This window comes from Streptomyces sp. NPDC045955, from assembly GCF_056430805.1.
Window position 1 is genome coordinate 1 of record NZ_JBWKKY010000010.1, and the last position, 115,343, is coordinate 115,343.

Below are 115,343 nucleotides of genomic sequence, written 5' to 3' on the forward strand. Positions count from 1 at the left end.
CCCCCCCCCCCCCCCCCCCGCCCCCCCCCCCCCCCCCCCCCCCCCCCCCCCCCCCCCCCCCCCCCCCCCCCCCCCCAACCCCCCCCCCCCCCCCCCCCCCCCCCCCCCCCCCCCCCCCCCCCCCCCCCCCCCCCCCCCCCCCCCCCCCCCCCCCCCCCCCCCCCCACCCCCCCCCCCCCCCCCCCCCCCCCCCCCCCCCCCCCCCCCCCCCCCCCCCCACCCCCCCCCCCACCCCCCCCCCCCCCCCCCACCCCCCCCCCCCCCCCCCCCCTTCTCCCCCCCCCCCCCCCCCCCCCCCCCCCCCCCCGCTCCCAGTTGGCGCCTGCTCAGGCCCGACGGGCCGTCAGACCTCCACGACCACAGGCAGGATCATCGGCCGGCGCCGGTACGTGTCCGACACCCACTTGCCCAGCGTGCGGCGAACGAGCTGCTGGAGCTGGTGGGGTTCGACCACGCCGTCCTGGGCGGAGCGCTCGAGCGACTCCGTGATCCTGGGGATCACGTCACCGAAGGCGGAGTCCTCGATGCCGGAGCCGCGGGCCTGGATGTGCGGGCCGCCGGTGATCTTCCCGGTGGACGAGTCCATGACGACGAAGACCGAGATGATGCCCTCGTCGCCGAGGATCTTGCGGTCCTTGAGGGCCGGCTCCCCCACGTCGCCGACCGAGAGGCCGTCGACGTAGACGTAACCCGCCTGGACCTTGCCGGAGATCTTGGCCTTGCCCTCGACGAGGTCGACGGCGACGCCGTCCTCGGCGATGACGATGCGGTCGTGCGGGACGCCGGTCAGGGCGCCCAGCTCGGCGTTGGCTCGCAGGTGGCGCCATTCGCCGTGCACCGGCATCAGGTTCTTCGGGCGGCAGATGTTGTAGAAGTACAGCAGCTCGCCCGCGGAGGCATGGCCGGAGACGTGGACCTTGGCGTTGCCCTTGTGGACCACGTTGGCGCCCCAGCGGGTGAGGCCGTTGATCACGCGGTAGACCGCGTTCTCGTTGCCGGGGATCAGGGACGACGCCAGGATCACCGTGTCGCCCTGGACGATGCGGATCTGGTGGTCCCTGTTGGCCATCCTCGACAGGGCCGCCATGGGTTCGCCCTGGGAGCCCGTGCAGACGAGGACCACCTCGCTGTCCGGGAGATCGTCGAGCGTCTTGACGTCCACGACCAGGCCCGGGGGGACCTTCAGGTAGCCCAGATCGCGCGCGATGCCCATGTTGCGGACCATGGAGCGCCCGACGAAGGCGACGCGGCGGCCGTACTCGTGCGCCGCGTCCAGGATCTGCTGGATGCGGTGGACGTGGCTGGCGAAGCTCGCGACGATGATGCGCTTGCGGGCGCCGGCGAAGACCTGGCGCAGGACGTTGGAGATCTCCCGCTCGGGCGGGACGAAGCCCGGGACCTCGGCGTTCGTCGAGTCCGAGAGCAGGAGGTCGATGCCCTCCTCGCTCAGGCGTGCGAATGCGTGGAGGTCCGTGAGGCGGCTGTCCAGCGGGAGCTGGTCCATCTTGAAGTCGCCGGTGTGGACCACCATGCCCGCGGGGGTGCGGATGGCGACGGCCAGCGCGTCGGGGATGGAGTGGTTGACCGCGACGAACTCGCAGTCGAACGGGCCGATGCGCTCGCGGTGTCCTTCCGCCACCTCGAGGGTGTACGGGCGGATGCGATGCTCCTGGAGCTTGGCCTCGATGAGGGCGAGGGTCAGCTTGGAGCCGATCAGCGGGATGTCCGGCTTCTCGCGCAGGAGGTAGGGGACGCCGCCGATGTGGTCCTCGTGGCCGTGCGTGAGGACGATGCCCTCGATGTCGTCGAGGCGGTCCCTGATGGACGAGAAGTCCGGCAGGATCAGGTCGATTCCGGGCTGCTCCTCCTCGGGGAAGAGCACTCCGCAGTCGACGATCAACAGGCGACCGCCGTACTCGAAGACCGTCATGTTCCGGCCGATTTCGCCGAGGCCGCCGAGCGGGGTGACCCGCAGGCCGCCTTCGGGGAGCGGCGGGGGCGCGCTGAGTTCGGGATGCGGATGGCTCAAAAGACTCTCCTCACCACACGCGCCACGTACCGGTAGGGCACGTGGCGCGCATGACGTTCGTGCAGAAGCAGTTGTCGTATGGGTGGTGCGGGCACCGGTGGCCCGCTTATTCAGTTGTGAAGCCGGTGCGCGGGGGGCCGCGCGAAGTCTGATGTCAGAGCTGTACCCCGCCGGCGGCAAGATCGATCTTGAGTTGCTCGATCTCCTCGGGCGCGCACTCGACCATGGGGGCGCGCAGGGGCCCGCCGGGCAGGCCCTTCAGCGCGAGCGCCGCCTTGGTCGTCATCACGCCCTGGGTGCGGAACATGCCGGTGTAGACCGAGAGCAGCTTCTGGTGGATCTCGGTGGCCTTCTGGACGTCGCCCGAGGTGTACGCGTCGACCAGGGCGCGCAGCTCGGGGGTGACCACGTGGCCGACGACCGAGACGAAGCCGACCGCGCCCACGGAGAGCAGGGGCAGGTTCAGCATGTCGTCGCCGGAGTACCAGGCGAGGCCGGAGCGGGCGATGGCCCAGCTCGCCCGGCCCAGGTCGCCCTTGGCGTCCTTGTTCGCGACGATCCGGGGGTGCTCGGCGAGGCGGACGAGCGTCTCCGTGTTGATGGGGACGCCGCTGCGGCCGGGGATGTCGTAGAGCATGACCGGCAGCCCGGTGGCGTCGGCTATGGCCGTGAAGTGCCGGTAGAGGCCCTCTTGCGGGGGCTTGTTGTAGTACGGGGTCACGACGAGCAGGCCGTGTGCGCCGGTGCGCTCCGCCGCGCGGGCCAGTTCGATGCTGTGGTGGGTGTCGTTGGTGCCGACCCCGGCCACGACATGGGCACGGTCACCGACCGCCTCCAGGACCGCCCGTACGAGATCCCTTTTCTCCGCATCGCTGGTCGTCGGCGACTCGCCCGTGGTGCCGTTGATGACCAGGCCGTCGTTGCCTGCGTCCACCAGGTGGGTGGCGAGCCGCTGCGCGCCGTCGAGGTCGAGTGCGCCGTCCGCCTTGAAGGGCGTGACCATGGCGGTGAGGACCCGCCCGAAGGGGGTCTGCGGAGTCGAGGTCGGAGCCATGGGTTACACGCTACTCGTTGCTCAGGACCGGGTCTTCCCTAGGGGGAGGCGACAAGTCGTGACAAAGGTGGAGCCCGGCACTGCCTGCTCGGGGGTTCAAGCAGTGCCGGACCCGTTTGATCAGGCTAGATGAACTTCTCGAAATGCCGCAATACGGACACTTCGTGCGGCTGAACCGTACATCTGTACCTGATCGGGGAACCGGGGCGCGTTACGGCGCCACGCGTCCGTTCGCGTTGAAGGCCGCGTAGGTGAGCGGCATGAGCCGGGCCCACTCGGCCTCCATCTTCTCCCCGACCATCTCGATCTCGCGCTGCGGGAAGGACGGGACCTTGGCCAGCTCGTGCTGGGTGCGCAGGCCGAGGAAGTGCATCAGCGAGCGGGCGTTGCAGGTGGCGTACATCGAGGAGTACAGGCCGACCGGGAGGACCGCGCGGGCGACCTCGCGGGCGACGCCGGCGCCGAGCATCTCCTGGTAGGCCTCGTACGCCTGACGGTAGGAGTCCTCCATCACGCGGCCGACGAGCTCCTGCTGGGCCTGGGTGCCCTCGACGAAGACGTACTTGCCGGGGCGGCCCTCCTGGACGAGCTTGCGGGACTCGTCGGGGACGTAGAAGACCGGCTGGAGCTCGCGGTAGCGGCCGCTCTCCTCGTTGTACGACCAGCCGACGCGGTGCCGCATGAACTCGCGGAAGACGAAGATCGGGGCGCTGATGAGGAAGGTCATCGAGTTGTGCTCGAAGGGGCTGCCGTGCCGGTCCCGCATCAGGTAGTTGATCAGGCCCTTGGAGCGCTCGGGATCCTTGTTCAGCTCGTCCAGGGACTGCTCGCCGAGGGTCGAGACACGGGCGGCGAACAGGACGTCCGCGTCGGAGGCGGTGTGCTTGACCAGCTCGACGGTCACATCGCTGCGGTAGCTGGGCTTGGGGTCGTCGGCGGGAGTGTCGGTCACGGTTGGCAGGGCCTTCCCATCTCGTCGTGTGGCGACGCCACTCTACGGCCCGGCGAAATCCGTGCGATCGGTGGCGTGCCGCAATGAAGTCGGTGAAACAGGGCACCACTGAGGGAGTTCGTTCGTCTTCAGGGACGAGAGTGATTCGTTCCATCCCCGAAGGGAGAAGCACCCCTGATGTTCGGTCGGCGTGAACCCGTACCGTTTGCCTTTGTTGCTGAGGCCGACAGGTTCCGCAGTAATGTCACTCCCCCACCGCGTGAGCGGCTGTCCGTCGGCCAGATGGCCGGGCGCTGGCTGCTGGGTCTGACCATCGTGGCGGGGCTCGTGGGTTCCCTGGTCATCGGGACGCCCGCGCTGTCGACGGGCGACAACCCGGGCTCGCAGCCCCAGCAGTCGCAGGCGTCGCAGAAGAACTGAGCCGCCGCAGACCGGCGATGACTCCATCCGGCCCCCCGCCAGTGGTGACCGGGGACACAGATCGGTAGCCTCACCGGGCACAGCCCACGCATGGATCGAGTGAGGACCAGCCGTGCCCCTGCCCTTCCTGACGGCCGACCGCGTTTTCGAGGCGACGGACGACGTTCCGCTGCCCTACGACGACCGTGATCGCTGGCGGCGGCCGTACCGGCCCGGCCCCTGGCGGGTGGGGGCGGCCGCGCTCGCGCTGCTGCTCGCCTCGTTCGTGCTGTTCGCGGCGGTCATCATCGCGGCGACGGCCGAACTGACCTCGGCCGGTGTGGTCTTCGGGCTCGCGCTGCTGGTCATCGCCGGGGCACTGCGGCTGCTGCGCGTGGGTGTGTGGGTGAGCGCGCGCGGGCTGCGGCACGTGGGCTTCCTCACCACGCGTACGGCGCCCTGGGAGCAGGTCGTCGCCGTGCGCACGGTGCAGCAGCCGGTGCGCTGGCTGGGGCTGCCCCGGACGGTGCAGGGGCAGGCGCTGCTGCTCGTGAGGCGGGGGCAGTCGCCCGACGGTGGGCCGGCGCTGCTGACCACGCACAACACGGACTTCCTGGGCCGGGTGGAGGCCTTCGACCGGGCGGCGGACTCCATCGAGGCATGGGCCGACGAGTACCGCCCGCACTGACGTCCCGGGTGACCCGGGATTCTCATGCCGGAGGGGCCGGACCGTTCGCGGTCCGGCCCCTCCGGCATGAGTTCCGGCATGAGTTCCGGCATGAGCGAGGTGCGGTTCAGGCCGTCTCGGGCTGCTTGCCGTCGTGCAGGGCGATCGCGCGTTGCATCGCCTTGCGGGCGCGCGGGGTGTCGCGGGCGTCGTGATAGGCGACGGCGAGGCGGAACCAGGTGCGCCAGTCGTCGGGGGCGGCCTCCGTCTCGGCCTTGCGCTTGGCGAAGACCTCGTCGGCCGAGTCCCGGTCGATCCGCCCGCTGGGCGTGCGCCTCAGCTCGTCGACGGGCAGGCCGCCCTCGGCGTCGAGTTCGGCGGCGAGGGCGTTGGCCCTGCGGACGAACTGGGTGTTCTTCCACAGGAACCACAGGCCGATGGCCGGCAGGATCAGCACCGCGACACCGAACGTGACGGTGAGGGGCGTGCCGGTCTCGATGAGCAGGACACCGCGGCTGCCGACCAGGACGAAGTAGACGACCAGGACGGCGGCCGTGAGGGCGTAGGTGAGCTTCGCGCGCATGACGGTCAGGGACTCAGCTCAGGTCCAGGAAGTGTTCCAGGCCGAACGTCAGGCCCGGGACGCTCCCCACACGGCGGGCGCCGAGCAGGATGCCCGGCATGAAGCTGCTGTGGTGCAGCGAGTCGTGCCGGACCGTCAGGGTCTCGCCCTCGGCGCCGAGCAGGACCTCCTGGTGGGCGAGCAGGCCGCGCAGCCGGACGGCGTGGACCGGGACACCGTCGACGTCGGCGCCGCGGGCACCGTCCAGGGCGGTGGCCGTGGCGTCGGGGGCCGGGGCGGAGCCGGCGGTGCGGCGGGCCTCGGCGATGAGCTGGGCGGTGCGCGTGGCGGTGCCGGAGGGGGCGTCCACCTTGTTCGGGTGGTGCAGCTCGACGATCTCGACGGACTCGAAGTACGGGGCGGCGATCTGCGCGAACTTCATGGTCAAGACGGCCCCGATGGAGAAGTTCGGCGCGATGAGCACGCCCGTCTCCGGGGACTGCTCCAGCCAGCCCTTCAGCTGCGCGAGGCGCTCGTCGGTCCAGCCCGTCGTACCGACGACCGCATGGATGCCGTGGCGTACGCAGTAGTCGAGGTTGGCCATGACCGAGTCGGGCGTGGTCAGTTCGACGGCGACCTGGGCGCCGGTCTCGGCCAGCGTCTCCAGCTTGTCGCCGCGGCTCAGCGCGGCGACCAGTTCCATGTCCTCGGCGGCCTCGACGGCTCGGACCGCTTCCGAGCCGATCCGGCCCTTGGCGCCGAGAACCGCCACGCGCAGCTTGCTCATCTCTTGTGCTTCCTTCACCAGGGGTTGTCAGGCGACGGCGTCGTGCAGGCGGGCCGCCTGTTTGTCCTTCAGCGGGCCGATGACCGACAGGGAGGGCCGCCGTCCCAGGATCTCGCGGGCGACCGAGCGGACGTCGTCCGGGGTGACCGAGGCTATCCGGGCCAGCATGTCGTCGACGGACATCTGCTCGCCCCAGCACAGCTCGCTCTTGCCGATACGGTTCATCAGCGCGCCGGTGTCCTCCAGGCCGAGGACCGTGGAGCCCTGAAGCTGGCCGATCGCGCGCCCGATCTCGTCGTCCGAGAGGCCGTGCTCGGCGACGTGATCGAGTTCGTCGCGGCAGATCTTCAGCACGTCGTGCACCTGCGACGGCCTGCACCCCGCGTACACGCCGAACAGGCCGCAGTCGGCGAAGCCCGAGGTGTACGAGTACACGCTGTAGGCCAGGCCGCGCTTCTCGCGGACCTCCTGGAAGAGGCGGGACGACATGCCGCCGCCGAGGGCGGTGTTCAGCACGCCCAGGGCCCAGCGGCGCTCGTCCGTGCGGGACAGGCCCGGCATGCCGAGCACGACATGGGCCTGCTCGGTCTTGCGGTCGATCAGCTCGACCCGGCCGGCGGTGCGCAGGGCGCGCCGGCCGCCGCGCGGGGCGACGGGCTCGGCGACGGGGTCCTTGAAGGCGCCGGCCTTCTCGAAGGCCGCGCGGACCTGGCGTACGACCTTGGCGTGGTCGATGTTGCCGGCGCAGGCGACCACGAGGTGGGTCGGGTCGTAGTGCTTCTTGTAGAAGCGGCGGATGCGGTCGGCGGTGAGGGCGTTGACCGTGGCGACCGTGCCGAGGACCGGGCGGCCGAGGGGGTTGTCGCCGAACATCGTGTGCGCGAACAGGTCGTGCACGCAGTCGCCCGGGTCGTCCTCGGTCATGGCGATCTCTTCGAGGATGGCGCCGCGCTCGACGTCGACGTCCTCTTCCAGGATGAGCGAGCCGGTCAGCATGTCGCTGACGACGTCGATGGCGAGCGGCAGGTCGGTGTCGAGCACGCGCGCGTAGTAGCACGTGTACTCCTTCGCCGTGAACGCGTTCATCTCACCGCCGACCGCGTCGATCGCGGAGGAGATGTCCAGGGCGGACCTGCGGCTCGTGCCCTTGAAGAGCAGATGCTCCAGGTAGTGCGTGGCGCCGTTGAGCGCGGGCGTCTCGTCGCGGGAGCCGACGTGGGCCCAGATGCCGAAGGTGGCCGAGCGGACCGAGGGAAGGGTCTCGGTGACGATGCGCAGGCCACCGGGGAGGGTGGTCTTGCGGACGACGCCGATGCCGTTGATGCCCTTGATCAGGGTTTGGGTACGGGCGACGGCCCGCGCCTCCGAGGAGGTGCGGGCCGTCGCCGTCGAGCCGGTCGACGTCACTGGTCGGTGTCGTCCTTCTTGTCGTCGTCGCCTTCGCCCTCGATCACGGGGATGAGGGAGAGCTTGCCGCGCGAGTCGATCTCGGCGATCTCCACCTGGACCTTCGCGCCGACGCCGAGCACGTCCTCGACGTTCTCCACGCGCTTGCCGCCGGCGAGCTTGCGGATCTGCGAGATGTGCAGCAGACCGTCCTTGCCCGGGAGCAGCGACACGAACGCGCCGAAGGTGGTCGTCTTCACGACCGTGCCCAGGTAGCGCTCGCCGACCTCGGGCATCGTCGGGTTGGCGATGCCGTTGATCGTCGTCCGGGCGGCCTCGGCGGACGGGCCGTCGACGGCGCCGATGTAGATCGTGCCGTCGTCCTCGATCGTGATGTCGGCGCCGGTGTCCTCCTGGATCTGGTTGATCATCTTGCCCTTGGGGCCGATGACCTCGCCGATCTTGTCCACGGGGATCTTGACGGTGATGATCCGCGGGGCGTTCGGGGACATCTCGTCCGGCGTGTCGATCGCTTCCATCATCACGTCGAGGATGTGGAGGCGGGCGTCACGGGCCTGCTTGAGGGCCGCGGCCAGGACGGAGGCGGGGATGCCGTCCAGCTTGGTGTCGAGCTGGAGGGCGGTCACGAACTCCTTGGTGCCGGCGACCTTGAAGTCCATGTCGCCGAAGGCGTCCTCCGCACCGAGGATGTCGGTGAGGGTGACGTAGTGCGTCTCGCCCTCGATCTCCTGGGAGATCAGGCCCATGGCGATACCGGCGACGGGGGCCTTGAGCGGCACACCGGCGTTCAGCAGCGACATGGTGGAGGCGCAGACCGACCCCATGGAGGTCGAGCCGTTCGAGCTGAGCGCCTCGGAGACCTGGCGGATCGCGTAGGGGAACTCCTCGCGCGTCGGCAGGACCGGGATCAGGGCGCGCTCGGCGAGGGCGCCGTGGCCGATCTCGCGGCGCTTCGGGGAGCCGACGCGGCCGGTCTCGCCGGTGGAGTACGGCGGGAAGTTGTAGTTGTGCATGTAGCGCTTGCGGGTCACCGGCGACAGCGTGTCCAGCTGCTGCTCCATGCGGAGCATGTTCAGGGTGGTGACGCCCAGGATCTGGGTCTCGCCACGCTCGAACACCGCGGAGCCGTGGACCCGCGGGATCGCCTCGACCTCGGCGGCCAGCGTGCGGATGTCGGTGACACCGCGGCCGTCGATGCGCTTCTTCTCCTTGATGACGCGCTCCCGGACCAGGGTCTTGGTCAGCGAGCGGTACGCGGCGGAGATCTCCTTCTCGCGGCCCTCGAACTCCGGCAGGAGCTTCTCGGCGGCGAGCTGCTTGACGCGGTCCAGCTCGGCCTCGCGCTCCTGCTTGCCGGCGATGGTGAGCGCCTGGGCGAGCTCGGGCTTGACGGCGGCGGTGAGCGCCTCGAGGACGTCGTCCTGGTAGTCCAGGAAGATCGGGAACTCGCCGGTCGGCTTGGCGGCCTTGGAGGCGAGGTCCGACTGCGCCTTGCACAGAACCTTGATGAAGGGCTTCGCGGCTTCCAGACCGGCGGCGACGACCTCCTCGGTCGGCGCCTCGGCGCCGCCCTTGACCAGCTGGATGGTCTTCTCGGTGGCCTCGGCCTCGACCATCATGATCGCGACGTCGCCGTCCTCCAGGACGCGGCCCGCGACGACCATGTCGAAGACGGCGTCCTCGAGCTCGGTGTGCGTCGGGAAGGCCACCCACTGGCCGTTGATCAGCGCGACGCGGACGCCGCCGATCGGGCCGGAGAAGGGCAGGCCGGCCAGCTGCGTGGACGCGGAGGCGGCGTTGATCGCCACCACGTCGTAGAGGTGGTCGGGGTTGAGCGCCATGATCGTGGCGACGACCTGGATCTCGTTGCGCAGGCCCTTCTTGAAGGACGGGCGCAGCGGGCGGTCGATCAGGCGGCAGGTGAGGATGGCGTCCTCGGAGGGGCGGCCCTCACGGCGGAAGAAGCTGCCGGGGATCTTGCCGGCGGCGTACATCCGCTCCTCGACGTCCACCGTGAGCGGGAAGAAGTCGAGCTGGTCCTTGGGGTTCTTGGAGGCGGTGGTGGCCGACAGCACCATGGTGTCGTCGTCCAGGTACGCCACGGCGGAGCCGGCGGCCTGCTTGGCCAGGCGGCCCGTCTCGAAGCGGATGGTGCGGGTGCCGAAGGTGCCGTTGTCGATGACGGCCTCGGCGTAGTGGGTCTCGTTCTCCACTAGCGTTTTCTCCGTTACTTTGTCGTCTTTCGTCCCTGGCTGCCCGTGTGGCAGGGGGACGGTGGCGGAGAAGCGCTCCGTGCGGTGCGGGCCGGTCTTCGATCGAAGCACCCGGGGCTCGCTTCCCCCGGGGGCCACTACCGAGGACCGGCGGCGGCTAGGCGCGCTTCTCCTCTTCCTCTTGTCGTGCTGTGTCGTCCGTATTGCGTTGTGCTACCACACTACAAAGCAGCGGTGACACTCCGCACGTACAGCAAAGGGAGCGGTCCCCTTTCCTGCCGGGAACCGCTCCCTTCACGGCGTCTTACTTGGCGCCCGCCGCACCGCGGCGGATGCCGAGGCGGTCGACCAGCGCACGGAAGCGCTGGATGTCCTTCTTCGCCAGGTACTGCAGCAGCCGGCGGCGCTGACCGACGAGGATCAGCAGGCCACGGCGGGAGTGGTGGTCGTGCTTGTGGGTCTTGAGGTGCTCGGTCAGGTCGGAGATCCGACGCGACAGCAGAGCGACCTGGACCTCGGGGGAGCCGGTGTCGCCCTCCTTGGTACCGAACTCGGACATGATCTGCTTCTTCGTAGCGGCGTCGAGCGACACGCGTACTCCTCATAGTCTGTGAATGGCCACCGAGTGCCCCCGGTCTGCTTCTCGGGGGAGCTTCCGTGACTCGGAAGGCGGGGATCCGCTGGGCGCGGCCTCCAGGGCGAGAACTCGCTCCGGGGGTGCGTACACAAACGGCCGTCGACCAGGGTACCAGGCGGCCAGGGCCGTCTTTGCGCTGGTCCCCGAACCTGCCGGACGGGGCGGCCGGCGCCACTAGGGTGAGCGGGTTCGGATCGTTCGTACGTCGGGGATCCGTACTCCGGGAACTGGTACGTCGGGAAGGGGTCGCTGCGGCATGGCGGAGACGGCTGAGGAGATCAAGGCACGCAAGGAGCGGGAGCGGGACGAGCTCTACGCCCTCGACATCTCCGGTGTCGAGTGGCACTGCGCGCCGGGCACCGAGGAGCACGAGGAGCGGGTCGAGATCGCGTACCTGCCCGAAGGGGCTGTGGCGATGCGGTCCTCGCTCGACCCGGACACGGTGCTGCGCTACACCGAGGCGGAGTGGCGGGCGTTCGTGCTGGGGGCGCGGGACGGGGAGTTCGATCTGGAGCCGACGCCCCGCGGTGGAGGGCTCGCCCCGGAATGACGGGTGGGCACGGGAGCAGACCGACCGGGTCGTCGGGCGCTCGCCCGGCGACCCGGTGATCGAGCAGCCGAACCCGCGGGCGGCTCTGCGTCGTGGCGGTCGACGGCGTGTCCGACTGAGCGGGCAACGGGCCCCGCAGCAGCCCGGCGCCTGCGGCCGCCGCCACCCCGCTGGACGAGGAAGCCGGTCGGGGCTCAGCTGGTCATCGAGCGGACCGTCGAGTACACGTCGAACACGGCCAGGGCCAGCGGTACCAGGGTCAGCAGCACGAAGCCCTCGGCGATCTCCAGGAAGCGTCCCCAGAACGGGGTGAGGCCGCCGCGCGAGACGATCAGGCCGATCGCCGTGACGAGCGCGGCCGTCGCGGCGATCGCCGCGACGAGCCAGATGGTCCGGAGGTCGAGGTCGGCGCGGTCGCCGGTGAGGGCCTCGCGGACGATCGAGTGCGGCGGATTGAGCGCCAGCCCGAGGCCGAGCAGCACCAGAGAGGCGAGACCGGCGCCCAGGACGGGGGCCACCTGTCCGGTGTACCGGAAGAGATGGGCGCGCATCAGCAGGGCCAGGCCGGTCGCGAGGGCGAGGAGCTGGGCCCAGAGGTCCGAGGAGAACCCGAGGACCGCCGAGGAACCGACGGCGATCAGCGCGCAGCCGCCCACCAGGCCGACCAGGAGTTCGTGTCCGCGCCGCGCCTTGGCGGCGACCCGCTCGGCGTCGACCGGCTTCTGCGGGGTGGGGTCGGTGTCGTACGCGCTGCGCGGGGCGGTGTTCGGGGTGTCGAAGCCGATCGGAAGCCGGGCGAAGCGCATCGACAGGCCCGGCAGGAAGGCCAGGCCTCCGACGGCGATCGGGGCGCACAGGGCGGCGATCTCCGAAGGCGTCCAGTCGGCGAGGATCACCGCGAACACGGCGAGCAGGCCGATGGCGGAGGCGACGACGAAGCCGACGAACGGGCCGTCCCCACTCGGCGAGCACAGGGTGAGCACGACCGAGGCCAGCAGCACCGCCGCGCAGGCGAGGAGGAACTGGAGCCTGCCGATGCCTTGTCCGTCGGCGAGCGGCAGGAGACCCGAGCCGGCCACGCCCACGTTGGGGAGAGCGCCGAGACCCAAGGCGATGGCCGAGGCCCGGTCGTCGTAGACCCGGGCGCGCACGCAGGCGAGGACGACCAGGAGGACACCGGCCACGCCGGCGAGGATGCCGGGCAGGCTGTTCATGTCGTGGAGCGGGTCGCCCATCCAGGCCACGAAGGCGAGCAGGACCGGCAGTACGCCTCCCCCGACGAGGCCCGCCACGCGCGTCAAGTCGCCGCTCCACAAGGTGCGTTCGCTGGTCACTGCGGAGGCGACCGCTTCGGAGACGTCGTCGAAGACGGCGGGGGGCAGCGACTCGGAGAACGGGCGGAGCGCGAGGAGTTCGCCGTCGAGGATGCGCTGGGCGGCGAAAGATCGGGCGCTGTCGAGGACGGTGCCGTCCCGGCGGACCAGGTGGTAGCCGACCGGTGCGCCGTCGAGGGGGCTTTGCCGGGAGAGTGTGAGGATCTCCGGATAGATGTCGGCGACCGGGATGTCGTCGGGCAGCGCCACGTCGATCCGGCTGTCGGGCGCGACGATGGTGACACGGCAGAAACCGAGACCCGTGCCCGCACCGGCAGGAGTCCCCGTACGGGGTCCTCCTCCAGTGGCTGCCGCGGAGGCCGTCATGCTCACCTGCTGCTCCCCCTCAGTGATGAATCCGTACCTACGGTACGGAAGTCAGTCCTACGCGGTTTTCCCCGCCCCCTGTGACCGGCCGTGCGGCGAGGTCGTGGGAACAATGCGCCTTCGTGTCCGTCGTCGGGGTTCCGCATCTCGCCAGATGGCGTGGAATGCCCCATCGCACCTGCTCAACTCGCGTGTGCCGACGCGAACATCCGGCACCCTACCGCCCCCTTGCCTCCACTGGAGTCAGTAGGATCACGCGGCGGCCTGCGTCCGCCTGACACGGGGCGGCGGACGGACTTTCGGGCCGGCCGAGGGAATGGATGACAGTGAGCCACATCGTCGTGAAGCGCCCGCCTCGGGTGCTGCCGTCCGAAGTGCCCACGCAGGAGATCGTCCTGCAGCCTCCGCCCGAACTGCCGCGGGGACACCGGGAAAGCGTGCTGATGCAACTCTTGCCGACGTTGGGCATGGGTGGCTCGGTGGTCTTCTTCTTCACGAGCGGGCAGCCGTTCATGAGGATCATGGGCATGGTCATGATCGCCTCGACGATCGCCATGTCCGTCGCGATGGTGGTCCGCTTCCGCCGCGGCTCCCAGGGCGAGTTGGCGGACATGCGCCGCGACTACCTGAGCTACCTGGCGCAGACCCGGCGCACGGCCGTCGACACGGCGAGGGCACAGCGTGACGCGCAGTACTTCCTCCACCCCTCGCCCGATCAACTGTGGGCCCTGGTCGCCGAGGGCAGCCGGGTGTGGGAACGACGCCCCGGCGACGAGGACTTCGCCCAGGTCCGCATCGGCCTCGGCTCGCAGGCCCTCGCCAGGGCCCTCGTCGCCCCGGAGACCGCCCCCGTCGCGCAGTTGGAGCCGCTGACCGCGGGTGCGATGCAGCGCTTCCTCGCCGTCCACAGCACCCTGGACGACCTGCCGATGGCGATCTCGCTGCGTGCCTTCTACCACGTCACGATCAGCGGCGATCCGCAGTCCGTACGATCCTCCGCCCGGGCCGTGACCGGCTCGCTGGCGGCGCTGCACTCCCCGGAGGATCTGCTCATCGTGGTGGCGGCGGGCCGCGAGGCGCTGCCCCACTGGGAGTGGGCCAAGTGGCTGCCGCACGTCCAGGCGCCCGGGGCCGTGGACGGAGCCGGCAGCCGCAGGCTGATCGACAGCGACAGCCGCGAGCTGGAGAACCTGCTCGCCACCCGGCTGACCGGCCGACCGCGCTTTCACCCGAACGCGGCGCCCCTGCCGGAGGAGCCCCACATCGTCGTCGTACTCGACGGCCTCTCCCTGCCGCCAGACTCGGTCCTGGCCAACCCCGAAGGGCTCCAGGGCGTCACCGTCCTCGAGGTGGTTCCCGGCGACCTGAGCACGGGCGGCGGCGAGCTCTCCATCGTCGTACGGCCCGAGGCGCTGCACCTGGAGTCGGCGCACGGTGTCGTCTACGAAGGAACTCCGGACGTCCTGTCGTACGAGTCCGCCGAGGCCCTCGCCCGGCAGCTGGCCCCCCTGCGGATGGCCTCGGGTGGGGACGACGACGAACCTCTGCTCGCCAACCTGGAGTTCACCGACCTGCTGAACCTCGGTGACGCGGCGTCCGTCGACACCCAGCGCACATGGCGGCCACGTTCGCTGGCCGAGCGGCTGCGGGTGCCGATCGGTGTCGGCGAGGACGGTCGCCCCGTGATGCTCGACCTCAAGGAGGCCGCACAGGAGGGCATGGGCCCGCACGGCCTGTGCGTGGGCGCCACCGGCTCCGGCAAGTCGGAGTTGCTGCGCACTCTGGTACTGGGCCTGGCGGTCACCCATTCGTCGGAGACGCTCAACTTCGTCCTGGCGGACTTCAAGGGCGGCGCGACCTTCGCCGGTATGGCGCGGATGCCGCACGTGGCGGCCGTCATCACCAACCTCGCGGACGACCTCACCCTGGTCGACCGTATGGGCGACTCCATCCGCGGCGAACTCAACCGCCGCCAGGAGATGCTGCGCGACGCGGGCAACTACGCCAACATCCACGATTACGAGAAGGCCCGCTCGGCCGGTGCGGCTCTGCAGCCCATCCCGTCGTTGGTGCTGGTCATCGACGAGTTCAGTGAGCTGCTGACGGCGAAGCCCGACTTCATCGAGATGTTCGTGCAGATCGGCCGCATCGGGCGGTCGCTCGGCGTGCATCTGCTGCTGGCGTCGCAGCGACTGGAGGAAGGCCGTCTGCGTGGTCTGGAGACGTACCTGTCCTACCGAGTAGGTCTGCGTACCTTCTCCGCCGCCGAGTCCCGCGCGGCGATCGGCGTACCGGACGCCTATGAGCTGCCGAACGTCCCGGGCTCCGGTCTTCTGAAGTTCGGTACGGACGAGATGGTGCGTTTCAAGGCGGCGTACGTCTCCGGCGTGTACCGCTCGGGCACGCAGCGGGCGGCGCTGGGGAGCGGCCCACTGCCGGTGGACCGGCGACCGGTGCTGTTCACGGCGGCCGAGGTGCCGGTGCAGTACGTGGCTGTGCCGCAGCAGCGCCCTTTGGCTTCGGACGGTCCGGAGGTCGACGACGCGCTCGCCGACACCGTGCTCGACGTGATCGTGCGCCGACTGGAGGCGCAGGGCCCGGCGGCTCACCAGGTGTGGCTGCCGCCGCTGGACAGCCCGCCGCCGCTCGACGCGCTCCTGCCCGGCCTCACGGCGGTGCAGGGCCGCGGCCTCACACAGCCGGGCTACGAGGGTGCCGGCCGCCTGATCGTACCGGCGGGCCTGGTGGACAAGCCGTACGAGCAGCGCCGCGACCCGCTCTGGGTCGACTTCTCCGGCGCGGCCGGCCACATGCAGATCATCGGCGGCCCGCAGTCCGGCAAGTCGACGCTGCTGCGCACCCTGATCTCGGCTTTCGCGCTCACGCACACGCCGTACGAAGTGCAGTTCTACGGCCTCGACTTCGGCGGTGGCGGCATGGCGGCGGTGGCCGGGCTGCCGCACGTGGGCGGGGTCGCCTCGCGCCTGGATCCGGAGCGGGTGCGGCGCACGGTGGCCGAGGTGTACGGCGTGCTGACCCGCCGCGAGGAGTACTTCCGCTCCGCCGGCATCGCGTCGATCGCGGACTTCCGGGCCAGGCGGGCCCGGGGCGAGATCTCGGTCACGGACCAGCCCTGGGGTGACGTGTTCCTGGTCATCGACGGCTGGGGCAACTTCCGATCGGACTACGAGGCGATGGACCAGGTGATCCACGAAATCGCCGCGCGTGGTCTGGGCTACGGCGTCCACCTGATCCTGACGGCCTCACGCTCGATGGAGGTCAGGGCCAACCTCAAGGACCATCTGATGAACCGCCTGGAGCTGCGGCTCGGCGACACGATGGACTCCGAGCTGGACCGCAAGGTGGCCGCGAACGTTCCGGCGGGCGTGCCCGGCCGAGGACAGGCACCGCAGAAGCTGCACTTCATGGCGGCGGTGCCGCGCATAGACGGTCTGACCTCCGACACGGATCTGGCCGACGCCACGGCGGCCCTCGCAACCGAGGTCTCCCGGCACTGGCAGGCGCCCGGCGCTCCCGAAGTCCGGCTGCTGCCCCGCGCGTTTCCGGCCGATCAGCTGCCTCCGGGCGGTCGCTTCCCGCGCCGCGGAGTCGCCTTCGCCCTCGACGAGGACAACCTCGAACCGGTCTTCGTCGACTTCGAGCAGGACCCGTTCTTCCTCGTCTTCGGCGAGAGCGAGTCGGGCAAGTCGAACCTGCTGCGGCTGCTGATCCAGCAGCTGACGCAGCGGTACTCCGGAGACGAGGCCAAGCTGTTCGTCATCGACAACCGGCGCTCGCTCCTGGACGTGACGCCGTCGTCCCACCTCGCCGAGTACATCCCCATGTCCAACTCCATGGACCACCACATGGCCGCCCTGGCCGACCTGATGAAGCGCCGCACACCGACGGCCGACGTCACGGCCCAGCAGCTGCGGGACCGGAGCTGGTGGCGCGGACCCACGGTGTACGTCGTCATCGACGACTACGACCTCGTGGCCACGTCGAGCGGGAATCCGCTGGCGGGACTGACGGAGCTCTTGCCGTTCGCCCGGGATGTCGGGGTGCGGTTCATCATCGCGCGGTCGACCGCGGGTGCGGGGCGGGCTTCGTACGAGGCGTTCATGCAACGGGTGAAGGAACTGGGCGCGCAGGGTGTGGTGCTGGCCGGCGACCCAGGTGAAGGGGATCTGCTGGGCGGGGTTCGGCCACGGCCTATGCCTGCGGGGCGGGGGGTCTTTGTGTCTCGACGGAGGGGGAAACCGTTGGTGCAGATCGGGTTGAGTCCGGAAGGGACGTTCTGATGGTGGGGGTGGGAGTCTTCCTGCTCCTCCTCGCCCTTTGGCTCGCCGGGATGGGCCTGGTCGATCAGAAGGCGCTCTGGTGGCGCTTCCAAGCACGCCGCTTCAGCGACCCAGAGGCGAACGAACCGTCAGAAGCGGGGTACAGAGCCCGGCGCATTCTGCTGCTCTCACTCGCGGCGGTGATGGTCGTGATGGCCGTGTGGTGGTTCACCAGCATTGACTACATCGAGTCGGGTGGGCTTGAGGATTGAGGGGGACGAGTAGTGCCTCCGGGGGGGGCGACCAGCGGGCGCTGCGCTGGCGATCCAGGCGCGTCGGTCCGGGATCCTGAGGCGAACGAGCCGTCGGGCTCGGCGTATCGGTCGAAGCGGATCGTGGCGTTCGCCTGGGCTAGGGCGATGGCAGGGATGGCTGCGTGGACGTTTTCGACTGCGGCTCAGATATGACTTGAGGGGAAAGTGTGATGAGGTCCGTGGACTGGTTTTGAACTGGGTCACGGACCTGGCCTAGTACAAGTTCGGCAGAATGGTCCGTCCATCGGACGGCTTTACGGGGACACGGGGAAGGGGTCCGCGCGATGGCGTGGGATGAATGGGAGCAGCTGAAGTCGCAGGCAGCTCAGAACGGCTCAACCCAGATGCAACTGAACCAACTTGACCCGGGCAACGGCGGACGGCCCGCGCCGGATCCCAGCCAGTACGGCGACCTTAAGGTCAGCCAGAAGGATCTGGCGAAGATCGGCCAGAACGCCTTCGACCTGTACGACGATCTGTGGAACAAGGGGCGCAGAGCTGTACCCACCAGCGAGAGCGCCGCCGGAACCCTGACAAAGGACGGTTTCGCCCTCGGCAGCGCACTCCAACACGTCGCGCTCCGCTGGGACCAACAGCTGTCCTCCCTCCGGGACGCGTGCGCACACATCTCGAACCACATGAGAGTCACCAAGAACCTGCACGCCGATGACGACGACTACATCCGCCGGCAGATGAGCAGCATCGACCTGCTGGACGCGGGCTTCGACGAGCGTGTCGGTCCTCCTGGCAAGCAGAACTCGGTCTACGGCGAACCGAATGACAAGAAGGGCAAGAACTGATGGATCTCGACGCCCTTCGGAACGCCGACTTCAGCTTGCTCGACGATGCCGTCGACGACTGGTCAACGATGGTCAGGGACTTGGAGACACTGAAGGAGGAAGCCGAGAAGGGCCTCCGAGGCACCGCCAACAAGGCCGAGTGGGCGGGCTACAACGCCGACGTCTCCAAGGAATTCATCGGCAAGACGACCGAGGAGTTCAAGGACGCACATGGCCAGGCGGACTCCATCTACAAGATCCTCAGGGACACCCGGAATGAGCTGAAGGACTGCAAGGGGCAGCTCGTCGACGCCATTGAACGCGGCCGTCAGAAGAATCTGACGGTGATCGGTCACGAAGGCGGCTTCACCGTCACCACGAATGTCCCGCCAGAAGGCCGCACCCAGGAGGACAGGGGCAACAAGGGCGAGATCACCGCGCTTCGAGACGAGCTCCAGAAGATCCTCGACAAGGCCACAGAGAGCGACAAGTCAGCCAGCACGGTCCTCACCGCCATTGCCGACCAGAGCAGGCTGGGCTTCTCGGACGCCCACTACGGCAGTCGGGACGAGGCAGCTGACGCAATCAAAAAGGCTGACGAACTGGCCAGGTTGGCGAAGAAGAAGCCCGAGGACCTCACCCCTGCGGAGTTCGACCGGCTCAACAAGGGCCTGAAGGACTATGCGGACGACGAACTGTTCGCGGAACGCTTCGCCACGCGCCTCGGACCGGATGGAACTCTCAACTTCTGGACCGGCGTCAACGATCCGAACAGCGCCTGGGAACTGGGACAGAAGCGGTCCGACAAGTACGACGACCTACAGAAGAACCTCAGCCTCACCCTTGCTACGGCATCGCAGAGCGACAGCGCCGATATGTCGGACTGGAAGTACAGAATGACCGACCTGGCCGACAAGCCCGTGGGCCGCAACGGCGGTTTCCCCCTCGGGGCGCAGGTCATGACCAACCTGATGCGGTTCGGCAACTACGACGACAGATTCCTCGCCGACTACGGCGACAAGCTGATCGAGACGGAGAAGAAGTTCACGGGCAACGGGCGCCACGGGGCGTGGACCCGTACGGGTGGCGACCCGCTCCTCAACCGCACCGGCACCGATTCGGGCTGGGACCCGATGACTGGCTATCTCAAGGGGCTGTCCAATAGCCCGGATGCGGCAACGGAGTTCTTCAACGGCACCTTCGTCACGAAGGACGAGGATCACGACTTCACGCACGACACTGATGGTGACGGGGAGGAGGGAAAGAGGACTCTCAGTAACTTCGACTACCTGTTTGAGGAGCGCGACTGGCCGCAGGACACTGACGACAAGGGCGAGGACAGCATCGCCGGGCGGAACAATTTGGCGCTTGCGTTGGAAGCAGCTACTACCGGGCATCCGGCGGGAGAAGATCCGACGAAGGACACACCGCCTCATAATGCCGAGCAGGCCAAGCTCACGCAGAGCCTCGTGTCATCCATCTCGGAAGATCCGACCCGTCTCACCAAGAACGGCTACATGTCGGACAGCATGGGACAAATTGCTGCTGAATACATGCCTGATATTCATCGTGGACTTCATGCCGGAACTAAGGGCGAGGCACAGCTCTTCCCCATTGCAGGCACAGCAGCAGAGTTGAGCGAAAGGGACACCACGCGCTTCCTCTACACACTCGGCCGAAATCCTGAGAGTTACGCAGCCGTGAATCTGGGGCAGACCAGCTACACGACGCACTTGATGCAGTACCACTTCGAGCATCCCGAGGTGTACGCCAACGACCCTGCGTTTGATCAGCAAGATCGCCTCAAGCAAGGAATTGACGATATCGCCCGAACCGCCGGGCAGATCGAGGGCATGATCGGCGCAGGTCGCGCCTACGAGAGCGAGCTCGAAGGCGGCGTCAAGGATGCCGACTACAACGCCAAGATCGAGAGTGTCGGCACTTGGGGCGGCGCCATCGTCGGCATTGGGATCGGTATGGCCGCAACACCGGCCACTGGCCCTGGTGGCGTCATCATCGGAGATTTGGCCGGCACAGCTGCCGACGAAATCATCAGCGGCATCACCGAGGGCTCTCTGAAGGACAGCTCGGGAGAGGTCGTTTACCGCAACGGTGAAAAGGTTGAGGACACCAAGTCCTCGACCTATGCCGCCGTCGAAGCAGCAGCTCAAAAAGCAGGAAAGAATTCCGGCCACAGATATCCACTCATCGAGGCCTCCGTGGGAACTTCAGCAGAGAGTGGATTCGACAGCGCTCGCACGAAGATTCATGACTATTTCGATGGCGAGGGAATTCCCAGGCAACTCGATTCGGAAGGTTGAAAAGTGAGACTCACTCACCCAAAGATGATTCTCATCGTCGGAGCTGTGGTCGCTTTGGCCCTCTTCGCAGGTCTTGCCTACACTTACAAAATCTGGCCTTTCAGAGAGAAGGGTGAGATTGAAGCGGGAGAGGTATGCTCCTCACTGGGCCCCTCGTCCAGCGTGGTCAACGCTTTGACGAAGGTACTACCGGAGGAACCCTCGTACTCCTTCGACGAAAATGTGAGCCTTCGCGTTGACGTCACGGACACCAACTACGAGTCCTCATGTTTCGTCTCTGGGGACGACAAACAGCTACTGGTCGTGAAAGCACGCTTGATGGAATACGAGCCGGCAAAAAGCTGGACTCAGTGGGTCAAAGGAACAGCTGCGAACGAGGAATCCACCAAATCACTCACACCCTTCACGGCCGGAGATAAAGCCGTCGCCTCCAGTAGGTTCGCGGCCATCTTCGTACCATGCACTTCACCCGGGAAGGCTCCAGGTGGACAATACAATCTCAGCGTTTCCACTGAGCTGAAGCAGGCTGGCAACTCCAGCGATGACGCGGTGCGCGATGAGCTGATCAAGCTCACAAGGACTGCCTCTTCGTATACTCACGCCAAAGCGAAGTGTGACATGACGCCAAAGATCGACGAGTAGCTCCAGACACGACAACGACTTCGCCGTAATGACACGCAATCATGACGCGAAAGCATCATGTACGCATGTGAGTAGCTAGCCCACCCGCCCCCGGGGGCTGGTCCTCGCTAAGTTCGCACAGGGGGCGGGCTGGCCGGCAACCCCGGCCAGGGCGACGACCATGCTCGGCGTGGTTCGGTCACTGCCGATGCCTACCGGACGAGGGGCCTTCGTGTCCCGGCGAAGGACCCAGCCTCCGTCGGATTGGCGACGGACGCACAATGGAGCGGCGCTCGCGGGAGTATCTCGGCCGCCTATGGAAAGTGGACAGTTTGCCAGTCTGGCGATAGCACGCCAATCGAGCCGACGGGGGCGATGACCGCACTGTTGGCCCGAACACCGGGAGAGCGGCATAGAGATGGGTCTCTTCGACAGACTGACCGGCACCGAGCGCCCAGACAGCGGTGTCGAACCGCGTTCTATCGACAAGGTTCGGGCCGCACTGCTCGCGCTCAACCGGCCGGACATGCCGTACCGCGTGCGCAATGCTCTCCCTGACGAGAAGGCCGACCTAGTGGCGGTGTGCAAGGTCCGGCAGGTGGGCGTGACCCTCAAGACCCGGATGCGCCTGATCCCGGAGAAGCGCGAGGTACGTTTCCTCGATGAGCGGTGGGAGAACCGTTCGTCTGACAACGCCAATGCAAAGTACGGACGTGGGCACGCGCCCACGGTGTACCGCCAGTGGGAGACGAAGCGGGGTCCCGACGGCCGTCGGCGCAGGGTCGAGGCGTTCCGCTTCCACACGAGGGAGATGACGGACCCCTTGCGGAACGTAGTCCTCGGCCTCGGATGAACCTGGCGGGGCGTGTTCAAGCTCTGATCGTCGAATGAAAAACGGAGCGCGCGGAGGAGACTGCGATCGCTGAGCCTTTTCCTTCCTCACCGCACTGGCCAAATGGAGCTGAGGACAGCTTGGACGAGGCTCGTGGTCCGGCTTGTGTAGCAGTGGAGCTTGCTAAGGAGCCGCCAGGCCTACGAAGACAATCGCCTCCACCGCCGCCGCCCGGGCACCGGATCCCGTCCCGTCCGCCCTACCTGCCTCCGCCTTCCCTCACCCCGGATTCTTCGTCGGAATGACGTTAGGGCAACGGCCTGAGTAGGAGCGCTCGGGGACTCGACCGCGTGGATCGGTGAGGCTGACGGCATGGCGATAACGCCTTCTCCCAGCAGCGATCTCGATCTTCAGACGCAGGACAACAGATGGTGCCCAAGGGTTACGAGCGGAAAGGCGGAGTCTGGACGCGGCCCTGACGTCGGCGCCCGCCCCATTCTGGCCGTCTCTGGAGGGCGGCTCTCCTGACGACATGAAGTCCGCCCGCACTCAGGTCAGCCTCCAGCTGACAGCCATGTGTGCCGGCCAGGTATGGTCAGTTCGAGCCGGCATCCATACGTGGCGTTGAGCCAGTCCGCCGCTTGCTGGTCCGGACTGGCCTTGATAGCTCCTCAAAACACCAGTCGTCGGCCAGCCAGTACCTGATGCCATCGCCCCTGTGGTCAAACGGCCTCCGCGCGGCAGTCGGCGAGCCGGACCGATGCAGGATCGCCCTGTTGTCAGCGTTGCCGACGCCGTACCAGCACCCACGCCGTGCCCCCAACCAGCACAGCTACGGCAGCCACAGCGGCAATCCCCGCCAAGGGCGCGCCGTTGTCGCCGTCGGAGGCGTCCGCCGCAGCGGACGCAGCGGAGTTCGCTGTCTCGTGCACCGGTTCGGCACCTTTTGTGGGGCTCGACGAGGCGCTCGAGGTTCCGGTGACCGGGCGCACGAAGAAAGGATCGCTATCCGGATCGGCACTCCCAGGTTGACCCTTGCCGTCTAGGAGGCTCTGCCGAGGGCGGACCAGACCGTAACCGAGGTAGGTGCTGACGGAGTCCGACGGCCAGTCACGGCCAGCAGTTTCCTCAAGAACGCGCCAAACCTGCGCAGCAGTCCACGTGGGGTGCTTGGACCACACCAAGGCAGCCGAGGCCGACACCAGCGCAGCCGCTGCGGCGGTGCCGCCTCCGTCCTTGCAGTACCGCTGGAAAGTCGCGTCGCACCACCGGGGTATGTCGACCCCTGGAGCAGCCATGTCGACATCCTCACCATGCTGAGACGTGGGGGCGACCTTCCCGGACCGGTCGACGGCCGCCACGCCCACCACCGCATTGAACGCGGCGGGGTACTGGGGCTTGTTGCCCAGCTTCGCTACGTCGCCCGTGCCGGCGATCAGCAGCGCTCCCTTCTTGACCGCGTACTCAAATGCATCGCTATCCCCGAACACGTTGGTGAGGGCGAACTGGTTGTTGATGGAGAAGTAGATGATCTGCGCGCCGCTGTCGGCGGCGGCCTTCACGGCGGTGGCCATCGGGTAGTTGATGTGAGGAGCATCGTCGTGTGCGACGGGCGGCACACGGATCGGGATGATCTTGGCGTCGGGGGCGAGTCCCTGCAGCCCGCCGCCGCGGCCCGTTCCGGCGATGAGCTCGGCGGCTGTGGTCCCTGCACCGGTGGTGTCGGTAGTGTCCGTCACGCTGCCCTTGAGGTTCCCGGATCGCACCGAGGCGTCCACCCCCGTGAGGACCTGTCCCCGCAGAGAGGGCGTAGCAGGGTTCACGCCAGTGCTGATGACGGCGACCTTGATGCCCTTGCCCGTGCTGACCTTCCACATATTTTCGGCCTTCATGACTCCGAGGTACCACTGCCTGGGAGCCGTGTCCGCTGCCACGGCAAGGGGGGACGGGCTGGCGATACCCAACAGGCAGGCGACGGACACAGCGCAGGCTCGAAGAGTTCGGTGCATGATCCCTTTTCGTTCACTCTGAAGGAGACACTGGTACGGAATTTCCCGGAGGGAAGCGAGCGCTCCGTCTCGGCGATGCGCTGCTCGAGCGAATGCGCGAATGCGTTCCGCTCCATCGGTGGTCGTCCTTCAGGCCGAGAGGATTGACGCTGCTAGGGACAACCGGGTTGTGGTCATGAGTGACTCCGGTATGAGGCGTCATGACGAGAAGACAGTAGGCGGACTCGGCAGCGGTTCTCCCGGCACGTTGGAGGGGTTCCCTGGCATAAGCCGGAGTAGCCAACGCTTCGTTCGGGACACACTGCGGACGTGTGGTGGCTTTCTGAGGGCGCGGTACCGCACAGGGTGGGCACCTCCCGTGCGTGCCCACCCTGGTTTTGCAGACTGTGCGCTCCTACTGGAAGTAGCTCGCGCCCTTCAGGTCGCCGCCCCGGTAGTCACCGCCGGCGGTGTGGACGCGCTGGGAGATCTGGACCAGCGCCGTGTGGATGCCGCGCGCGTGCGTGTCCCACTGCTTGGACTTCTTCTGGAACTCCTCGTACGCCTCGCCTCCCCAGCCCGAGGACACGTTGAGCACGGCCTGCTTCAAGGCCTCGAGGTCCTCCTCGAGCTTCTTGGCCTGGTTGCCGAGCTCGGTGGCGAGCGCGTCCATGGTGCCGTACGTAACGGCGAGTTCGTCGTAGTGGGCTCCGGACATGTTTGCCTCGTTTCTGTGCAGATTTCAGCCGGACTGCGCAGCCCGGACCATGGTGCGGTTCTGTGCCGCCGATGGCTCGTCAGTAGCTTCAGTAGCTGTTGAGCGCCGAAGTCTTTCCACCGAGATCGTCCACCGAGATCTGCTTGAGGTCGGCCTCGATCTGGTCTTCGAGGTTGCGCTTGTCGATCTTGTTCAGGTTGATGCCCTCGAGGAAGTCGTCGAGCATCTTGCCGATCGCGACCATGTGCTGGTTGATTTCCGTCTGCTTCGTGTTGAAGGCCTGGGCGCCCTGTCCTCTCCAGGCCTTCTCGATCATGTCGATCGTGCCCTGCAGCTTCGCGAGCGACCCCCTGATGTTGTCGTATCGATCGACGACCTCAGTCTGAAGCCTCTGTACGTCGCTTTCATTAAGCTTGCGGTCGACCATTTCGGCACTCCCCTTCGTAAGAGCTATGGTTCGTTTCCGAGCGCGTCACCGCGTCGGAGAGGTCGTGTGTGACCGGTTGACGTGTGTGAGTCGTCATGTTTTTCGGCGCGAGCGGATCACCGCGAAGGCTCCGCCCCCGATTACCAGGACAGCCCCTGCGGCTCCGAGGGCGACCCACATCGTGGTGTTGTCGGACGGCTCCGGGCTTGATCCTGCCGCCGAAGTCTGGCCGCCAGAAGTGTTCTTGGGACCTGTGACGAGGTCGATGCGGGAGCGGAGGTTGAGACGGTGACGCCCGAGTGCCGCGCACGCGGTGGACACCCGTCTTCCGGCACGTCCCGCGAAGAACGCCGTCAATCCGCCACATGGGCTGACCCCCGTCATGCCTCTGTAGATCCTCGCTCTGATCAGTCAGTCACTGGTGGCGTGTTGCGTCGCGGGGTCTCCGGTTGAGAATCACTCTCACGATCCCTGCGGTTCGTGCTTCGTCGGTTTCCCGTGCGGCCATGCGGCGCGCCTGCGCCGCCTCCGGCCGGTCCACCGCTTCTCCCTGCTGGGGCTAGCCCCTTGGGTGTACCGACGACGCCGTCGGCGTTGCCCGCGGCTGGACGCGCAGTCTGGCCCGGACGAGCGCCAGGTGTGGAGTTCGGCGCCCCGATCACTCCGCGCTGCCCGATTTGGCCGACGGGTGCACGGGAGCCGTCGGCTCCGGCGCCGACGACCGTACCGCGCGGGACCTTGGAACCGATCGCCCCTGGTGGACCTGTGGCGGGTCTTCCTCCGACAATTCCATTACCGCGCGCCGCACCTGTGGAACTCGCACCGCCCGCGCGGTCGCTCGCCGGTCCTCCGACGGTGCGTGGCATTCCGCCGGAAATGCCTCGGCCCATGGGGGACGCGCTGCCACCTCGAGCACCTGACTGCCCCGTGGTGGTGGCGTGCCCCATCGGGCCTGAGCCGCCGCGACCGCCGACGGTGCCGCTCGAAGTGCCTGTACGACCCTGAGCCGAGATCGGGGCCTTGTTGCCGTTCGCTCCGCCGAAGCGTGATGTGCGGCCTGCCGGCCCGCTTGGGGCAGGAGGAACCGTGCCGGAGGGAAAGGGAGGGGCCGTCCCGCCGTTGCCACTCGGAACCGTCACCGTATGCGGCGCATTGGTCAACGGTCTTGTGGTTTCCTGGGGCGGCAGGGTGCCCACGCTGTCGATCCTCGTGCCAACGTTCCCATCCTGCGGAATGGCCGAGTCGTCCACTTTTCTCAGCGGCGGCGTGGTGTCTCCCGAACGCGAGTGTTCTGTTCCCCTGTTCGGAGTGTCGTGTCCGGCACCCACGGACTCACGAACGCCCGCAAGTTCCCCGGAGCTCTGCACTTCCCCATCACCGCGGGGGACCCCGTAGCTCGGAACCGGTTTAGGCACCCCCACATCCGGCATAGGCTCGAACGTCGGCGGCTCCTGCGCCGCCATGATCTCTTCCGACACCGCGTAGAAGGACGCCAGCCGGTTCATCTGGTTGATCGCCTCTTGGCGGTCCTTCTCCGCCTTGACCGCAGCCGCGTACTCCGCGTTGCTCTCGATTTGCTTGGGTGTCGGAATGTCCGCGACCGCCTTGGGGTCCTCTCGGGTGTCGCGGGGCGGCATGGCGCTGCGGACGGAGGCGAGGCCCGTGGCCGCTGCCGTGATCTGGGTGCCGGCGGCGTCGGCGAAAGCGGCGAGTTTGCGGGCGTGGATGACGAGATTGGCGCCCCACTTGCGGAAGGCCTCGCCCGACTCGCCTTCCCAGTCGACCCGGGTGATGTGGCCCTCGAGTTCCTCGGCGGCGTCTTCGATGGCGGTCTGGGCGTTCAGCAGGGCAGTGCCCGCAAGTTCCAAGTCCTCTGGCTTTGCGGACTCGACCATGTCGATCATGTCGTTCAGGGCATGGCCCTCGAAGTTCGTCTTGCCGAAGACACGGGGGACGTTCCAGCCGAAGGGGAGGAGCTGGGCTACCCCCGTCGCTCCGCTCACCATGTCGATGGTGCTGACCTGCGCCGCGGCCTGCTCCCTCTCGGCCTGGTGTTCCTGGGGCTTCTGCTCGTCGCTCACTAGTAGGTGACCGTCCGCTCGTTGTTGCTCTTCGGCGCGGACTCGCCCTGCTTCTCCGCCTCCGCCGCTGCCCTCTCCCGCTCCGCTTCCTCGTGCTGACGGCTGATCTCAGTCCTGATCTCCCAGAACCGCCGCCGCTCCTCCTCGTCGATGTTGCTGAAGTTTCCGCCCGCGCCCATGACGGCGATCTGCATCGCCTCTATCTGAAGGCCCAGGTTCTTGGAGAGTGCGGTGAGACGTTCGTGGACGCGCTCGTACTGGCTGTGGAGGCCCTTGGCCTCGGCGAAGCCGCCCGAGCCGCTGAAGGAGGCCTCGGAGAGGGCGTGCGCCGCGATCTGCTGAGGGCTGCCGGGTGAGCCCTCGAATGTGGAGAGCACGGCATCGACGCGCTTCTTGAAGGTTCCCAGCGCCTCCAAGCCGACCTTGAAACCCTCCGCAGGCAGCATGCCTTCCCTCCCCGTTCCCCGTTGATTAAGTCGTTGAGCGGTGCACAGGTGTTGAACCGATCGGCACACTCGATCACCACTGTAGTCATCGTGTGAGACACGACCAACTGAGCTTCGTGGTATGTGAGTTAACAGGAGGGCCAGTCCCAGCCGAGCCACGAAGTCAGCAAGCCCTTTCGTGCGTCTTCACCGCAAAGTCATAGGAAGGGACTGTCACCGTCCCCTGACCTCCCCCGATTCCCGGCGGCTCATAGTCCCCGTCCTTCGACCGGGTGCGGGTGACCTGCATGCAGAAGGCCGAGTCGCCCCCGGTGACCGTGTAACGCGCCTCGGAGGGCGTGTTCGAGGCAGCGGGCGTCGCGTTCACGCCGTACTGCGGGGCGTCGCCGCCGCCGTGCTCGACGACCTCCTGCTCGATTTTTGTCGCGTATTCGTCGATCCAGCCGGTGTCGTTGTCCTCGGCATAGATGTCGCCGAAATCGGAACTGCCGTCCAAGGCGTCCGTGGCGCCCCGCACCGCAGTCGTGAACTCGGTGTCGTCCCAGGTCGTGTCGTCGGAGACCCCGAAGCCCTGCACACACAGGTAGATGCCGACGCCGGCCAGGGCGACGAACACGACGCGAGCGGCGATGAAGGCGGCGTCGGGCAGTTCCTCGGCCGACGGGTTGATGCCGGCGCGCCACGCCCGGACGCGGTCCGCCTTGACGCAGGCCATGGCCAGCAGCACGGCGGACAGGACGAGACCGAGGACATTCAGTTGGGTCAGCGCGTCCATGAGTCGGCCTCCACCCGTCGCTTCTGCCTGCGCCGCGTGTCGCGGAGCGCCACCGCCGTGCCCCCCAGCGCCGCGACGAGGACCACCGCGCCCACGACCACGTACGTGGCGAGGCGGGCGTTGCGTTCCTCGGCGGTTTCGCCGATCTGGAACTCGGCCGGGGTGGGGGCTTGCGGTTTGCCCAGGCCTGCCTGGGGCTTCGGGGACTCTATGGGGTGTTCGTCCTCCGTCAGGGCGCGTACCGGGTCGACGACTCCCCAGCCGACCAGGCGGTCGTGGCCCGCTGTGGTGCGCTCCGCGGTCTGTTGGATCTGGGCGACGATCTGCCGGGCCGTCCAGTCGGGGTGCTTCGCCTTGATCAGCGCCGCGAGGCCGGCGACGTACGGCGCCGAGAAGCTCGTACCGTTGTCGGAGCAATGGCCGCCCTTGGGGACGGTGGAGATCATGTCGACGCCGGGGGCCGCGACGCCGACGAACTCGCCGGACTGGGAGAAGGAGGCTCGCTCGTTGTTGCGGTCCGACGCTGCGACCGCGAGGACGCCCTCGTAGGAAGCCGGGTAGGTCTCCTTGACGTTGCCGCCGAGGCCATCGTTGCCGGCCGAGGCCACGACCACGATCTTGCGGGCCAGTGCCTGGTCGATGGCCAGGGCCAGAGCGGACGTCGACTTCATCGGTTTCGTGGTGTCCTGGGAGATGTTGATGACGTCGGCCCCGGCCTGGATGGCGTAGCGGATCGCGTCGGTCAGGGTGTCGACGTCGCCGTGGCCCTCCGCGTCGTTCTGCTGGATCGGGATGATCGTCGCCTCGGGGGCCAGGCCCACGAAGCCGGTGCCCTTGGCGGGCCGGGCCGCGATGATGCCGGCGACCTTGGTGCCGTGGCCGACCGTGTCCGTGGTGCCGTTCTCCTTGCCCCGCTCGATCGGGTTGCCGTCGTCGTCCTTGAGGTTCTTGGGCAGGAAGTTGCGGCCGCTCTCCGCGTCGACCGCGTCGGTGAGTTGGGGGTTCGTCACGTCGACGCCGGTGTCGATCACCGCCACCCGCATGTCCTTGCCCTTGGACTGGCTCCACAGCTCGTCCAGGAGGACGCGCTGCAGGGACCAGGGCCGGCCGGGGTACTTGCCGTTGGGGAACGAGCACTGGTCCGAGTACGGGAGGTCGGCCGCCGCCGCGGGGGGCGCGAGGACGACGGGGGCGGTCGTGAGCAGGGTCGCGGCCACCAGCGTGGTCGCCGTACGGAAGAAGGAGGGCACGTGTGGCATGCCGGCCCTCTCAGGAACCCTGCGGCTGGCGTGCCGCCGTCGTCGACAGGCGTGGGCCGGTGGGCAGGAACTCCGACCAGGCGGCGGGGATCGGCGCGGGGTCCACGTCCTTGTAGCCGAGCCGGGTCTGGGCCTGCCGCGCCTCCTGCTGTGCCTGCTCGCGCTCCTTGGCCGTGGTACCGATGCCGGCGTCGTCCGCGCCGCTGTCGGCGTTGGACTGCAGGACGTAGCGCAGGCCCGTGTCGGTGACGAGGAAGACGGGGCCGGCCTTGGTCTCCCTGCCCTGGAACTGGCGGTAGAGCTGGCCGGAGCCGGGCGTGACGTAGGCGCTGGAGGAGCCGGTGGGGAGCTTGGCCGGGAAGTCCGTGCCCGCCCAGGTGCTCAGCGTCGTGGCGCCGGAGCCGGTGTTGACGCCGTGCAGGACGTTGCAGACGGTGCTGCGGCTTCCTGCCGCGCCGGAGGCTTCGTTGACGGGCTGGGGGTCCTCGGTTGGCCAGCGGTGCTCGGTGCCGAACGGCTTGCCGGGGACGATCGCACCGGGGCTCATGCCCTTGGCTTCACCGGCCTGGCCGAGGGAGGCCAGGTTCTCGCTGAACAGCAGGAGTTGGGCGACGAAGGCCGAGATGGGGGCGACCCGGCCGGGCAGCACCACGTAGTACTGGTCGCTGTTGAGGTCGGACGCCTTGAGCACCATGCCGACCTTGTTGGTCTTCTCGTCCAGTTGACCAGGGGCGTCGGCCGCGATGCCGACCTGGTCGGGGATCTCCGGGAAGGAGATCGGGTCGCCGGTGTGCAGGGTCTCCAGCCACTGCTCGGACACCTTCTGCGGCTTGCGTCCGGAGCCGACGACGGCGCGCAGTAGTAGCTCGTCGCTCTTGTCGATGGAGTACGAGCGTCCGCTCGCGTCCACCACGTAGTGGTTCCCGTCCGGAGCCGCGACGTAAAGGAGTTGACCACCCGTCAGCTTCTCTCCCTTGCCCTCGGTCGCTTTCATATCGCGGGAGGCCAGGACCAGGGCCGCCTTCTGGATGGACTCACCGCCCGCACTGGGGCGTTCGCAGACCGCCCAGCGCTTCTCGCTGCCCGCCTCGGACGCCGGAGGAAGGCGGTCGGGCGCGTACGGGATGCCGATGGTGACGCCGTGCGGGATCTTGCCGTTGTCGAGGACGGACTCGGCGACGGTCACCACCTCGCCCTGGCCCTCGTTGAGGAGCAGTTTGGCGGACGCCATGTTGAGGACCGGGTGCAGCTGGACCTGTTTGCCGGTCTTCAGGATGACGTAGCGCGTGGTCGAGTCGCTGGCGACGATCACCTTGGCGTTGGGCTCGTTCCAGCCCTTGGGTGCGGTGGGCTTGAACATGCCCCAGGCCCCGAACACTGCCATGACGACCACACCCACGATGACGCCGGGAACGACCGCGCGCAGCGGACGAGGCGCCCCCTCCTCCGAGCCGTCGGGCGACGACTGCAGGAAGGCCGCGAGCATGCGGCGTTTCGCGAAGGTGTAGGCATTGAGCTGGTCGCGCCGAGATGCCATTTGTGCCTGCTTCTCCCCGTGTTCACATGTGCCGCGCTCGCCAGGTGTGACATGGTCCCCTGCCCCCGGTGTCACAGCGGCCCCCTACTATGCCTGGTACCCGCGGGGACTTGCGGAGCGGGTAGGGTACCTGGGCCATCAAGGGCCTTGTGCGGTGCTGGAATACCGGCGAGTTGCCGGCAAGACGGGGGGATGGAGTGATGGCATCCGGAACGCGCGCCCGGTCCCGTGACCGATCGCGGACACGGGGCTCTGCGGCGCCCCCTCAGAGCCCGGCGCAGCGGCCCGCCTCGCCGGGCGCATTCCGCTCCAAGGTGCGTTCGGGGCAGGGCGGTGCATCCCGGTTGCAGCGCCTTGTCCTGTTGGAGATCGCGGCCGCCATCCTGCTCGTCGGATGGGTGATCGACCCCGTGGCCCTGGTGCCTGCGGCTGCCCTCGCCGTCTGTCTGGTGCTGCTCTCCTTCCTCCGTCGCCGCGGCCGTTCCCTGCCCGAATGGCTGGCCACGGCGCAGGCGTTGCGTGCGCGGCAGCGGCGAGCGGCCAGTACACCGATACCGGAGGGCACGGAGCCCGGTCTGGCGCCGGCCTTGGAGTGCGACCCGAGTCTGCGGACGTACACGTACACCGGCCGTGACCGCCGGCCTGTCGGAATCGTCGGGGACGGTACGTTCGTCACCGCGGTCCTGCATGTCGAGGCCGACACCACCGCGCTGCGGGCCGAGCGGAACAGACAGCCGTTGCCGCTCTCTCTTGTACACGACGCCCTGGAGGTGGACGGTGTCCGGCTGGAGTCGGCGCAGGTCGTGCTCCACACCCAGCCCGCGCCCGCGATCCATCTGCCCCAGCAGTCCGTGGCCGTCGCCAACTACGCGCCGCTGCAGGAGCAGACGGGTGCGCCGGCCGTACGCATCACGTGGATCGCGTTGAAGCTCGACCCGGAACTGTGCCCGGAAGCCGTGGCCGCGCGCGGGGGCGGTCTGGTCGGAGCGCAGAAGTGTGTCGTGCGTGCCGCCGATCATCTCGCGAGCCGACTCACCGGAGCGGGATTCCGGGCGACCCTCCTCGACGAGGAGCAGCTGATCTCCGCCATCGCCACTTCGGCCTGCGCCAACCCGCTGGTGACGGCGGAGGCGGGGCGGACGGACACGCGGGAGCGCCGGACCGAGGAGTCAGGCCGGAACTGGCGCTGCGACAACCGCAGACACACCACGTACTGGATCCGTCGGTGGCCCGCACTGGGTGGCGAGAGGGCGCCGTCGCTGCCGCAGCTCGTCGCTCTGGTTACGGCCGTCCCCACCCTCGCCACCACCTTCAGCCTCACGCTCAGGCGCGGGGAGCAGAAGGAGGTGTCCGTGTGCGGGCACCTGCGGGTGACCGGGCGCAGCGACGACGAACTCGTCGCCGCCCGGCGCGCAGTGCAGGCCGCGGCCCGGCACACGGGCATGGGACTCGCCCGACTCGACCGGGAACAGGTGCCCGGCATGCTCGCCACTCTGCCCCTCGGAGGTGCCCGGTGAGGGCGACGACCTCGCGCGTGGGACAGGCGGCGGCCACCGGCCAGGGCGCGCCGCAGACCTCTGCCCCCGAGCGAGCGCGCGAACTACTGCGCCGCGGCTTCGGGTTGATCGGCCCGAGACACCCGCGGCACTCCGTGACCGTCGACCAACTGGGCACCCTCGCCCTCCCTGTCGCCGACGACGGCGTCGTCATCGGCGTGGACGCGGAGAACCGGCCCGCGGTACTCGGGCTCAATCGGCCGCTGCCGTACGACGTCGTCCTCATCGGTGGGCTGTGGACCGCACAGGTCATCGCGCTCAGGGCGGCGGCGACGGGGGCGCTGGTCGCCGTGGAGACGGGGCGGGCACAGGTCTGGATGCAGATGGTGCACGCCATGGGGGGCGGGCAGAACGGGATGGCTGTGTACGACGTCGGGCGGGTGCCGCCGCTGGGTGCCTCAGCCGGTACGCCGGTGCTGGTGGTGCGGGACTGCGGGATGCGGCCGCCTCGCGGTCGCGTGGTCTCCGGGCCCTGGCAGTCGGTGCTGACCCTGCTGCCGTACGTCAGCCCTGTCGCTCCGCGGCTCGTGCGGCAGTCGCGGCTGGTCGGGATTCAGAGGGTATCGCCGGACGAGGCGACGGAACTGGGCCGCACGATGGCGCTCACCCGAGCCGAGATGGATTCCCTGCCGGGGCTCTCCGACGGTCTCACCCTATGGTGTACCGATCGCGATCGGCAGTACGTGATGACACAGCCCACGGACGCGGAGACCGGGCTGTTGGGTACGCCACGTCGGATGGACTGACGGATCTCGTAGCGGAAGCGCTCGTAGCACCCGGTTTGTCAACTGTTGCGCCTGGAATTACGTCGCATTTGCGTGGCTTTCAAGGGCCGGCGTTGCTGTGGAGGGGCAGACGGGCCTGCCGGGGCAAGGCGTGTGGTGATTAGGCTGGTACGGGGTTGCGACGTCAGAACCCGTGGAGTCGGCGTCTGCGTTCCAGGGGGGAAGTGGGGGCGCCTGTGGATCGGACGACCTCGGACGACCTCCATACGCCTCAAACGACATCGCACGACGTCGGACGACAAGCAAGGGTCGCCCCAGCACGGCATGAGGGTGCTCGACCAACCAGGAGGAACACTGTGAGCAGCGATCGGGACGGGAACCGCGGGGGCTGGGCGACACCCGGCGATGACCAGCCCGACGCGGAGTCCGCAGCAGAGGTGACGGGCGAGTTCACCATCGACTACGCGCCGCCGGCCTGGTACACGCAGAACGCCTCGGGGAGTTCCGGCTCGGGGCAGGGGGCGGGTGCGTCCGAGGACTCCAGTGCTTCCGGGGCGCGTGGGGGTTCCGGTGGGCCGAGCGGGCCGGTTCCGCCGCTGCCGGGGCTCACTCCGCCGCCGCATGCCAATCCTTCCGGTGCGGCGGCGTCCATTCCGAGGCAGGGGCAAGGACACGGGCAGGGGCAGGGGCAGGCCGCCGGCTCGGCTCCGGCATCGGCTCCTTCTCCAGCGCCTTCTCCGGCTCCGGGGGCGCCTTTCACGCCGCCCGCGCCGCCGCCTGCTCCGGGCGCTCCGTTCACGCCTCCTGCTCCTCCCTCTCCTCCCGCGCCGGGTACGCCCTTCACGCCGCCCGCGCCTCCTTCCGGGGGGCCGTCTGCCGGAGGGCCGGCTGCCGTGCCCCGGCTTCCGGTGGGGTTCGAGCCGCAGGGAGGGCAGCCGCCGGCGCCGCAGCCGCAGGGGCGGACCGAGGCGCCTGCGGCGGATCCGGCCTCTCCTACGGCCGTGCCGAACATCCCCGTCGGCGGGTATCAGGCGCAGTGGGCGCCGGCCGCTCCGTCGGAGGCTCCGGCTGCTCCGGCCACTCCCGAGGGTTCGGCTGCTTCTGCCGCTCCGGCCACTCCGGCTTCGGAGGATGCCGAGGATGCCGAGCCGGAGAACGGCGACCTGGAGAGCGGTGCCACGATGCGGTTCTCCGCCGTCGCCCTGAAGCGGGAGATCGAGGAGCGTGCCGCCGAGGTCGAGGCGCGGCTGGAGTCGGCCGACGACGACCAGGACGAGGACGAGGGCGGGGACGAGTCCGGCGGTGACGTCGAGAACACTCCCAGCGGCGCCGACGCCGACGCGCAGGCCGATGAGGACGTCTCCTCTGACATGGCCGTCGCGGACGATGCGGCTGACGCGCCCGGTGCGGACGGTGCTGCTTCCGACGACGCCGACAGCGGGGACGCGGACGCTGCGGTGAACGCACCGGAGCAGGAAGCTCCCGAGGACGCGGCTTCTGACGAAGCGGCTTCTGAGGAAGCGACTCCGGAGACTGAGACGGACGAGGCCGTGCCGCAGGATGCCGAGCCTGAGGACTCCGAGCCTGCGGATGCGGCGCCTGCCGACGAGGACCCGGCCGACGCAGCGCCTGCGGACGAGGCCCCTGCTGCTCCCGAGCCGGCCGATGCACAGCCCGCCGACGCCCCGCCCGCCGACGCCGCTCCCGAAGACGGCGTTCCGCAGGACGCCGCCATGCCGGGTGCGGCCGACGCCCAGCCCGCCTGGACTGCCCCGGCACCGCAGGCCATGCCGCCGCTGCCGCCGTCGTATCAGCCGGCCACCCCGGCGCCGGCCAGTCAGTGGCCCGCGCAGCCGCAGCACCAGCCTCAGCCGCAGGCACAGCCACAGGCACAGCCCACGGACCCGAACGTTCCCGCGCAGGGGCAGCCGCCGTTCCAGCCGCAGGCGCCGCAACCCGCGCCCGCCGCCTGGAACCCGCCGGCCGCACCGGCGACGCCGCCGGACCAGCCGCCCGCCCAGCCCGCCCCGCAGCCCGGCGCCTACGGCTTCCCGCCGCCGGGTACTCCGACCCCGGCCGCGCCCGACGCCCAGGGCGGGTACGGCTTCCCGCACCCCGGCGCCCCCGCCCAGCCCCCGGCCGCACAGCAGCCGCCGGCCCAGCAGCCCACCCCCGCCCCGAACGCCCAAGGCGGCTACGGCTTCCCGCACCCCGGCGCCGCTGCCCAGCCCCCGGCCGCACACCAGCCGCCGGCTCAGCACCCCAACACTCCGCCCGCCCCCGCGCCGAACCCCCAGGACGGCTACGGCTTCCCCCACCCCGGGCCCAACGCCCAAGGCGGCTACGGCTTCCCCCACCCCGGCACCCCCGCCCAGCCCCCGGCCGCACACCAGCCGCCGGCCGCGCAACCCCCCGCCCAGCAGCCCAGCACCCCGCCCGCCCCCGCGCCCCACGCGCCGGACGGCTACGGGTTCCCGCACCCCGGCGCTCCCGCCCCCGCCGCGCCCAACCCCCAGGGCGCCTACGGCTTCCCCCACCCGGGCGCCCCGGCCCCGGCCGCGCAGCAGCCTCACCCCGGTGTGCCGCCGCAGGCGCAGCCGCAGCCCGAGGGGCAGGGGCAGGCTCCGCAGCCCGTGGATCCGCGGACCGGGGCCGCCTGGCCGCAGCCCATGCAGCACGACCAGCGGCAGCCGACCAACCCGGGTGCCGCGCCGCTCGGTTACACCGCTGCCGTCGAGTTGTCGTCCGACCGGCTGCTCAACAGCAAGAAGCAGAAGGCGAAGAGCAGCCGTCCGGTGGCCGGTGGCGGGCGGTTCAAGATCGGTGGGAAGAAGGAGGAGGCCGAGCGGCAGCGGAAGCTGGAGCTGATCCGCACGCCCGTGCTCTCCTGCTACCGGATCGCCGTGATCAGCCTCAAGGGCGGTGTCGGCAAGACGACCACGACCACCGCGCTCGGCTCCACGCTCGCCACCGAACGGCAGGACAAGATCCTCGCGATCGACGCCAACCCGGACGCGGGAACCCTTGGGCGTCGCGTGCGCCGCGAGACCGGGGCCACGATCCGTGACCTCGTCCAGGCGATCCCGCACCTCAACTCGTACATGGACATCAGGCGGTTCACGTCCCAGGCGCCGTCGGGCCTGGAGATCATCGCCAACGACGTCGACCCGGCCGTGTCCACGACGTTCAACGACGAGGACTACCGGCGCGCGATCGACGTGCTGGGCAAGCAGTACCCGGTCATCCTCACCGACTCCGGTACCGGTCTGCTCTACAGCGCCATGCGTGGTGTGCTGGACCTCGCCGACCAGCTCATCATCATCTCGACGCCGTCGGTGGACGGTGCGAGCAGCGCGAGTACGACGCTGGACTGGCTGTCGGCGCACGGGTACGCCGACCTCGTCGCCCGGTCCATCACCGTCATCTCCGGTGTGCGCGAGACCGGCAAGATGATCAAGGTCGACGACATCGTGTCGCACTTCGAGACGCGCTGCCGCGGCGTCGTCGTCGTGCCGTTCGACGAGCATCTCGCCGCCGGTGCCGAGGTCGACCTCGACATGATGCGGCCGAAGGTGCGGGAGGCGTACTTCAACCTCGCGGCGATGGTCGCCGAGGACTTCACCCGCCACCAGCAGGCGCACGGCCTGTGGACCTCCGACGGCAACCCGCCGCCGGTGGCCGCCCCGCCGCTGCCCGGCCAGCAGGTCCCGGGCCAGCCTCCCTACCCCGGACAGCAGCAGCCGGCCCCGTACCCGCAGCAGCCTGGCCCGTACCCGCAGCAGCCGGGACAGCCGTACCCCCAGCCCGGCCAGCCCTACCCCCAGCCGGGCCAGCAGCCGTATCCGCAGGCGGCAGGCCAGCCGCCGTACCCAGAACCGGGGCAGCAGGGCCAGCACGGGCAGCCGTACCCCCAGCAGCCCCAGCCCGGGCAGCCCCCGGCCGCCCCTCCGCAGCCGGGCTACGGCTACCCGCAGCCGGGGCAGCCCGGCCACCCCGGGCAGCCCGACGGGCAGGGTCAGACGCCGCCGCCCCCGCCCCCGACGCAGTAATCGCCTCACCCGATCGGCCCCTTTCGAGGGGCCGATCCCCTTTCCGGCCCGCGCCGTTCCGACTCGGCGCGGGCCGCCGTGCGTTCCGGGGCCGTCAGGGGCGAAATCCATTGCCAGGCCCTGGCCAGCGGTGCGTCAGTGGTCTCGACCAATGGCCGTGGAAAGCTCGCCAATTCGTTATTTCCGCAGGCCACAAGGGGTGAATGCGCCGTTGACGGGTGGAGACGGCCGCTGATACACACTCAGCATCCACTGACAGCTGATCAACCCGTCCTTCCCGTCCGAGCGATGACGCGAGGTCCGACCATGGGCACGAAAGATCAGACACGCAGCCTCCCGCGCGGCCTCAGGCTCGTCGCCGTGGCCGGAGCGGCCGCGCTCACCCTCACCGCCGGTCTCGCGACCCCGCTCGATCCGGCGCCCCGGCAGGCCCGGGCGGCCGACGACGGCAAGCAGGTGCTGACCGTCGCCGTGGCGCAGAGCGTGGACTCGCTCAGCCCGTTCCTGGCGGTCCGGCTGCTCAGTACGAGCATTCACCGGCTCATGTACGAGTACCTGACGAACTACGACCCGAAGGACAACCACGCCATCCCGGGCCTGGCCACCAAGTGGGAGCCGTCACCGGACAAGCTGACCTGGACGTACACGATCCGCTCCGACTCCACGTGGTCGGACGGCAAGCGGGCCACCGCCGAGGACGCGGCGTGGACCTTCAACAAGATGATGACCGACTCCGGCGCGGCCACGGCGAACGGCAGCTACGTCGGCAACTTCCGCAAGGTGACGGCACCCAGCCCGACGAAGCTGGTCATCGAGCTGAAGAAGCCGCAGGCCACGATGACGGCGCTCGATGTGCCGATCGTGCCGAAGCACGTGTGGGAGAAGGTCTCGGACTTCTCCGAGTTCAACAACGACAAGAGCTTCCCGGTGGTGGGCAGCGGGCCGTTCGTGCTGACCGGGTACAAGGCCGACAGCTACGTCCGGCTCAAGGCCAACAAGAGCTTCTGGCGCGGGGCGCCGAAGTTCGACGAGCTGGTCTTCCGCTACTACAAGGACCAGGACGCGGCGGTGTCGGCGCTGCGCAAGGGCGAGGTGTCGTTCGTCGCCGGTTCGCCGTCCCTGACACCCGCTCAGGCGGCGTCCCTGGAGGGCGCGGAGAACATCAAGGTCAACGACGCCCCCGGCCGCCGTTTCTACGCCCTGGCCACCAACCCGGGCGCGAAGGCGAAGAACGGCAAGAAGTTCGGCGACGGCCACCCGTCCCTGCTGGACCAGCGGGTGCGCAACGCGCTGTTCAAGGCCGTCGACCGCAGGGCCGTCATCGACAAGGTGTTCCAGGGGCACGCCGTCGAGGGCGAGGGCTACATCCCGCCGCGCTTCTCGCAGTACTTCTGGAAGCCGTCCGCCGGCCAGAAGCTGACGTACGACCCGGCCGAGGCGGCCCGGATGCTCGACCGGGCGGGTTACAGGAAGAACGGCGACGGCAAGCGCGTCGGCAAGGACGGCAAGCCCATCACCTACCGCGTCCTGTGCCACGCCACCGACCCGAACGACAAGGCGGTCGGCAAGTACCTCCAGGAGTGGTGGGGCGAGCTCGGCATCGGCGTCCAGCTGAACTGCCTGGACAACGTGACCGACCCCTGGCTCGCCGGCAAGTACGACCTGGCCTTCGACGGATGGTCGGTCAACCCGGACCCGGACTTCGTCCTGTCCATCCACACCTGCGGCGCGCTCCCGGCGACCCCGGAGGAGACCGGCGCGACCGACAACTTCATCTGCGACAAGAAGTACGACGAGCTCTACGCCCGGCAGCTCGCCGAGTACGACCCCGCCAAACGGGCGGACATCGTCAAGCAGATGGAGTCGCGGCTGTACGACCTCGGGTACATGAACGTCATGGCGTATCCGAACGCGGTCGAGGCCTACCGGACGGACCAGATCAAGTCCATCACGACCATGCCGGCGAAGGCGGGGAACATCTACGGCCAGGACGGCTACTGGAGCTGGTGGTCGGCGGTCCCGGCGGAGTCGAGCGGCTCCTCGGACAACGCGTCGTCGACGGGGGTCGTGGCCGGGATCGTCGCAGGTGTCGTGGTCCTCGGCGGGCTCGGCGTCTTCGCGGCGATGCGGCGGCGCTCCACCGCCGAGGACCGCGAGTAGTGCGGGCGAACGGACACTCATGACCGCTGACGCGACACCCGCGCTGGTCGAGGACAAGCACGCGGCGGCCGGGCCGCGGGTACGCAGGAGCTCCGCTTACCCGCGGTACCTCGCGGGCAAGGTGGCGGGCGCGGCCGTCTCGCTGCTGGCCGTGCTCGTCACCAGCTTCTTCCTCTTCCGGCTGATCCCCGGCGACCCGGTGAAGACCATGACGGGCGGCCGTCAGGTCTCGGCCGAGCAGCTGGCCGCCTATCGCGAGGAGTTCGGGCTCGACCTGCCGCTGTGGCGGCAGTTCACGGACTACTGCGGCAAGGCGCTCACCGGCGACTTCGGGACGTCGTACCAGTTCCGGGCCCCCGTCGTCGACAAGATCACCGAGGCGCTGCCGAACACCCTGCTGCTGACCGGGACCGCCTTCGTCCTCTACACCGCGCTGGGCATCTTCCTCGGCACGCGCTCGGCATGGCGGCACGGCAGGCTCGGCGACCGGGTCAACACCGGCCTCGCGCTGACCCTCTACTCCATCCCGTCCTTCTGGCTCGGCCTGCTGCTGATCATCGTGCTGGCGGTGGGCATCGGCCCGGTCCCGGGCATGTTCCCCACCGGCGGCATGGAGTCGGGCGGCAAGGAGGGCTTCGCGTACGTCGTCGACGTGGCGCACCATCTGGTGCTGCCGGTGGTGACGCTGGTGGCCGTGGAGTACGGGCAGACGCTGCTGGTCACGCGGTCGGCGCTGCTGGACGAGATGGGCAGCGACTATCTGACGACCGCGCGGGCCAAGGGGCTGCGCGACGACCTGGTGCGGCGCCGGCACGCCGTGCCCAACGCGCTGCTGCCGACCGTGACCCTGATCTTCATCAACCTCGGCCGGACGGTGGCGGGCGTGATCCTCGTGGAGACGGTGTTCTCCTGGCCAGGACTCGGCGGGCTCTTCTACCAGGCGCTGAGCGTGCCCGACCTGCCGCTGGTGCAGGGGCTGTTCTTCGTGTTCGCCGCCGCGGTCATCGTGATGAACACCCTCGCCGACCTGGTCTATCCCCTGCTCGACCCCCGGGTGGCCCGATGACGACGACGACCGGCACGGGTCTGAGCCCGCGTGCCCTCGCCCGGCAGCGGCGCCGGGCCTCCGTCGCGCGCTTCTGGCGGCAGTACCGCGCCGAACGGGCGGGGCTGTACGGCCTGACCGCGCTCGCCCTGTGCGCGCTGCTGGCGCTGTTCGCGCCACTGTTCGTGGGCTCCGACGTGAGCAGTGTGACCGACGCGCCGGGGCGTCCCATGCAGAGCCCGAGCGCGGAGTTCCCGCTCGGCACGGACCAGTTCGGGCGGGACCTGCTGGGCCTGGTGGTCTGGGGTTCGCGGGTGTCGCTGCTGGTCGGGCTGCTCGCGGCCGTGCTGTCGGTGGCGATCGGCACCCTGATCGGGGTCACGGCCGGGCACTTCAAGGGCTGGTACGCGAAAGTCATGATGCGGATCACCGACTGGTTCCTGGTCATGCCGACGCTGGTGCTGGCGATCGCCCTGGCCACCGTGATGTCCCGCTCGCTGACCACGACCGTCGTGGCGATCGGCGTCACCACCTGGCCGACCACGGCCCGCCTGGTGCGCGCGCAGACCCTCGCCGTGGAGACCCGGCCGTACATCGAGCGGGCGAGGGCGCTGGGCGGCGGGCACTGGCACGTCATGTCGAGGCACGTCCTGCCCAATGTGATGCCGCTGGTGCTGGCCCAGACGACCCTGATCATCTCCTCGGCCATCCTCGCCGAGGCGACCCTCGCCTTCCTCGGGCTCGGTGACCCGACGGTCGTGTCGTGGGGCGGGCTGCTCCAGGACGCGCGGGAGGCGGGCGCGGTCAGTGCCGGGGACTGGTGGTACCTGGTGCCGCCGGGCATCGCCATCGCCGTGGTGGCGCTGGCGTTCACGTTGTGCGGGCGGGCCGTGGAGTCCGTCCTCAACCCCAGGCTGGGGGTGTCGCGGTGACGCTGCTGGACGTCAGGGACCTGACGGTGACGTACCCGGGCGGAGCCGCCGCCGTGCGCGGGGTGGACCTGCGCCTGGACGCCGGCCAGAAGCTCGGCCTCGCCGGGGAGTCCGGCTGCGGCAAGTCCACGCTGGCGCTGGCCCTGCTGCGGCTGCTGCCCACCGGGACCGGCATCACGGGTGAGGTCCTGCTCGACGGCGAGGACGTGCTGACGATGAAGTGGGGCCGGGTGCGGGCGGTCCGCTGGGCCGGGGCCTCGGTGGTGTTCCAGGGGGCTATGCACTCTCTGAACGCCGTGCACCGCGTAGGCGACCAGATCGCCGAGCCGATCCTGCTGCACAAGAAGGCGACCCCGGCCGGGGCGAAGAAGAAGACCGGGGAGCTGCTGGAGCAGGTCGGTCTGCCCGCCGCCCGCGCGGACGCCTATCCGCACGAGCTGTCCGGCGGGCAGCGTCAGCGCGTCATGATCGCCATGGCGCTGGCCTGCGATCCGCGGCTGATCATCGCCGACGAGCCGACCACCGCGCTCGACGTGATGATCCAGGCGCAGATCCTCCGCCTCATCGAGCAGCTCGTCACGGACCAGGACCTGGGCCTGATCATGATCAGCCACGACCTGGCGGTCCTCGCCGACACCTGCGACCGGCTGGCGGTGATGTACGCGGGCCGGGTGGTCGAGGAGGGCCCGGCCCGGCAGGTGTACGAGGACGCCCGGCACCCGTACGCCAGGGCCCTGTCGGCCGCGTTCCCGCGCATCGGCGACCCGTCCTCCCGGTTCGCGCCGCAGGGGCTGGCGGGCGACCCGCCCGACCCGGCGGCGCTGCCGTCCGGCTGTACGTTCCATCCGCGGTGCCCGGTGGCGCTGGAGTCATGCCCGCAGGAGGACCCGGTGTTTGCCGAGGCGGGGCCGGAGCGCCGGGCGGCGTGCGTCCTGGTCGGGCCGCCGGCTCAGGAGCCCCGCGAGGCCCGCGAGGATCCGGACGCCATGGAAGAAGCGAGGCCCGGTACGCCATGACCACGTCCCCCACGGCCCCCGAGGTCACCACGGCACCCCTGCTGAGCGCCCAGGACCTGCACGTCACCTTCCCCGGCCGGCACGGCGGCCCCCGGGCCCGCGCGGTGGACGGGGTCGACCTCGACATCCGGCCCGGCGAGGTCGTCGCGCTGGTCGGCGAGTCCGGTAGCGGAAAGACGACCCTGGCCCGCTGTCTGCTGGGCCTGGTCGAGCCGACCTCGGGCCGGGTCACGTTCGACGGCCGCCCGCTGGAGTACTCCGGCCGGTCCCTGAAGGCCTACCGCAAACGCGTCCAGCTGGTCCTCCAGGACCCGAGCGGCTCGCTCAACCCCCGGCACACGGTGTACGACGCCGTCGCCGAGGGCCTGCGCATCCACGGGTACGGAGGTGACGAGCGGACGGCGGTCGCCGAGGCCCTCTCACGAGCCGGGCTGCGGCCACCGGAGCGCTTCTTCCTGCACTATCCGCACGAACTGTCCGGCGGGCAGCGCCAGCGGGTCGTCATCGCGGGCGCGCTCGTCCTGGAACCCGAACTCCTCGTCGCCGACGAGCCGGTGGCATCCCTCGACGCCTCCGTGCGCGGCGAGATCCTCGCCCTGCTGCTGCGGCTGCGCACCGAGCTGGGCCTGTCCGCGCTGGTCGTCACGCACGACCTGGGGCTGGCCTGGAACATCGCCGACCGGGTCGCCGTGATGTATCTGGGCCGGATCGTGGAGACCGGCGCGGTGGAGCAGGTCCTGACCGCGCCCCGTCACCCGTACACCCAGGCCCTGCTGTCGGTGCTGCCGGAGGCTCCCGGCGACCCGGTGGTCCTCACCGGCGAGCCGCCGGACCCGTCGCGGGTGCCGTCCGGCTGCCGCTTCCACGCCCGCTGCCAGATCCTCGCGAGCGGCGAGGCGGAACGGGCGGGCGTCACGGACGCGTGCCGCACCCAGGATCCGGAGATCCTCGACGGCAGCGGCACGGCCCAGGTGGCATGCCACTGGGCTACGCGCTGAGGGCGAAGCCGGGACCGTCCGCTCACCGCATCACCGGGCTAGGTGCGAGATCCCTCGGCGTGGGCGAGGGCGCTGGGTGTCCGGCAGCCGACGATCGCCGGGGCCTCCTGGACGAGCGTGTCGTCGGTGAGCGCTTCCACCATGAACAGCGCGAAGTCCACGCGGCGGGTCAGGTTGCCGGCCAGTACCGGGTCGCCCACGTGCCGGCTCCACACGGGCAGGCCCTGGCTCTCGCCCTCCTCCAGGGAGCTGCCGCGCACCACGGTCCACCGGGTGTCGCTCGCGAACACCCGCCGGCACGCCTCGACCTGGTCGTCGAGTTCGACGGCGCGGACGAGCTTGGCCAGCACGGTGGCGATCCGGACGCCCAGGGTGAACAGCCGTGAGTACCTGTCCTTGCCGTCGCGTGTGATGTGCCAGCCGCAGGAGAAGACCAGGCGCGCGCCCGGCCGTGCATGGTCGAGGACCGCCTGCGCCGTGCCCGACGCGTACTGCCGCACGCCCCACGGCACCAGCACCGTCAGCACGCCGTCGCACCCGGCGACCGCCCGCCGGATCACCTCCGGGTCGTTCGTGTCTCCGGGGACGACGGTCATCCGGCCTTCGAAAGCGGCCAGCTTCGGCACACTGCGCTCCCGGCACACCCCGACCACCTCGTAGCCGCGCTCCAGGGCGTGCCCGACCATGTACTGCCCGAGCTTTCCCGAAGCCCCGATGATGCAGACCCTCTTCACGCGACCCGTGTCCATGGCGCGGCCCCTTTCACCGGGATACCTACCTTATGTTGTAAGGCAAGCTAGCCTTATGCTGTAAGGCGGTCAAGGGAGCGCACGGGAAGTCAGAAGGAGGGCCCCGGGTGGGCGAGGGAAACAAGGGCCGGCGGGGGGCGTCGGCGCGCACTCCGCTCAGTCGCGAGCGCGTGATCCGCACGGCGATGGCAGTGGCGGACGAGAAGGGAGCGGCCGCACTCACCATGCGGGCCATCGCCGAACCGCTGGGCGTCGAGGCGATGTCGCTCTACCACCACGTCGCGGGCCGGGAAGACATCCTCGACGGCATGGTGGACGCGGTGTTCGGCGAGATCGAGCTACCGCCGCGGGACACGGACTGGAAGAGTGCCCTGCGCCACCGCGCGGACTCCGCCCGTGCCGTCCTGCTGCGCCACCCCTGGGCCGTCGGGCTCATGGACTCCCGCTCCCAGCCCGGCCCGGCGACCCTGCGCCATCACGACGCCGTCATCGGAACGCTGCGCGCCGGAGGATTCTCCGTCCCCATGGCCGCGCACGCCGTCTCGCTGATCGACAGCTACCTGTACGGGTTCGTGCTCCAGGAGCTGAGCCTGCCGTTCAGGGGCGCGGCGGAGCTGGACGAGGTAGCGGGCGCCATTCTGCGCGACATGCCCGCCGACACCTACCCCCACCTCACCGAACTGGCCACCGAGCACGTCCTCAAGCCCGGCTACGACTACGCCGGCGAGTTCGCCTTCGGCCTCACCCTCATCCTCGACGCCCTCCACCCGGACGAGGCCGCGAGCGCATGACGAGTGCGCGGGAAGTGTCCGGACCCCAGGCCGTGTCCGCAAAGTCCCGCCTGCCCCGCGACGCCTGGCACGCTCCCCCACTGCCTCAAGGGCGTGGGAGGTGCCCCCACGCGCCGCACCGGACGAAGCCACAAGTACATCCAGTACGAGGGACTCCGCCCGGCGCGCCGAGAGCACGCACCAGACGCCGCGGAGCCCGCCCTCCGGGCGGACGACGGGACTTTGCGGACTACGACCTAGGCGGACCGCTCAGCCGCCGCTACCAGCTCCCGGCAGCGCTTGACGTCCTCGGCCATCTGCTCCAGCAGCGCGTCCAGCGTGTCGAACCTGGCCTGTCCCCGCACGAACGCCAGGAAGTCGACGGCGACATGGAGGCCGTACAGGTCGAGATCCACCCGGTCGATGGCGTACGCCTCCACCGTGCGCTCGGTGCCGTCGAACTGCGGGTTCGTGCCGACGGAGATCGCCGCCGGCATCGCCTCGCCCTGGGTGTGCAGCCAGCCGGCGTACACACCGTCGGCCGGAATGGCCGTGTGCGGCAGCGTCTCCACGTTGGCGGTCGGGAAGCCCAGTTCGCGCCCGCGCTGGGCGCCCCGGACGACGACGCCCTCCACCCGGTGCGGCCGGCCCAGGATCTCCGCCGCGCCCTGGACGTCGCCCTCGGCGACCAGACGCCGGGTCAGCGTCGAGGAGAACGGCTCGCCGCCGCCCGCCTCGCCGGTCACGTACAGGTCGACGACCTCGACCTCGAAGTCGTAGATCTTGCCCTGCTCGGCCAGGAACTCCACGTTGCCCGCGGCCTTGTGGCCGAAGCGGAAGTTGGGGCCCTCGACGACCGCCTTGGCGTGCAGCTTGTCGACGAGCACCTTGACGACGAAGTCGGCCGGGGACAGCTTCGAGAACTCGGTGGTGAAGGGCAGGATGAGCACCGCGTCCACACCCAGATCGGCCATGAGTTCGGCGCGGCGGTGGTGCGGGGCGAGCAGCGGCGGGTGGCTGCCGGGGCGGACGACCTCGCTGGGATGCGGGTCGAAGGTGACGACGACGGCGGGCACGCCCAGCTCCCGGGCCCGGTTCACGGCATGCCGGATGATCAGCTGGTGTCCGCGGTGGACTCCGTCGTAGGAGCCGATGGTGACGACGCTGCGCCCCCAGTCCTGGGGGATGTCCTCCAAGCCACGCCAGCGCTGCACTGTGCCTGCTCCTTGTCGAAAGCTCGTCGAACCCGTGTCCGTGGTTGTTCCTGGTTGCCTCGTACGCAGGTCTAAGGGTGCCATGCCGGGTGCCTCCGGCCCGCATCGGCATGGGGGTGTGACCAGGCGCACGAGGCCGCGTCCCCTTCGGCCTGCGCGGGATCCCGTCAGGCCGGGACGCGTACGCCCGCCAGGTTCTCGATCCTCCGGTGGGAGCTCGGCCCGACCAGCGCCGCCCACTCCTCGGGCGCGGCGGCCATCCAGCGGGCCACGCGGGCGGCGAAACCGGGCACGTGCCGGCCGAGGTCGACCAGGGCGCGGTCGAAGCGGCCGGCGCCCTCAGGGGTGCGCACGAGGAGCAGTCCGATGCGGCGGACGAGGTCGCGCAGGTCGTCGCCGCCGTTCCGGGCGGCGGCGTGCAGCAGCGCGTCCAGGACGTCGGTGTCGCGCTCGCGGTCCAGGAGTGCGTCGCGCAGCTCGCGGCGCAGGGGGCGGGAGGCGGGGGTGCGGGGAGGAGGGGTGAGGACAGCGGCGAGGGCGCATCGCAGCCGCACCGGGCCGTCCTCCAGCAGGCCGCTGACCAGCGGCAGGAGCACGGCCCGGGCGGCAGGCCCCCGGTCGAGCCGCTGGTCCACGTACGCGGCCACGTGCCCGGCGAGTTCCGGCCTGCGCTGCGCCGCCTGCCCCACCAGCGCGGCGACCCGCCGGGCCAGGCCGGGCGGGGTGGCGTCGGCGAGCGCCCGCAGCGCCTCCTCAGGGTCCGGCCGCTCCAGCCGCACCGCGAAGGCGCCGAGGACGGGCTCGGGGTGGGCCGGGAGGGCAGCGGCCGGCGCGTCCGGCGAGAGGTGCGGGTCGCCCGCCGCGAAGTGCTCCAGCGCCCGGGGGAGATAGCGGTCCCGGGTGTGCGGATCCTGGACGAGGAGGGCGAGTGCGCCGCCGTGCAGGGCGCGGTCGGCGGGGCGGGCGAGCAGGGTGAGGGCCGCGTAGCGCAGGAGGGCGCGGTCGCCTCCGCGGCTCACGTGCGGCGCGACGCGCAGACCGTGCGCCATCGCGGCACTGCGTCGCGCCGGGCGCTCGTCGCGCGCCCACCGGTCGACGGCCCGGCACACCGCCGAGGGCTCCTCCTCGGCCAGCACGGCGAGCAGTTCCTCGGCCCTTCGGTGGGCTCGGTCGACGAGCACGTCCGCCAGGTCGTCCAGGGCGCTCTGGCGGTGCGTGTGCAGCAGCGCCTGCGCGGCCGTGGCCACGGTCGCGTGCGGGGTGGCGGGCAGCGGTTCCTCGTCGTCGAACCAGCGGGCCAGCAGCGGCTGTACGGCGGTGGGATCGGCGGCCAGCAGCTGCGCGACGGTGTCGAGGAACCGGGGACCGGCCTCGCACGGCGGGCCGTCGGCGTGCACCAGCCGCCTCAGCAGCGCGAAGCGCTCGCCCTCCGGCAGCCGCACCCCGGCCCAGAACGCGGGCCCGACCTCTTCCGGCACGGGCCTGCCCTGCCGCCGCCAGGCCACGATCCGGTCGGCGAGCATCCGCAGCACCTCCGTGTACGGCGTCGCCTCCGGCACGGCCGACAGCGTCCCGGCGAGCAGCCGGGCCGCCCACCAGGACCGCGGATCGGCGTCCAGGGCGTGCACCAGGTCCGCCAGCCGGGAGGCCGTCTGACCGGTGCCGTGCTGGCGGGCGAGGAACAGCAGGGCCTGGACGACCGGTCCGATGCGGTGGTGCGGGACGGGGTCGGACTGCGCGTCCGGCCGGCGGTGGACGAGGACGTGCAGGGCCTCGTCGAGGTCGAGGTGCAGGCCCTGGAGCCAGTCGGCGAGCTCCTCGTGGGCGAAGCGGTAGCCGGATCCGGCGGGCACGAGCAGGCCCTCGGCGAGGACGGCCGCTGCCCAGCCGGTGCCACCGCCGAGCCGCGCCGGGGCGGGCCCCCACGGGAACACCGTCGCGAAGGCCTCCCGGTCCAGGTCCCCCAGCCCGGGTCCGAGGCCGCGCCGGGCGGCCTCGTGCACCTGCCCGGCGACCTTGGCGGCCAGCCGGCGGACGGCCGTGCCGCACAGTCCGTTCCCGGCGGCCAGCCGCTGGGCGATGCGCAGGGACATCAGGTCCAGGTAGGCCGCGAAGACGTCGTCGCGGCCGACGGTGGCGCCGGGCCCGTTGGCAGTGTCGGGACCATCGGCGATTTCCGGGCCGTCGGATACACCGAGCGCGTCCCGGACCTCGGCGAGCAGTCGCAGGGTGAGAGGGTGCCGGGCGTCGGTGTCGGCGAGGGCGCTCTCCGGGATGCCATGGCGCCGGCGGGCCTCGCGGGCCTCGTCCTCGGTGAGATCGCCCAGGCGCACACAGGCGGGCCCGTCGTCGGCACCGGCCGGCCGGTGCAGGACCTCCGCCGGGAAGCCCGCCTCCTCCCAGTACTCCGCCCGGGACGCCACGACCAGCCGCACTCCCGTCTCCCGCAGCCACCGCACCGTCCCGTCCGTCCAGTCGGCCAGGCGGCGGGCCGGCGCCAAGGGCATCTCCTCCGGGCCGTCGAGGAGCAGCAGCAGGGGCCGGCCGAGGGCGCCGGCGAGTCGGGCGAGGCGCTCGGGCGTGGTGTCGCCCAGGTCGGCCGGCAGATGACGGGGCCGGGACGCGGCCACGACGGGAGCGGCGCGGGTCAGCGCCCGCCGTGCCGCGTCGGCCACCGAGGCGTCGTCGCCCCGCACTTCGCAGCCGCGCAGCCACAGCGTGGGATGCCCGCCGCGGGCGCGGCGCGCGGCGAGCGCCGCGAGTTCAGTCGTACGGCCGCTGCCGGGCGGCCCGACGAGACCCAGCACCGCCGCGGGTCCTGCCGCGAACGCGCCGAACCCGGCCATCACAGCCGCCCGTTCCACCGGCTCCGGGAGTCCCGTGCCGCCGGGTGGGCCGTCCAGCCCCACTGCTGTCCCGGTCAGCTCCAGCACCCCGGCCAGGTTGAGGTCGGCGCCGTACGCGGGGACCGTCGCCGCGTTCTCGGCGAGCAGCTCGGCGAGCGGGCCCGCCGCGCCGGGGTCCCTGGGACGCAGCGGCACGGCGAACCCGACGTCGCTGTGGCCGGAGCTGAGCGCCGTGCCGAGAACCCCGACGACCGCGCCGGTCGCGGCATCGAGCACCGGGCCGCCGGCGGCTCCCCCGCCCAGCCGCAGCGCGTCCCGCCCTGCCGTGCCGACCGCCAGCTCCAGCGCGCCGTCGAGGCGGTGGAGGCGGTCCGTGGCGGTGTAGGTCACGGCGGTCGGGCCCAGCACCCTGGCCTCGCGCCAGCCGTCGGCGGCGATCCGCACATAGGTGCCCGTCCCGGCCCCGCCCCGCACGGTGACGGGCAGCGGCGGGACACCGAGGTCCTCGGTGCGTACGAGGGCCAGGCCGAGCGCGGGCAGCGGCGTCACCGCGTCGGCGGACACGACCCGGCGGCGGTTCCCGACCCCGTGCAGGACGAGCCGGGGCAGGCCGTCGACCGCCTCGTGGCTGGTGACGAGCGTGCCGTGGTGGTCGGCCGGGAAGCCGGTGCCCCGGGGCCGGCCGGCGGGGTCGTGGATGCGGACGAGGGCCGGGCCGGATGTCCCGGCGCCGGTCCCCTCGGTCGTCCGCACCGCTGCTTCGGGGCGGTCCTGGGATCCTGGTGCGCTGTCCTGTGTCTCCCCGGACCGGTTCCGCGACCTCATCGTCGAGCCTCCCCGCCGTACACCCGTGCTCTTGTGTGCGACGGTAGGGCCGGGATGATCAGCGGGACAGATCGCTCCGCGAAAGCGCCCCCTTCCGCTCCCCCGGTTCACTCCGAGCGCCCGCACGGACGGGTGAACGGAGAGGGACGGCTGGATACACCCTAGGGGTGGGGGAACCGAGGGGGGACCGTGGAGCGGCGGCAGTGGAGGTACCCGTGGTCGCCGCTCCACGGGCGGACGGTCCGGGGCGGGCCGTCAGCCGAAGACGGCCAGGCTCTTGGCCTTGCCCCGCTGCTCCTCGACGAGGGCGAGGAAGCGGCCCTCCGGGTCGAAGACGGCGACGGGGCCGCAGCCCGCGTACTCCTCGGGCATGTCCAGCCGTACGCCGTTGGTGAGCAGCCGGGCACGCCGGGCGTCGACGTCCCAGCGCCGGAACGCGGCCGCGGCGGCCTCGGCGACCGGCATCACGGTCAGTTCCTGCTGGAGCTGGTCCAGGGTGCGGGCCGCGTCCAGCTTGTAGGGGCCGACGCGGGTGCGGCGCAGGGCGGTGAGATGCCCGCCGACGCCGAGGTCCGCGCCCAGGTCGCGGGCGAGGGCCCGGATGTACGTGCCGGAGGAGCAGACGACGGAGACGACCAGGTCGAGTACGGCCGTGCCGTCCTCGGCGACGGCCTCCCGGACGTCGTACACGCCGAAGGAGGAGACCGTGACGGGCCGGGCCGGGATGTCGAAGTCCTCGCCGTCCCTGGCCCGCTTGTAGGACCGCACGCCGTTGATCTTGATGGCGCTGACCTTGGACGGGACCTGCATGATGTCGCCGGTCAGCTTGGCGATGCCGGCGTCGATGGCGTCGCGGGTGACCTCGGAGGCGTCCGTCGAGGAGGTGATCTCGCCCTCGGCGTCGTCGGTGAGGGTGTTCTGCCCGAGCCGGATCGTGCCCAGGTACTCCTTCTCGGTCAGCGCGAGGTGGCCGAGGAGCTTGGTGGCCTTCTCGACGCCGAGGACGAGGACGCCCGTCGCCATCGGGTCGAGGGTGCCGGCGTGCCCGACGCGTCGCGTTCTGGCGATGCCGCGCATCTTGGCGACGACGTCGTGCGAAGTGAAGCCCGACGGCTTGTCGACGATGACGAGGCCGTCGGGCGTGGTGTGCTTCTGGGTCATTCGGCGGTGTCGTCCGTCTCGTCGTCCTCGTCCGGCTTGCGGTACGGGTCGGCGTCACCGGCGTACTTCGCGCCCGCGGAGGCCTCCCGCACCTTCTCGTCGGACTGGCGCGCCTTGTCGAGGAGGTCCTCGATGGCGCGCGCGGTGTCCGGGAGGGCGTCCATGACGAAGGTCAGGGTCGGCGTGAACTTCACGCCGGCGGCCCGGCCGACCTCGGAGCGCAGGATGCCCTTGGCGCTCTCCAGACCGGCCGCGGCGGCGTTCCGCTCCTCCTCGTCCCCGTACACGGTGTAGAAGACGGTCGCCTCCCGCAGATCACCCGTGACCCGCGTGTCCGTGATGGTGACGTGCGAGCCGAGCCGCGGGTCCTTGATCCCACGTTGCAGCTTCTGGGCCACCACTTCCCGGATGAGGTCCGCCAGCCTCTTGGCCCGCGCGTTGTCGGCCACTGGTCCGTCTCCCGTTCTTTCCTGTCTGGGTCGTTCTCGGTTCGTCAGTCGTCTTCGCCGTGGAAGCGCCGCCTGACGGACAGCAGTTCCACCTCGGGGCGGGCGGCGACCAGCCGTTCGCACTGGTCGAGGACCTCGCTCACGTGCCCCGCGTCGCCGGACACCAGCGCCAGGCCGATGACGGCCCTGCGGTGGAGGTCCATGTGATCCACCTCGGCCGCGCTCACCGCGTACTTGCGCTGGAGCTCGGCGACGATGGGGCGGACGACGGAGCGCTTCTCCTTCAGCGACCGTACGTCGCCGAGGAGCAGGTCGAAGGACAGCGTCCCCACGTACATGTGTGTATCCGGATGACCCGCCGGTACGGGATCGATGGCCCTGCGGTTGGGGCAGGGACATCAAGAACGGTACCGCGTACCTGCCGGTGGCTCGACGGGGTTTTCCTTTGCGCACCCACCCGCCCGACACGGTTGGACAGGAGGTGCTGCCCCGGGGCTCCGCCACGGACCCCGGCGGGGACTGCGTCCCCTGCACCCCTCGCGGGGCTTCGCACCCGCGCGCCCGGGCGGGCGCGCGTCGCTGTGGCTCCGCAGGAGCGGCAAACGGCCAGCCGGCCGACGCGGCAGTGCCGCGTCGGCCGACCAGGCGCCGTGGGGTGTTACACCCGCGGCTTCTCGCGCATCTCGTACGTCGCGATGACGTCGTCGACCTTGATGTCGTTGAAGTTGCCGAGGTTGATACCGCCCTCGAACCCTTCGCGGATCTCGGTGACGTCGTCCTTGAAGCGACGCAGGCCCTCGATGTTGAGGTTCTCCGCGACCACCTTGCCGTCGCGGATGAGGCGGGCCTTGGTGTTGCGCCTGACCTCGCCGGAGCGGATGAGAACACCCGCGATGTTGCCCAGCTTGGACGACTTGAAGACCTCGCGGATCTCCGCCGTACCGAGCTCGACCTCTTCGTACTCCGGCTTGAGCATGCCCTTGAGGGCCGCCTCGATCTCCTCGATCGCCTGGTAGATGACCGAGTAGTACCGGACGTCCACGCCCTCGCGCTCGGCCATCTGCTGCGCACGCCCGGCGGCGCGCACGTTGAAGCCGATCACGATGGCGTCCGAGCCCATCGCCAGGTCGATGTCGGACTCCGTGACCGCACCGACGCCGCGGTGCAGGACGCGGATGTCGACCTCTTCGCCGACGTCCAGCTGGAGCAGGGAGGACTCGAGTGCCTCGACGGAACCGGAAGCGTCACCCTTGATGATCAGGTTCAGCTGCTGGACCTCGCCGGCCTTGAGCACCTTGTCCAGGTCCTCCAGCGACACACGGCGCGTGCGCTTCGCGAAGGCCGCGTTGCGCTCGCGCGCCGCACGCTTCTCCGCGATCTGACGGGCCGTACGGTCCTCGTCGACGACGAGGAAGTTGTCGCCCGCACCCGGGACGTTGGTCAGACCCAGGACCTGCACCGGCGTCGACGGGCCGGCCTCGGTGACGAGGTTGCCGTTGTCGTCGTGCATCGCCCGGACCCGGCCGTACGCGTCGCCGACCACCATGGTGTCGCCGACCCGCAGCGTGCCGCGCTGGACGAGGACCGTCGACACGGCGCCACGGCCGCGGTCGAGACGGGACTCGATCGCGATGCCCTGCGCGTCCTGGTTCGGGTTGGCCCGAAGGTCGAGCGAGGCATCGGCCGTGAGGACCACGGCCTCCAGCAGGGAGTCGATGTTCAGACCCTGCTTGGCGGAGATGTCGACGAACATCGTGTCGCCGCCGTACTCCTCGGCCACGAGGCCGTACTCGGTCAGCTGACCGCGCACCTTGGTCGGGTCCGCACCCTCGACGTCGATCTTGTTAACCGCGACGACGATCGGAACCTCGGCCGCCTTCGCGTGGTTGAGCGCCTCGACCGTCTGCGGCATGACGCCGTCGTTGGCCGCGACGACCAGGATCGCGATGTCCGTCGACCGCGCACCACGGGCACGCATGGCGGTGAACGCCTCGTGACCCGGGGTGTCGATGAAGGTGATCTTGCGCTCTTCGTCGTTGACCTCGGTCGCGACCTGGTAGGCACCGATGTGCTGGGTGATGCCGCCGGCCTCGCCCGCGATGACGTTCGTCTTGCGGATGGCGTCGAGGAGCCGGGTCTTACCGTGGTCGACGTGACCCATGACGGTGACGACCGGCGGGCGGACCATCAGGTCCTCCTCGTCGCCCTCGTCCTCGCCGAACTCGATGTCGAAGGACTCGAGGAGCTCGCGGTCCTCCTCCTCCGGGCTGACGATCTGAACCGTGTAGTTCATCTCGTCGGCGAGGAGCTGGAGCGTCTCGTCGGAGACGGACTGCGTGGCCGTGACCATCTCGCCGAGGTTCATCATGACCGCGACGAGCGACGCCGGGTTGGCGTTGATCTTCTCCGCGAAGTCGGTGAGCGAGGCACCGCGCGACAGGCGAACGGTCTCGCCGTTGCCGCGAGGCAGCATCACACCGCCGACCGACGGGGCCTGCATGGCCTCGTACTCCTGACGGCGCTGCCGCTTCGACTTGCGGCCGCGACGCGCGGGACCGCCGGGACGGCCGAAGGCGCCCTGCGTGCCACCACGGCCACCGGGACCGCCGGGACGACCACCGAAGCCGGGGCGGCCACCGCCGCCACCGGGACGGCCGGCGAAACCGCCGCCACCGCCACCGGGACCACCGGGACGGCCGGCGAAACCGCCACCGCCGCCACCGGGACGACCCGCGAAGCCGCCGCCGCCCGGACGACCGCCGCCGCCACCGGGACGACCGCCGCCGCCGGGACCGCGGCCGCCGGGGCCACCGCCACCGGGACGCGGGCCGGCAGCCGGACGCTGCGGCATCATGCCGGGGTTGGGACGCGGACCGCCGGGACCGCCGCCGGGACGCGGACCGCCGCCCTGCGGACGGGGCATGCCGCCCGGAGTGGGACGCGCGCCGCCCGGAGCCTGCGGACGAGGACCGCCGCCGGCACCCTGCGGACGGGGACCGCCCTGGCCCTGGCCCTGCGGACGCGGGGCACCACCGGGCGCACCGGGGCCGCCGGGACGCGGGGCACCGCCCGGACGGGGCGCCTGGGGGCGCGCCATGCCGGTGGAACCACCAGAGGTGAACGGGTTGTTGCCCGGACGGGGACCCGCCGGACGGGCACCGGGACGCGGGGCGCCGCCACCCGGACGCGAGGCGCCGGGACGCTCGCCGCGGTTCTGGCCGCCCTGGCCGGAACCGCCCGGACGCGGGGCACCCGGACGCGGTGACTGGCCGGCCGGACGCGGGGCGCCCGGACGCGGACCGGAACCCTGAGAGGAGCCCTGCGAGGAGGGAGCCGCCGGGGGTGCCGTGAACTCGGGCGTGGTCGGAGCCGGGGACGCCGGGGCGGGCCGCGGCGCGGGCTTCGGGCCCGGGGTGGGACGGGGGCCGGGAGTGGCCGGTGCGGCCGGAGCCGCGGGCTTCTCGGCGGCTGCCGGCTTGGGGGCCGGCGGGCGCGGGGCGGCCGGACGGGCAGCCTGCGCCGGGGAAGGGGCTGCCGGCTTCGCCGGGGCAGCCTTGCGTGCGGGGGCGGGCTTGCCGCCTCCGTTGCCCTGCTGGAGGGCGTCCGTCAGTTTGCGTACAACAGGCGCTTCGATCGTCGAAGACGCCGAACGGACGAATTCACCGAGCTCCTGGAGCTTGGCCATGACGACCTTGCTCTCGACACCGAACTCCTTGGCGAGTTCGTAGACCCGGACCTTAGCCACTTCGCTCCTTTGAGGTCCGGGTGAAGCCGGACCGTCGCTAGTTCATGGGCGTACTCATCGCGTACTCATCGAGTGCTCATCGCAATCTCGACCTGCTTTCGACTCGCGAGGTACCTAGACCGCACGGGGGGTTCCGTGCGGCACGTTCTTACCGTGTTGCCTGCTCGGCAACTGTCGTCTGCTCGACGTATTGGCGCAACGCCTTTGTGTCGGGCGCTCCCGGGGCGCGCAGTGCCCTCGTGAACGCCCGGCGGCGAACCGCCTGGTCGAGACAGACCGGTGTGGGATGCACATACGCACCCCGGCCGGGCAGCGTACCGCGTGGATCAGGGACGCATGCGCCCTCGGTCAACACGATCCGCAACAGATCGGCCTTGGCCACTCGCTCCCGACACCCCACACAGGTGCGTTCAGGGCATGCGCGGGTGCGCGTCCGGCCAGACACCGTTAAGTCTACCTCCCCGTAGGCGCCTCACCCCTTTGGGGCAGGATTCGAACAGTTGCCGCGCCCGAACCTGTCGTGATCTGAACGGCCCGCGGCTTGGATCTATTCCCCGGCCCGGTCCGCGGCGGGTTCCGTGTCCGGCCGGATGTCGATCCGCCAGCCGGTCAGCCGGGCCGCGAGGCGGGCGTTCTGCCCTTCCTTGCCGATGGCCAGGGACAGCTGGTAGTCGGGCACGGTCACCCGGGCCGACCGGGTCGCCATGTCCACGATCTCCACCTTGGAGACACGAGCAGGGGACAGCGCGTTCGCCACCATCTCGGCCGGGTCGTCCGACCAGTCGACGATGTCGATCTTCTCACCGTTCAGCTCGCCCATCACGTTGCGCACCCGGCCGCCCATGGGGCCGATGCAGGCACCCTTGGCGTTCAGACCGGACCGGGTGGACCGTACGGCGATCTTCGTGCGGTGACCGGCCTCACGGGCGATCGCGGAGATCTCCACCGACCCGTCCGCGATCTCCGGCACCTCCAGGGCGAAGAGCTTCTTCACCAGGTTGGGGTGCGTACGGGAGAGGGTCACGGAGGGGCCGCGGACGCCCTTGGCCACCCGGACGACGTACGACCGCAGCCGCATGCCGTGCGGGTAGGTCTCGCCCGGCACCTGCTCCTGGACCGGCAGGATGGCCTCGAGCCTGCCGATGTCGACGAGCACGTTCTTCGGGTCGCGGCCCTGCTGGACCACGCCGGTGACGATGTCGCCCTCGCGGCCGGCGTACTCGCCGAGCGTCGCGTCGTCCTCGGCGTCGCGCAGGCGCTGCAGGATGACCTGCTTGGCCGTGGTGGCGGCGATACGGCCGAAACCGGACGGGGTGTCGTCGAACTCGCGGGGCTCCTGGCCCTCCTCGAGGTCGTCGGGGTCCTCCTTCGCCCACACGGTCACATGGCCGGTCTCCCGGTTGAGCTCCACGCGCGCGTGACGGCGGCTTCCCTCGGTGCGGTGGTAGGCGATGAGGAGGGCCGATTCGATCGCCTCGACCAGCAGGTCGAAGGAGATCTCCTTCTCCCGAACCAAGCCCCGCAGGGCACTCATGTCGATGTCCACGGCTACGCCTCCTCTTCCTTCTTGTTGTCCTTGCGGCTGAACTCGACCTGGACGCGTGCCCGGACGATGTCGTCGAAGGCGAGTCTGCGCGCGGTGGCCTTGCGGCCCTTCACCCCGGGCACCTCGGTGTCGATTCCCTCGTCGTCGACCTTGAGGATCCTGGCGACCAGCTCGCCGCCCTCGGCCAGCTGGAACTTCACCAGGCGGTCCGTGGCGCGGACGTAGTGCCGGTGTTCCGTGAGGAGGCGCTCCGCGCCCGGGGTGCCGACCTCGAGGGTGTACTCCCCCTCGCCCATCGCGTCCGTCTCGTCGAGCTTCGCCGAGAGCGCGCGGCTCACATCGGCGATCTGGTCCAGGTCGGCGCCCGTGTCCGAGTCGACGACGACGCGCAGCACACGCTTGCGTCCGACGGAGTCCACTTCGATCTCTTCGAGATCCAGGCCCTGGGATGTGACGAGCGGTTCCAGCAGTTTTCGCAGCCTCTCGCTCTGGGTGGTGCTCATCCGGGTGACTCCTCGGCCGCGTGTGCTGTTGTGGGATGGGTCGCGTGTCTGGTCAAAGGGTATCCGGTCGCGGGGTGTGTTGCCGTCCACCCGGTGACGAACGGTGCCGCTGAGTGGTCCCGGGCGGGGGCCCGGGTACCGTGATCACGGGCGTTCAGCCCTGAGAGCCGTTTCTTTCTCGTACGAGCCCCCGAGGACGTCTGACGTGCCGTTCCCCTCATCTCCGCGCGCCCGGTCGGGGCCGCGCAGAAGGACTCTGCTCACCGTCGGCCCGGCGGCTCTCGTCCTGGCGGGCTGCACCACCGGGGGCGACGGTCCGGGTGCCCCGGAGGACGGCCCGTCGGCAGCCGAGCGCCGGGCACGCGCGCGTGCGGCGCGGGACAGCGAGGGGCTGGTGGAGCGGTACGACGCCGTGATCACCGCCCATCCGGGGCTCGCGGAGCGGCTGCGCCCGCTGCGGGAGGAGTCCGTGCGGCATGCGCGGGCTTTCGGAGGGGGCCCGGGCCGGAAGGCGTCTCCCTCTCCCTCTTCGTCGACCGCGTCGGCCTCCCCCTCGGCCGCCGCTGTGCCGGGCAGCGACAAGGACGCGCTCGCCGCCCTCGCCGCCGCGGAGCGGGAGCTCGCCGACCGGCGGGCCAAGGCGCTGCTCGACGTGCCGGGCGAGCTGGCGCGGCTGCTGGCCTCGGTGGCGGCGGCCGGGGCGGCGCATGTGTATCTGCTGACGGAGGGTGGCGCGTGAGCGAGGCGAAGGACCGGGAGCTGCGGGCCGTCCAGGCGGCGCTGGCGGCCGAGCACGCGGCGGTGTACGGCTACGGCGTGGTCGGCGGCCGGATCGGCGACGGGCAGCGCGCCGAGGCACGGACGGCGTACGACGCCCACCGGGCGCGCCGCGACGCGCTGGTGCGCGAGGTGAAGGACCTGGGCGGCAGGCCCGTGGCGGCGGCCGCCGGATACGCGCTGCCGTTCCCGGTGCCGGACGCGGCGGCGGCCGTGCGGCTCGCCGCCGAGCTGGAGGACCGGGTGGCCGGGGTGTACTCGGACCTGGTGCGCGCGGCGGGCGGCGCCCGGCGGGCCCTGGCCGCCGAGGCGCTGCGGGAGGCGGCGGTGCGGGCGGTGCGCTGGCGCGGCGAGAGCGTAGCCTTCCCTGGGCTCGCCGAGCGGGCCGGCACGGCCCCGCCCCTGGCGGCGCCGACGGCGTGACCCGCGCAGGGCGCGCACCGCGGACAGCACGAAGGGAACGACTCGCGCATGGTTTTCGAACCGCCGAAGCGTCTGGTCAGGGCGCTCGGTGAGACGGCACCGGACGGTGACGACTGGCTGGAGCAGCTGCCCGAGGCGGCGCAGCAGGCCGTCGCGCTACGCGAGTTGACCGTGGAGCGGGTGCAGGTGCCCGGCGGGCGCAGCAGCCTGGTCGTGCTGGTGCGGACGGCCGACGGGACGCCCGCCGTGCTGAAGCTGGCGCCGGGCCGGGCCCGCCCGGAGGCGGAGCGGGCCGCGCTCGCGCACTGGGCCGGGCGGGGTGCCGTACAGCTGCTCGAACCCTGCCGGACCGAGGGCGTGCTGCTGCTGGAGCGGCTGCATCCGGACGTGTCGGTGCGGTCGCTGCCGGAAGCTAAGGCGCTGCTGGAGGCGGCGGGGACGCTGCGGCGGCTGTGGGTGGAGCCGCCCCCCGGCTTCCCCTTCGAGACCGTGGCCGAGCGGACCGGGCGGCAGGCCGAGGCGATGCGGGCGCGTGCCCGGGTCGATCCCGAGGTGGCGCCGCTGGTCGACGTGGCGCTCGCGGCGCGTGCGGAGCTGCTGGCCGCGCCGCCCGAACACCGGCTGCTGCACGGCACGTTCCGGCAGAGCAAGGTGCTCGCCGGGGAGCGGATGCCGTGGCTGGCCGTGGGGCCCGACCCGGTGGTCGGCGAGTGCGCCTTCGATCTGGCCCGGCTGGTCCGCGACCGGGTGGAGGACCTGATCGCCCAGCCGTCCGGCGCGGCGACGACCCGGCGCCGGGTGAAGCGGCTGGCCGAGTCCCTGGACGTCGACCAGGAGCGGCTGCGCGGCTGGACGCTGTTCCGGGCCGTGGAGTCGGGTGTGCGGGCGGGGCGGGTCGGACGCCCGCGGGACGCGGAGCTGCTGCTGGAGTTCGCGGGCTGGCTGTGAGCGCTCCGCAGTCCCGGAGCGCTCACAGGGCCAGGGCACTCAGGCGGTGAGCCGTGCGACGGCCTCCTCGACCGTCAGCTCCTCGCGCTCGCCGGTGCGGCGGTCCTTCAGTTCCACCACACCGTCGCCCGCGCGCCGCCCGGCCACCAGGATCTGCGGTACGCCGATCAGCTCGGAGTCCGTGAACTTGACGCCCGGGGAGACGCCGGCGCGGTCGTCGACCAGGACGCGGACCCCGGCGGCGGCCAGCTTCTGGGAGATGTCGAGGGCCAGTTCGGTCTGGAGGGCCTTGCCGGCGGCGACCACGTGGACGTCGGCCGGGGCGACCTCCTTGGGCCAGCACAGGCCCTTGTCGTCGGCGCTCTGCTCGGCGATGGCGGCGACCGCGCGGGAGACGCCGATGCCGTAGGACCCCATGGTGACGCGGACCGGCTTGCCGTTCTGGCCGAGGACATCGAGCTTGAGGGCGTCGGTGTACTTGCGGCCCAGCTGGAAGATGTGGCCGATCTCGATGGCCCGGTCGAGGACGAGGCCCGTGCCGCACTTCGGGCAGGGGTCGCCCTCCTGCACGACCACGACGTCGACGTAACGGTCGACCTCGAAGTCGCGGCCCGCGACGACGTTCTTGGTGTGCGTGCCGGGCTTGTTGGCGCCGGTGATCCAGGACGTGCCCGGGGCGACGCGCGGGTCGGCGATGTACGTGACCTTGTCCAGGCCCTGCGGTCCGACGTAGCCGCGGACCAGGTCGGGGCGGGCCGCGAAGTCCGTCTCGGTGACCAGCTCGACGGTGGCCGGGGCGAAGTGCGCCTCGACCTTGTCCATGTCGACCTCGCGGTCGCCGGGGACACCGACGGCCACGATCTCGCCGTCGACCTTGACGAGGAGGTTCTTCAGCGTGGCCGAGGCCGGGACGCCGAGGGAGGCGGCGAGGGTCTCGATGGTCGGGGTGTCGGGGGTCGGGATGTCCTCGGCGGCCGGCACGTCCGCGGCGTCGACGGGCTTCAGCTCGTACGTGATCGCCTCGGTGTTGGCGGCGAAGTCGCAGTTCGGGCAGTCGGCGAAGGTGTCCTCGCCGGCCTCGGCCGGGGCGAGGAACTCCTCGGACTTGGAGCCGCCCATCGCGCCGGCGGTGGCGGCGCAGATGCGGTAGTCGAGGCCGAGGCGCGCGAAGATCCTCTGGTAGGCCTCGCGGTGCAGGGCGTAGGAACGGGCGAGGCCCTCGTCCTCGGTGTCGAAGGAGTAGGAGTCCTTCATGAGGAACTCGCGGCCGCGCAGGATGCCGGCGCGGGGCCGGGCCTCGTCGCGGTACTTGTTCTGGATCTGGTAGAGGATCACCGGCAGGTCCTTGTAGGAGGACGCCTGGTCCTTCACCAGCAGGGTGAAGATCTCCTCGTGGGTGGGGCCGAGGAGGTAGTCGCCGCCCTTGCGGTCCTGGAGGCGGAACAGCTCGGGGCCGTACTCGTCCCAGCGGCCGGTGGCCTCGTAGGGCTCGCGCGGCAGGATGGCGGGGAGCAGTACCTCCTGGGCGCCGACGGCGTCCATCTCCTCACGGACGATGCGCTCCACGTTGCCCAGGACTCGCTTGCCGAGCGGCAGCCAGCTCCAGATCCCGGCGGCGGTGCGGCGCACGTACCCGGCGCGGACGAGGAGTTTGTGGCTGAGGACCTCGGCGTCCGCCGGGTCGTCGCGCAACGTCTTCGCCATCAACTGGGACATGCGCTGGACCGGTACGTTCGCCATGGCTTTTCTGCTCCTGCTGCCGAGTAGGTGATGCCAGGAGGTTATCCGGGGGGCACCGGGCGGCGGAAATCGGTTAAGGGCGCAGGAGCGGGAGCGGGGCGCCCATCACCGCGTACGGCTTGGGGGCGCTCGGGAAGAGGACCTGGCGGGCGAGGTCCCGGTAGCCGAGGGAGCGGTAGAGCGCGCGGGCGGGGCTCTCGGTGTCGATCGCGGACAGGATCGAGCGGGGTTCCGCGGCGTCGTCGGTGATCGTGGTGATCAGGGAGCGTCCGATGCCGCGGTTCTGGTGGGCGGGGTGGACGTGCAGTTCGGTGATCACGAAGGCGTCGTCGAGCCAGTGGTCGTGGTGGTTCGCCCTGAGGTACGGCTCCACCACGGTGGACCACCAGTGGGCGCGGTCGTTGGGCATGCCGTAGACGAAGCCCACGAGGTTGCCGCCGGCTGTCGCGCCGAGGGCGCGGGCGCCCGGGTAGGTCATGTGGCGCAGGACGATCTGGCGGCGGACTGCGACTTCGTCGGGGCCCAGCCCGAATGCCACGGCTTGGACTTCCAGGGCCTCGTCGACGTGGGCGGAGAGGTCGAGGGGGCCGATCACCAGGTCCATGGCGGGGAGCCTACAGGGGGCTTCGAGTTGTCAGAACAGCACGCTCATGAAGGCGCCGACCTCTCGGAAGCCCACCCTCTGGTACGTCCTGCGGGCTGCCGTGTTGAAGTCGTTGACGTACAGGCTCGCCACCGGGGCCACGTCGGCCAGGGCGTAGCGCAGGACCGCTGCCATGCCCGGGGCCGCCAGGCCGGTGCCCCGGTATTCGGGGGCGACCCAGACGCCCTGGATCTGGCAGGCGCGATCGGTCGCGGCGCCGATCTCGGCCTTGAAGACGACCTTGCCGTCCGTGTCGAAGCGGGCGAAGGCGCGGCCGGATCCGACGAGTTCGGCGACGCGGGCCTGGTAGAGCAGGCCGCCGTCGCCGGCCAGCGGGGAGACGCCGACCTCCTCGGTGAACATCGCCACGCACGCCGGCATGATCTTCTCCATCTCGTCCTTGCGGACGCGACGGACGTAGGGGTCCGGGGCGATGCCGTCCGGCAGGCGGTCGGTGACCATGAGCGGCTGGTGGCGGCGCACGTCGCGGGCCGGGCCCCATTGGGGTTCCAGCAGCCGCCACAGGTCGGCGGTGGAGCCGGCCGGGCCGACGATGGAGGAGCAGCGACGGCCGGCCCGGCGGGCGCGGTCGGCGAAGGCGCGGACGGCGCGCGCAGTGGCACAGATGGGGACGAGGTTGGCGCCCGCGTAACACAGGGACGTCAGCATGCCGTCCTCGTACCAGCCCCACATCTCTCCGCCGAGCCGCCACGGGTCGAGGCCGGCGATCTGCACACGGGATGTCACGAAGGCGTTCGCGACGGGCTCGCGGTCGAGTATGGCGAGCGCGGCGTCCAGGTCGCTCGGTTCGAGGACCCGGGAGGTCGTCTGCGTCAACACGTGCGGGGCCTCACACACTCGGGTCTGCTGGTCTCCGCACTATAGCTGCGCTGCTTGGGCGGGGCGCCTTCGAGCTCGGGAGCGGGGGGTTTGTCGGCGGGTGCGGGTTCGTTGTGGCTTGTCGCGCAGTTCCCCGCGCCCCCAAGCAGGACGCAGGGAAACCCGGCGACTCTGAAAACCTCAGCCCGCTACCGCCACCGACGGTTCGCCCGAGGCGACGCCGTCCTTTTCCATCTGCTCGGCGAGCTTCATCGCCTCTTCGATCAAGGTCTCGACGATCTTGGACTCGGGGACGGTCTTGATGACCTCGCCCTTGACGAAGATCTGGCCCTTGCCGTTGCCGGAGGCGACGCCGAGGTCGGCCTCGCGAGCCTCGCCGGGGCCGTTGACGACGCAGCCCATGACGGCGACGCGGAGGGGGACCTCCATGCCGGTCAGGCCGGCCGTGACCTCTTCGGCCAGCTTGTAGACGTCGACCTGGGCGCGGCCGCAGGACGGGCAGGAGACGATCTCCAGGCCGCGCTCCTTGAGGCCCAGCGACTCCAGGATCTGGAGGCCGACCTTCACCTCCTCGGCCGGGGGCGCGCTCAGGGAGACGCGGATCGTGTCGCCGATGCCCTGGCTGAGCAGCGCGCCGAAGGCGACCGCCGACTTGATCGTGCCCTGGAAGGCGGGACCGGCCTCCGTGACGCCCAGGTGCAGCGGGTAGTCGCACTGCTCGGCGAGCTGCTTGTACGCCTCGATCATGATGACCGGGTCGTTGTGCTTGACGGAGATCTTGATGTCCCGGAAGTCGTGCTCCTCGAAGAGGGACGCCTCCCACAGGGCCGACTCGACCAGGGCCTCGGGGGTCGCCTTGCCGTACTTCTGGAGCAGGCGCTTGTCGAGGGAGCCCGCGTTGACGCCGATGCGGATCGGGGTGCCGTGGTCCCGGGCCGCCTTGGCGATCTCCTTGACCTTGTCGTCGAACTGCTTGATGTTGCCGGGGTTGACGCGCACCGCCGCGCAGCCGGCCTCGATCGCGGCGAAGACGTACTTCGGCTGGAAGTGGATGTCGGCGATGACCGGGATCTGCGACTTGCGGGCGATGGTGGCGAGGGCGTCGGCGTCGTCCTGGGTCGGGCAGGCGACACGGACGATCTGGCAGCCGGAGGCGGTGAGTTCGGCGATCTGCTGGAGGGTCGCGCCGATGTCGGACGTACGCGTCGTCGTCATCGACTGGACCGAGACGGGGGCGTCTCCGCCGACGGCCACGGATCCGACCTGGATCTGCCGGCTCTTCCGGCGCTCGGCGAGCTTGGTCGGAACGGACGGCATGCCGAGAGAAATCGCAGTCATCTGCTGTGCAACCCCAAGTCGTGGATCAAGGTCCGGTCCCGTGAGCAGCGGGCTCCGAGCTTCGAGATTACGGCACATGCACTGGCGCGGGCACATCCCACCCGCGTTGCCACTCGATGGGAGGCGGCCCGGCACCCCGTGTGCCGAGCCGCCTGGAACGCCGTATGACTAGGAGATTCTCACGGGGTTAACCACGTCCGCGATCAGCACCAGGATCGTGAAGCAGATGAAGATCCCGGCGACCACGTACGCGACGGGCATGAGCTTCGCCACGTCGAAGGGGCCCGGGTCCGGCCGGCGCAGGACCTTGGCCGTGTTGCGGCGCAGCGACTCCCACAGGGCGCCCGCGATGTGACCGCCGTCGAGCGGCAGCAGCGGGAGCATGTTGAACAGGAACAGGGAGAGGTTGAATCCGGCGACCAGCATGAGGGCCATGGCCAGCTGCTGGGTCGGCGGGATGTCGAGGGTGAAGATCTCGCCGCCGACGCGGGCGGCACCGACCACGCCCATCGGGGAGTCGGCCTCGCGCGGGGCGCCGTCGAAGGCCGCGTTCCACAGGGCCGGGATCTTGCCGGGAAGGGCGGCGAGGGAGTCGACGGCCTCGCCGATCCGGTCGCCCATCCAGGTCACGGACTCGCCGAAGTCCTGCTTGACCACGCCGGTGGCGGCGCTGAAGCCGAGGAATCCGGCCCGGACGTACTCGCCCTCGACGATCTGTCCGCCGGAGTCCTTCTTGGCGACCTGGTTGGTGGCGATCCTCGCGTGCAGGGTGACGTCCTGGCCGTTGCGGTCGACGACGATCGGCACCTCCTTGCCGGGGGTGGCGCGGATGAGGTCGGACAGCTTGTTCCAGTCGTCGGTCCGGACGCCGTTGAAGGAGACGATCTTGTCGCCCGCCTTGAGGCCCGCGGCGGCGGCCGGGCTGGCCGGGTCGCCCTTCTCGCACTTGTCCCGGTTCTCGCTCTGCGCGATGACGCACTGGGAGACCGAGCTGACCGTGGTCGTCTGCTGGGTGATGCCGAAGCCCATCAGGATGGCGAGGAACAGCGCCACGGCCAGGACCAGGTTCATGAAGGGGCCCGCGAACATCACGATCACGCGCTTCCAGGGCGCGCGCGTGTAGAACATGCGGTTCTCGTCGCCCGGCCTGAGCTCCTCGTACGCGGCCGAGCGGGCGTCCTCGATCATGCCGCGCCACGGGGAGGTGGAGCGGACCTCCAGCCGGCCGTCGGGGCCGGGCGGGAACATGCCGATCATGCGGATGTAGCCGCCGAAGGGGATGGCCTTGAGGCCGTACTCGGTCTCGCCCTTCTTGCGCGACCAGACCGTCGGGCCGAAACCGACCATGTACTGCGGCACGCGGATGCCGAACAGCTTGGCGGTGGACAGGTGCCCCAGCTCGTGCCACGCGATCGAGAACAGCAGGCCGACCACGAAGAGACCTATGCCGAGGATGAACATCAGGGTCGTCATGCACGGGCCTCCGCCGTCTGTGCCGCCAATTGCCGGGCCCGGGTCCGCGCCCAGGTCTCCGCTTCGAGGACGTCCGACACGGTGAGTGAGGTTCCCGTACGCGGGGTGCCGTGCTCCTCGACGACCCGGGTGACGGTCTCCATGATCCCGTTGAAGGGCAGCGCCCCCTGGCGGAACGCCTCCACGCACTCCTCGTTGGCCGCATTGAACACCGCAGGGGCGGTGCCCGCGAGCTCGCCGACGTGCCGCGCGAGGTTCACCGACGGGAAGGCCTCGGTGTCGAGCGGGAAGAACTCCCAGGTCGAGGCCTTGCTCCAGTCGAAGGTGGGCGCCGCGTCGGGCACGCGCTCGGGCCAGCCGAGGCCGATGGCGATGGGCCCGCGCATGTCGGGCGGGGTCGCCTGGGCCAGTGTCGATCCATCCGTGAACTCAACCATCGAGTGGACATACGACTGGGGATGCACGACCACCTCAATGCGGTCGAAGGGAATGTCGTAGAGGAGGTGTGCCTCGATGACCTCCAGGCCCTTGTTGACGAGGGTCGCGGAGTTGATCGTGATGACCGGGCCCATGGCCCAGGTGGGGTGCGCGAGGGCGTCGTCCACGGTGACGTGGGCCAGTTCCGCCTTCGTCCGGCCGCGGAAAGGGCCGCCGGAGGCGGTGACGACCAGCTTGCGGACGTCGGCGCGGGTGCCGGCGGCCAGGGCCTGGAAGAGGGCGGCGTGCTCGGAGTCGACCGGGATGATCTGCCCCGGCTTGGCGAGGGCCTTGACCAGCGGGCCGCCCACGATGAGCGACTCCTTGTTGGCGAGCGCGAGGGTGCGGCCCGCCTCCAGGGCGGCCAGGGTCGGGGCGAGGCCGATGGAGCCGGTGATGCCGTTCAGGACGGTGTGGCAGTCGGACGCCGCGAGCTGTGTGGCCGCGTCCGGGCCGGCGAGGATCTCGGGGAGCGGCTCGCCCGTGCCGTACTGCGCGGTGAGCGCCTCGCGCAGGGCCGGTACGACGTCCTCGCGGGCGACCGCGACCGTGCGCGCCCGCAGCCGGTACGCCTGCTCGGCGAGGAGGGCGACCCGGCCGCCGTTGGCGGACAGGCCGGTGACCCGGAACCGGCCGGGGTTGCGCAGCACGAGGTCGATGGCCTGCGTGCCGATGGACCCGGTGGAGCCGAGGATCACCACGTCCTTCGGGCCGTCGCCCGCTACGGGGTCGTAGACCAGATGGGGATCGGCGAGGGGGGCTGGACTGTCGCTCATTCCTCCATTGTTGCCGTAAGCGTCGTGTGTGAGGACAGCGCATCCCCTCGCGGGGGCGCGCGCCGTGCGGGCACGCGCCCCCCAGAGTGGCCGGTCAGCGGATCGGCCGGTGCACGTTCTCCTTCCGGCTCGGTCCCGGTGTCGCGTCCGCGATCCACGGTCCCTCGCCCGACGGGTCGACGATGCCGCGCTCCAGCCACTCGTACGTGCCCGACAGAACGCCCTTGACGACCTTGCGGTCGAGGTCGTCGGTGTTGGTCCACAGGCGGTTGAAGAGCTCCTCGATCCGGATGCGGGACTGGCGGCAGAAGACGTCGGCGAGCTGGTAGGCCTCGCGGCCGTGGTCGCCCTGGCCGCGCAGCAGTTCGGCCCGTACGCAGGCCGCGCTCATGGCGAACAGCTCGGCGCCGATGTCCACGATCCGGCCGAGGAAGCCCTGCTTGGACTCCATCCGGCCCTGCCAGCGGGACATGGCGTAGAAGGTGGAGCGGGCGAGCTTGCGAGAGGTGCGCTCGACATAGCGCAGGTGCCCGGAGAGGTCCACCTCGTGCTTGAACTCGCCGTAGGAGGTGGGGAGCCGGCCCGGGCCCGCGACCAGTTTCGGGAGCCACTTGGCGTAGAAGACGCCCGCGTTCGCCCCCGCCCTGGCCTTGTCGCCGAGGGACTTCTCGGGGTCGATGAGGTCGCCGGCGACCGAGAGGTGGGCGTCGACGGCCTCGCGGGCGATGAGGAGGTGCATGATCTCCGTCGAGCCCTCGAAGATGCGGTTGATGCGCAGGTCGCGCAGGAGCTGCTCGGCGGGGACGCCGCGCTCGCCGCGGGCCCGGAGGGACTCGGCCGTCTCGAAGCCGCGGCCGCCGCGGATCTGGACGAGTTCGTCGGCCATCGTCCAGGCCATCTCGGAGGCGTACAGCTTGGCCAGGGCGCCTTCGATGCGGATGTCGTTGCGGTCCTCGTCGGCCATCTGCGAGGCCAGGTCCGTCACGGCCTCCAGGGCGAAGGTGGTGGCCGCGATGAAGGAGATCTTGGAGCCGACCGCCTCGTGGTGTGCGACGGGCTTGCCCCACTGCTCGCGGGCCGCCGACCACTCCCGGGCGATCTTCAGGCACCACTTGCCGGCTGCGACGCAGGAGGCGGGCAGGGAGAGCCGTCCGGTGTTGAGCGTGGTCAGGGCGATCTTCAGCCCCTGGCCCTCCTCGCCGACGCGGTTGGCGGCGGGGACGCGGACCTGGTGGAAGCGGGTGACGCCGTTCTCGATGCCGCGCAGGCCCATGAAGGCGTTGCGGTTCTCGACGGTGACGCCGGGCGAGTTGGTCTCCACGACGAAGGCCGTGATGCCGCCCTTGTGGCCCTCGCTCTTCGGGACCCGGGCCATGACGACCAGCAGGTCGGCGACGACGCCGTTGGTGGTCCACAGCTTCACGCCGTCGAGGACGTAGTCGTCCCCGTCGGGCACGGCGCTGGTGGCGAGGCGGGCCGGGTCGGAGCCGACGTCGGGCTCGGTGAGCAGGAAGGCGCTGATGTCCGTGCGGGCGCAGCGCGGCAGGAAGCGCTCCTTCTGTTCCTGTGTGCCGAACAGTTTCAGCGGCTGCGGCACGCCGATCGACTGGTGCGCGGAGAGCAGCACGCCGATCGCGGGGCTGGCGGAGCCGGCCAGGGAGAGCGCCTTGTTGTAGTACACCTGGGTGAGGCCGAGACCGCCGTACTTGGTGTCGATCTTCATGCCGAAGGCGCCGAGCTCCTTCAGCCCGTCGACCACCTCGTCGGGGATCCGGGCCTCGCGCTCGATGAGGGCCGCGTCGACCTTCGTCTCGACGAAGTCGCGGAGCTTGGCGAGGAACTCCTCGCCGCGCTGCACCGCCTCGTCGGCAGGAAGGGGGTGGGGGTGGATGAGGTCGAGCCGGAAGCGGCCGAGAAACAGCTCCTTGGCGAAGCTGGGCTTGCGCCAGTGCTGTTCCCGGGCGGCCTCCGCCACCTCACGGGCCTCCCGCTCGGTGACGGCGGGACGGGAAGAGGGGGTGGTGGAAGCGGACATGAGGGCCACCTCGCCGCATATAGGAATGTTGAGGACGGTACGTTACCGATCAGTGCTACTGGATCGTTGGTACCCGAAACCGGACGCTCCCACCAGTCCTCGCGCATCCGTTCAGCCGAAGGGGACGAAGGCTCCCGGACTTGTCGGGGGCCTGAGGACGGTGTTGCATCAAGGTGTCTTTCCGGGAACGGCTCGCCCTTCTGGCGCCGTGCCGGAATTCGGTATCGAAGCGCTTCGACAACCTATGGACACGTACTCCCGCTGGAGCTACTGTCGAACCACCCTCACTCACTCATATCAGCAATGCGCATTGTCGAAGCGCTTCACAAAGCTTGGAGAGCGGATGGTCACCCTCGCCGAGGTCGCCCAGCACGCCGGAGTCTCGGCGAGCACGGTGAGCTATGTCCTCAGCGGCAAGCGGTCCATCTCCGCGAACACCCGGCAGCGGGTCGAGCGGAGCATCCGCGAGCTCGGGTACCACCCGAACGCCGGGGCCCGCGCCCTGGCCAGCAGCAGGTCGAACATCATCGCGCTGATGATCCCGCTGCGGACGGACATGTACGTGCCCGTGATGATGGAGATCGCCATCGCGGTGGCGACCGCCGCGCGGACGCACGGGTACGACGTGCTGCTGCTCACCGGTGAGGAGGGCCCGGACGCGGTGCGCCGCGTCGCCGGGAGCGGGCTCGCCGACGGGATGATCCTGATGGATGTCGAACTCGACGACGAGCGGCTGCCGTTGCTGCGCGCGACCGACCAGCCGTCCGTGCTGATCGGGCTGCCCGCCGATACCACCGGGCTGACCTGCGTCGACCTGGACTTCCGGGCGACGGGCGCGCTGTGCGTGGAGCACCTGGCGAAGCAGGGGCACCAGGACATCGCTGTCATCGGCGAGGCCCCGGCGGTCTACGAACGGCACACCGGTTTCGCCGAGCGCACCCTCGACGGGCTGCGGTCCCGTTCCCGGGAGCTGGGCGTGCGGCTGTTGCACCGGCCGTGCGAGGGCGGGTACGACGCGATGGCCGTGACGCTCGCCCGGATCCTCGACGAACGCCCGGGGACCACGGGGATCATCGTGCAGAACGAGTCGGCGGTCGAGCCGCTGCTCGCGCTGCTGCGGCAGCAGGGCCGGGCCGTGCCGGAGGACGTGTCAGTGGTGGCGATCTGCCCCGACCAGGTCGCGACGCAGGCCTCGGTGCGGCTCACGTCGGTCGCCATCCCCGCGCAGGAGATGGGCCGGCACGCCGTGGAACACCTGGTCGCCAAGTTCGAGGGACGCGGCAGCGACGAGGTCGTGCTGATCGCGCCCGAGCTGACGGTCCGGGGCAGCACGGGGCCGGCGCCCACCCGGCCGTAAGGCGCATCCCACCTCTTCTCCCGCCCACCTCCCGGGCACCCCCATGTCCGCCACCACTGCCTGAACCTCTTTGTCTGCACTCCCCCAGGAGCACAGGAGCCCGCCACGTGAATCAGCCTGCTGAAATCCAGCCCCAGGTGAGTCTGGCGCAGTCCTCCCCCACCGTCGGCACGTTCCGCGAGCGGGGCGGCGCGCTGGAGTGGAGCGGCCGCCAGGAGACCGTACGGATCGAGCCGTGGGGCCCGGACGCGGTCCGGGTGCGGGCCCGGCTCGGCGGCCCGGTGCTCGAAGGGCTTCCGGGTGCGCTCCTCGCCGAGGCCCCCGCGACCCCGTCCACGGTGAAGATCGAGGACGGGCGCGGGCATCTGACCGTCGGCACGCTCACCGTCGAGGTGAACGCCGAGGGCATGGTCCGCTTCCTGCGCACGGAGGACTCCGCCGAGCTGCTCGCCGAGGACCGCGCCCACTTCTGGTGGCCCGGCTCCCGCCTCTACACGGCCGTCGGCAACGGCCACCACCGCCTGGAGCAGCGCTTCGCCGCGTACGACGACGAGAAGCTGTACGGACTCGGGCAGCACCAGCACGGGCGCCTGGACCAAAAGGGCCTGGTCCTCGACCTGGTGCAGCGCAACGCCGAGGTCGGCATCCCGGTGCTGACCTCCAGCCGCGGTTACACCCTGCTGTGGAACAACCCGGCGATCGGCCGTGTGGAGCTGGCACACAACGGCACCCGGTGGGTCGCCGACTCGGCCCGGCAGATCGACTACTGGATCACGGCGGGCGACCCGGCCGCCGCCCAGCGCCGCTACAGCGCGGTGACCGGCCGGACGCCGATGCTGCCGGAGTGGGCGGCGGGCTTCTGGCAGTGCAAGCTGCGCTACCGCACCCAGGACGAACTCATGGCGGTGGCACGGGAGTACAAGCGCCGTGGCCTGCCGATCTCCGCGATCGTGTGCGACTTCTTCCACTGGACGCACCTCGGCGAGTGGAAGTTCGACCCGAAGGAGTGGCCGGACCCGACGGCCATGGTGCGCGAGCTGGAGGAGCTCGGCATCAAGCTGGTGGTGAGCGTCTGGCCGTCGGTGTCGCCGCTGAGCGAGAACCACCCGGTCATGGAGCAGCGCGGCTACTTCATCGGCACCCAGTACGGCCCGATGGCGCACGCCGACTGGCCCGACAAGGAGGTCGCCTCCACGGTCCAGGTGGCCTTCTACGACGCCACCAACCCCGAGGCCCGGGAGTTCGTGTGGTCGAAGGTGAAGGAGAACTACCTCGACCCGTACGGCATCACGGCGTTCTGGCTGGACGCCTGCGAGCCGGAGCTGAAGCCGGGCTTCCAGGAGAACCTGCGCTACTGGGCGGGTCCGGGCCTGGAGGTCGGCAACATCTACCCGGCCGAGAACGCCCGCACGTTCTACGAGGGCCTCGTCGCCACCGGCGAGGAGGAGGTCGTCAGCCTCAACCGCTCGGCCTGGGCGGGCAGTCAGCGCTACGGCGCCGCCCTGTGGTCCGGGGACATCGGCACCGACTTCCCGACCCTGCGCCGCCAGATCGCGGCCGGCCTCAACACCGCGCTGTCGGGCATCCCGTGGTGGAACACCGACATCGGCGGCTTCCACGGCGGCGACCCGGACGACCCGGCGTACCGGGAGGTGATGGTCCGCTGGTTCCAGTTCGGCGCGCTGTCCCCGCTGATGCGTCTGCACGGCTTCCGCGACCCGGGCATGCCGCTGGGCCCTGCGATGACCGGCGGCCCGAACGAGGTGTGGTCGTACGGCGAGGAGGCCGGGGCCGTCCTGGAGAAGTACCTGCGGCTGCGCGAGCGGCTGAAGCCGTACGTGCTGCGGGTCATGCGGGAGGCGCACGAGGAGGGCCTGCCGGTGATGCGGCCGCTGTTCCTGGAGTTCCCGGACGACCAGGCCACCTGGTCGGTCGACGACTCCTACCTCTTCGGCCCGGACCTGCTGGTCGCCCCGGTGCTCACTGCCGGGGCCACCGCCCGCACCGCGTACCTCCCGGCGGGGGCCACCTGGACGGACGCGTGGACGGGTGAGACGTACGAGGGCGGTCGGGCCGTGACGGTCGACGCCCCGCTGGACCGCATCCCGCTGTTTCTGCGGGACGGGGCGCGGCTGCCCGTAGCGGAGTAGCCGCGTCAGCGGGAGGGGTGACCGGTTCGATGGAGGTCTTCCGGCCACCCTTCCGCCTGTTCGGCCAACTTCCGCCCCCTGCAGGCGCGTTCGAGACGATAAGTTCCCTGCGTGTCCACGTCTCCGCTCGCCCTCGTGCTGGCGAATCTGTTGCTGCGGCCGGGCTTCGCCTCCCGCCGTGACCCGGACCGGATCTTCGACCGCATCCTGGTGGAGGCCGGTGAGGCGCCGGGAGACCGGGAGTTCGTCGACGGCTTCCGGTCGCTGCTGGGGTGGTGGGCGAAGGCCGGGAACCTCACCCCGGTCGGCTGGCAGTCGGCGCAGGTGCACGTGCGCCGGCACCTCACCAACCGGGCCCGCGTCCTGCGGCTGATCGCCGAGCACCCGGAAATCGAGCGGGAGCCCATCGAGAAGCCGGTGTTCGTCGTGGGGCTGCCGCGTACCGCCACCACGGTCAGGCACTCGGTGCTGGCGATCTCGGACGAGCACCGGTGTCCCCTGCTGTGGGAACTGCTCGGGCCGGACCTCAAGTTGCCGCCCCGGCAGCGGGGCAGGGCGATCACCGCCGGGCGCCGGCTGGTGCGGGGCACGGACCTCTTCGCACCGCGTTTCCGCGACATCCACGCGATGGCCGCCGAGGGCCCCGAGGAGTGCACGTTCGCGCTCCCGCACGCCCTGATGCCGTTCTCCCAGGCCCGTATCCCGGAGTACCTGGACTGGCACTGCGAGCGGGACTTCGTCGCCGACTACCGGTATCTCAAGCAGGTCTACCAGGTGCTCCAGTACGGCCGTCCGCGGCGGCGCTGGGTGCTGAAGTCCCCCATGCACCTGGAGAACCTGGACGCGCTGCGCAGGGTGTTCCCCGACGCCACGATCGTGTGGTGCCACCGCGACCCGGTCACCGTCGTGGCGTCGTTCTGCTCGCTGATCGAGCACGGCATGGCCGTCAGCACCCGCCCGCTCGACCTGTCCGGCATCGGCGCCACCTGGCTGGGCCTGCTCAGCCGCGCCATGACGCGCGGCCTCGCGGCCAGGGCCGCGATCCCCGCGGAGCAGTTGGTGGACGCCCCGTACTCGTGGCTCGGCTCCGACCCCGCCACCGGCGCCCCGAAGCTGTACGCGGCCGTCGGCGCCCCCTGGACCGAGACCGACGCGGCCCGGCTCCCCGCTGCCGTCGCCCGCCCCAAGGGCACTCGCACACACACCTATGACCTGTCCCGCTACGGACTGAGCCGCGCCCAGGTCGAATCGGCGTTCGTGGACTACAACGCGCTGCGGGCCGAGGTCGACCGCGCCTGAACGGCACGGCCGGCCCCGGCCCCGGGAGGCGTCAGCTGCTGCTGACCGTCAGGTTGTTCGTGGTGAAGTTGAGGCCGCCGGACGACGAGGTGACCTCGTAGCCGAACTGGACGTCACCGATGGTCTCGTTGCCCATCCAGCGCTTCGTATCCTTGATCCACTTCAGGATCGGCAGGATGTTGACGGTGCCGGAGTTGGAGTCGGACGTCCGCAGGAACGAGAAGACCTCGTTGCTTCCGTTGCTGCCCTTGTAGACGTTCCAGGTGTGGCCGCCGAGGGTGACGGAGCCCTGAGAGGTGCCGATCGGGCCGACCGCTCCGTTGTAGTTCACCCAGAGCATGATCTCGTAGTCGTAGTCCGTGTCCCAGACGTCGTACGACGAGTTGTACGCGCCGGACGACGGGACGGAGACGTTGTAGCTGCTGGAGAGGGAGCGCAGCGAGTCGATCGACTTGTTGATCACCTTCTTGGAGTTCGGGTACGACTTGATGCCGCCGGTGTTGGGGTGGTCGGCCCAGACACCCCAGTTGGTGCCGGAGTTCGCCCAGATGCACTGGCTGCCGGCGCCCGAGCCCCAGATGTTGTTGTAGAGCGTGTAGCCGTTCAGGCTCGTGTTGCCCCACTGGTCGCAGGAGTTCCAGACGGCTGCGGAGGCGGGGGCGGAGGCGAGGCCTATGGTGGCGCCGAGCGCCAGGGCGGGGGCGAGCAGGGCCTTGGTGACCCTGCTCAAGATGCGTGATGCCATGGTGTCCCTTCCATGGGGTGGGGGGATGGGGGAACTACCACTCCCTCAGGGCGAGGGTGTGGTCTTCTCCGGCGACCAGGTGGAGGGATTCCGTGCCGGAGGAAGTCCGCAGTTCGACGCGGTGGGTGCGGTCCGGCCGGATGACGGCGGCCGCGCCGTCCGGGGACCAGGTGAGGTCGATCTCGGCCCCGAACCGGGTGCGCACACCGCGCAGGGCGCCGCTGGGGTACGCCGCCGGCAGCGCGGGCAGCAGCACCAGCCGGTCGGGGGTCGACTGCACGAGCATCTCGATCAGCACGGCGGGCAGGGTGTGCGCGGCGTCGGCGTTGTAGACGTGCCGGTTCGGATAGTGGGCGCTCATCAGGGAGGCGTGGAAGAAGTCGCCGTCCAGGACCTGGCCGAGGGCGTGGGCGACGCGGTCGCCGTCCCTGAGCCGGGCCGCGATGAGCGCGTGGTGCAGGTGTCCGTGCGCGGAGTCGTTCTCGGCGCCGCGCAGTTCCAGGGCGCGGTGCGCGGCGGCCGCCAGCTCGGGGGTGTCGTAGGGGGTGATCTCGTCGAGCGGCCAGACGCCGTAGAGGTGGCTGAGGTGGCGGTGGTCGTAGGAGTCCTCCAGGCCCGGCCAGGCCCATTCGGCCAGGGCTCCGTCGGCGTTGATCCGGTGCGGGGGGAGCCGGTCGGCGAGGGCGCGCCAGCGGTCGGCGTCGGGGCCCGGGTGGTAGGCGGCGGCCGTCAGCAGGGCGTGCCGGGCGGCGGAGAGGTCCATGGCCGCGTTGAGGGTGCCCCAGCTCGCGCCTGCGGGCCGGTTCTCCGGAGAGTAGGAGGGGACGACGACGAGCCGGCCGTCCTCGTCCGTGCGGGTGAGGAAGTCCTCGTAGAACACGGCGACTTCGGCGAGCGCGGCGGCGGTGCGCGGATCGCGGGTGCCGTGGGTCTCGTCGTGGTCGACGAGCGGTTTGAGCAGCCAGTCGGCGCCGGCGGTCCACAGGTGCAGCGGGTATTCGCGGCTGAAGTGGTACGAGTGGCCGGACTCGCCGTCGGTGTGGGCGGGGGCGACGGCGCCCCGGGCGCCGAAGACCGCGCGGGCGTTGTCGCGCCAGTCGGGCAGCTGACGGTGAATCAGGTTCGCGTGGGCCTCCGTGACCTCGGGGAGGGCAGCGGCGGCCGCCGAGGCGGTCTGGAGATTGAGGTTGGCGTCGTTGGTGAACGCGCCCGACCAGGCCGTGTTCCAGTCGCCGGTCCACAGTCCGGTCAGGCGGGGCGGGAAGAGGCCGCTGGCGGACAGCAGGTGGTAGCGGCCGGCCGCGAACAGGCGCTCCAGCAGGGCGGCACTGCGGGGCCGCTTCAGCAACTCGGATCCCGGCAGCGCCCGTTCGGCGGGGTCGGCGGCCAGGTCGAGGGTGACGCGCTCGTAGGCGGTGCGGTGCAGGGCCGTATGGCGGTCGAGGAGTTCGTCGTACCCGGTGGGCAGGTCCCGCAGAGCACGCCCCTGGGCGACCACGTCCAGTTCGCCGGTGTGCCGGTGCACCCGGGTGAGGAGCAGCACGGACCGGGCTCCCTCGATGTGTACGCCGGGGGGCGTGAGGGTGGTCGTGCCGCCGGTGACGGTGAGCAGGGTGACGCCGGTGCAGGCCAGGTCGCTGTCCGGGTAGCGGGCGCGCAGGCTCAGCAGGGCGCCCTCGGTGGTGAGGACGGCTCCGTGGCCGACGCCCAGTCCGACGGGGGCGCCGGGCAGGCGGTGGTCCAGGTCGATGTCGAGGGTGAGGCCGGGCCCGCTGACCTGCTGGACGAGCACGTCGTCGGCGCGGGAGACGAAGACACGGCCGGCCCGGCCGGCACAGGTCGTGCTCACCACGCCGGTGGCGAAGTCGACCTCGCGCCGGTAGTCGGGGCTCTCGCCGTGCGGGTGGCGCAGCCGGATCTGGAAGGCGGGGTGGAAGGGCTGCGCCCACTGGAGCGGCCTGCCGTCGGTGAAGCTCTCGGCCGCGGTCGTGTCGCCCGCCAGGAGGCGGTCCTGGAGGGCGGGGAGGCCGTCGGCGAGCTGCGGGGGCCGGGAGTCCCTGCCGTTGGGCCGGACCAGGGTGTGGTGGGTGACGACGACCCGCTCGTCGTTCGGGTCACCGGACACAAGGGCACCGTGGTGGCCGTTGCCGCTCAGGAAGCCGTCCTCCCAGCGAGCGGCCGGGTGCGGCTCCCACGTGCCGTGGACGGGTGCGGAGTCGGTCATGGCCGCAGCACCGCCGCCCCGTAGCGGCCGAGGGTGACCCGGTCGGTGACGGCCGTCTCCGTCAGCAGGTCGTGGTGGGTGCCGGGGACCTCGACGGTCACCGGCTCACGGCCGTGGTTGAGCAGAAACAGGATCTCGCCCCGCAGGACGGCCTCGACCTGCTCGGGGAGCCCGTCGAGCACCGGCCGGACGCCCGCGTCGCCCGCGATCCGGGCCAGCAGCTCGCGCAGGGCATCGGGCTCGGGGAGCGTGGAGACGTACCAGGCCCGGCCCTTGCGCAGTACGGCGGGCATGCCGTCCAGTTCGCCGCCCTTGTAGCAGGTCGTGTGGTCAGGGTCGGCGGGCTCGATCTCCTCGGACCACAGCGTGCCCCGGAAGCCCTCGCACGCGACGGTCTCGTCCGTGTCCAGCGGCCACCACTCGTGCAGGGTGCGGATGCCGAACAGCTCCCGCAGCCGGGCGTCCATGCCGCCGGGGCGCACCCGGTCGTCCTCGTCGGCGACACCGGTCAGGAAGCCGCAGACGAGGGTGCCGCCGCCGCGGACGTAGGCGAGGAGGTTGGTGATCGCCGCGTCGGTGAGCGCGTACAGCTGGGGCACGACGACCACCGAGTACGGCGTCAGACCGTGCTCGGGGTGGGCGAAGTCGCAGGTGAGGTGCGCCTGCCAGAGGGCCCGGTGCCAGGCGCGCAGGACGTCCGGGTACTCCACCCGGCTGGACAGGCGGCCGTCATGAACGCCCGCCCACCAGGCGTTCCAGTCGTGCAGGACGGCGACGTTCGCGGTGAGGTGCCGGCCGGTCACCTGCGGGGCGATCCTCGCCAGGTCCGCGCCGAGCTGCTTGACCTCCTGGTACGTACGGCCTTCCTCCCCCGCGTGGCTGACCATGCCGGAGTGGAACTTCTCCGCGCCCTGCCGGGACTGCCGCCACTGGAAGAAGCAGACGGCGTCGGCGCCCCGGGCCACGGCCTGGAGGGACCACAGCCGGTTGAGGCCGCGCGGCTTGGGGTGGTTCACGCCTCGCCAGCTGACCGGCCCGGCCGCCTGCTCCATGAGCATCCAGGGCCCGCGTGCCTGGGAGCGGGTCATGTCCTGGACGAGCGCGCCGTTCTGGGCGCCGAGCGGGTCGCGCGGGTCGGGGTAGATGTCGACCGATACGACGTCCTCCTCCGCCGCCCAGCGCCACGCGTCCTGCCCGATCCACAGCGGCATGAAGTTGCTGGTCACCGGGATGTGCGGGGTGTGCCGCCGGACGATGTCCCGCTCGGCGGTGTAACACTCCAGGAGCATGTCGGAGGTGAAGCGCCAAAAGTCCAGGACCTGGCCGGGGTTGCGCATGTAGTGGGGCAGGCGGGGCGGCAGGATGCCGTCCCAGCAGTCGTAGCCCTGGCTCCAGAAGGCGGTGCCCCAGGCCTCGTTGAGGGCGCCGAGGGTGCCGTACTTCGTGCGCAGCCAGCGGCGGAAGGCGGCGGCGGCCTCGTCGCCGTGGTCGACGGTGCAGTACTCGTTGTTGATGTGCCACATCGTCAGGGCCGGGTGGCCGCCGTAGCGGGCGGCCAGGTCCTCGGTGATGGCGGCGGCGTAGCGCCGGTAGGTGGCGCTGGAGTGCGAGAAGTGCTGCCGGCCGCCCCACCACTCGGTGCGGCCGTCCTCGGTGACGGGCAGGGTGTCGGGGTGCAGCCGGCCCATCCAGGGCGGGGGCGAGGCGGTGGGGGTGGCGAGGACGACCCCGATGCCGTTCTCGTGCATCAGGTCCATCAGCGTGTCCAGCCAGCCGAACTTCCGTGCGCCCGGCTCCGGTTCGAGCTTCGACCAGGAGAACACCCCGAGGGTGACGGAGTTGACGCCGGCGGCCTTCATCAGCCGGACGTCCTCGTGCCAGGTCTCCTGGGGCCACTGCTCCGGGTTGTAGTCGCCGCCGAACAGGAGACGGCCTCGGGTCGCGTCGCTCAACTCGGGCATCAGGCGGGCTCCCCGTACTGCACGCCGCGCCCGTTGGTGGCGATGTAGACCCGGCCGTAGACGCGCGGATCCCCGGCGATGGCCGCGCCGATCCAGCCCCACTGGTGCTGGTCGTCGTTGACCCGGGTCCAGCTCTTCGCCTCGTCGTCGGAGCGGTACACGCCGGTGATGCCCTCGGTGGAGCCGACCATGTAGAGCGCCGGGTAGGAGGCGCCCTGGGCGGCCTTGCCGAAACCGAGCGTGTACGACGCCCGGCAGCTGCCGACCCTGGTGAAGCTCGCGCCGCCGTCGGTGGAGCGGTACAGCCCGTTCCCCTTCAGGCTCAGCCACAGGTCCCCGGAGCGGCCCGGCGCCACGGCCAGCTGGAACTCGGTGTCGCCCGCGTCCAGACCGGTGGCCCGCGCGGTGAAGGTCCGGCCGCTGTCGGTGCTGGCGAACAGCGTGCCGGTGGTGGTGTCGAAGGCGTAGAAGCGGGACGGTTCGACCGGGTCCGCGACGGGGACGGCGCCCTTCGGGAAGGAGGCCACCTCGGACCAGGTGCCGCCGTTGTCCACCGAGCGATACCCCGGGTTGCCCGCACCGAAGGACCACAGCAGCACGCTGCCGTCGGCGTTGGTGGCGATCGGGCCCGGCGCGGACTTGGCCACCTCCGGCTGGGTCTCGAAGGGGGCCCAGGTCTTGCCGCCGTCGGTGGACCAGGCGCCGTTGCCGTGGTCGCCCCACCCGGCCCGCACGACGTACGCCGGCCTGGCCGCGGCCAGCGCGAGCCCCGTGGCCGTGCCGAACACCGGGTTCGACGCCATGCCGCGCGAGGGGGACGCCGTGAGCCGCTCGTGGTACATCACGCCGATGTCCCCGGACCCGCTGATCAGGTGCGCCTCCCCGGCCGGAGGGGAGATCAGCTGGCGGATGGACGCCTCCTCCAGACCGCGGATCTGCGGGGTCCAGTGCGTGAGGTCGCGGGTGCCGTAGAGGGTCGCGCCGGTGCCGAAGACGATGTGCCCGGAGTCGAACGGGTCGAGGCCGACGGCCTGGATCCACCAGCCGAACTTGGGCTCGGCGGCACCCCACTTGAGATACGGGGTCTCGGAGACGTCGAGGACGGCCTTGTCCTTCAGGGACGTCCAGGTGCGGCCGCCGTCGGTGGTCCGGTACAGGGTGTCGACCAGCGACCAGCGGTTGTTGGTGGAGACGACGACGGTTCCGGGGCGACGGGCGTCGACGGCACAGCCGCCGTAGCCGAAGGAGTCGGTCCCGCCGTCGCTCGTCGCCCCGCCGGGCTTCACGGGCGTGACCTCGGTCCACTTCCCGGTGGTCGTGCGCAGCTTGTGCACGCTGCCGTCCGACTGGCCGTTGGGGCCGGGCGCGTTGGCGTACGTCACGTACAGCTCGTGCGTGTGCCGGTCGTACGCGGCCCGGACCGGGACCTTGGCGGCGGTGCCCTTGGGCTGCCCGGGGACGGCTTCCCAGGTCGTGCCGTCGGCGGTTCGGTAGAGGTTCGCGGAGGTGCCGTCGGAGTCGCCCCAGCCGGCGTAGACGCTGCGGCCGGCGGCGACGAGGAGGGTGACGCCCTGGCCGGTGGCGCTCGGCGCGGCCGGGAAGCTCGCGGCCTTCCAGGTGGCGCCCCGGTCGGTCGACTTGAGCAGCCCGTCGTGCCGGGTGCCGAGCCACAGCGTGTCGCAGTCGCGCGGGTCGACGAGCAGCCGCTCCCCGCAGCCACGCCCGTCCTCGTTGGCGCCCAGCTTCACGGTGAGGTCGGTGCGCTTCCAGGTGGCCCCCCGGTCCTCGGACCGCAGCACGGCCCCGTTGCCCGCCCAGGACTGCGCGTACGTGCCGAGAGCGAGGTACAGCCGGTTCGGATGGGCCGGGTCGACGGCCATGGCCTCCACACCGAGCAGGTTCCAGTCGTCCCAGCCGAGGTGGTCGGTCAGCGGGATCCACCGGTCCGTCCGGTCGTCCCAGCGGTAGGCGCCGCCGATGTCGGTCCGGGCGTAGGCGAGACCGCGGACGGATGGGTGGAACAGCACCCCGGTGATGAAGCCGGTACCGCCCTGGGCGGCGTTGCGCCAGCGGTATCCGGCATCCGCGGGGGCGGCGGCCTGCGCACGCCCCTGGACCATCGGAAGGGAGACGGCCGCGGCGGCGGCAGCGGTCCCGGCGAGAACGGCACGTCTGCTGAGGCTGGACGCATGCATGACACATACCTCGTCGTTCTGAAAGGAGGGGGGAAGCGCCGCGAAAGGGGCGCGGGGAACTGCGCGAACAGCGACGACCTGGCCGCCGCCGCGGAACAACCGGAGCACCCCACCGAGTGGGCGTCGCTCAGCCCTTGACGGCCCCGGTGAGCATGCCCTTCTTGAAGTGCTTCTGGACGAAGGGGGACAGCACGGCGACGGGAAGCAGCGCCATGACCATCACCGCCATCTGGATGGAGAGGGCCGAAATCTGGCCGGTGTTGATCTGCGCGGCGAGCCCGACCGGGCGCTCCTGCTTCTGCACGAGCTGGATCATGACGTTCTGCAGCGGCATCATGTCCTGGTCGGTGAGGTAGATGGAGGCGTTGAACCAGGCGCTCCAGTAGCCCACCGCGTAGAACAGGGAGATCACCGCGATCACGGCACGCGAGAGCGGCATGACGATCTGCCACAGGATCCGGAAGTCCCCGGCACCGTCGATCCGTGCGCTGTCGGTGAGTTCCTGCGAGATGTTCATGAAGAACGCCCTCAGGACCAGGATGTTGAAGACGCTGACCGCGCTGGGCAGGATCAGCGCCAGATAGGTGTCGGTCAGCCCGAGCGCCTGCACCAGCAGGTAGGTCGGGATCAGCCCGGCGCCGAAGAACATCGTCGCGAGCAAGGTCATCAGGATCCAGCGGTGGCCGAGCGAGCCGGAGCGCGAGAGCCCGTAGGCGCACAGCACCGACACCGTCATGCTGAACAGCGTGCCGACGAGGGTGACGCCGAGGCTGACAAGCGCCGCGCGCTGGACCTGGCCACCGCTGAGCAGTTCCTGGTAGGCGATGAAGGTGATGTCCTTGGGGATCACCACCAGCCCGCCGGCCGCGTCGATGGTCTTCTTCGATGACAGGCTGGTGACGATCACGATCCACAGGGGGAACAGGATCGCGAAGCAGGCGAAGGCGAGGACGATGCCCTTGGCCGCGAGTCCGGCCTTGGCGGGCTCCTCCTCCCAGGACGGGCGGGGCGGGGCGGCCCAGGGACTGGGCTTCTTGGCCACCTCGGTCAGCGACGGCCGGTCGACGACTGTGCTCACTTCTTGTACACCCCCTGCTCGCCCATGAGGTGGGCGACCTTGTTCGCCACCAGGACGAGGGTCAGGCCGACGATGCCCTTGATCAGTCCGGCGGCGGCCGCGTAACTGAAGTCCTGGTTACGGATGCCGTTCCACCACACGTACGTGTCGAGCACGTCCGACGCCTCCGGCCCGACCGCGTCGCGTTGCAGCAGCAGCTGCTCGAAGCCGACGGTGAGGGCGTCGCCGACCCGCAGGACCAGCAGCAGGGCGATGACCGGCCGCAGCGCGGGAAGCGTGATGTGCCACATGCGGCGCCAGCGCCCGGCACCGTCCATCGCGGAGGCTTCGTACAGATCGTTGCTGACGGAGGAGAGGGCCGCGAGGAAGACGATGACGCCCCAGCCCGCGTCCTTCCAGATGCCCTCGACCGTGACCAGGTACTTGAAGATCTCCGGGTCGGTCATGATGTCGAACCCGCCACGCCCGTGATCGCGCAGGGTCTGCGCGATGATGCCCGCGCCGCCGAAGATCTGCTGGAAGACCGTGACCACCAGGACCCACGAGAAGAAGTGGGGGAGGTACAGGACCGCCTGGGCGACAGCCCGGACCCGGGGCCTGATCACGCTGTTGATGAGCAGCGCGAGCAGGATCGGCACCGGGAAGAAGAGCACGAGCTGGAGGAAGAACAGCACGAAGGTGTTCTGCACCGCGTGCCAGAACTCGGAGTCGGAGAAGACCCGTTCGAACTGCTCCAGGCCGACCCATGGACTCTCGAACATGGCGACGAAGCCGTTTTCGCTGAGGTACGGGTCGTAGTCCTGGAAGGCGACGACGTTGCCGAGGATCGGCACGTAGTTGAAGACGAGCACCAGCAGCACGGCCGGTACGGTCATCAGGACGAGCGTCCGGTCACGCCGGAAGCGGATCCGCAGGCTCAGCTTTCCCGCGCCTCTCCCTTTGCGCTTCCCGGCCGGCCGGCCCCGCCCGGAGGACCCCTCCGCCTTCGTCGTACCGTCCGTCGTGTGCGCCTCGGCCCTGCTCCGAGGCACCGTGCTGTGGGACACGGCCTTCTCCTTGCCTCAGCCCCGGGTCACTTCGCCGAACCGGTGTCGTCGAGCAGCTTCCTGTACCAGGCCCGCAGGTCGTCGCCGCCCTGCTTCTTCCAGTCGGAGACCGCCTGCTGCATGTCGCTGATCTTCTTGCGCCCGCGCACGACGTCGTCCTCGAGCTGCTCGAAGTCGTCGGCCAGATTGGTCCACCGGTTGGGCTCGGTGATGGTCATGCCCTGGAAGGAGGACTTCTTGGTGAAGGCACCCATCCGCTGCTGCCACTCGACCTGCTGCTTGGCTATCTCGGGCAGGTCCGGGTGGGCGATGTAGGCGGCCGGGTCGCCGGTGTAGTCGAAGGCGCCGTTGACCTCGTTGACACCCCTGGTCGTCTTCGTCGGCACCCCGTCCTTCACCGTGTAGTCGGTGCCCTCGACGCCGTAGACGGTGAGCATGTACTCCTTGGTGCCGTACGGCGAGGCACAGTAGTTGGCCAGGGCGAGGAAGTCCTGGACGACCTGCTTGGACGCCTTCTTGTTGACGAAGGTGAAGATGTTCGCGGGCTGGACCGCCCACAAGGTCGGGTCACCACCGTCGTGACCGAAGATGTCCATCACACCCATGTCGAAGTCCTTGTTCTGGGTGCGCTGTTCGGCCGTCTTGCCCCACAGGGCGGAGAGGTCGTCGTTGTAGACGAGGGACTGGCCGGCCGTGAACCGGTTGCCCGCGACGCCCTGGTTGGCCGCCTTGGCATCGGGGTGGACCACGCCGGCCGCGTAGAGCTTGCGGGTCCACTCCAGGGCTTCGAGATACGCCTCGGTCTCGATCCGGTTGATCAGCTTGTCGCCCTCGAGGTTCCACCACAGCGCCTTGTCGGCCCCGCTCAGCACGCCGAACACACTGAACGAGAGCCACTTCATGTCGTCGCAGGCCCACACCTTCGCCTTGGCGTTGGTGGCCTCCTTCGCCCAGGCCAGGAACTCGTCCGCCGACGTGGGGAGCGTGTAGCCCTCCTTGTCGAAGACGTCCTTGCGGTAGAAGGGGGCGATGTTCACGACGGGCGAGGCGGGCATCGGGATCGCGCGCAGCTGACCGCCGAAGATGGAGCGCTGCCAGGCGTCGGTGGGGACGGCCGCGAGGTTCGGGTAGTCCTTGACCTTGTCGCCGGAGAGGTACTCTCCGAGGTCCGCGAACTTGGCGTTGATGGCGCTCGGTATCTTGCCGTTCAGGTTCCAGCCAGGGACGACCACCACGTCCGGGATGTCACTGGAGGCGAGAATGGCGCCCAGCTTCTCGTCGTAGGTGTTGCCGTCCTGGTTCTGCCAGCTGACCTCGACCCCGATGGCCTCGTTCATGGCCTTGTAGTACGGGTTGTTGTTCGACGGGGGCGTGCCCCAGAACGGGGCCATGATCTTGATCTTGCTGCCCTTGCCGAGCTTCTCCGGCACCGCGGTCTTGAGGGTGCTGAGGTCCAGCGGCCGGGTGAAACCCGCGGCCGAGCCGTTCTTCGAGGGGATGTCGGGGCTGACGACGTTCCGCGCCACGAACGCCGGAAGGAGCTTCTTGGCGTCCTTCCCGGAGGTGGTTCCCTCCTTGCGCCCTTCTTGCGACCCCCCGCAGGCGGCGAGCAGCGGCATCCCACCGGACACCGCTGCGGTGGCGACCGCCGTGGAGGCGAGGAAACTTCTCCGGCTCGGTCCGGAGGAGGCGGAGGCGGCGTTCGGCGTCATTGCGTCAACCCTTCATGGCGCACCAGGACACCCGGCGGTGGGCCGTCGGCTGCGGTGTCTCGAGTGGAACTGGCTGAGCCGAAGCGAGCTTTCGACCCAGCAGGGGCCTTCTTAGTCGAAGCGCTTCGATGTTGCTGTGAGGTTAAGTGAACGTCCAGGGGTGCACAAGGGTCGTCCCCAAACTTCCTCGAAGGCGCGAGAGGGGATCGTTCCTCATGCGCGGCTTGAAGGGACGGCACCGGTCCCTTGACACCCGACCGGTCGTCGACCCAGCATCGAAGCGCTTCGAAAGGGCCTTGCCGCTCCACCGCAAAGGGAATCCCACGTGACCGCACCCACGCCGCCCAGTCCGCCGTTCCGCGATCCGCGCCTGCCGTTCGCGAAGCGGATCGACGACCTCCTGTCGCGGCTCACGCCGGCGGAGAAGATCGCCTTCCTGCACCAGTTCGCGCCCGCCGTCGAACGGCTCGGCATCGCCGCCTTCCGCACCGGCCAGGAGGCGCTGCACGGCGTGGCGTGGATGGGCCCGGCGACGGTCTTCCCGCAGGCGGTCGGCCTCGGCGCCACCTGGAACCCGGAGCTGGTGCGGCGCGTCGGCGACGCGGTGTCCAAGGAGGTCCGCGCGATGCGCGCCAAGGACGACCGGGTCGGCCTCAACGTCTGGGCCCCGACGGTCAACCTGCTGCGCCACCCCCTGTGGGGCCGCAACGAGGAGGGGTACTCGGAGGACCCGAAGCTCACCTCGGCGATCGCCACCGCCTACACGCACGGCCTGCGCGGCGACCACCCGACCTACTGGCGCACCGCGCCCGTGCTGAAGCACTGGCTCGCCCACAACAACGAGACGGACCGCTCCACGACGTCGAGTTCCGTACGCCCGCGCGTGCTGCACGAGTACGACCTGAAGGCCTTCCGCGAGACCGTCGAGGCGGGCGCGGTGGCCGGGGTGATGCCGGCGTACAACCTGGTCAACGGCCGGCCCAACCACGTCTCCCCCTACCTGAGCACGCATCTGCGCACCTGGACCGACGAGGACCTGCTGGTCTGCTCCGACGCGGGCGCGCCGAGCAACCTGGTCGACTCCGAGCACTACTTCGACACGCACGAGGAGGCGACGGCGGCCTCCCTCGTGGCGGGCGTCGACAGCTTCACGGACCACGGCACGGACTCCTCGCAGATGACCGGGCGCCTGCGCGGCGCCCTGGAGCGCGGGCTGCTGACCGAGGCCGACATCGACACCGCCGTCCGCCGGCAGCTCTCGGTCCGCTTCCGCCTCGGTGAGTTCGACCCGGAGTACGACCCGCACGGCGCCAGCGGCGAGTTCGACACCCCGGCGCACCGCGCGCTGGCGCAGGAGGCCGCCGAGCAGGCGATCGTGCTGCTCAAGAACGACGGGGTGCTGCCGCTCGCCCCGGACACCCGGGTCGCGGTGGTCGGCCTGCTCGCCGACGAGTGCAAGCTCGACTGGTACAGCGGCACGCTCCTTCACCGTTCGACCCCGCTGGAGGGCCTGTACGAGCGGTTCGGCGCGGAGCGGGTGGAGTTCGCCGAGGGCGTGGACCGGGTCCGGCTGAAGACCTCCGCCGGTGCCTTCCTGCACGTGCCGGTGGCCGAGGACGCCGCCGACGAGGTGCGCGGCGCCGAGGGCGCGCTCGACCCGGCGCTGCTCGCGGGCCGCACCGACCTGCCCCCGCTCACCACCGACGCGACCGGTACCGAGCTGGCGCTGGTCGACTGGGGCGAGGGCGTGCTGACCCTGCGCGCGCCCGACGGCCGCTACCTCTCGGTCGCCGACGACGGCCGCGTCCGTGCCTCCGCCGACCAGCCGGGGGGCTGGGTCGTCCAGGAGACCTTCCGACTGGAACCGCACAGGACCGGGCACCTCCTGAAGCACCTGGGAACGGGTCGCCACGTGTGTGTCTCCGCCGACGGCGTGAAGGTTGCCGACGGAGATCCCGAGGTGTTCGAGCTGGTCGTCGCCGAGCGCGGCGAGGAGGCGGTGACGCGGGCCGCCGCGGCGGCCGACGTGGTCGTGGTGGTGGCGGGCAACGACCCGCACATCAACGGCCGCGAGACCGAGGACCGTACGACCCTGCGGCTGCCCGGCCACCAGGAACGGCTGCTGCGGGCCGCCCGCGCGGCGAACCCGGCGACCGTACTGGCACTGGTCTGCGCCTACCCGTACGCGGTCGACCCCGCGGATCTCCCGGCCGTGCTGTGGACCGCGCACGGCGGCCAGGCGGCCGGCACCGCCCTGGCCCGGGTACTGGCCGGCGACGTCTCCCCCGCCGGCCGCCTCCCGCAGACCTGGTACGCCGACGACTCCGACCTGCCCGGCCTCCTCGACTACGACGTGATCGGGAGCCGGCAGACGTACCTGTACTTCGAGGGCACGCCCCTGTTCCCCTTCGGGCACGGCCTGTCGTACACCTCGTTCGCGTACGACGGCCTGACGGCCCGGGTGGCGGACGGGGCGGTGCACGTCTCCTTCACGGTCACCAACACCGGTGACGTCACGGCCGACGAGGTCGCCCAGCTCTACACCCGGGCCGCCGAGGCGTCCGTGCCGCGCCCCCGGCGCGAGCTGCTGGACCACCGCCGCGTCACCCTCGCCCCCGGTGCGACGGCCGCCCTGAGCTTCGAGGTCCCGCTGTCCGCCTTCGAGTTCTGGGACGTGGCCCAGGACCGGTGGCGTCTGGAGCCGGGCGCGTACGAACTGCTGGCCGGGGCCTCTTGCGAGGACGTCCGGCTGCGGACGACCGTCACGCTCGACGGCGAGCCCGCCACACCGCGCGCGGTCGTCGCGGGCGGGCTGGCCGCGGCAGGCTTCGACGAGCAGAGCGGCATCGAGATCGTCGACCGGACGAAGGTGTCGGGCGACGCGGTGACGCCGGCGGACGGGACGGCGGGCGAACTGGTCTACCGGGCCTGCGACTTCGGGTCCGGCGTCTTGGGGGTGACGGTGGCGGTGGCCGGTGAGGGCTCGGTCGAGCTGTCCCTCGACGGCGGCCCGGCGCTCGCGGTGCTGTCGACCGCCACGCCCACATCGGGCCCGTACGACTACGTCTCGCTCGGCGCGTCCGTCGACGCCACGGGCGTGCACGACGTGCACCTGAGACTGCGCGGCCCGCTGCGGCTCGCGCACGTCGGCTTCTCCGGTTGAGGGTCCGGAGCAGGCCGGCGCAGAGAAGGGGCCCGGCAACGGAAGGCATCGGTGCCGGGCCTCTTCGCCCAGCCTATATGAAAATGGTTCCCATGTGCCAGTGCCGGGGCGTCAGAGGGCGAGACCGGTGAGGACCATCACGCGCTCGTACGTGTAGTCCTCCATCGCGAACCGCACGCCCTCCCGGCCCACGCCGGACTGCTTGACGCCGCCGTACGGCATCTGGTCGGCGCGGTAGGAGGGCACGTCGCCGACGACGACGCCGCCGACCTCCAGGGCGCGGTGGGCCCGGAAGGCGGTCTGCAGGTCGTGGGTGAAGACGCCCGCCTGGAGGCCGTACTTCGAGTCGTTGACGGCGGCGAAGGCCTCGGCCTCGCCGTTGACCTTCTGCACGGTGAGGACCGGCCCGAAGACCTCCTCGCAGGAGAGGGTGACGTCGGCCGGCGCGTCGGCCAGCACGGTCGGCGCGTACGAGGCGCCGTCACGCTTGCCGCCGGTGAGCAGCGCGGCACCGGCGTCGACCGCCTCCTGGACCCACGCCTCCACGCGCTTGGCGGCGTCCTCGCTGACCAGCGGCCCGACGTCGGTCGCGTCGTCGCTCGGGTCGCCGGTGACCTGGGCCTCGACGGCGGCGACGATGCGCGGCAGCAGCCGGTCGTACACGGAGGCGTCCGCGATGACCCGCTGGACGGAGATGCAGGACTGGCCGCCCTGGTAGTTGGAGAAGGTGGCGATGCGGTTCGCCGCCCGGTCCAGGTCCTCGTCGCTCGCCCAGTCGGCGAGCACGACGGCCGCGCCGTTGCCGCCCAGTTCCAGGGTGCAGTGCTTGCGCGGCACCGAGTCCATGATCGCGTAGCCGACCTTCTCGGAGCCGGTGAAGGAGATCACGGGCAGGCGCTCGTCCCGCACCAGGGCGGGCATCTTGTCGTTGGCGACCGGCAGGACGCTCCAGGAGCCCGCCGGGAGCTCGGTCTCGGCGAGCAGCTCGCCGATGACCAGGCCGGACAGCGGGGTCGCCGGGGCCGGCTTCAGGATGATCGGCGCGCCGGCGGCGATGGCCGGGGCGACCTTGTGGGCGCAGAGGTTGAGCGGGAAGTTGAAGGGCGCGATACCGAGCACGACACCCTTCGGGAAGCGGCGGGTGAGGGCGAGCCGCCCCTGGCCGCCGAGGTCGGTGTCGAGCCGCTGGGCCTCGCCGCCGTTGAACCGCCGGGCCTCCTCGGCCGCGAACCGGAACACGGACACGGCCCGGCCGACCTCGCCGCGCGCCCACTTGAGCGGCTTGCCGTTCTCGGCGGAGATCAGCCGGGCGATCTCCTCGGTGCGCTCGGCGAGGCGCTTGCTGACGTGATCGAGGGCGGCGGCCCGCACGTGGGCCGGGGTGGCGGCGAACTCGTGCCGCACGGCGTACGCGGCGGCCACGGCCTCCTCGACCTGCGCGTCCGTCGGCACGCTCACCTTGCCGACGAGCCGCCCGTCCCACGGGGACGTGACGTCGAAGGTGTCCTCGCCGGTGGCCTCACGGCCGGCGAGCCAGAAGGCGTGGGTGGCTGCCACATTTTTCTTTGGCATGTGGGTTCCGGCCCTTCGGCGTTGGGGGTGGTCTGTGCTGCGGTTCCACGGTAGGGGCGGGATGGCCGAAGGTCGTTTGTCCGAGGCGTAGCAATAAGGGGCGGGGACACTACGATTTGGCTACTCGGAGCTGGTCGCCTTCAGGGCGAGCCAGAGCTCCATCCGCGCGTCGGCGTCGTCCAGGGAGCGGCCGAGGATCTCCTCGACCCGGCGCATGCGGTAGCGCAGGGTGTGGCGGTGGACGCCGAGGTCGGCCGCCGCCGCGTCCCACTGGCCGTGCCGGGACAGCCAGGCGCGCAGGGAGGCGACGAGGTCGCCGCGGCCCGTGGCGTCGTGCTCGTACAGCGGCCGCAGCATCCCGTCGGCGAAGGCCCGTACCGCGTCGTCCGCCAGCAGCGGCAGCACGGATCCGGCCGCCATCTGCTCGTGCTCCACGAGGACGCGCCCGCGCCGCCGCGCCACCGACAGCGCCTGCTCGGCCTGCTTGTAGGCGGCGGACGCGGCGATGGGCCCGGCCGGCGCCGACAGGCCCACGACCAGTTCGTCCTGCTCGCCGCCCGGCACCTTCTCCCGCACGCCGGCCCGGGCCGATTCCAGTGCTGTCGCGTACTCCCCGCAGGCCGCCGCGGCGGCACCGCCGTCCGCGGCCAGCACCACCAGCCGCTCCCCCTCCGGCACGACGAGGACGGCCTCGCCGGCCCGGGCCGCGGCGGACTCCATGACGTCGGCGAGCGCCGCGAGGGGGTCTTGGTCGGTGTCGGCGGCGGCGAGCGCGGCCGCGGAGGGCCGGTCGACGGCCGGGGCACCCGAGTGGGCCTCGGCACGGGCCAGCGCGGCCGAGGCCGACACCGGCACCCGTTCCGCGACGAGCATCCGGAACGGCGCGTCCAGCAGCCCGCCGTACAGGTCACCGGCGACCGCACGCGCGTGGTCCGGCTCCCCGGCCAGCAGCATGCGCAGCACCGCCGCGCCGACCCGCTGCTCGGCCGCCTGGAGGGACCGGGAGCGTTCCGTGGTGAGGGTGAGCAGGGCGATCGCCGAGTGGACGGCGTAGCGCTCGGCGGTGCCGGGGGCGGCGGCCGTGCCCACGGCGAGGGCCGCCCGGGGGCGCCGGCCCGTGCCGATGGTGTGCAGTTCCACCCGGTCCTCGTTCTCCGGTCCGCCGACCACCGACGAGGCGGGCGCGGGCCGGTCGCGCAGCCGCTGCACGTCGCCGGTGAGCCGCGTGGCCCGCCGCCCGGCCCACTCGGGTGCCGTGGCGACGACGGCGCCCGAGGCGTCGTAGAGCGCGGCCCAGCCGTCGACCTGCGCGGCGAGCGCTGACAGCAGCCCCTCGGGTCCGCCCGTCTGCGCCTGCCGGGTCAGCTCCCGCTGGGCGGCGAACCCGGCCGTGACGGCGCGGTACTGGTCGGCGGCGATCGCGGCGGACACGGCCTTGCTGATGGCGAGGAACGGCGTGCGGCGCGGCACCTCCAGCAGCGGCAGGCCCTCCTCCTCGGCCGCGTCGACCAGGGCCTTGGGGGTCTCCTCGTAGTTGACGCCGACGGCGAAGCCGAGCCCGACCACGCCGGCCCCGACCAGCCGCCGTACGTAGCGGCGCATGGCCTCCGGGTCCTCGGCGTCCAGTTTGAGGGCGGTGACCAGCAGCAGTTCCCCGCCCTCCATGTAGGGGACGGGGTCGGCGAGCTCGCTGACGTGCGCCCAGCGGACCGGCACGTCGAGGCGGTCTTCGCCCGCCCGCACGGTGAGTTTCAGCGCGGAGTGGTGGACGAGCGAGGCGAGCGTCGGGGGCATGAGGCCTTCAGGTCTGCGTCAGGGCTGTGTGATCGTTGTGCTCTTTTGGCCGTCACGTATGAACGACCTGTGACGATTCTGCCTCACCGTACGGTCCCCGCATACCGGCACGGCTGGAAGACGCCTACCAGCCCCGGCAGCCAGGTCAGCCGGTCAGCCCCGGAGATCCACGAGCAGCGGCGGCGCGTGCTCGCCCTTGACGTCGGTCAGCGACAGCACCGCGTGCCCGGCCGGCACCCCGTGCGCCAGCTCGGAGGCGGACCAGCGCTCCCGTTCGACCTGCCGCACGGTCACCGCCCGCGCGGTCGGGGCCTTGCCCGTGATGACCCTCCGCAGCATGTGCGCGGCCTTGCCCGCGGGCGTCTCCGCGATGATCTGCCGGTCGGTGACGTCCCGGGCCTCGGTCCACTCCTTCCCCCACACCTCGGCGAAGTCCTGCCCGTCCCACGGGGTGAGCCCCGACAGCGCCATCCGGCACCCGGTGGCCCCCAGCAGGGGCCCGCGCAGGGGCCGGGGTACGTCGTCCAGCGTCCGCAGGGTCAGCACGACACCGGCGTTGCCGGACCGCAGCCGCTGGATGCCGCGCACGGCCTCGGGCGTCACCACGCCGGTCGCGTCATCGAGCAGCAGACAGGCGAACAGCGACCGGTCCTCGCGTACGGCGACACTCGCCGTGAACTGCGCGAGCACCAGCCGCGCCAGCATCCGGGACGCGTCGGCGTGCCCGCGCTCGGGCAGGTCGATCCGCACGCGTACGGGATGGTCGAGGGCCTTGAGCGTGAAGGGCCGGGTGGCCCCCGAGGTGTCGAAGAAGGAGGCGAAGGCGGGCCGGTCCAGCAGGGCGACCCGATCCGCGAGCACCCCGCCGACATCACCCGGCTGCCCCATCTGCCGCTCCCGGGCGTCCAGTTCCCGCAACAGCGACTCCTGCCCGGCGTCCTGGAGCCCCTGCCGCAGCGCGGCCAGCGGCCCCGGCGCCCCGTCCAGCAACTGCCGCAGCTCCGGCACGGACGGAAAACGCCCGTGCACGGCCCGGAACGGCCCCAGCAACTGCGCGAGGACGGTCGTGGAACGCCGGCTGTCACTGCCCGGATGCGGATCGGCGAGGTCGCCGACGAGCGCCTCGGCGAGCACCGCCGCGGCCTCGTCCGGGTCGCCGGTCCCCCCGTACAGATCCAGGTCGTACTCGGACTCCTGGTTCCCGATCCGCACGACGACGTCATACGCGTCGGCCGGCCCGAGCCCGGCCCCCGCCGCCCCGACCACGACGACGGCGGCCCGCCCGGCGAGAGCGTGCAGACACAGCGACTCGGCGAGCGGCCGCACGACGGTGCCGGTCTTGCCGGAGCCGGCGGGGCCGACGGCCACGAGCGAGGTACCGAGCAGGTCGGGCCCGAGACCGAGCCCCGCGCCGCGGTAGGTGTAGGGGTTGCGGGCGTCGTCCACGGTGGTGCCGATCCGCACCTGGCCGGTGATCAGGTCGTGCCGGGCGAGCCGGGCGGGCAAGTCCCGCTCCCCGGAAGGGTGGAGGCAGGCGGCGGCGCCGTCCCGCAGGACCGTGGAGCTGAAGGTGGCGAGGCTGTGCCGTCCGGTGCGCACGCCCTGCCAGGCGCGGAGGATCCGGGCATGGTCGACGTCGCGCATGAGCCCGGAGCGGGCCTCGGCGGCGAGCCGCTCGGCGGCGTCGACGGCTCCTGCGGCGCGGAGCTCGTTCCACTGGGCCGGATCGTCCTGGTCGGCCGGCTGCCCCTGCGGGGGCTCAGGCCTGCGGAAACGGGGGACGACGAAGCGGCGCCACACCTCGCCCCAGCGGCCGAGCCGGGCCACGCCGACCATGATCGCCAGGGCGACGAGCAGCTCGTACCCCTGGTACACCACGAACGTGCCGGTCTCGCCGATGTCACTGTCGGCACCGCGCCAGGCGTCGGGAACGATCAGATCGAACGGCACCCACCACCAGTTGCCGAGGTAGCCGTTCTGGAGCAGCGACCAGACCAGCCATCCCACCAGGAAGGCGATCAGCGCCCCGCTCAGCAGCTGCCGCGTGGGGATCTCCTCCGGCTCCTGTGCCGGCCGCGGCCGATGCCCGAACCGCCATACGCCCGGCGGCGCCTCGGGCCGGGGCGTGCGCAGCCAGGTCAGGAAGGAGGACCCGTCCGGCACCGGGGGCACTCCCGGCGCCCGGGTCGGTCGGGGCGGCACGGTGAACCCCTCTGGCGGCACCTCCGGCGGCCCCGCCGGACGCGGCACCGGGTTCGCGTGCGTACCCCGCGCCTCCTGCGTCCCGTCGCTGTCCATCGCCCTTGCCCCCTGACCAGCCGCTCCGTCCACCATCAGCGAGCCAATCTAACGCCCTCCCCTGGGGAGTTCACCGCTTACACGGCCGGGGCGGGGGCACCAGCCCACCAGACCGCCATGTCCACCCCGGACAAGCCACCCTCCCGACAACGCCCACATGGAGCATGCCCACCCCCCTTCCCCCGTCCTAGCCTGCGAGAAAAGAAGCGCAGTGGCTGTACCCATTCGTCCGCACCACCCCAGGAGCCCCGCATGACCGCACTTCCGCAGGAGCGTCGCGTCGTCACCGCCATTCCCGGACCGAAGTCGCAGGAGTTGCAGGCCCGCCGCACCGCCGCGGTCGCGCAGGGTGTGGGGTCCGTGCTGCCCGTGTTCACGGCGCGGGCCGGCGGCGGGATCATCGAGGACGTCGACGGCAACCGGCTGATCGACTTCGGGTCGGGCATCGCCGTGACCTCCGTCGGTGCCTCCGCCGAGGCCGTCGTGCGCCGGGCGTCCGCGCAGCTCGCCGACTTCACCCACACCTGTTTCATGGTCACGCCGTACGAGGGGTACGTGGAGGTCGCCGAGGCGCTCGCCGAGCTGACCCCGGGTGACCACGCCAAGAAGAGCGCGCTGTTCAACTCCGGCGCCGAGGCCGTCGAGAACGCCGTGAAGATCGCACGGTCGTACACGAAGCGGCAGGCCGTCGTGGTGTTCGACCACGGCTACCACGGGCGCACGAACCTGACCATGGCGCTGACGTCCAAGAACATGCCGTACAAGCACGGCTTCGGCCCGTTCGCACCCGAGGTGTACCGCGTGCCCGTGGCGTACGGCTACCGCTGGCCGACCGGTCCCGACAACGCCGGTCCCGAGGCCGCCGCGCAGGCCATCGACCAGATCAGCAAGCAGGTCGGCGCGGAGAACGTCGCCGCGATCGTCATCGAGCCGGTGCTCGGCGAGGGCGGCTTCATCGAGCCGGCCAAGGGCTTCCTGCCGGCGATCCGCGAGTTCGCCTCCGACCACGGCATCGTCTTCGTCGCCGACGAGATCCAGTCCGGCTTCTGCCGCACGGGGCAGTGGTTCGCGTGTGAGGACGAGGGTGTCGTTCCCGATCTGATCACCACCGCCAAGGGCATCGCCGGCGGCCTGCCGCTCGCCGCCGTGACCGGGCGCGCCGAGATCATGGACGCAGCGCACGCCGGCGGTCTGGGCGGCACCTACGGCGGCAACCCGGTCGCCTGCGCGGGTGCCCTGGGCGCGATCGAGACCATGAAGGAGCTCGACCTCAACGCCAGGGCGAAGCACATCGAGGCCGTGATGAAGACGCGCCTTTCCGCCATGCAGGACAAGTTCGACATCGTCGGTGACGTCCGTGGCCGGGGCGCGATGATCGCCATCGAGCTGGTCAAGGACCGTACGACGAAGGAGCCCCACCCCGAGGCGACCGCCGCGCTCGCCAAGGCCTGCCACGCCGAGGGCCTGCTGGTCCTGACCTGTGGCACCTACGGCAACGTCCTCCGCTTCCTGCCCCCGCTGGTGATCGGCGAGGACCTGCTGAACGAGGGCCTCGACATCATCGAGCAGGCCTTCTCCCGCATCTGAAGCGCCGCCGCGCGCCTCCGGGCCGGCGACGGGGCACGTGAGCCGCTCCCGTTCCGCTCCCGGGGCGGTGAGCGGCAGAGCGTGTGAAGAAGGTGTGCGAGGTGGATGACAGGGGGCCCTACGGACTGTCCTGGGCCCAGCCCCTGTCGTAGGTTCTACCCAGATGAGAGATACACCCCGCCCACAGGGGACTGTGGGTGACATCAGGCCGAGGCCTCCCCAGCTTCGACCTGGTCGTGCCCTCGCGCACACAACCGGAGCCTGAGGCTCTGGATCTCCTCACCGATCGGACGGTCGCCCGCCCCAAACCCCCCGGGGCGCGCGACGTTCCGGTCCGGACGGCCGCCCCGGAACTCCCCCCCTGTTCCGGGGCGGCCGACCTCCATTTCCGGCCCATCGAGGTCATGCCCGGCCCCGCTCCCTCTCCCCGACCAGCCGTTTCTGCCGTCGCTCCTGTGCCGCCCGCTGTCCCTGCGACGCCTGCTCGGCGTAGAGCCATGGACCGTGGTCGAAGAGGCCGTCGCCCTCGTTCTGCGCCGGCTGGTTCACGTAGTCCTCCACTGGGTCGAGCGGGTGGACGGTGGATATCCGTGCCCGTGCCAAGCTGGTTTCCATGCCGATCTCCGGGGACCAGGATCTCGACGCATCCGCCACCGCGCAGCACCCGCGCTTCCTCGTCGTCCTGTTCGGCATCCCGACGCTCCTCTTCGCCCTGATCACGTGGCAGGTCGTCGCGGACGGTCCGCTCGTCCGTCTCGACGAGCGCGTCAGCCGTGGCCTCCTCCACCCGGACGGTCTCTCCGAGTTCCTCTCCGACCTCGGCAACGTCCAGGTGGCGCTCCCGGCCCTCGCCGTCGCCCTCGGATACGTCGCGCTTCGGACCCGCGGTACGGACCGCTGGTGGCTGCCCGTCACCGCCGCGGTCCTTCTCATGGCGCTGGTTCCGGCACTGATCGTCACGCTCAAGGAACTCACGGACCGCCCCGGCGCCCCGGCCGTCCCGTCCGGCACCGGCTACTACCCCTCGGGCCACACCGCCACGGCCGCCATCGCCTACGGCAGCGCCGCCCTGCTCCTGCTCCCCCGGCTCCGCACGCCCCTCGCCCGCCGCACCCTCGCCACCGCCTGCCTCGCCCTCGTACTCGGCGTGAGCTACGGCCTGGTCCGCCATGGTTACCACTGGCCCCTGGACGTGGTGGCCAGTTGGTGCCTGTGCGCGGTGCTGCTGTCGTCGCTGTGGCTGTTCCTCAGGCGGACGGCCCGGCCCGGGCAGCCCTTGGCCGGCTAATCGTCTTGTCCCGTTGCCAGCCCGGCCGCCGCCTCGTGCATCGCCAGTTCCAGCAGGGCCGGGTCCGTCAGGGTGCCCGAGCCGTCCGGGGGGACGAGCCAGCGGACGCCACCGGGTGAGGAACGGCCCGGGTACGGCACGACGATCCAGGTGCCGGCGCCCGCCGTGCGGATGCCCGTGCCGAGCCAGCGGGCCGCGGTGCCCGGCGGCACGAAGAACCCCATGCGCGCGTCGCCGAAGTCGACGAGCACGGGGCCCGGCTGGTCGAGGACGCGGCTGAGCACGTCGAGCGTGGCGTAGCCGAGTTCGCCGGGCAGGATGAGGACGTCCCACGCGCTGCCGGCCGGCAGCAGCGCGACCCCGAGCGGGTTGCGTTCCCACTCCCAGCGGCAGGCCTCGGGGTCGGGTGCCACGGATGCGAGCCACTCGACCGCCGTCTTCGCACCGGTCATCAGGAAGACCTCCTTCTCGCTCGTGAACCTCGCGAACGCGCGGGGCGTTCCGAGGGCGTCACGAGGGAGAGGGAGGTCTCCTTGCGGTCATTACGCGGGTTTCGGCCCCTCGTTGGAGTGAACCGTCTCACACCCGCCGGTTCAGCTGTCGAAGCCCAGCCCCAGCCGGTCCATCGTGCGCAGCCACAGGTTGCGGCGGCCGCCCTGGGCGTCCGCGCGGGCCAGGGACCACTTGGTGAGGGCGATGCCCGTCCAGGCGAAGGGTTCCGGCGGGAACGGCAGCGGCTTCCTGCGGACCATCTCCAGCTCGGTGCGCTCCGTGCGCTCCCCCGCCAGCAGGTCCAGCATCACCTCGGCGCCGAAGCGCGTCGCACCGACGCCCAGGCCCGTGTAGCCCGCCGCGTAGGCGACCTTCCGCTGGTGGGCGGTGCCGAAGAACGCCGAGAAGCGGGAGCAGGTGTCGATCGCGCCGCCCCAGGCGTGGGTGAAGCGGACGCCCTCCAGTTGCGGGAAGCAGGTGAAGAAGTGCCCCGCGAGCTTGGCGTAGGTCTCCGGGCGGTCGTCGTACTCGGCGCGGACGCGGCCGCCGTAGGGGTAGATCGCGTCGTAGCCGCCCCAGAGGATCCGGTTGTCGGCGGACAGGCGGAAGTAGTGGAACTGGTTGGCGCTGTCCCCGAGGCCCTGGCGGTTCTGCCAGCCGATCGAGGCCAGCCGGTCAGGGCTGAGCGGCTCGGTCATCAGGGCGTAGTCGTAGACCGGGACGGTGTACGAGCGGACCCGCCGGACCAGGTTCGGGAAGATGTTCGTCCCGAGGGCGACCTGGCGGGCGCGGACCCGGCCGTACGGGGTGCGTACGGCCATGCCCGCGCCGTACGGCTTCAGGGTGAGGGCGGGGGTGTGCTCGTAGACGCGGACGCCCAGCTCGAGACAGGCCCGTTTCAGGCCCCAGGCGAGCTTCGCGGGGTGCAGCATGGCCACGCCCCGGCGGTCCCACAGGCCCGCCTGGAAGGTCGGTGAGTCCACCTGTTCCCGGACCGCCTCGGCGTCCAGGAACTCGACGCCCTCGGCGAGGCCCCGGCGGGCCGTCTCCTCGTGCCAGTCGCGCAGTTCCGCCGCCTGGTAGGGCTCGGTGGCGACGTCGATCTCGCCGGTGCGTTCGAAGTCGCAGTCGATGGAGTGCCGGGCGACCGCCGCCTCGATCGCGTCGAGGTTGCGGGCGCCCAGCTCCTGGAGCTTGTGGATCTCGCCGGGCCAGCGGGCGAGGCCGTTGGGCAGGCCGTGGGTGAGGGAGGCGGCGCAGAATCCGCCGTTGCGTCCGGAGGCGGCCCAGCCCACCTCGCGGCCCTCCACCAGCACCACGTCCCGCTGCGGTTCGCGTTCCTTGGCGATCAGCGCCGTCCACAGTCCGCTGTAGCCGCCGACGACGACCAGCAGATCGCAGGTCTCGGAGGTGGTGAGGGCGGGTTCGGGGCGGGGCCGGCCGGGGTCGTCCAGCCAGTACGGGAGCGGTTGGGCTTCGGAAAGCGAACGAATCCACTGGTTCCGCTGGTTCATGGCGCTCGGGGCCATGATGTCAACTCCCTACGGTCAGGCCTTTTGTCTGTTGCGCCGGTTACCGACGACCATGGAAGCCAGGACGAGCAGCACGGCGACGACGAACATGGTCGTGCCGATGACATTGATCTGAACGGGCGTTCCGCGCTGCGCCGAACCCCAGACGAACATGGGGAAGGTGACGGTCGAGCCGGCATTGAAATTGGTGATGATGAAATCGTCGAAGGAGAGGGCGAAAGCGAGCAGTGCGCCCGCCGCGATTCCGGGTGCCGCGATCGGCAGGGTGACCCGCACGAAGGTCTGGAACGGGCCCGCGTACAGGTCGCGCGCCGCCTCCTCCAATTTCGGATCCATCGACATCACGCGCGCCTTGACGGCCGTGACCACGAAACTCAGGCAGAACATGATGTGCGCGATGAGAATGGTCCAGAAGCCCAGCTGGGCGCCCATGTTGAGGAACAGGGTGAGCAGCGAGGCGGCCATGACGACTTCGGGCATCGCCATCGGCAGGAAGATCAGCGAGTTCACTGCGCCGCGGGCGCGGAACCGGTAGCGGACCAGCGCGAAGGCGATGAGCGTGCCGAGGAGCGTGGCGCCGAGCGTCGCCCAGAAGGCGATCTGGAGGCTGACCGACAGCGAGCCGCACAGATCGGAGACGCCGCACGGGTCCTTCCAGGCGTCCAGGGAGAACCGCTGCCATGCGTAGTTGAAGCGCCCCTTCGGCTTGTTGAAGGAGAACACCGTGACGATGACGTTCGGCAGGAGCAGATAGCCGAGTGTCAGCAGTCCCGCGATGACGACGAGATTTCTTTTGAGCCAGTTGACGAAGGGCATTTAGACCAGATCCTCCGTCCCGGACCTGCGGATGTAGAGGGTGACCATGAGGAGAATCGCCGCCATGAGGATGAAGGAGAGTGCCGCGGCGGTCGGATAGTCGAGCACTCTGAGGAACTGCGTCTGGATGACGTTGCCGACCATGCGGGTGTCGGTGGAGCCGAGCAGATCGGCGTTGACGTAGTCGCCGGTGGCCGGGATGAAGGTCAGCAGCGTCCCGGAGACGACACCCGGCATCGACAGCGGGAAGGTGACCTTGCGGAAGGTCGTCCAGGGCCGGGCGTACAGATCACCGGCGGCCTCGTGGAGCCGGCCGTCGATGCGCTCCAGCGAGGTGTAGAGCGGAAGGATCATGAACGGCAGGAAGTTGTACGTCAGTCCGCACACCACCGCGAGCGGCGTGGCGAGGACCCGGTCGCCGGCGGTCCAGCCGAGCCAGTTGGTCACGTCCAGGACGTGCAGCGTGTCGAGCGCGCCGACGAGCGGGCCGCCGTCCGCGAGGATCGTCTTCCAGGCCAGGGTGCGGATCAGGAAGCTGGTGAAGAACGGCGCGATCACCAGGATCATGATCAGGTTCCGCCAGCGGCCCGCGCGGAAGGCGATGAGATACGCGAGCGGGTAGCCGAGCAGGAGGCACAGGATCGTCGCGGTGCCCGCGTAGAGCACCGAGCGGACGAACTGCGGCCAGTACGCGGACAGCGCGTCCCAGTACGTGGCGAAGTGCCAGGTGACCTTGTAGCCCTCCTCCAGGGAGCCCGTCTGCACGGACGTGGAGGCCTGGTAGATCATCGGCAGGGCGAAGAAGACCACCAGCCAGAGGATGCCGGGCAACAGCAGCCAGTACGGCGTCCAGCGGCCCCTGCGCTTCGGGGGTTTCGGCTCGGGGGCCTCCGGTGCGAGCGGCGGTGGCGCCTCGGTGAGTGTCGACATCAGACCGCCTCTTCCACTCCGGCGTCGGCGTCCTGGGCGGCGTCCAGGCCGAAGGTGTGGGCCGGGTTCCAGTGCAGGACGACCTCGGCGCCGGGCACGAGCCGCGGGTCGCGGTCGATGTTCTGGGCGTAGACCTCGAAGTCGGAGCAGACCGGGCTGTCGACGACGTACTGCGTCGAGACGCCGATGAAGCTGGAGTCGGCGATCCGGCCGCTGATGCGGTTGCGGCCGTCGGGGATCTCGCCGGCGTCGTCCGCGTGGGTGAGGGAGATCTTCTCCGGGCGGACGCCGACCAGCACCTTGCCGCCGGTGGCCGCAGGGGCGGAACACCGCGCCTCGGGCAGGACGAGCTTGCCGCCGCCCGCCTTCAGCACGATCTCCTCGCCGCTCCTGGAGTCGACCTCGGCCTCGATGAAGTTGGAGGTGCCGAGGAAGTTGGCGACGAAGGTGGTGCGCGGGTTCTCGTAGAGGTCGGCCGGCGAGCCGAGCTGCTCGACGCGGCCCGCGTTCATCACGGCGACCGTGTCGGCCATGGTCATGGCCTCCTCCTGGTCGTGCGTGACGTGGATGAAGGTGATGCCGACCTCGGTCTGGATGCGTTTGAGCTCCAGCTGCATCTGGCGGCGCAGCTTCAGGTCGAGGGCGCCGAGCGGCTCGTCGAGGAGGAGCACCTTGGGATGGTTGATCAGCGCGCGGGCCACGGCGACGCGCTGCTGCTGGCCGCCGGAGAGCTGGTGCGGCTTCTTGCGGGCCTGCTCGCCGAGCTGGACGAGGTCGAGCATCTCCTCGACCTGCTTCTTCACCGATCTCAGGCCGCGCCGACGCAGGCCGAAGGCGACGTTCTCGAAGATGTCGAGGTGCGGGAAGAGGGCGTAGGACTGGAAGACCGTGTTCACGGGCCGCTTGTACGGCGGGAGCGCGGTCACCTCCTGGCCGCCCAGCGACACGGTCCCGGCCGAAGGTTCCTCCAGGCCGGCGATCATGCGCAGGGTGGTGGTCTTGCCGCAGCCGGAGGCGCCGAGCAGGGCGAAGAAGGAGCCCTGCTCCACGGTCAGGTCGAGTGGATGGACGGCGGTGAAGGCGCCGTAGGTCTTGGATATGCCCGTCAGGCGGACGTCGCCGGTGGGGTCTGTCTTGTTCGTCATCTTGGGTCACGCCCCCGTCAGCTTCGCGAACTTCTCTTCGAACTCGGTCTCTTCCTTCGAGCTCAGCGAGCGGAAGGCGTGTGACTTGGCGGCCATGGCCTTGTCGGGGATGATCAGCGGGTTGTTCGCCGCGTCCTCGTCGATCTTCGCCAGCTCGGCCTTCACACCGTCGACGGGGCACACGTAGTTGATGTACGCGGCGAGTTCGGCGGCCGGCTTCTTCTCGTAGTAGAAGTCGATGAGCCGCTCGGCGTTCGTCTTGTGACGGGCCTTGTTGGGGATCAGCAGGTTGTCGGTCGACGTCATGTAGCCGCTGTCCGGGATGAGGAAGTCGATGTCGGGGCTGTCCGCCTTGAGCTGCACGACGTCACCGGCCCAGGCGACACAGGCCGCGAAGTCGCCGCTGGTCAGGTCCGAGGTGTAGTCGTTGCCGGTGAAACGGCGGATCTGGCCCTTGTCGACGGCCTTCTGGAGGCGGGCGATGGCCGCGTCGTAGTCGTCGGCGGTGAAGTCCGCCGGGTCCTTGCCCATGTCGAGCAGCGTCATGCCGACGCTGTCGCGCATCTCCGACAGGAAGCCGACCCGCCCCTTGAGCCTGGGGTTGTCGAGCAGGTCGGATATGGACTTCACCTCGACGCCGTCGAGGGCCTTCTTGTTGTACGCGATGACGGTCGAGATGCCCTGCCAGACGTACGAGTAGGCGCGGCCCGGGTCCCAGTCGGGGCTGCGGAACTGGGCCGACAGGTTGGCGTAGGCGTGCGGCAGATTGCTCGGGTCGAGCTTCTGCACCCAGCCCAGGCGGATGAGGCGGCCGGCCAGCCAGTCGGTGAGGACGATCAGGTCCCGGCCGGTGTCCTGGCCCGCGGCGAGCTGCGGCTTGATCTTGCCGAAGAACTCGTTGTTGTCGTTGATGTCCTCGGTGTACTTGACCTTGACCCCGGTGCGTTCGGTGAACTGCTCCAGCGTCGGATGGTGCTTGCCGCTGTCGTCGACGTCCATGTACTCGGTCCAGTTGGAGAAGTTCACGGTCTTCTCCTTGGCCGAGTGGTCCTGCGCCGGGACGCCGCCCTGCGACTGGCCGGCCGCCGGGATGCCGCAGGCGCTCAGCGTCCCGAGTCCGCCGACCGCCAGCGCCCCGCCCGCGGAGGCGCGCAGCAGCGACCGCCGGGTGAGGGCGGCCCTGCCGTTCCTGAAACTGCGCCGTATGGCGGCCACTTGGGCCGGGGACAGGCGGTCGGGCTCGTACTGCTCCATGCGCGTGGTGCCCTTTCGGAGGGTGGACGGCCGTTGGTCAGGCGGCCTGCATACGACTATCGGTCCCCGAAGACGGTGCGGTGCCAGTCCTTGGCGGCCACCGCGGTGTTGTCGAACATGACGTGTTTGATCTGGGTGTACTCCTCGAACGAGTACGCGGACATGTCCTTGCCGTAGCCGGAGGACTTGTAGCCGCCGTGCGGCATCTCGCTGATGATCGGGATGTGGTCGTTGACCCACACACAGCCCGCCTTGATCTCGCGCGTGGCCCGGTTCGCCCGGTACACGTCCCGGGTCCAGGCGGAGGCGGCGAGCCCGTAGGGGGTGTCGTTGGCGAGCGCGAGGCCCTCGTCGTCGGTGTCGAACGGCATCACGACCAGTACGGGGCCGAAGATCTCCGACTGGACGACCTCGCTGTCCTGGGCGGCGTCGGCGATGAGGGTGGGCCGGTAGTAGGCGCCCTTGGCCAGCTCGCCCTCCGGCGCTTCGCCGCCGGTCACCACGCGCGCGTAGGCACGCGCCCGGTCGACGAAACCGGCGACCCGGTCGCGCTGGACGTGCGAGATGAGCGGGCCGAGGTCCGTACCGGCGGCGAAGGGGTCGCCGAGCCGGACACTCTCCATGAGCGCCGCCGTCCGCTCCACGAAGGCCTCGTACAGCGGTCGCTGCACGTACGCGCGCGTGGCGGCCGTACAGTCCTGACCGGTGTTGATGAGCGCGCCGGCGACCGCGCCGTGGGCGGCGGCCTCCGGGTCGGCGTCGTCGAAGACCACGAAGGGTGCCTTGCCGCCGAGCTCCAGGTGGAGGCGCTTGACGGTGGCGGTGGCGATCTCGGCGACGCGCTTGCCGACGGCGGTGGAGCCGGTGAAGGAGGTCATGGCCACGTCGGGGTGGCCGACGAGGTGCTCACCAGCCTCCCTGCCCGTGCCGGTGACGATGTTGATCACTCCGCCCGGGATCCCGGCGTCCGTCGCCGCCTGGGCGAAGAGCAGCGAGGTCAGCGGGGTGAGCTCGGCGGGCTTCAGGACGATGGTGTTGCCCGCGGCGATCGCCGGCAGGACCTTCCAGGCGGCCATCTGGAGGGGATAGTTCCAGGGCGCGATCGACCCGACGATACCGATGGGCTCGCGGCGGATGTACGACGTGTGGTCCCCGGAGTACTCGCCGGCGGACTGGCCCGGCAGAAGCCGCGCGGCACCGGCGAAGAAGGCGGTGTTGTCGATCGTCCCCGGGACGTCGAACTCGCGGCTCAGCTTCAGCGGCTTGCCGCACTGGAGCGACTCGGCGCGGGCGAAGTCCTCGGCTCGGTCGGCCAGGACCGCGGCGAACCGGTGCAGGGCGTCGGAACGCTCGCCGGGCGTGGCCGCCGCCCAGCCCGGGAAGGCCTCGCGGGCGGCTGCGACGGCCCGGTCGACGTCGGCCGTGCCCGCCAGCTCGTAGCGCAGGACCTCCTCACCCGACGCCGGGTCGACGACCGCGTGCGTGCGGCCGGAGGTGCCCCTGGTCAGGCGCCCGGCGATGTACTGCGCGCCCTGCGCGAAGCGCTCCTCGGCCGGGAATCGGTCCGCGGTGGCGTTGCCCGGGTTGTGCATGTCGCTCTCCTCCGTGTCCCCGTGATGGGGCCGGCGTGGCTCAGGCTCGATTTGAGTGCCGATCCTGACAGAGGGATGGCATGCCAACAAGGGATTCCGTTGTTGATTTTTGGTTACGCGACGGAATCTGTCGACCAGGTGTCGAGTCCGCCGTGCTGAGGCAGGACGGTCTGTCAGTGGTGCGTGCCAGACTCGCGTGCATGGAGAAGATCACGGGGGCGGCCCCTTCCCGGGACGCGCTGATCAGGGCGGTCCGCGCGGGGGCGAGGATCAAGTATCTGCATTTCTGGGGGCACCGGCCGCGGCCGGACGGCCGGATCGGGGCGAGCTGTCTGAGCCAGTGGTGGCCGGCGCCGTTCACGGTGGACGGCGTGGAGTACGCGACGGCCGAGCACTGGATGATGGCGGGCAAGGCCCGGCTCTTCGAGGACCCGGAGGCGGAGCGGGCCGTCCTGTCCGCCGCGCATCCCGCCGAGGCGAAGAAGGCCGGGCGGCTCGTGCGCGGGTTCGACGAGGCGATATGGGAGCGGGAGCGGTTCCGGATCGTCGTGGAGGGCAGTGTCCACAAGTTCGGCGCGCATCCCGAGCTGCGCGAGTTTCTGCTGAACACGGGCGACCGGGTGCTGGTCGAGGCGAGTCCCGTGGACCGCGTGTGGGGCATCGGGCTGGCCGCGGACGATGAGGCGGCGGCGGATCCGGAGCGGTGGCGGGGGCCGAACCTGCTGGGCTTCGCGCTGATGGAGGCGCGGGAGCGGCTGCGCGCGGCATGAGTGAGGGGCCGGCCCAGGGACCGGCCCCTCGTCCCGGACCTTCGTTCAGGAAGCCGCGCCGAGCCCGCCCATGATGCTGGCGAAGAGCAGGAAGCCCAGCAGCGGCAGGATCACGGTGGCGATGATGCCGCAGACCAGACCGGCGGTCGCCGCACCCTTGTTGGTGGCCTCACCACGGGTGGCCTTGCCCCGGCCGATCGCGCCGAAGATGATCGCCAGGATGCCCAGGATCACACCGAAGAACCACAGCAGGAAGGTCACGCTGCACACCACGCCGATGATGCCCAGCACCAGACCCGTGGTTCCCATGCCGTTGCTCGGCTGCGCGGGCATCGCGTAGCCGGGAGCCTGGGGGTAGCCCGCGGGGGGCGCGGCCGGGTAACCGGGAGTGCCCTGGGGGTAGCCGTAGCCGGGGCCGCCCTGCTGCGGATAGCCGTACCCGGGGGACGGCTGCTGCGGTGGCTGGGACGGCGGACCGAACCCACCGGGCGTGGGGTTGGTGTTGGACATGGACGATCTCCCCTCCGTTGTCAGACCAGGGAATCGTAGTGGCCGAATCCGCCGCGCAGTACGGCAGTTTCAGTGGTGGGCCGCGGCAGTGGCGACCGGGGAGTGCGCGCCGTAGTACGGGTCGTCGGACGGCTCGTCGCTGTTGATCGCGGCCGTGATGCCGACGGCTATCAGGACGATCACCGCGATGCCGAGGATGATCCCGATGATGCCCATGATCAGACCCGCCTGCGCCTGACCGTGGTTGGTGGCCACTCCGGCCTCGGCGCGCTTGCGGCCCTTGATGCCGAAGACGACGGCGAGGATGCCGGTGACCAGGGAGACCACGCCGTACAGGCAGAAGAGCGCGCAGGAGATGATGCCCAGCACCATCGCGGCGACGCCCATGCCGTTCTGGGGGGCCGCGGGCATGCCCGGCCAGCCGTAACCGGCCTGCGGATAGCCGGGGTAGCCGTACCCGCCGGGGGCGACGGGCGGGGGTGGGACGGCGCCGGAGGTGTCGAACTGGGGCGTGCCGGTGGGCGGGGTGAAACCCGCGCTCGGCATCGAGGTGACCGTGGCCTGGTCGTGCACGGACGGCGACTGCGGCGTCTGGTTCTTGTCGAGCGAGGTCTTGTTCTCCGGGGGCGCCCACGGGTCGTGGCCGCCGCCTCCGTCTGGTTGCGTCGCGTCCGTCATGGTGCATCCCCCCTGGGTCGATCGTGCCGCCATGCTACGGGGCCGTTCGGCGCGTGCCACAGTGCGGGTTGCGTTGGGGCCGGTCGCACCCACGCGGCGGAGCCGCATATCGGTGCAGCCCCGCGCCCCTGAGGGGCGCTGCTCCAGCGCCTACGATGAGACCGAGTCATCCGATCAGCCGATCACCCGCGCCCGCCCGCCACGCGCCGGCAGGGGCGCCGTTCCGGGGAGGAACCCTTGACCGAGCATCTCGTCGACCCGCGCGCCCCACGCGACCTGACGGCCTTCGTCGCCGGACTGCCCAAGGCCGAACTGCATGTGCACCACGTGGGCTCCGCCTCCCCCCGGATCGTGTCCGAACTGGCCGCCCGGCACCCCGACTCGAAGGTCCCCACCGATCCCGCCGCCCTGGTCGACTACTTCTCGTTCACCGACTTCGCCCACTTCATCGAGGTGTACCTGTCGGTCGTCGACCTGATCCGCACCCCGGAGGACGTCCGGCTGCTGACCTACGAGGTGGCCCGTGACCTGGCCCGGCAGCAGGTGCGGTACGCCGAGCTGACCATCACCCCGTTCTCCTCCACCCGCCGCGGCATCGACGAGCGCGCCTTCATGGACGCGATCGAGGACGCCCGCAAGGCCGCGGAGGCCGATTTCGGGACCGTGCTGCGCTGGTGCTTCGACATCCCCGGTGAGGCGGGACTCGAAGCCGCCGAGGAGACGACCCGGCTCGCCACCGACGACCGGCTGCGCCCGGAGGGCCTGGTCTCCTTCGGTCTGGGCGGGCCCGAAGTCGGCGTGCCGCGTCCGCAGTTCAAGCCCTACTTCGACCGGGCGATCGCCGCCGGGCTGCGCTCCGTACCGCACGCCGGTGAGACCACCGGCCCTCAGACGGTCTGGGACGCCCTCACACATCTGCGGGCCGAGCGCATCGGCCACGGCACCAGCTCCGCGCAGGACCCGAAGCTGCTGGCGCACCTCGCCGAGCACCGGATCCCGCTGGAGGTGTGCCCGACCTCCAACATCGCCACGCGCGCGGTCCGCACCCTCGACGAGCACCCGCTCAAGGAGTTCGCCGCGGCCGGGGTCCTCGTCACGATCAACTCCGACGACCCGCCGATGTTCGGCACCGACCTCGACAACGAGTACGCGGTCGCCGCCCGGCTGCTCGACCTCGACGAGCGGGGCCTGGCCGACCTGGCGAAGAACGCCGTGGAGGCGTCCTTCCTGGACGCGGCGGGCAAGGCGAGGATCAAGGAGGAGATCGACACGTACACCGCGGGATGGCTCGACCGGTGACGTCCTCCCCCGAGCACCCAGCGCACCCCGAGCAGCACGAGCACCCGGGACACCCCGGGCCTGCCGGGCGGCGCGTGACCGCCGTGGCCCACCGGGGCGACCCGTACCGCCACCGCGAGAACACCGTCGCCTCGCTGCGTTCCGCGCTCGACCGGGGCGCGGACGCGGTGGAGATCGACGTACGGCTCACCCGGGACGGCGTGCCGGTACTGCTGCACGACGACACGCTGAAGCGGCTCTGGGAGCACGAGCGGCCGGTGCTCGCGCTGTCCTGGGAGGAGGTGCGCGGGCTGACCGGCGGCGGGGTCCCCACCCTGACGCAGGCGCTCGCCGCGACCGACGGCCACCGGGTGATGATCGACCTGCCCGGCTCGCCCGACGTACGGGCGGTGCGGCGGGTGACGGACGCCGTACGGGAGGCCGGGGCGGCGGACCGCGTCTACTACTGCGCGGGCGCCGACGCCATGCTCGCCGTGCGCGCGGCGGACCCGGCCGCCGAGATCGCCCTCACCTGGACGACGCTGGCCCCGCCCCGGCCCGTCCTGCTGGAGGCGATCCGCCCGCGCTGGCTGAACTACCGTTTCGGCCTGGTGGACCGGCCCCTCGCCGAGCGGATCCACCGCGACGGCTACCTGCTGTCCGCGTGGACCCCCGACACACGGCGCTCCATGCGGCGGCTGCTGCACGCGGGAGTGGACTCGATCACGACCAACCGCATCGACGTGCTGTGCGCTACACGCGCGAGCGCTGCGGGACCGTCGCCGGATCGGCCGGGGTCGCCCGCGTGACGTACTGCGGCACCGGCGCGCTGTCCGTGCCGGTGTCGCGGACGAGGCCGTAGCGGATGGCGCCCTGGGCGGGGCCCGTGTTGACGTCCTTGTCCACGGCCGCCCAGCCGGATGGGAAGACCGTGATGCCGTAATCGCAGCCGCGTTCGTTCTGGGTGAGGGTGACGGTGCCGTCGAGGTAGAAGTACTCGTTCTGCCACATCTGCTGGGTGCCGGGCGGCAGCACGGCGTATCCGATGTCCGGGCCGCCCATACCGGTGGCGTAGCCGTTCGGGGCGCCGGGCAGCGGGTCGTCCATGCGGCGCGAGCCGCCGGAGGCCACGTGGAACAGCTTGCCCGTCAGGCCGGTCCAGGTCGGCATGACCACCCCGCCGGGCCGGGCGTGCGGCGAGATCTGCCAGCGGACCAGGACATAGCCCCGGCCGCTCAGCGTCACGCTGTCGCCACGGTGCTGCATGACGGCCTTCGGGCCGCCGGTGCTGGTGATGCCGGACTCGGGGCGGCGGGGCAGGGCGGCGGGCCGGGCGTCCGGGTCGGGGGCACGGTCGACGGCGTCGACGACCGTGCCGTACAGGTCGGCCTTCCTCTTCGCCGCCTTGGAGGGCGTGGGGGTGGGGCTGGGGCGGGGCGTGGCGGAGGGCGGCGGTTCGGACGTGGCCGTCGCCGTGGGGGTGACCGCGGCCCGGGGAGGCGGGGCGTCCGGTGGCTGGGTGACGACGTACGCGCCGCCCGCCACGATCGTCGCGCCGGCGGTCATCGCGACGGCCGGCTTGGTGAGCGCGCCCAGCAGCTTGGCGGACCACCCGGCGGAGGTGGCGGCCACGGCCGTCTTGCCGCCGAAGGCGAGCGACAGTGTGAACCCGACGGGCAGCGGGACCAGCGCGATGCCGACCAGGAGGCGTTCCGCCGGGACCACCGTCTCGGGGGTGTCGCCGCAGTAGCCGCAGCCGCGGATGTGCCGGGCCAGCCGCTTGCGCCACACCGAGTCGGGCCGGCCGTCCCAGCGGCCGGTCAGCTCGCGCAGGCCGGGGCAGGCGCCGTCCAGGGCGCGGACGATGCCGCGCGAGGTCTCCAGGCGCTCCTTCATCCGCTGGACGCGCACGGCGGCGTGCTGCCGGGTGATGCCGACGGCCGCGGCCAGTTCGCGCCGGGTCAGTTCGCCCGCGACCTCCAGCCACCACAGCGACAGCAGTTGCCGGTCCTCGTCGTCGAGCCAGCGCACGGCCTCGGCGACCTCGCGCCGCTGCCCCTCCAACTGCAGGCGCAACACGGTCAGTTCGGCGAAGTCGGAGGCCGCCGCCTCCTCCAGCCGCTCCGGGGTGCGGCGCCGGGCGCGATCGCGTATCTGGCGCATGGCGATCGCCACCAGCCAGGACCGGAAGCTGTCCGGGTCGCGCAGCGAACCGAGGTTGTCGACCGCGCGCAGCATGGTCTCCTGGACGACGTCGTCGACGTCCGCGTGGCCGTTCAGGGCCCGGCCCACGATGTTGTAGACCAGCGGCAGCCAGCCCGCGACCAGTTCGTCCAGCGCCTGCCGGTCACCGGCCTGCGCCGCCGTGATGACGGCGTGCCAGTGCTGACTGTCCACGGTGGCCTCTCGCCGGCTGAGATCAGTACTTTTCCGCACGCACCCTCTCAGGCAGGACGGGGGTCTTGGCTATGTGGGGGATCACATGCGGGGAGACGGCGTGAAGGTTCTCGGGATAACAGTTTTTCTCAGCCACCGAACGCCGGGGTGACGGCCGCCGGGGCGGTCAGCGCCTGAAGCCGCTTGATCCGCTGCCGTACGACGTACAGCGGGATCACCCCGAACACCCCGAAGGCCATGTCGATCACCGACCACCAGAAGGGGATCCCGCGCAGCGGTCCGCAGATCAGGGCGAGCGGAACGATGCCGGCGCAGGCGATCATCCCGAACTCGACGACCCAGATGTTGCGGACCGGGTCGCGGTAGGGCCCGTAGAAGGCGACCGCGATCACCAGGTGCGCGAAGGCCAGCCAGTCCGTGCCGTACAGGAGGAAGGGGTACTCGGCGTCGGCCTCGTCGAGCCCGGCCCGGACCCGCTCGATCCAGTCCGTCAGCCCGGGCAGGTAGTCGCCCACGGACAGCGCGCGCAGCAGGTCCCCGGTCCAGCGCAGTTCGTGCACGAGGGGAAAGGCCGTGGCGCCGCTGAGCACCAGGCACACGACGAAGAAGACCAGCCACGCACGGATGCCCTTCAGCAGGGCGGCTCTGTCGCTCATGGCGGCACTCTACGCCCATGTTGAACATGTTCAAAAACAGGTCCGCGCGCACCGAACGGCCCCGGGCCGCGCGCACACGAACGGCCCCGGGCGGCATCAGCGCCCGGGGCCGTCACAACGGAACGGGGTGGCTACGCGTCCAGCGACGTCATCACGTGCTTGATCCGCGTGTAGTCGTCGAAGCCGTACGCCGACAGGTCCTTGCCGTAGCCGGACTTCTTGAAGCCGCCGTGCGGCATCTCCGCGACCAGCGGGATGTGCGTGTTGATCCAGACGCAGCCGAAGTCGAGCTTCTTGGACATCCGCATGGCGCGGCCGTGGTCCTTGGTCCACACGGAGGAGGCGAGCGCGTACTCGACGCCGTTGGCCCACTCCACGGCCTGGTCCTCGTCGCGGAAGGACTGCACGGTGATGACCGGGCCGAAGACCTCCTTCTGGATGATCTCGTCGTCCTGCTTCAGGCCCGAGACGACGGTCGGCGCGTAGAAGTAGCCCTTGTCGCCGACCCGCTTGCCGCCGGCCTCCACGCGCGCGTGCGCGGGCAGCCGCTCGATGAAGCCCTCGACCTGCTTGAGCTGGTTGGGGTTGTTGAGCGGGCCGAACAGCACGTCCTCGTCGTCCGGCTGCCCGGTCTTCGTCTCGGACGCGGCCTTGGACAGCGCGGAGACGAACTCATCGTGGATGGACTCGTGGACGAGGACGCGCGTGGCGGCCGTGCAGTCCTGGCCGGCGTTGAAGTAGCCCGCGACCGAGATGTCCTCGACGGCCTTGGCGATGTCGGTGTCCTCGAAGACCACGACCGGCGCCTTGCCGCCCAGCTCCAGGTGGACGCGCTTGACGTCCTTGGACGCGGACTCGGCGACCTGGATGCCGGCGCGCACCGAGCCGGTGATGGAGGCCATCGCCGGGATCTCGTGCTCGACCATCATGCGGCCGGTCTCGCGGTCGCCACAGATGACGTTGAAGACGCCCTTCGGCAGGATCCCGCCGAGGATCTCCGCGATCAGGACCGTGGACGCCGGGGTGGTGTCGGACGGCTTGAGGACGACCGTGTTGCCCGCCGCGATCGCCGGGGCGAACTTCCACACGGCCATCATCATCGGGTAGTTCCACGGCGCGACCTGCGCGCAGACGCCGACCGGCTCGCGGCGGACGATGGAGGTCAGGCCCTCCATGTACTCACCGGCCGAGCGCCCCTCGAGCATCCGCGCCGCACCCGCGAAGAAGCGGATCTGGTCGACCATCGGCGGGATCTCCTCGGAGCGGGTCAGCCCGACCGGCTTGCCCGTGTTCTCCACCTCGGCCGCGATCAGTTCCTCGGCGCGCTCCTCGAAGGCGTCCGCGATCTTCAGCAGAGCCTTCTGGCGCTCGGCGGGCGTGGTGTCGCGCCAGCCGGGGAAGGCCTCGGCGGCCGCCGCCATCGCGGCGTCCACGTCCGCCTGCCCGGACAGCGGAGCGGTCGCGTACGCCTCGCCCGTCGCGGGATTGACCACCTCGGTGGTCCGTCCGTCGGCGGCGTCCCGGAACTCACCGCCGATGTAGTTGCGCAGACGACGCAGCTCGGTGCTCACTGCCGGCCCTCCAGTTCGGATGTCCATTACTTGAGACACCCACCCTAGTCGGCCGGTTCACGTTTTCAACACCCCCACTCCCTTCGATCGTGCGGAATCCGCAGATGTGAGCTACGCAGACAACGGATTTCATCGATCAGACCTTGCGGAAGTGTCGAGACCTCGTGCACAGTGAGCCGGTGGCCAGTCGAAGCGCAGACCAGAGGGACTCCCGCGAGTCCAGGAACGGCGGCGGTCCCCAGCTGGACGCCGTCTCCCTCGCCATCATCGAGCAGCTCCAGGAGGACGGCCGCCGGCCGTACGCCGCCATCGGCAAGGCCGTGGGCCTGTCCGAGGCGGCCGTGCGCCAGCGCGTCCAGAAGCTGCTCGACCAGGGCGTGATGCAGATCGTCGCCGTCACGGACCCGCTCACCGTGGGCTTCCGCAGACAGGCGATGGTCGGCGTCAACGTCGAGGGCGACGTGGAGTCGGTGGCGGACGCGCTGACGGCCATGTCCGAATGCGAGTACGTGGTGATGACCGCAGGCTCCTTCGACCTGATGGTGGAGATCGTCTGCGAGGACGACGACCACCTCCTGGAGGTCATCAACAAACGCATCCGGGCCGTCCCCGGAGTGCGCTCCACCGAGAGCTTCGTCTACCTCAAGCTCAAGAAGCAGACCTACATGTGGGGAACCCGATAACCGTGAGGACCCGATAGCCGTGAGCAAGGACCTCTCCCAGACCGCGTACGACCACCTGTGGATGCACTTCACGCGCATGTCGTCGTACGAGAAGGCCCCCGTCCCCACCATCGTCCGGGGCGAGGGCACGTACATCTACGACGACCAGGGCAAGCGCTACCTCGACGGTCTCGCAGGCCTGTTCGTGGTGCAGGCCGGGCACGGCCGGGTCGAACTCGCCGAGACCGCCTTCAAGCAGGCGCAGGAGCTGGCGTTCTTCCCGGTGTGGTCCTACGCCCACCCCAAGGCCGTCGAGCTGGCCGAGCGCCTCGCGCACCACGCCCCGGGCGACCTGAACAAGGTGTTCTTCACCACCGGCGGCGGTGAGGCGGTCGAGACCGCCTGGAAACTCGCCAAGCAGTACTTCAAGCTGGTCGGCAAGCCCACCAAGCACAAGGTCATCTCCCGCGCGGTCGCCTACCACGGCACCCCGCAGGGCGCCCTGTCCATCACCGGGCTCCCCGCCCTGAAGGCGCCCTTCGAGCCCCTCGTCCCGGGCGCCCACAAGGTCCCGAACACGAACATCTACCGGGCGCCGATCCACGGTGACGACCCCGAGGCCTTCGGCCGCTGGGCCGCCGACCAGATCGAGCAGCAGATCCTCTTCGAGGGCCCGGACACGGTCGCCGCGGTCTTCCTGGAGCCGGTGCAGAACGCGGGCGGCTGCTTCCCGCCCCCGCCCGGCTACTTCCAGCGGGTGCGCGAGATCTGCGACCAGTACGACGTGCTGCTCGTCTCCGACGAGGTCATCTGCGCCTTCGGCCGCCTGGGCACGATGTTCGCCTGCGACAAGTTCGACTACGTCCCGGACATGATCACCTGCGCCAAGGGCATGACCTCGGGCTACTCCCCCATAGGCGCGTGCATCATCTCCGACCGCCTGGCCGAGCCGTTCTACAAGGGCGACAACACCTTCCTGCACGGCTACACCTTCGGCGGCCACCCGGTCTCCGCGGCCGTGGGCCTGGCCAACCTCGACCTGTTCGAGCGCGAGAACCTCAACCAGCACGTCCTCGACAACGAGGGCGGCTTCCGCGCCACCCTGGAGAAGCTCCACGACCTGCCGATCGTCGGCGACGTCCGCGGCAACGGCTTCTTCTACGGCATCGAGCTGGTCAAGGACAAGGCCACCAGGGAGTCCTTCGACGCGGACGAGACCGAACGGGTCCTCTACGGCTTCCTCTCCAAGAAGCTGTACGAGAACGGCCTGTACTGCCGTGCCGACGACCGCGGCGACCCGGTCGTCCAGCTCGCCCCGCCGCTGATCTCCGACCAGTCGACGTTCGACGAGATCGAGCAGATCCTGCGCGCCACGCTGTCGGAGGCGTGGACGAAGCTGTGACCCCGCGTCGCTCCGATCGTCTGCATGGATGATCAACACCGGCCCCGGTGCCGCCCGTTCGAGTGAGAAACGGCGGTCCGGGGCCGCGTGCTGTCCGGCGTCCCGCCCGCCTTCTGCCTAGCGTGCCAGTGACCGATCGGCCCTGCCTTCGTTCCCCCGCACGGGGGATTGGCACGGGAACTACGGATCTGAACCGAGGTGTACGCCCATGGAGGCCCCACCGGACAACGACGTGCTCTGGGCACGCGCCCTGCACTTCCAGCACGACGACGGCTCCCCCGCGCTCAGCGGTGTCTCGCTCGGCGTCCGGGAAGGCGAGATCCTCGCCGTCAGCGGCCCACGGGGCAGCGGCAAGACCACCCTGCTGCGGTGCCTGTCCGGCCTGGTGCCCGTCCGGCGCGGCGAGGTCTGGTTCAACAGCGTGCCCGTGCACACCATGAGCTCCCTCACCCGCGAGCGGCTGCGCCGCGACCGCTTCGGCTGGATCGACCCGGCTCCCTCGCTGGTCCCGGAGCTCGACGCCTGGGAGAACACCGCCCTGCCGCTGATGCTGCGCGGCACCAGCAGGCGCCGCGCCAAGAAAGCGGCCCTGGAGTGGCTGGAGCGCCTGGACATCGGCGAGGGCGCCCGCAAACGCCCGCACCAGCTGGTGCAGGCCGAGCGGCAGCGGGTGTGCATCGCCCGTGCCCTCGCCCCCGCCCCGTCGGTCCTGTTCGCCGACGAGCCCACGGCGCCCCTGCACCGCGCCGACCGCGCCCATGTGCTGCGCACCCTCACCACGGCGGCCCGCTCCCACGGCATCACGGTCGTCCTGGCCACGCACGACGCGGAGACCGCGGCGCTCGCCGACCGCACGGTGTCCCTGCTCGACGGGCGGCGCGTACAGACGGTGCACCTGCCGCCGGTCGGCGGGCCCACCGAGACGGAAGGCCGGGCCGCGTGCTCGCTCTCCGTCTGACCCGCGGCGCCCACCCCGCCGTCCAGCTGCGCCGCCTGCTGGTCACGGCGGCCTCGGCGGGGACGGGTTTCCTGTTGCTCTGCGCCCTCGGCTACGCGCTGAACCACCCCGGTTCCACCGGTGCCGCCCTGCTGCGG

Annotated in this window: 91 protein-coding genes and 2 pseudogenes (1 of these 93 running past the window's edge); 36 read left to right on the forward strand and 57 right to left on the reverse strand. The window is 70.7% G+C overall.

The window, feature by feature from the left end; translation table 11 throughout:
• Positions 1 to 343: 343 nt before the first annotated feature.
• From AC07F0_RS21485 to thyX, 3 genes are all read right to left on the reverse strand, one after another.
• Positions 344 to 2,029, reverse strand: coding sequence for a ribonuclease J (locus AC07F0_RS21485; RefSeq protein ID WP_478981042.1), 1,686 nt, complete (start codon positions 2,027 to 2,029; stop codon positions 344 to 346).
• Between the two features lie 154 nt (positions 2,030 to 2,183).
• Positions 2,184 to 3,083 carry a 4-hydroxy-tetrahydrodipicolinate synthase gene (dapA, locus tag AC07F0_RS21490; protein WP_399414844.1) on the reverse strand — a complete coding sequence of 300 codons (900 nt, stop codon included), beginning with the start codon at positions 3,081 to 3,083 and terminating at the stop codon, positions 2,184 to 2,186.
• Between the two features lie 211 nt (positions 3,084 to 3,294).
• Positions 3,295 to 4,035: an FAD-dependent thymidylate synthase gene (gene thyX, locus AC07F0_RS21495; protein WP_436730995.1), complete on the reverse strand. Its 741-nt coding sequence runs from the start codon at positions 4,033 to 4,035 to the stop codon at positions 3,295 to 3,297.
• 177 nt (positions 4,036 to 4,212) lie between these two features.
• Here thyX and AC07F0_RS21500 point away from each other — a divergent pair, with 177 nt between their 5' ends.
• Positions 4,213 to 4,455: a hypothetical protein gene (locus tag AC07F0_RS21500; RefSeq protein ID WP_274820197.1), complete on the forward strand. Its 243-nt coding sequence runs from the start codon at positions 4,213 to 4,215 to the stop codon at positions 4,453 to 4,455.
• Between the two features lie 112 nt (positions 4,456 to 4,567).
• The gene (locus AC07F0_RS21505; RefSeq protein WP_478981044.1) at positions 4,568 to 5,122 is read left to right on the forward strand and encodes a hypothetical protein; all 555 of its coding nucleotides are present in this window, start codon (positions 4,568 to 4,570) and stop codon (positions 5,120 to 5,122) included.
• A 106-nt stretch (positions 5,123 to 5,228) separates the two neighbouring features.
• On the opposite strand, the gene AC07F0_RS21510 is transcribed toward AC07F0_RS21505, so the two are convergent.
• The 5 genes from AC07F0_RS21510 to rpsO all read right to left on the reverse strand — a co-directional run bounded on the left by AC07F0_RS21510 (position 5,229) and on the right by rpsO (position 10,662).
• Entirely contained in the window at positions 5,229 to 5,684 is a 456-nt protein-coding gene (locus AC07F0_RS21510) for a tetratricopeptide repeat protein (protein WP_355861663.1), read from the reverse strand.
• A gap of 13 nt (positions 5,685 to 5,697) precedes the next feature.
• Entirely contained in the window at positions 5,698 to 6,450 is a 753-nt protein-coding gene (gene dapB / locus AC07F0_RS21515; RefSeq protein WP_436730992.1) for a 4-hydroxy-tetrahydrodipicolinate reductase, read from the reverse strand.
• A gap of 27 nt (positions 6,451 to 6,477) precedes the next feature.
• A complete protein-coding gene (locus AC07F0_RS21520) occupies positions 6,478 to 7,857 on the reverse strand; it encodes a M16 family metallopeptidase (RefSeq protein WP_478981046.1) in 1,380 nt (459 codons plus the stop codon).
• Complete coding sequence (locus AC07F0_RS21525) at positions 7,854 to 10,070, reverse strand: polyribonucleotide nucleotidyltransferase (protein ID WP_086563210.1); 2,217 nt, start codon at positions 10,068 to 10,070, stop codon at positions 7,854 to 7,856. The genes AC07F0_RS21520 and AC07F0_RS21525 overlap by 4 nt, the downstream gene beginning before the upstream one ends.
• A gap of 304 nt (positions 10,071 to 10,374) precedes the next feature.
• A complete protein-coding gene (rpsO, locus tag AC07F0_RS21530) occupies positions 10,375 to 10,662 on the reverse strand; it encodes a 30S ribosomal protein S15 (RefSeq protein WP_010042739.1) in 288 nt (95 codons plus the stop codon).
• A gap of 301 nt (positions 10,663 to 10,963) precedes the next feature.
• Between rpsO and AC07F0_RS21535 the strand changes: the two genes are divergently transcribed.
• Complete coding sequence (locus AC07F0_RS21535) at positions 10,964 to 11,257, forward strand: DUF397 domain-containing protein (protein ID WP_478981048.1); 294 nt, start codon at positions 10,964 to 10,966, stop codon at positions 11,255 to 11,257.
• 194 nt (positions 11,258 to 11,451) lie between these two features.
• Here AC07F0_RS21535 and eccD read toward each other — a convergent pair whose 3' ends face one another.
• Positions 11,452 to 12,957 carry a type VII secretion integral membrane protein EccD gene (eccD, locus tag AC07F0_RS21540; RefSeq protein ID WP_478981403.1) on the reverse strand — a complete coding sequence of 502 codons (1,506 nt, stop codon included), beginning with the start codon at positions 12,955 to 12,957 and terminating at the stop codon, positions 11,452 to 11,454.
• 326 nt (positions 12,958 to 13,283) lie between these two features.
• Here eccD and eccCa point away from each other — a divergent pair, with 326 nt between their 5' ends.
• The 6 genes from eccCa to AC07F0_RS21570 all read left to right on the forward strand — a co-directional run bounded on the left by eccCa (position 13,284) and on the right by AC07F0_RS21570 (position 22,125).
• On the forward strand, positions 13,284 to 17,258 hold the full coding sequence (gene eccCa / locus AC07F0_RS21545) for a type VII secretion protein EccCa (RefSeq protein WP_478981405.1): 3,975 nt from the start codon (positions 13,284 to 13,286) through the stop codon (positions 17,256 to 17,258).
• Positions 17,259 to 17,266: 8 nt separating this feature from the next.
• Positions 17,267 to 17,509 carry a hypothetical protein gene (locus AC07F0_RS21550; protein WP_478981050.1) on the forward strand — a complete coding sequence of 81 codons (243 nt, stop codon included), beginning with the start codon at positions 17,267 to 17,269 and terminating at the stop codon, positions 17,507 to 17,509.
• A gap of 326 nt (positions 17,510 to 17,835) precedes the next feature.
• Complete coding sequence (locus AC07F0_RS21555) at positions 17,836 to 18,351, forward strand: hypothetical protein (RefSeq protein WP_478981052.1); 516 nt, start codon at positions 17,836 to 17,838, stop codon at positions 18,349 to 18,351.
• Positions 18,351 to 20,651 (forward strand): hypothetical protein, encoded by a 2,301-nt coding sequence (locus AC07F0_RS21560; protein WP_478981054.1) that lies wholly within the window; start codon positions 18,351 to 18,353, stop codon positions 20,649 to 20,651. Before AC07F0_RS21555 ends, AC07F0_RS21560 begins: the two co-directional genes overlap by 1 nt.
• A gap of 24 nt (positions 20,652 to 20,675) precedes the next feature.
• Complete coding sequence (locus tag AC07F0_RS21565) at positions 20,676 to 21,293, forward strand: hypothetical protein (protein WP_478981056.1); 618 nt, start codon at positions 20,676 to 20,678, stop codon at positions 21,291 to 21,293.
• 397 nt (positions 21,294 to 21,690) lie between these two features.
• The gene (locus AC07F0_RS21570) at positions 21,691 to 22,125 is read left to right on the forward strand and encodes a hypothetical protein (protein WP_478981057.1); all 435 of its coding nucleotides are present in this window, start codon (positions 21,691 to 21,693) and stop codon (positions 22,123 to 22,125) included.
• Positions 22,126 to 22,883: 758 nt separating this feature from the next.
• Here AC07F0_RS21570 and AC07F0_RS21575 read toward each other — a convergent pair.
• The 8 genes from AC07F0_RS21575 to eccB all read right to left on the reverse strand — a co-directional run bounded on the left by AC07F0_RS21575 (position 22,884) and on the right by eccB (position 31,335).
• Positions 22,884 to 23,996 carry a S8 family serine peptidase gene (locus tag AC07F0_RS21575; protein WP_478981059.1) on the reverse strand — a complete coding sequence of 371 codons (1,113 nt, stop codon included), beginning with the start codon at positions 23,994 to 23,996 and terminating at the stop codon, positions 22,884 to 22,886.
• 511 nt (positions 23,997 to 24,507) lie between these two features.
• On the reverse strand, positions 24,508 to 24,810 hold the full coding sequence (locus AC07F0_RS21580; RefSeq protein ID WP_059415306.1) for a WXG100 family type VII secretion target: 303 nt from the start codon (positions 24,808 to 24,810) through the stop codon (positions 24,508 to 24,510).
• Positions 24,811 to 24,898: 88 nt separating this feature from the next.
• A complete protein-coding gene (locus AC07F0_RS21585; RefSeq protein WP_399414828.1) occupies positions 24,899 to 25,237 on the reverse strand; it encodes a WXG100 family type VII secretion target in 339 nt (112 codons plus the stop codon).
• Between the two features lie 407 nt (positions 25,238 to 25,644).
• On the reverse strand, positions 25,645 to 27,318 hold the full coding sequence (locus tag AC07F0_RS21590; RefSeq protein ID WP_478981061.1) for a WXG100 family type VII secretion target: 1,674 nt from the start codon (positions 27,316 to 27,318) through the stop codon (positions 25,645 to 25,647).
• Positions 27,318 to 27,764 carry a hypothetical protein gene (locus AC07F0_RS21595; protein ID WP_478981062.1) on the reverse strand — a complete coding sequence of 149 codons (447 nt, stop codon included), beginning with the start codon at positions 27,762 to 27,764 and terminating at the stop codon, positions 27,318 to 27,320. The genes AC07F0_RS21590 and AC07F0_RS21595 overlap by 1 nt, the downstream gene beginning before the upstream one ends.
• 163 nt (positions 27,765 to 27,927) lie before the next feature.
• Positions 27,928 to 28,539 (reverse strand): hypothetical protein, encoded by a 612-nt coding sequence (locus AC07F0_RS21600; RefSeq protein ID WP_478981064.1) that lies wholly within the window; start codon positions 28,537 to 28,539, stop codon positions 27,928 to 27,930.
• Positions 28,527 to 29,798 (reverse strand): type VII secretion-associated serine protease mycosin, encoded by a 1,272-nt coding sequence (gene mycP / locus AC07F0_RS21605; RefSeq protein WP_478981066.1) that lies wholly within the window; start codon positions 29,796 to 29,798, stop codon positions 28,527 to 28,529. The genes AC07F0_RS21600 and mycP overlap by 13 nt, the downstream gene beginning before the upstream one ends.
• A 10-nt stretch (positions 29,799 to 29,808) precedes the next feature.
• Positions 29,809 to 31,335: a type VII secretion protein EccB gene (gene eccB, locus AC07F0_RS21610; RefSeq protein ID WP_478981068.1), complete on the reverse strand. Its 1,527-nt coding sequence runs from the start codon at positions 31,333 to 31,335 to the stop codon at positions 29,809 to 29,811.
• A gap of 200 nt (positions 31,336 to 31,535) precedes the next feature.
• Here eccB and eccE point away from each other — a divergent pair, with 200 nt between their 5' ends.
• The 9 genes and pseudogenes from eccE (at position 31,536) to AC07F0_RS21655 (ending at position 43,816) form a co-directional block, all read left to right on the forward strand.
• Complete coding sequence (gene eccE, locus AC07F0_RS21615) at positions 31,536 to 32,852, forward strand: type VII secretion protein EccE (protein WP_478981070.1); 1,317 nt, start codon at positions 31,536 to 31,538, stop codon at positions 32,850 to 32,852.
• A gap of 17 nt (positions 32,853 to 32,869) precedes the next feature.
• Entirely contained in the window at positions 32,870 to 33,637 is a 768-nt protein-coding gene (locus AC07F0_RS21620; protein ID WP_478981407.1) for a hypothetical protein, read from the forward strand.
• 335 nt (positions 33,638 to 33,972) lie between these two features.
• A pseudogene (locus tag AC07F0_RS21625) lies at positions 33,973 to 34,053 on the forward strand (SCO5717 family growth-regulating ATPase); the annotation flags it as partial.
• A gap of 744 nt (positions 34,054 to 34,797) precedes the next feature.
• Positions 34,798 to 37,665 (forward strand): MinD/ParA family ATP-binding protein, encoded by a 2,868-nt coding sequence (locus AC07F0_RS21630; RefSeq protein WP_478981409.1) that lies wholly within the window; start codon positions 34,798 to 34,800, stop codon positions 37,663 to 37,665.
• A 306-nt stretch (positions 37,666 to 37,971) separates the two neighbouring features.
• On the forward strand, positions 37,972 to 39,825 hold the full coding sequence (locus AC07F0_RS21635; protein ID WP_478981072.1) for an ABC transporter substrate-binding protein: 1,854 nt from the start codon (positions 37,972 to 37,974) through the stop codon (positions 39,823 to 39,825).
• A gap of 19 nt (positions 39,826 to 39,844) precedes the next feature.
• Entirely contained in the window at positions 39,845 to 40,891 is a 1,047-nt protein-coding gene (locus AC07F0_RS21640; protein ID WP_478981074.1) for an ABC transporter permease, read from the forward strand.
• Entirely contained in the window at positions 40,888 to 41,802 is a 915-nt protein-coding gene (locus AC07F0_RS21645) for an ABC transporter permease (RefSeq protein WP_478981076.1), read from the forward strand. Before AC07F0_RS21640 ends, AC07F0_RS21645 begins: the two co-directional genes overlap by 4 nt.
• A complete protein-coding gene (locus AC07F0_RS21650; protein WP_478981077.1) occupies positions 41,748 to 42,818 on the forward strand; it encodes an ABC transporter ATP-binding protein in 1,071 nt (356 codons plus the stop codon). Before AC07F0_RS21645 ends, AC07F0_RS21650 begins: the two co-directional genes overlap by 55 nt.
• Complete coding sequence (locus AC07F0_RS21655; RefSeq protein WP_478981079.1) at positions 42,815 to 43,816, forward strand: oligopeptide/dipeptide ABC transporter ATP-binding protein; 1,002 nt, start codon at positions 42,815 to 42,817, stop codon at positions 43,814 to 43,816. The genes AC07F0_RS21650 and AC07F0_RS21655 overlap by 4 nt, the downstream gene beginning before the upstream one ends.
• Positions 43,817 to 43,854: 38 nt before the next feature.
• On the opposite strand, the gene AC07F0_RS21660 is transcribed toward AC07F0_RS21655, so the two are convergent.
• Entirely contained in the window at positions 43,855 to 44,565 is a 711-nt protein-coding gene (locus tag AC07F0_RS21660; protein WP_478981081.1) for an NAD(P)-dependent oxidoreductase, read from the reverse strand.
• A gap of 185 nt (positions 44,566 to 44,750) precedes the next feature.
• Here AC07F0_RS21660 and AC07F0_RS21665 point away from each other — a divergent pair, with 185 nt between their 5' ends.
• Positions 44,751 to 45,356 (forward strand): TetR/AcrR family transcriptional regulator C-terminal domain-containing protein, encoded by a 606-nt coding sequence (locus AC07F0_RS21665; RefSeq protein ID WP_478981411.1) that lies wholly within the window; start codon positions 44,751 to 44,753, stop codon positions 45,354 to 45,356.
• 236 nt (positions 45,357 to 45,592) lie between these two features.
• Here the strand turns inward: AC07F0_RS21665 and AC07F0_RS21670 are convergent, their stop codons facing one another.
• The 9 genes from AC07F0_RS21670 to rimP all read right to left on the reverse strand — a co-directional run bounded on the left by AC07F0_RS21670 (position 45,593) and on the right by rimP (position 57,624).
• Positions 45,593 to 46,549 (reverse strand): bifunctional riboflavin kinase/FAD synthetase, encoded by a 957-nt coding sequence (locus AC07F0_RS21670; RefSeq protein WP_436731751.1) that lies wholly within the window; start codon positions 46,547 to 46,549, stop codon positions 45,593 to 45,595.
• A 167-nt stretch (positions 46,550 to 46,716) separates the two neighbouring features.
• Positions 46,717 to 50,220 (reverse strand): serine protease, encoded by a 3,504-nt coding sequence (locus AC07F0_RS21675; RefSeq protein ID WP_478981083.1) that lies wholly within the window; start codon positions 50,218 to 50,220, stop codon positions 46,717 to 46,719.
• 255 nt (positions 50,221 to 50,475) lie between these two features.
• Positions 50,476 to 51,381, reverse strand: a complete 906-nt coding sequence (gene truB / locus AC07F0_RS21680) for a tRNA pseudouridine(55) synthase TruB (RefSeq protein ID WP_478981085.1) — start codon at positions 51,379 to 51,381, stop codon at positions 50,476 to 50,478.
• Positions 51,378 to 51,830 carry a 30S ribosome-binding factor RbfA gene (gene rbfA / locus AC07F0_RS21685; protein WP_356929478.1) on the reverse strand — a complete coding sequence of 151 codons (453 nt, stop codon included), beginning with the start codon at positions 51,828 to 51,830 and terminating at the stop codon, positions 51,378 to 51,380. Before rbfA ends, truB begins: the two co-directional genes overlap by 4 nt.
• 44 nt (positions 51,831 to 51,874) lie before the next feature.
• A complete protein-coding gene (locus AC07F0_RS21690; protein ID WP_436731595.1) occupies positions 51,875 to 52,168 on the reverse strand; it encodes a DUF503 domain-containing protein in 294 nt (97 codons plus the stop codon).
• Between the two features lie 320 nt (positions 52,169 to 52,488).
• Entirely contained in the window at positions 52,489 to 55,575 is a 3,087-nt protein-coding gene (infB, locus tag AC07F0_RS21695) for a translation initiation factor IF-2 (protein ID WP_478981087.1), read from the reverse strand.
• A 148-nt stretch (positions 55,576 to 55,723) separates the two neighbouring features.
• On the reverse strand, positions 55,724 to 56,020 hold the full coding sequence (locus AC07F0_RS21700) for a YlxR family protein (protein ID WP_478981089.1): 297 nt from the start codon (positions 56,018 to 56,020) through the stop codon (positions 55,724 to 55,726).
• 102 nt (positions 56,021 to 56,122) lie between these two features.
• Complete coding sequence (nusA, locus tag AC07F0_RS21705; protein WP_478981091.1) at positions 56,123 to 57,121, reverse strand: transcription termination factor NusA; 999 nt, start codon at positions 57,119 to 57,121, stop codon at positions 56,123 to 56,125.
• Positions 57,122 to 57,123: 2 nt separating this feature from the next.
• Entirely contained in the window at positions 57,124 to 57,624 is a 501-nt protein-coding gene (rimP, locus tag AC07F0_RS21710; RefSeq protein ID WP_356925801.1) for a ribosome maturation factor RimP, read from the reverse strand.
• 205 nt (positions 57,625 to 57,829) lie between these two features.
• On the opposite strand from rimP, the gene AC07F0_RS21715 reads away from it, so the two are divergent.
• From AC07F0_RS21715 to AC07F0_RS21725, 3 genes are read left to right on the forward strand one after another with little or no spacing between them, the layout of a single operon-like run.
• Positions 57,830 to 58,363, forward strand: coding sequence for a hypothetical protein (locus AC07F0_RS21715; RefSeq protein ID WP_478981092.1), 534 nt, complete (start codon positions 57,830 to 57,832; stop codon positions 58,361 to 58,363).
• Entirely contained in the window at positions 58,360 to 58,824 is a 465-nt protein-coding gene (locus AC07F0_RS21720; RefSeq protein ID WP_478981094.1) for a ferritin-like domain-containing protein, read from the forward strand. The genes AC07F0_RS21715 and AC07F0_RS21720 overlap by 4 nt, the downstream gene beginning before the upstream one ends.
• A 48-nt stretch (positions 58,825 to 58,872) precedes the next feature.
• Entirely contained in the window at positions 58,873 to 59,772 is a 900-nt protein-coding gene (locus AC07F0_RS21725) for an aminoglycoside phosphotransferase family protein (RefSeq protein ID WP_478981096.1), read from the forward strand.
• A gap of 39 nt (positions 59,773 to 59,811) precedes the next feature.
• On the opposite strand, the gene AC07F0_RS21730 is transcribed toward AC07F0_RS21725, so the two are convergent.
• The 7 genes from AC07F0_RS21730 to AC07F0_RS21760 form a co-directional block, all read right to left on the reverse strand.
• Positions 59,812 to 61,512, reverse strand: coding sequence for a proline--tRNA ligase (locus AC07F0_RS21730; RefSeq protein ID WP_436728764.1), 1,701 nt, complete (start codon positions 61,510 to 61,512; stop codon positions 59,812 to 59,814).
• A 73-nt stretch (positions 61,513 to 61,585) separates the two neighbouring features.
• Positions 61,586 to 62,116, reverse strand: coding sequence for a GNAT family N-acetyltransferase (locus AC07F0_RS21735; protein ID WP_478981098.1), 531 nt, complete (start codon positions 62,114 to 62,116; stop codon positions 61,586 to 61,588).
• 30 nt (positions 62,117 to 62,146) lie between these two features.
• Positions 62,147 to 62,995, reverse strand: a complete 849-nt coding sequence (locus AC07F0_RS21740) for a GNAT family N-acetyltransferase (RefSeq protein ID WP_478981100.1) — start codon at positions 62,993 to 62,995, stop codon at positions 62,147 to 62,149.
• Between the two features lie 180 nt (positions 62,996 to 63,175).
• Positions 63,176 to 64,333 (reverse strand): flavodoxin-dependent (E)-4-hydroxy-3-methylbut-2-enyl-diphosphate synthase, encoded by a 1,158-nt coding sequence (gene ispG / locus AC07F0_RS21745; protein ID WP_478981102.1) that lies wholly within the window; start codon positions 64,331 to 64,333, stop codon positions 63,176 to 63,178.
• Between the two features lie 168 nt (positions 64,334 to 64,501).
• Positions 64,502 to 65,794 (reverse strand): M50 family metallopeptidase, encoded by a 1,293-nt coding sequence (locus AC07F0_RS21750; protein WP_478981413.1) that lies wholly within the window; start codon positions 65,792 to 65,794, stop codon positions 64,502 to 64,504.
• An 8-nt stretch (positions 65,795 to 65,802) separates the two neighbouring features.
• The gene (gene dxr / locus AC07F0_RS21755; RefSeq protein ID WP_436728760.1) at positions 65,803 to 67,059 is read right to left on the reverse strand and encodes a 1-deoxy-D-xylulose-5-phosphate reductoisomerase; all 1,257 of its coding nucleotides are present in this window, start codon (positions 67,057 to 67,059) and stop codon (positions 65,803 to 65,805) included.
• 94 nt (positions 67,060 to 67,153) lie between these two features.
• Complete coding sequence (locus AC07F0_RS21760; protein ID WP_478981104.1) at positions 67,154 to 69,094, reverse strand: acyl-CoA dehydrogenase family protein; 1,941 nt, start codon at positions 69,092 to 69,094, stop codon at positions 67,154 to 67,156.
• Positions 69,095 to 69,437: 343 nt separating this feature from the next.
• Here AC07F0_RS21760 and AC07F0_RS21765 point away from each other — a divergent pair, with 343 nt between their 5' ends.
• From AC07F0_RS21765 to AC07F0_RS21775, 3 genes are all read left to right on the forward strand, one after another.
• Positions 69,438 to 70,451 (forward strand): LacI family DNA-binding transcriptional regulator, encoded by a 1,014-nt coding sequence (locus tag AC07F0_RS21765; RefSeq protein WP_436728758.1) that lies wholly within the window; start codon positions 69,438 to 69,440, stop codon positions 70,449 to 70,451.
• A gap of 107 nt (positions 70,452 to 70,558) precedes the next feature.
• The gene (locus AC07F0_RS21770; RefSeq protein ID WP_478981106.1) at positions 70,559 to 72,601 is read left to right on the forward strand and encodes a glycoside hydrolase family 31 protein; all 2,043 of its coding nucleotides are present in this window, start codon (positions 70,559 to 70,561) and stop codon (positions 72,599 to 72,601) included.
• A 111-nt stretch (positions 72,602 to 72,712) separates the two neighbouring features.
• Positions 72,713 to 73,900 (forward strand): sulfotransferase family protein, encoded by a 1,188-nt coding sequence (locus AC07F0_RS21775; protein ID WP_478981108.1) that lies wholly within the window; start codon positions 72,713 to 72,715, stop codon positions 73,898 to 73,900.
• 31 nt (positions 73,901 to 73,931) lie between these two features.
• On the opposite strand, the gene AC07F0_RS21780 is transcribed toward AC07F0_RS21775, so the two are convergent.
• From AC07F0_RS21780 to AC07F0_RS21810, 7 genes are all read right to left on the reverse strand, one after another.
• Complete coding sequence (locus tag AC07F0_RS21780; protein WP_478981110.1) at positions 73,932 to 74,645, reverse strand: glycoside hydrolase family 12 protein; 714 nt, start codon at positions 74,643 to 74,645, stop codon at positions 73,932 to 73,934.
• A gap of 34 nt (positions 74,646 to 74,679) precedes the next feature.
• A complete protein-coding gene (locus AC07F0_RS21785; protein ID WP_478981112.1) occupies positions 74,680 to 76,869 on the reverse strand; it encodes a glycosyl hydrolase family 95 catalytic domain-containing protein in 2,190 nt (729 codons plus the stop codon).
• Positions 76,866 to 78,830 carry a beta-galactosidase gene (locus AC07F0_RS21790; protein WP_478981114.1) on the reverse strand — a complete coding sequence of 655 codons (1,965 nt, stop codon included), beginning with the start codon at positions 78,828 to 78,830 and terminating at the stop codon, positions 76,866 to 76,868. Before AC07F0_RS21790 ends, AC07F0_RS21785 begins: the two co-directional genes overlap by 4 nt.
• Entirely contained in the window at positions 78,830 to 81,025 is a 2,196-nt protein-coding gene (locus AC07F0_RS21795) for a WD40/YVTN/BNR-like repeat-containing protein (protein WP_478981116.1), read from the reverse strand. The genes AC07F0_RS21790 and AC07F0_RS21795 overlap by 1 nt, the downstream gene beginning before the upstream one ends.
• Positions 81,026 to 81,152: 127 nt before the next feature.
• Complete coding sequence (locus tag AC07F0_RS21800; RefSeq protein WP_386637159.1) at positions 81,153 to 82,103, reverse strand: carbohydrate ABC transporter permease; 951 nt, start codon at positions 82,101 to 82,103, stop codon at positions 81,153 to 81,155.
• Positions 82,100 to 83,149 (reverse strand): ABC transporter permease, encoded by a 1,050-nt coding sequence (locus AC07F0_RS21805; RefSeq protein WP_478981118.1) that lies wholly within the window; start codon positions 83,147 to 83,149, stop codon positions 82,100 to 82,102. The genes AC07F0_RS21800 and AC07F0_RS21805 overlap by 4 nt, the downstream gene beginning before the upstream one ends.
• A gap of 26 nt (positions 83,150 to 83,175) precedes the next feature.
• Positions 83,176 to 84,861 carry an extracellular solute-binding protein gene (locus AC07F0_RS21810; RefSeq protein ID WP_478981120.1) on the reverse strand — a complete coding sequence of 562 codons (1,686 nt, stop codon included), beginning with the start codon at positions 84,859 to 84,861 and terminating at the stop codon, positions 83,176 to 83,178.
• Between the two features lie 325 nt (positions 84,862 to 85,186).
• Here AC07F0_RS21810 and AC07F0_RS21815 point away from each other — a divergent pair, with 325 nt between their 5' ends.
• Positions 85,187 to 88,024 carry a glycoside hydrolase family 3 C-terminal domain-containing protein gene (locus tag AC07F0_RS21815; RefSeq protein WP_478981122.1) on the forward strand — a complete coding sequence of 946 codons (2,838 nt, stop codon included), beginning with the start codon at positions 85,187 to 85,189 and terminating at the stop codon, positions 88,022 to 88,024.
• Between the two features lie 111 nt (positions 88,025 to 88,135).
• Here AC07F0_RS21815 and AC07F0_RS21820 read toward each other — a convergent pair whose 3' ends face one another.
• The 3 genes from AC07F0_RS21820 to AC07F0_RS21830 all read right to left on the reverse strand — a co-directional run bounded on the left by AC07F0_RS21820 (position 88,136) and on the right by AC07F0_RS21830 (position 93,688).
• Positions 88,136 to 89,581: an aldehyde dehydrogenase family protein gene (locus AC07F0_RS21820; protein WP_478981124.1), complete on the reverse strand. Its 1,446-nt coding sequence runs from the start codon at positions 89,579 to 89,581 to the stop codon at positions 88,136 to 88,138.
• Between the two features lie 135 nt (positions 89,582 to 89,716).
• Positions 89,717 to 91,390: a PucR family transcriptional regulator gene (locus AC07F0_RS21825; protein WP_478981126.1), complete on the reverse strand. Its 1,674-nt coding sequence runs from the start codon at positions 91,388 to 91,390 to the stop codon at positions 89,717 to 89,719.
• 153 nt (positions 91,391 to 91,543) lie between these two features.
• Positions 91,544 to 93,688 (reverse strand): ATP-binding protein, encoded by a 2,145-nt coding sequence (locus tag AC07F0_RS21830; RefSeq protein WP_478981128.1) that lies wholly within the window; start codon positions 93,686 to 93,688, stop codon positions 91,544 to 91,546.
• Between the two features lie 252 nt (positions 93,689 to 93,940).
• On the opposite strand from AC07F0_RS21830, the gene gabT reads away from it, so the two are divergent.
• Together gabT and AC07F0_RS21840 are read left to right on the forward strand one after the other, a co-directional pair.
• Positions 93,941 to 95,275: a 4-aminobutyrate--2-oxoglutarate transaminase gene (gene gabT / locus AC07F0_RS21835; protein WP_436730403.1), complete on the forward strand. Its 1,335-nt coding sequence runs from the start codon at positions 93,941 to 93,943 to the stop codon at positions 95,273 to 95,275.
• Between the two features lie 163 nt (positions 95,276 to 95,438).
• Positions 95,439 to 95,653 (forward strand): annotated as a pseudogene (locus tag AC07F0_RS21840) (phosphatase PAP2 family protein); the annotation flags it as partial.
• A 24-nt stretch (positions 95,654 to 95,677) separates the two neighbouring features.
• On the opposite strand, the gene AC07F0_RS21845 reads toward AC07F0_RS21840, so the two are convergent.
• Positions 95,678 to 95,890, reverse strand: a complete 213-nt coding sequence (locus AC07F0_RS21845; RefSeq protein WP_478981130.1) for a hypothetical protein — start codon at positions 95,888 to 95,890, stop codon at positions 95,678 to 95,680.
• Between AC07F0_RS21845 and AC07F0_RS21850 the strand changes: the two genes are divergently transcribed.
• Positions 95,889 to 96,563 (forward strand): phosphatase PAP2 family protein, encoded by a 675-nt coding sequence (locus tag AC07F0_RS21850; RefSeq protein ID WP_478981132.1) that lies wholly within the window; start codon positions 95,889 to 95,891, stop codon positions 96,561 to 96,563. The two genes, AC07F0_RS21845 and AC07F0_RS21850, sit on opposite strands and share 2 nt — an antisense overlap.
• On the opposite strand, the gene AC07F0_RS21855 is transcribed toward AC07F0_RS21850, so the two are convergent.
• From AC07F0_RS21855 to AC07F0_RS21885, 7 genes are all read right to left on the reverse strand, one after another.
• Entirely contained in the window at positions 96,560 to 97,015 is a 456-nt protein-coding gene (locus tag AC07F0_RS21855; protein WP_478981134.1) for a hypothetical protein, read from the reverse strand. The two genes, AC07F0_RS21850 and AC07F0_RS21855, sit on opposite strands and share 4 nt — an antisense overlap.
• 141 nt (positions 97,016 to 97,156) lie before the next feature.
• Positions 97,157 to 98,584, reverse strand: coding sequence for an NAD(P)/FAD-dependent oxidoreductase (locus AC07F0_RS21860; RefSeq protein ID WP_478981135.1), 1,428 nt, complete (start codon positions 98,582 to 98,584; stop codon positions 97,157 to 97,159).
• Positions 98,585 to 98,602: 18 nt separating this feature from the next.
• Positions 98,603 to 99,403: an ABC transporter permease gene (locus tag AC07F0_RS21865; RefSeq protein WP_478981137.1), complete on the reverse strand. Its 801-nt coding sequence runs from the start codon at positions 99,401 to 99,403 to the stop codon at positions 98,603 to 98,605.
• Positions 99,404 to 100,333, reverse strand: coding sequence for an ABC transporter permease (locus tag AC07F0_RS21870; RefSeq protein ID WP_436730398.1), 930 nt, complete (start codon positions 100,331 to 100,333; stop codon positions 99,404 to 99,406).
• Entirely contained in the window at positions 100,333 to 101,478 is a 1,146-nt protein-coding gene (locus AC07F0_RS21875; RefSeq protein ID WP_478981139.1) for an ABC transporter ATP-binding protein, read from the reverse strand. The genes AC07F0_RS21870 and AC07F0_RS21875 overlap by 1 nt, the downstream gene beginning before the upstream one ends.
• Before the next feature lie 6 nt (positions 101,479 to 101,484).
• A complete protein-coding gene (locus AC07F0_RS21880; protein WP_478981141.1) occupies positions 101,485 to 102,732 on the reverse strand; it encodes a polyamine ABC transporter substrate-binding protein in 1,248 nt (415 codons plus the stop codon).
• 56 nt (positions 102,733 to 102,788) lie between these two features.
• Positions 102,789 to 104,324: a gamma-aminobutyraldehyde dehydrogenase gene (locus AC07F0_RS21885; protein WP_478981143.1), complete on the reverse strand. Its 1,536-nt coding sequence runs from the start codon at positions 104,322 to 104,324 to the stop codon at positions 102,789 to 102,791.
• A 200-nt stretch (positions 104,325 to 104,524) separates the two neighbouring features.
• Here AC07F0_RS21885 and AC07F0_RS21890 point away from each other — a divergent pair, with 200 nt between their 5' ends.
• Positions 104,525 to 105,094 (forward strand): NADAR family protein, encoded by a 570-nt coding sequence (locus AC07F0_RS21890; RefSeq protein WP_478981145.1) that lies wholly within the window; start codon positions 104,525 to 104,527, stop codon positions 105,092 to 105,094.
• A 45-nt stretch (positions 105,095 to 105,139) separates the two neighbouring features.
• Here the strand turns inward: AC07F0_RS21890 and AC07F0_RS21895 are convergent, their stop codons facing one another.
• Both AC07F0_RS21895 and AC07F0_RS21900 read right to left on the reverse strand, forming a co-directional pair.
• Positions 105,140 to 105,604, reverse strand: a complete 465-nt coding sequence (locus AC07F0_RS21895) for a DUF4190 domain-containing protein (protein ID WP_478981147.1) — start codon at positions 105,602 to 105,604, stop codon at positions 105,140 to 105,142.
• Positions 105,605 to 105,673: 69 nt separating this feature from the next.
• Entirely contained in the window at positions 105,674 to 106,282 is a 609-nt protein-coding gene (locus tag AC07F0_RS21900) for a DUF4190 domain-containing protein (protein WP_478981148.1), read from the reverse strand.
• Positions 106,283 to 106,519: 237 nt separating this feature from the next.
• Between AC07F0_RS21900 and AC07F0_RS21905 the strand changes: the two genes are divergently transcribed.
• Together AC07F0_RS21905 and AC07F0_RS21910 are read left to right on the forward strand one after the other, a co-directional pair.
• Positions 106,520 to 107,581, forward strand: coding sequence for an adenosine deaminase (locus AC07F0_RS21905; RefSeq protein WP_436730391.1), 1,062 nt, complete (start codon positions 106,520 to 106,522; stop codon positions 107,579 to 107,581).
• Between the two features lie 83 nt (positions 107,582 to 107,664).
• Positions 107,665 to 108,369, forward strand: a complete 705-nt coding sequence (locus AC07F0_RS21910) for a glycerophosphodiester phosphodiesterase (RefSeq protein ID WP_478981415.1) — start codon at positions 107,665 to 107,667, stop codon at positions 108,367 to 108,369.
• Here the strand turns inward: AC07F0_RS21910 and AC07F0_RS21915 are convergent.
• The 3 genes from AC07F0_RS21915 to AC07F0_RS21925 form a co-directional block, all read right to left on the reverse strand.
• Complete coding sequence (locus AC07F0_RS21915) at positions 108,314 to 109,957, reverse strand: RNA polymerase sigma factor (protein ID WP_478981150.1); 1,644 nt, start codon at positions 109,955 to 109,957, stop codon at positions 108,314 to 108,316. The genes AC07F0_RS21910 and AC07F0_RS21915 overlap by 56 nt on opposite strands.
• A gap of 128 nt (positions 109,958 to 110,085) precedes the next feature.
• Entirely contained in the window at positions 110,086 to 110,613 is a 528-nt protein-coding gene (locus AC07F0_RS21920; RefSeq protein WP_478981152.1) for a hypothetical protein, read from the reverse strand.
• Between the two features lie 131 nt (positions 110,614 to 110,744).
• Positions 110,745 to 112,184: a gamma-aminobutyraldehyde dehydrogenase gene (locus AC07F0_RS21925; RefSeq protein WP_478981153.1), complete on the reverse strand. Its 1,440-nt coding sequence runs from the start codon at positions 112,182 to 112,184 to the stop codon at positions 110,745 to 110,747.
• A 164-nt stretch (positions 112,185 to 112,348) separates the two neighbouring features.
• Here AC07F0_RS21925 and AC07F0_RS21930 point away from each other — a divergent pair, with 164 nt between their 5' ends.
• The 4 genes from AC07F0_RS21930 to AC07F0_RS21945 all read left to right on the forward strand — a co-directional run.
• The gene (locus tag AC07F0_RS21930; RefSeq protein WP_399414767.1) at positions 112,349 to 112,867 is read left to right on the forward strand and encodes an Lrp/AsnC family transcriptional regulator; all 519 of its coding nucleotides are present in this window, start codon (positions 112,349 to 112,351) and stop codon (positions 112,865 to 112,867) included.
• Positions 112,868 to 112,886: 19 nt separating this feature from the next.
• Positions 112,887 to 114,248 carry an aspartate aminotransferase family protein gene (locus tag AC07F0_RS21935; RefSeq protein ID WP_478981155.1) on the forward strand — a complete coding sequence of 454 codons (1,362 nt, stop codon included), beginning with the start codon at positions 112,887 to 112,889 and terminating at the stop codon, positions 114,246 to 114,248.
• Positions 114,249 to 114,456: 208 nt separating this feature from the next.
• Positions 114,457 to 115,206, forward strand: coding sequence for an ABC transporter ATP-binding protein (locus AC07F0_RS21940; RefSeq protein ID WP_478981157.1), 750 nt, complete (start codon positions 114,457 to 114,459; stop codon positions 115,204 to 115,206).
• A protein-coding gene (locus AC07F0_RS21945) for a hypothetical protein (protein WP_478981159.1) crosses the window boundary here: on the forward strand, positions 115,188 to 115,343 show its 5' end (the start). It continues 1,425 nt past the right edge of the window; the window shows 156 of its 1,581 coding nt (coding positions 1-156); it begins with the start codon at positions 115,188 to 115,190; its stop codon lies beyond the right edge, outside the window. Before AC07F0_RS21940 ends, AC07F0_RS21945 begins: the two co-directional genes overlap by 19 nt.

Coding starts and splice junctions, on each gene's coding strand:
- AC07F0_RS21500 (WP_274820197.1), top strand. CDS start 4,213: ATGTTCGGTCGGCGTGAACCCGTACCGTTTGCCTTTGTTGCTGAGGCC.
- AC07F0_RS21825 (WP_478981126.1), bottom strand. CDS start 91,390: ATGCCCCCGACGCTCGCCTCGCTCGTCCACCACTCCGCGCTGAAACTC.
- AC07F0_RS21920 (WP_478981152.1), bottom strand. CDS start 110,613: ATGAGCGACAGAGCCGCCCTGCTGAAGGGCATCCGTGCGTGGCTGGTC.
- AC07F0_RS21555 (WP_478981052.1), top strand. CDS start 17,836: ATGGCGTGGGATGAATGGGAGCAGCTGAAGTCGCAGGCAGCTCAGAAC.
- AC07F0_RS21655 (WP_478981079.1), top strand. CDS start 42,815: ATGACCACGTCCCCCACGGCCCCCGAGGTCACCACGGCACCCCTGCTG.
- AC07F0_RS21940 (WP_478981157.1), top strand. CDS start 114,457: ATGGAGGCCCCACCGGACAACGACGTGCTCTGGGCACGCGCCCTGCAC.
- AC07F0_RS21585 (WP_399414828.1), bottom strand. CDS start 25,237: ATGGTCGACCGCAAGCTTAATGAAAGCGACGTACAGAGGCTTCAGACT.
- gabT (WP_436730403.1), top strand. CDS start 93,941: ATGACCGCACTTCCGCAGGAGCGTCGCGTCGTCACCGCCATTCCCGGA.
- AC07F0_RS21870 (WP_436730398.1), bottom strand. CDS start 100,333: ATGTCGACACTCACCGAGGCGCCACCGCCGCTCGCACCGGAGGCCCCC.
- AC07F0_RS21535 (WP_478981048.1), top strand. CDS start 10,964: ATGGCGGAGACGGCTGAGGAGATCAAGGCACGCAAGGAGCGGGAGCGG.
- AC07F0_RS21570 (WP_478981057.1), top strand. CDS start 21,691: ATGGGTCTCTTCGACAGACTGACCGGCACCGAGCGCCCAGACAGCGGT.
- AC07F0_RS21795 (WP_478981116.1), bottom strand. CDS start 81,025: ATGCATGCGTCCAGCCTCAGCAGACGTGCCGTTCTCGCCGGGACCGCT.
- AC07F0_RS21880 (WP_478981141.1), bottom strand. CDS start 102,732: ATGGAGCAGTACGAGCCCGACCGCCTGTCCCCGGCCCAAGTGGCCGCC.
- eccB (WP_478981068.1), bottom strand. CDS start 31,335: ATGGCATCTCGGCGCGACCAGCTCAATGCCTACACCTTCGCGAAACGC.
- mycP (WP_478981066.1), bottom strand. CDS start 29,798: ATGCCACACGTGCCCTCCTTCTTCCGTACGGCGACCACGCTGGTGGCC.
- eccD (WP_478981403.1), bottom strand. CDS start 12,957: ATGACGGCCTCCGCGGCAGCCACTGGAGGAGGACCCCGTACGGGGACT.
- AC07F0_RS21645 (WP_478981076.1), top strand. CDS start 40,888: ATGACGACGACGACCGGCACGGGTCTGAGCCCGCGTGCCCTCGCCCGG.
- AC07F0_RS21750 (WP_478981413.1), bottom strand. CDS start 65,794: ATGTTCATCCTCGGCATAGGTCTCTTCGTGGTCGGCCTGCTGTTCTCG.
- AC07F0_RS21660 (WP_478981081.1), bottom strand. CDS start 44,565: ATGGACACGGGTCGCGTGAAGAGGGTCTGCATCATCGGGGCTTCGGGA.
- AC07F0_RS21735 (WP_478981098.1), bottom strand. CDS start 62,116: ATGGACCTGGTGATCGGCCCCCTCGACCTCTCCGCCCACGTCGACGAG.
- AC07F0_RS21595 (WP_478981062.1), bottom strand. CDS start 27,764: ATGCTGCCTGCGGAGGGTTTCAAGGTCGGCTTGGAGGCGCTGGGAACC.
- AC07F0_RS21900 (WP_478981148.1), bottom strand. CDS start 106,282: ATGACGGACGCGACGCAACCAGACGGAGGCGGCGGCCACGACCCGTGG.
- AC07F0_RS21580 (WP_059415306.1), bottom strand. CDS start 24,810: ATGTCCGGAGCCCACTACGACGAACTCGCCGTTACGTACGGCACCATG.
- AC07F0_RS21640 (WP_478981074.1), top strand. CDS start 39,845: ATGACCGCTGACGCGACACCCGCGCTGGTCGAGGACAAGCACGCGGCG.
- AC07F0_RS21810 (WP_478981120.1), bottom strand. CDS start 84,861: ATGACGCCGAACGCCGCCTCCGCCTCCTCCGGACCGAGCCGGAGAAGT.
- AC07F0_RS21790 (WP_478981114.1), bottom strand. CDS start 78,830: ATGCCCGAGTTGAGCGACGCGACCCGAGGCCGTCTCCTGTTCGGCGGC.
- AC07F0_RS21760 (WP_478981104.1), bottom strand. CDS start 69,094: ATGTCCGCTTCCACCACCCCCTCTTCCCGTCCCGCCGTCACCGAGCGG.
- AC07F0_RS21565 (WP_478981056.1), top strand. CDS start 20,676: ATGATTCTCATCGTCGGAGCTGTGGTCGCTTTGGCCCTCTTCGCAGGT.
- AC07F0_RS21875 (WP_478981139.1), bottom strand. CDS start 101,478: ATGACGAACAAGACAGACCCCACCGGCGACGTCCGCCTGACGGGCATA.
- truB (WP_478981085.1), bottom strand. CDS start 51,381: ATGACCCAGAAGCACACCACGCCCGACGGCCTCGTCATCGTCGACAAG.
- AC07F0_RS21665 (WP_478981411.1), top strand. CDS start 44,751: ATGGCAGTGGCGGACGAGAAGGGAGCGGCCGCACTCACCATGCGGGCC.
- dxr (WP_436728760.1), bottom strand. CDS start 67,059: ATGAGCGACAGTCCAGCCCCCCTCGCCGATCCCCATCTGGTCTACGAC.
- AC07F0_RS21510 (WP_355861663.1), bottom strand. CDS start 5,684: ATGCGCGCGAAGCTCACCTACGCCCTCACGGCCGCCGTCCTGGTCGTC.
- AC07F0_RS21885 (WP_478981143.1), bottom strand. CDS start 104,324: ATGCACAACCCGGGCAACGCCACCGCGGACCGATTCCCGGCCGAGGAG.
- AC07F0_RS21575 (WP_478981059.1), bottom strand. CDS start 23,996: ATGAAGGCCGAAAATATGTGGAAGGTCAGCACGGGCAAGGGCATCAAG.
- AC07F0_RS21860 (WP_478981135.1), bottom strand. CDS start 98,584: ATGGCCCCGAGCGCCATGAACCAGCGGAACCAGTGGATTCGTTCGCTT.
- AC07F0_RS21830 (WP_478981128.1), bottom strand. CDS start 93,688: ATGGACAGCGACGGGACGCAGGAGGCGCGGGGTACGCACGCGAACCCG.
- AC07F0_RS21780 (WP_478981110.1), bottom strand. CDS start 74,645: ATGGCATCACGCATCTTGAGCAGGGTCACCAAGGCCCTGCTCGCCCCC.
- AC07F0_RS21630 (WP_478981409.1), top strand. CDS start 34,798: ATGCGGTTCTCCGCCGTCGCCCTGAAGCGGGAGATCGAGGAGCGTGCC.
- rimP (WP_356925801.1), bottom strand. CDS start 57,624: ATGAGCACCACCCAGAGCGAGAGGCTGCGAAAACTGCTGGAACCGCTC.
- AC07F0_RS21730 (WP_436728764.1), bottom strand. CDS start 61,512: ATGGCGAACGTACCGGTCCAGCGCATGTCCCAGTTGATGGCGAAGACG.
- AC07F0_RS21895 (WP_478981147.1), bottom strand. CDS start 105,604: ATGTCCAACACCAACCCCACGCCCGGTGGGTTCGGTCCGCCGTCCCAG.
- AC07F0_RS21865 (WP_478981137.1), bottom strand. CDS start 99,403: ATGCCCTTCGTCAACTGGCTCAAAAGAAATCTCGTCGTCATCGCGGGA.
- dapB (WP_436730992.1), bottom strand. CDS start 6,450: ATGAGCAAGCTGCGCGTGGCGGTTCTCGGCGCCAAGGGCCGGATCGGC.
- AC07F0_RS21635 (WP_478981072.1), top strand. CDS start 37,972: ATGGGCACGAAAGATCAGACACGCAGCCTCCCGCGCGGCCTCAGGCTC.
- AC07F0_RS21765 (WP_436728758.1), top strand. CDS start 69,438: ATGGTCACCCTCGCCGAGGTCGCCCAGCACGCCGGAGTCTCGGCGAGC.
- AC07F0_RS21890 (WP_478981145.1), top strand. CDS start 104,525: ATGGAGAAGATCACGGGGGCGGCCCCTTCCCGGGACGCGCTGATCAGG.
- AC07F0_RS21855 (WP_478981134.1), bottom strand. CDS start 97,015: ATGACCGGTGCGAAGACGGCGGTCGAGTGGCTCGCATCCGTGGCACCC.
- eccE (WP_478981070.1), top strand. CDS start 31,536: ATGGCATCCGGAACGCGCGCCCGGTCCCGTGACCGATCGCGGACACGG.
- ispG (WP_478981102.1), bottom strand. CDS start 64,333: ATGACTGCGATTTCTCTCGGCATGCCGTCCGTTCCGACCAAGCTCGCC.
- AC07F0_RS21600 (WP_478981064.1), bottom strand. CDS start 28,539: ATGGACGCGCTGACCCAACTGAATGTCCTCGGTCTCGTCCTGTCCGCC.
- AC07F0_RS21690 (WP_436731595.1), bottom strand. CDS start 52,168: ATGTACGTGGGGACGCTGTCCTTCGACCTGCTCCTCGGCGACGTACGG.
- dapA (WP_399414844.1), bottom strand. CDS start 3,083: ATGGCTCCGACCTCGACTCCGCAGACCCCCTTCGGGCGGGTCCTCACC.
- AC07F0_RS21785 (WP_478981112.1), bottom strand. CDS start 76,869: ATGACCGACTCCGCACCCGTCCACGGCACGTGGGAGCCGCACCCGGCC.
- AC07F0_RS21725 (WP_478981096.1), top strand. CDS start 58,873: ATGGTTTTCGAACCGCCGAAGCGTCTGGTCAGGGCGCTCGGTGAGACG.
- AC07F0_RS21845 (WP_478981130.1), bottom strand. CDS start 95,890: ATGGAAACCAGCTTGGCACGGGCACGGATATCCACCGTCCACCCGCTC.
- AC07F0_RS21560 (WP_478981054.1), top strand. CDS start 18,351: ATGGATCTCGACGCCCTTCGGAACGCCGACTTCAGCTTGCTCGACGAT.
- AC07F0_RS21675 (WP_478981083.1), bottom strand. CDS start 50,220: ATGAGGTCGCGGAACCGGTCCGGGGAGACACAGGACAGCGCACCAGGA.
- AC07F0_RS21850 (WP_478981132.1), top strand. CDS start 95,889: ATGCCGATCTCCGGGGACCAGGATCTCGACGCATCCGCCACCGCGCAG.